We start from the raw sequence: 94936 nt of genomic DNA, 5'->3' as shown, positions 1-94936 counted from the left end.
CCCTTTTCTGGCCCTCCCGTTGGTGGCGTCGGGGGGGTTTTGGGGGGTTTTGGGTGTGGTTGGGGGGGGGGGGGGGGGGGGGGGGTGGGGGCCGCCCCCCCCCCCGCGGCGCCCTGACGCGGCTCGCCCTGGTGGGGCGGGCCGCCGATTCCCGCGCCTGCGGGACCGCGCTTCCCTGCGGACGGCGCCGGTGGGAACGGGGAGCACCTCGTCGAAGGCGCCTTCTGGATCCGGAGGACGATTCCCGCGCCTGCGGGACTGCGGTAGCACGTCGGGAGCCCCGTACGCGCCGAGCCAAGGCCGATCTCCGCGCCTGCGGTTTCGACTTCTCCACTGCCGTCACCGGCTCGCTGGACGGATTCCCGCGCCTGCGGGACGGATGATGCCACGGACGTCTGCGGCGAACTGCTGTGGGGCGGATCACCGCGCCTGCGGTATGGATAGCCGGTAGTCGGACTGGCGAGGCAGCACTGCCGACCGATCCCGCGACTGCGGGCCGGATCCGCAACGGGCGGCGATCGACGTCTTCAACCAGGACGGATCCCCGCGCCTGCGGGGCGGACGACTTGGTCCTGGACAGCCACCTCGCCGCCGGGGACAGATCCCGCGACTGCAGGACGGTCAGTGGCGGCACGCCCACATCGCGGAGGAGGGAGGCAGATTCCCGCGCCTGCGGGACGGATCCAGGGCGATGGCGTTGCGGTCCTCGGCCTGAGGCAGATTCCCGCGCCTGCGGGCCGGATGCCAGGTGGCCAGGGGTGATCTCTGGCCGGAAGGCCATTCTGCATCAGGCGGCGTGGGAAGGGATGGGCGTTGCGTCTTCCGGATCCCACTGGGTGGGCGTCAGGTAGTGACGCCCCTTCGCCACGCTGATAGGTTTTACTCAACACTAGATGACTGGAATGGGGAGGGCGGTGGCGGTGAGCAGCAACAGGACGAAGCGGTTGATGCTGACGGTGCTCGTCGAGCGGACGTACAGCGCGCGCACGGGGATCGTGGTGGAGGCGCCGGCCGAGCTGGAGACCGACGACAAGGAGGCCCTGCGGCTGTGGCTGGCCGAGTCGGGTCATACGCGTCGGCTCGTGTTCGAGGAGCCGAGCGGTGAGGTGGCGTCGTTCGCCGTGGTCGTGGAGGACGCGCAGGGGGCCGGGGTGCCGGCGCCCGGCACACGGCTGCCGCTGCGGCACCCGGCCTTCGACCTGCGCTCGAAGAGCCACTGGTGGGACGGCGACGCCTGGCGGGGCACCGGGGTGACGGAGCGGGAGGTGGCCGACTTCCTGACGTACTGCGGGGACGGCGCGCGGCTGCTGCTGCGGGCGCTGTCCTGCAACCAGATGCGGGTGATGGACCAGGAGATGGTCAACGGATTCCTCGGGGACGCCGGCGCCGTCGAGCTGCCCGAGGTCTTCGGGGACTTCGAGGCCGCGTGCGCGCTGGTGCGCCAGGCGATGCCGTTCTACGTCTGGCAGCGGCCGGACGGCGGCGTCGTGGTGGCGATGCGCCCGCTGGTGGCCGGCCTCTTCCGCAGGGCGATCGCCCTGCGCGACGCGCGGGAGGTGCAGCGGCGCCGCGAGGCGGCACGGTAGGGCCCGCGGCGGTCGCGGACGGCACGGTGTCGGCGCGGCTGCGCGGATGGGGGAAGGGCGGGGCGGTAGACCGCGGGGATCGCCGCGGGGCGTCCCGTCCTTCCCGGCAGCGAGGTGACCACGAGTGATGGAGGAGGAGCCCGTGATGGGTGAGCAGGTGGACGGCATCGAGGACGAGGTGCAGCTGTTCGTGGAGATCGAGATGGTCGAGACGGTGGTCTCCAAGACAAAGGCCTCGGTGACGGTCCCGAAGTCGGTGCTGGACCGTGGCCGGGAGGCGCTGCGGGTGTGGCTGGACGATGAAGGCCGTTCGGAATGGGTCGACCTGCGTGGCAACGCGGGTGAGTCGTCGGGCGACGACGGCGACGAGATCACGCTGGTGTCGGTGATGTCGGCCGGGCGCCCGGCGGCCGGGGTGACGCTGCCGTCCGGGCATCCGCAGTGGGAGAGCAACGACGCCCTGGATGAGCTCATCATCCACCGCGGAAGCTACTGGCACGTCGGGGGCCAGGTGGGGGCGTACGACGACGCGGTGGAGCTGTGGGAGGGGGCGTCGGCGGGGGCGCGGGCGTTCCTGGAGGTGCTGATGCGGCACAGCCGGGGCGTCGTGCTGGACATGTACGACCTCGAGGAGCACGCCCCGGCGTTCTTCCCGGGCGCCGAGTGCGGCGACACGGTGTCCGACAACGACCTGGAGCTGTCGGTGGCGTCGGTGGCGGCCGAGGTGCGCGCTCTCGCGCGGGCGCAGGGGCGCTCGGCACCGTTCGCGCAGTGGACCTGGCGGGAGGAGGACCCGGCTCCGGAGGTGGACCGGTACGCGATGCACGAGCACACGGTGACGGTCTTCGAGAACGCGCTCAAGCGGGCGCGGGAGCAGCAGCCGAAGGTGCAGGAAGGCCAGAGCGCCAGCTGATTCGGTGCCCGCGCGGGTGGCCCGGGCGCTGAGTGCGGGGCCCCCGCGCGGGTTGGTCTGGGGGGTCTGTGGGGCCCTCCGCCCGTGATCCTCAAGGAGAGGGATGCTAGATTTTACTCATCAGGAGATGTTGATCATGATGTGTTCGGAGGTCATACCCCGATGGCCGGCAGCGCGAAGCGCCACGAGAACGCGGGCGCCGCGGCGCGCCCCGCGCCCTCGACCTGGCGCACGACGGGCGAGATCGCCGAGGAGCACAGCCTCCCTCCGGAGCGCGTGCGCCGTCTGGCGAACCGCGAGGACAGCCCTTTCGGGGAGCCTCGCATGAGGCCGATGGAACCCGGCATGAAGCGCACCGTCCAGGCGTACGACCCGCGCAAGGTCCGCAAGGTGCTGACGGCCGAGAAGCTGCTGCCCGAGCAGCAGCCCGAGCTGGCGCCCAAGAACTGGATGTCGACGAAGGACATCTCCGACAGCTACGGCATCCCGTACCCGACCGTGCGCACCTGGACGAAGGGCGACTCCACCTTCTTCGGGAAGGGCCGGCCGCGGCCCATCAGCCCGGAGTCGAAGCGGATGGTGCTGGCGTTCAACCCGAAGACGGTCCGCGAGAAGCTGATCAACGAGGGCTACATCCGGCACGACGGCACCCTGACCGACGTCATCGGCCGCGGCGTGAGCGTCGGCCAGCGCGTCGGACAGATCGGCGTCTTCGTCCAGGCCGATGGCACCGAGGTGTGGGGGATCGCGAAGATCTCCCAGGTCTTCCACGTCGACGAGAAGACCGTCAGCACGTGGCAGCATATCGGGACGTTCCCGGAACTCCCGAAGCCGCTGCGGTACATCCGCAACATCCACGCGGTGTGGGTGCCGGACGTCATCATCGAGTGGGGCAAGAAGCCGAACCGGTTCGGGATGCCGCGGCTGGACAAGTACGGGCGCGCGCTGCGCCAGTGGGGCGACCCGTCGAACCTCCACGTGACGCCGTCCACGGCCGAGCCCACGGACGCCGAATTCCTGTCGGCGCAGGACATCGCGAAGCGGTACGGGATGGACGAGGAACAGGTGCAGGAGCTGGTCGATGTACGGAAGTTCGGCGAGCCCCGGATTACGCCGGCCTCGGGGATCCTGCGGTTCGACTCCAGGGTGGTGCACGAGTACTTCCAGGAGCGGGAGGATCTGCAGGCCGACGAGGATCTGCCAGGGGCCTGATCCCGCAGGTGTAGGTGGCCGTCCGTCCCGGTGTCGTCCGGGACGGACGGCCACTGTCGTCTGCGGGCGCGGTATCCTGCGGTCCGTCATCGGCCGCGCATGAGCGCGGATCGGCGGTGCCAGCGCTGAGGCTCGCCACGGATGTTGACCTCTGCCCGCAGGCGCGGGATCGCGTGGGGCGCGTTCAGCGGCGCGCGTTGTGGGCGACGGTTCCCGGTTCGCCGGTCTGGTGGTCCGGGAAGCCCACGGACATGGTGATCCGGTACTCGAAGACGTCCTCGCGGTGTCCCGGTACGCGGGCCCAGCTCGTGGCGTGGATATCGGCGTCGGGGGCCTGCCGGCACCACAGGGCCGCCTCTTCGAGCGCGCGCGCCGCTGTCGAGCCGGTGCACACGACCGCGGTGTAGGCGGCGAGGGTCACATCGGCCCCCCGGCGCGGCTCCATGCCGCGGATGGCGTCGGCGGCGTTCGTCAGGTCGCGTGTCAGGTCGTTGACGATCCGCGGCGGCGCGGGCAGCAGCGTCGTGAACTCCTGGGCAGCGGGAAGCCATTCGGCTCCATCGGTCTGCGGCAGCGGCTGATGGTCAGTCACGGATCCCAGTATGAAACCTTGGCGGTCGATCCGGCAGCCCTGTGTCGGAAAATCCGAACCTTGAGACAGCGCCCCCCAAGGGGGTGCGCCCGCCGCGCCGGGACCGGCGCCCCGGTCCCCGCACCGGCGGGGGCGCGCTGCCGGCGCCTCACAGGAGGACGTGACAGAGATCCGATGTCCGCGCCTGCGGACCGGGCTCCGGCCAGATGCTGGTAGAAGTCCTCAGCGATGGTCCGATCCCGCGCGTGCGGGGCTCGTTCGAAGGGCCGGCGGGGCGGCACAGACGCAAGCGGTGATCTCCGCGCGTGCGGGGCGGGTGGAGCTGGGGGCGCCAGGTGCTGTTGCTCTGGGGGCCGATTCCGCGCGTGCGGGGCTGACGTGCAACCCCGGCTCGTCGAGCAGCAGGATGGCGACCCGATTCCGCGCGTGCGGGGCTGGCGCTTCGTCATTCTGCACCATCGTGGCGCCTGAGCAGTGCGCACACGCGCACACCTTGATAGGTTTTACTCATCAACAAGTGAGGGAGTTAAGGGCATGAAGACCACGCACAAGGGCCGCACGATCGAGATCCGAAGCCCGCACAGCCCGCACAACCGCTACGGCGCCCCCGCGTACGGCATCAACGGCGTCTGGAAGACCGAGCCCACCGAATCGCCGCTGCTCGGCCGTCCGGGCCAGAGCACGGCCGAGCTGCTCGACGAGCTCAAGCGCTTCATCGACCAGCTCGACGCCGAGCCCAACGTGCGGCACACCACCTACGTGTGGTGGTACGCGCCCGGCAGGGCGGAGATCTGCCCGCGCTCGAAGAACCGGGTCAGCGCGGAGCACACGAAGGGCGTCGGCGCCCCGTGCACCGACCCGGGGTGCCGGCGCGAGGCGGCCCTGGAGGCACAGCGCCGGGCGCGCCGCACGGGGATCACCGCGGCGTCGCTCGCGTCGGTCCTCACCCGGGCCGGGTACGTGAACGCCGAGAAGCACTGGGACGGCGTGGCGAAGTCCGCCGGGTTCATGGCCTCGGGCGAGGACCGCAACCGGCGGGTGGCGGTGCTGTGGTCGAAGTCGCTCGGCCCGGGGCGGGTGTGCGCCGAGCTAGCCGAGATCGCCGACTTCCTGGCCGGCAAGGGCTACCGGGTCGAGGTAACGCCGGCGGCCGGCGCGCTGTGGGTGTTCCCGAAGGGCTCGGCCGGGGAGCGGCCGGTGTGGCCGGCCGGCCGCGACGGGTGGGCGGCCGAGGAGAAGTGATCTCCGCGCGGTGCGGAGCGGCCCGTGGTCGGCGAGGGCGCTGCCCTACTCGTAGGGGCGATCTCCGCGCGGTGCGGAGCAGCCGTGGCGGGTGCCCGGCCGCCGGTCTTGTGGCCCGGCGGATTCCGCGGCTGCGGAACGGGTGCGGCGTGCTGGTCGGGGCACAGCAGAATGAGCGGCCGATCCCGCACGTGCGGGCCGGTTCTTGAGGTGCGCCACGGTGAACGCGGCGGTGTTCTCGTGATCACGCGCATGCGTGCCGGGCCGTCCGAGAGAGGAGGTCGCCCGTGCACGATCGGGGTGATCCCGCGCCTGCGGGAGAGAGCGTCGCGATCATGTGCCGGTCGTAGATCGCGAAGTGATTCCCGCGCGTGCGGGTCGCAGGACCGCCGGGCGGTCCCGGAGTGGTAGCTGCTGTCGTTTATCTTGCCCCAACCGATAAGGGATTGGCGATGTGAGGCAGTGACATCCCCCACGGCCATTGATAGCGTTTACTCATCACAAGAGGAGTGAGATGGTGAAGTTGAAGCCGGAGGCCGAGCGCCGCCACCGCCAGGCGGAGCAGCTGGTGCGGTTGCGCCGCGACCTGAACTTGGAGGAGCGGTACTTCGTCGCCGAGCACTGGCTGGAGGTCGCGACGCTGGACAACAGCTCGAACGGGGCGTTCTTCACGCCGATGGACCTGGCGGCCGACATGGAGCTGATGGTGTCAGGGGACCGGGTGCTCGACCTGTGCGCGGGGACGGGGCGCCTGTCGCTCGGGTGCCGTGACGAGCACTTCCGGTCCTCGCTGGGCTGGCCGGCGCGCGAGTTCGTCTGCGTGGAGCGCAACGAGGAGTACGTGCGCGTCGGGCGCAAGGTGATGCCCGAGGCCGAGTGGGTCGTGGCGGACGTGTTCTCGCTGGCGAAGCTGGACCTCGGCCAGTTCGACACGGTGATCAGCAACCCCCCGTACGGGAAGACCGCGCGGGTGGGACGTCCGGGGGACCTCAACCTCGCCTACCGCGGGTACCGGTTCGAATACCACGTCCTGGACGTGGCCGCCGACTACGCCCCGCGCGGCGCCTTCCTGATCCCGCAGGCCTCGGCTCCGTTCCGCTGCTCCGGCGTATCGGGGGGCGAGTGGAACGGCGGGGACGAGGAGTACCGGCGGCTCGAAGCGGAAACCGGCATCGTGCTGCGGCGGTCGGTCCAGATCGACACCAGCGGCTACGCCAAGCAGTGGAGCACCAGGGTGCCGCAGGTGGAGGTGGTCGAGGCGCTGTTCCCGGACTGGCGCAGGGTACCGAAGCGTCCCGTCGCGGCGCCTCCGGTGAAGGCGGCTCCGGCCATCGAGGCGCAGCAGCTCGACCTGTTCGGGGGTGCGCGGTGAGTGTCCGGCCCCCGTGGGAGGAAGAAGAGCTGGTTCCCGGTGACCGGGTGCGGATCCTGGACTCGGGGGTGGGGCTTGGCCGGTACGTGGGGATGACGGCGCGCCTGGAGCGCGTGGAGGTCGACGGCTACCTGGTGCTGCTCGACCAGGAGTGCACGCAGGGGATCACGGTGCACCGGGTGCGCGGGCGCGAGTTCCCGGACGGGCGCCGGTACTTCGCTCGGCTGCGGGTCGACCGGGTCGAGACCATCGCGCCGGCCGCGCGTCGTGAGGAGGAGGAGCTGGAGCGCTGGCGGGCGCACTACGCGGCGGGTCCGCTGCCGGGTGGCACGGGGGCGCAGGTCCCGGCGGTCGTCGACTTCGACGCCGAGGACGAGGTCGACCGGTCGAACGTCCTCGACCAGGACGTGTGGTGGATCGACCGGGACGGCGCCCGGCACCGGGTCAGCGGGATGGAGCCGCGGTACTGCCGCAACGTGCTGCGGTTCCTGGAGCGTCAGGCCGACGAGATCGCGGACACCCACGCGTGGAACCTGACCACGATGACGATGCCGGCCGGCCACACCCAGGCGTGGGTGGACGTGGACCGGGCGATGTCGTCCGAGTTCGACCTGCTGGGGCGCGGCTCGTTGGTGTGGCTGCGGGAGCAGCCGTTGTACCGGGCGCTCAAGGAGCGTGCCGAGGAGGACGAGGCTCCGTGGTGGTGAGGCGCCGCCGTGGCGCCTCGGCGGCCGGCCCGCGGACAGGGGCCGGCCGCTTGTCGTATCAGCAGATCACGAGAAGGAGAACAAGGCGATGGGGTACACCGAGTACCGGCAGGCGGAGCTGAACGCGTTCCTGCGCGAGCGGGGGATGGGCCACTGCGGGGGTATCCGGACGGCGGCGGACTGGATCGAGGACGCGCCGAGGATGGCGCGGTGGTGGTGGCAGGAGATCGGCCTGGAGGAGGACGAGACGCACGCCGGGTTCGGGTCGGTGCTGCTCAAGCCGGGCATGATGACGAAGCTCGCTTCGCCGGCGCTGTACGGGGTGGAGGAGTTCGTGGCGTGGGTCGGCGCGGGGGTGACAGCGCTCGCGCAGGCGCTGGACGAGGATCGCCGATACCGGGAGCGGTACGGGCGCCCGGCCGCGCGGATCCCGGTGACGGTGGACTTCGGGACGTCGTACACGAAGGCGGACTACTGGTCGGGGCCGGCCGTGCCGCGGGCGGTGATCCACACGCCGTCGTGGACGCACCCCGAGCACTGGGGTTCGGTGAACGAGAACTTCCGGGTGACGACCGTGCAGTACCTGGACATGCAGGAGCAGGTGCAGTCGGCGTGGACCGAGCTGTGGCGGGCCACCGGCGGCGGGGCGCCGGCCCAGACCGGGACGGCGGCCACGGGGTGAGCCAGGTCCTGATACCGGGCCTGGCGCCGACGCGGCGCCGGGCCTGGTGGGAGCCGTACGGGTCGTTCCCGGCCGGCCTGGAAGCCAGGATCCAGGAGATCCGCGACCTGTACGTGGAGAACCAGGTCCCCTTCGTGATCGGCTTCTCGGGCGGCAAGGACAGCATGCTCGTGGTGCTGCTGACGTGGCTTGCCGTCGCCGGCCTTGCGCCGGAGCAGCGCCACAAGCCGGTGTTCATCTGCTCCACCGACACCGGGGTGGAGAACCCGGTGGTCGTGCGGTGGGTGGACGGCCACCTGGCGGCGATCCGGCAGGCGGCGGTGCGCCAGGAGATGCCCGTCGAGGTGCACCGGCTGCGGCCGGTCACCGAGGACACCTACTGGTTCAGCCTCATCGGCCGCGGCTATGCCGCTCCCCGGGCACTGTTCCGCTGGTGCACGGAGCGCTTGAAGATCCGGCCGAACACCCGGTTCATCCGCGAGGTGGTGTCGCAGCACGGGGAGACGATCCTGCTGCTCGGCACGCGCAAGGCGGAGTCGGCGGCGCGGGCGAAGGTGATGAAGCGCCACGAGAAGGGCCGCACCCGCGAGCGGCTGTCGCCGAACGGGGACCTGCCGAACTCGATGGTCTACACGCCGGTCGAGGACTTCGAGAACGACGACGTGTGGATGGCCTTGATGCAGCTGTCGGAGCTGCCGTGGGGACGGTCGGCGAAGGAGCTGCTGGCCCTGTACCAGGGGGCATCTCCGGATGCCGAGTGCCCGCTGGTGATGGACTCCACCACGCCGTCGTGCGGGTCGAGCCGCTTCGGCTGCTGGACGTGCACGGTGGTCGAGCAGGACCGTTCGATGACGTCGATGATCACCAACGAGCCCGACGAGTATGCCTGGATGCGCCCGCTGCTCGCGCTGCGCAACGACCTCGCCGACATGGGACTCGACCGCGGGCGCCGGGAGTTCACCCGCTGGGACGGACGGCTGACGGTGCACAAGGACCGGCTCGTCCACGGCCTCTACACCCAGGAGGCGCGCGCGGACTGGCTGCGCAAGGTGCTGGAGACGCAGGAGAAGATCCGGCGCCGGGCACCGGCCGAGTACGCCGGGCTGGAGCTGATCAGCACCGACGAGCTGGTGGCGATCCGGCGGCAGTGGGTGACGGGGCACCACGAGATCGAGGACCTGGCGCCGGGCATCTACGAGGAGGCGACGGGCCGGCCGTGGCCCGGCACCGAGACCTTCGACTCGATGCTGCACGTCCAGCGCGTCGACCTGGAGGTGCTGCGCGAGGTCGCGGGCAGCGATCGCGAGTACCGGATGCTGCGGGACCTCCTGGACGTCGAGCAGCGCTTCACCGTGGCCGGGCGCCGGACGCGGCGCGTCGACGAGGTCGAGAAGGTGCTGCACCGGTACGTCTTCGATTCGGAGGACGAGGCGCTGGAGTTCGCCCTCCAGCATGAGCCCGTTGGGCCCGAGGGGCGGCAGATGCCGCTGTTCACGGGCCTGGAGTGAGAACGACGACGGCGCCCGGCACCTCCTGGCTGAACACGGAGGGGCCGGGCGCCGTTGCCGATGACAGTGTTCGACCTTGACAGCGGGATCACGTTAGCGCACCGGAGGGGTCGGCGTGCAACCCGGCGTTCACCGATTCGGCGCAGGGACGCAGGAGTTGGGGCAGCAGCATGGCGTAGCTGGTGGACGCGTGTTCGTTCGTCCAGGCGCGAGTGACACCGGGGTCGAGTCCGGGGAAGCGGTGGACCCGTTCGGCGTGGAGGACATCGAGGGCGATCGTGGCGTCGCCGCCGGCGCAGAGCGCCCAGCGGTCAAGTTCGTGGGCGAGGGCGCCGCTTCGGGGGTAGCGGACGGTGAGGTTGGCGACGGCCATGTGGGCCATGCGGGCGGCGATGGCGGCGCCTTCGGCACGGGTGTAGGAACCCCAGGGAGCGGGCTGGTCGGTCATGGGGCGACGGTAACGGAGCCGTCGCGCTGTGGGGTTGTAGTCGTCACGTGCTGGGTGTCGCAGGGCCCGGGTTGTCGGCACGTGCGGGCATCCGCGCCGGCCGGCCACGCGAGATGCCCGCACGGTGCGGGGAGTTCAGGCATGGCGGAGGGTGTCGGTGTGCCAGCCGTAGGGGGGATTCCCGCGCGGTGCGGGAGCGGCAGCCGGCCGGGCGCGGTCCGGTTCAGGGTAGGACCCCGGCACGCGGGGAGCGGGCCGGCGCGGCGCGCGAGCTGGATGGCTCTGCGTCCGAGTCTGTAGGGGGGATTCCCGCGCGGTGCGGACCCGGTGTCGGGTGGCTGGCCGCGCGGTGCGGCGCCGTGGATGCGGGTTGGTACGCCGGGCGTTGCTCGACGGCAGATGGCCGCTGCTGCGGCCTTGTTGGTACCGGTGGCGGCTTTGGCGAAGAGCCAGGGAGGATGCCGCGCGGTGCGGCCGGCGTCGCGGGCCGCGGGGCCGCCTGCCTGTCGTGCCTGCGATCTCGCACGTACGGGACGGGTGCGGTTGGCCGGAGGAACACCAGGTCGTGCCAGGTCCGATTCCCGCATCTGCGGGACGAGCAGCTGCCAGGGCTCTCCGTGGACGGATACCCGCGCCTGCGGGTTCGAGCATCGGAATCTCCACACCCCTCTTCGGGGGGTAGGTAGATCCCCGCGCCGTGCGGGACAAGATCGATAGGGCGGGTGCCCAGGGAGTAGTAGGTGACCGGATTCCCGCGCGTGCGGGTTCGAGGGAACGGTGGTGTGGCTTGACCGGATCGACCGCGACGGATTCCCGCGCGTGCGGGTTCGAGCCACGAATCAGCTTGTCGAAGGCGGTGGACAGGGCCAGATCCCCGCCATGCGGGTTCGAGAGCTCTACTTCCAGGAGCCGCTGACTTTCAGCGAGCAGATCCCGCGCGTGCGGGTTCGAGGCGGCCGTCGGTTGTGCAGGCGGTGCACCAGAGGGCAGATGCCCGCGCGTGCGGGTTCGAGCCCGGCTACCAGTTGGCGACGTACCCGCAGGCTGACAGATCCCGCGCATGCGGGTTCGAACGCAGAGTCGCCTCGTTGAGGTCGTCGTAGCCGGACAGATCCTCGCACATGCGGGTTCGAATCGGGATGGATCGTCAGTGCGGCCATCGAATGGGACGGATCCCCGCGCGTGCGGGTCAGAGCAGATGCGTGGTCCTGAGGACCGCGTTGATCAGGGAAGATCCCGCACGTGCGGGTTCGGGGAGCAGGGCCAGGACGACGCCTACCTGGCCGTGGGTAGATTTCCGCGCGTGCGGGTTCGAGAGCCCGTCGTCGCTGTCACGAGGGAAGAGCTTGGGCAGATCCCGCGCGTGCGGGTTCGAGTGCGTCTCACCGCGCTTCGCCCGGTCACCACCAGGCTGATCCCCGCGCGTGCGGGTTCGAGCCGGAGGGTGCCGCCGCCATGCGCATGCGCTTGGGCAGATTCCCGCGCGTGCGGGTTCGAGCGGACGACCGAAGTCACGAAAGGCCGCGTCGAGGGCAGATCCCCGCGCGTGCGGGTTCGAGACGTAGGAGCACAAGTGCAGCCTGGCCACGCGCGGCCGATCCCCGCGCGTGCGGGTTCGAGTCGAGCAGCAGTTGGACGCGGGCGCGCTCCGAGGGCCGATCCCCGCGCGTGCGGGTTCGAGGCTTCGCTAGCTGCGGTGTTCGTGGCGCTGGTGGACATTCTGGATGAGTTTCCGGGCTACGTGAACGGGGTCTGTGATTCGCGTCCTGATGGGTCGCCAGGTAGTGACCTCCACCCCTCCAGGCGATAGCTTTTACTCATCACTGGGCGCGGGGGATGGCCGTCCCCCGCACCCGTTCGAACACCTCACACACCGGGCTCATTCGGTACGGAAGGCGGCTCCATGATGCCCCATACGGCAGTCACCCCACGACGCTCCCAGATGGGCGAGAAGCGCCGTCTGGCCTTGCTGACAGTCGCGACGGAGAGGCAGCGACCCGTGACGATCACCTACCAGTGCTACAAGGACCGCCCCGAGATCGAGGTCCGCACGGTGGAGATCCACTCCGTCTCGCTGACCAAGGACGGCAACACGGTCCTGTCGGCGTACTGCCACGTCAGGGAGGACATGAGGACGTTCCGCTTGGACCGCATCCTCGCGCACCGCGTCAGCCGGCGCCGTTGGCGCGGCCCGCAGCCGCCCGTCACCGCGTACTTCTCGATGCGCCGCGCGAGGAACACGACCAGGATGGTCGACGCTCCCGCGCGACGCTTCACCGCGGAGAGCCTGCTCGCCGGCATCCGCGAGAAGATCGCCGCCGCCGCCGGCCGCCGTGTCCTGGTCGGGGCCTGATGGGCGCCCAGACGCGCCGCCGCCCGCTGCGCCGCCGGGGCTACCGCCCGGCGGCGCGGCCGGCGCCCCGGCCCACGAACCCGCTGGCCGTCTCGCCGACGCAGTACTCGCTGACCGCGAAGCTGCTGTGGGCGGAGCGCATGGCGCAGTCGGACCGGCTGCCGCGCGAGTACCGCCGCAACCCGGCGAACTGCTTCTGGTTGATCGAGTACGCGGCCGAGATCGGCTTGGAGCCGCTGGAGACGGCGTACTCGATCTACTGGATGGGCGACAAGCCGACCGCGTCGGCCAACCTGATCGCCGTGATGGTGCGCCGCGCCGGGCACCGGCTGGACACGCAGCTCGCGGACGACGGGCGTTCGGCGACGTCGACGCTCACGCGGGCCGACACCGGCCAGGTGTTCACCGTGCGGTGGGACTACGACAAGGCGCGGCAGGCCGGTCTGATCCAGGCGCTCGACCAGCAGGGCCGGCCGGTGGCGCGGGCGGGGAAGAACGACACCCCGACGAGCTGGATGAAGTTCCCCGGGGTGATGCTCCAGCACCGCACGATCACGGAGGTGGCGCGTCTGCACGCGCAGGACGCCCTGATCGGCGGCGTGCGGTACTCCCCGGAGGAGCTCGGCGCCCTGGTCGACGAGGACGGCATCCCCGTCTACGACAACGGCGGCGAGATCCAGTACGCGCAGATCGAGGCGCAGAAGCAGGCGGCGGAGGAGCCGCAGGCGGTGGTGGCGCAGCAGATCGCGGTGCGGGCGTCCCGGGTGCGGGATGTGAAGTCGCTCGGGGCGTTGTGGAACCAGGCGAGCCACCGGGCCCGGCAGGAGGATCCGTCTGCGCTGGACGACGAGGTGACGGTGCCGGGCTCGCAGGAGAAGGTGGCGCTGCGGGTGTTCCTGGAGCGGCGCGCTGCGGTGTTGAAGGCGGAGGCGGACAAGAAGGCGGAGGCGGGGCGGTCGCTGCTGGAGAAGGCTCAGCGGTCGTTGGCGCGCGAGGGTGGCGCTGCTGCGCCGGGGGCGGTGGCGTCCGGTCCCGGGGCGGCGACGTCCGAGTCGGATGCCGGTTGGCCGGCGCCGTCGCCGCGGGGGTGGGGGAACTCCAGTGCCTCCGACGATCCGTGGGCGCAGCCGTCTGGGCCGTCGCCGGCCGCGATGGCGGCGTGGTCGGGGGCGGTGGCGCTGGCCGCTGGTGAGGCGGCCGATCCGGAGACGGAGGCGGTGGCGACGACGCTGGCGATGCTGTGGGACGCCGTGGAGGAGGTCGGGCTGACGACGGACCAGGCGAAGGAGCGGTTCCAGCAGCAGTTCGGTGTCGAGTTGGTGGACGCGAAGATCAGTCAGCTCGGGGAGTTCGTCGACTCGCTGTTCGCGCAGGCCGAGGGGAAGGAGTCCGGTGCTGTCGGGGAGGGCGGCGGCGTGGCGGCCGTCGCGGACGGCGCGGGCGGGGAGGATCCGGCGCCGGACAGCGCGGAGTTCGCGGAGGTGCTGCGGGAGCTGTTCGACGCGGGCGAGGCGGCCGGCCTCGCGTACGAGGAGGCGTTGAGGGAGTTCTTCGACACCTACCGGCGGGCGCCGAAGAACGCCCCGGTGGGGCTGTTGCGGGCGCAGACGCAGCTGTGGCGTGAGCAGGCCGGTGGCGACACCGGGGCGAATCCGAGCGAATGAGCCCGTGAGCGGGCCGGGGAGCAGCACAGTGGAGAGGCTGTTCCCCGGCCCGTGGCGGGGAACCGGGAGGTGTGACGATCATGGTTTCGTTGGAGATCGACGGGTCGGTGCGGCGCAAGATCCGCAAGTTGCGGGCGAAGGACCCGCAGGCGATGGGGCGGGTGCAGGTGATTCTCGACAAGCTGAACCGGCAGCCGATCCCGGCGGGGGCGGTGAGGTGCCGGTGGAGTCGGCTGGGGGATGCGTTCCGGCTGCGGCAGGGGGACGTGCGGGTGTTGTTCATCCCGGGCCAGCACGGCGAGCCGACCCGGGTGACGGAGGTTGGATACCGTCGTGAGGCCTATCGGGAGGGTTCCGGAGGGAGGAACTGATGGTCGCGCGGGTGATCAAGTTGGCCACGTCGAGTGAGCAGACTCTCGGGATTCTGCGGCGGACGAGCTACCTGAACCGGCAGCAGCCGCTGATGGAGATCCCGCGGATGAAGATCGCGGATCGGCTCGGGGTGGATGTGCGGACGGTGGAGCGTGCTCTGGAGGAGCTGCAGAGCGTCGCGTTGATCACGTGGACGCGGTGTTCGTGGTCGGGGGCGTGTCCGTATCCGAGCGCGGATCACAAGCCGGACCGGATCGAGCTGGATTGGAACCAGGTCGGCGAGTACGACCGGCAGCAGGCGGTGGTGCGGATGGAGCAGGATGCGCGGCGCCGGGAGCGTGATCGTGAGCGCGACGAGCAGCGGCGCTCGGAAGGGGTGTCGGCGGCGGCGTGAGGGATGGCGGACGGGACGGCCGGTGGCCGTCCCGTTGGCGTTTGCGGGCCCGTCGTGGGCGGCGGTGGCGGGGTGCCGTCAGGTGTGTTCAGGGAAGGGGTCGTTGTCGACTTCGACGGCGAGGGAGCGCAGGCGGCCGGTGATGGTGGAGCGGCACACGAGGACTTCGGTGCCGCGGGCGCCGTTGTCGCGGGCGGCCTTGGCGAGGCGTTCGACCTGGTCGAGGGTGAGGCCGGCGCTCTTGGGGGCGGCCTTCTGCTCGTATCGCACTCGGTGCCTTCCCGGGGGTGGTGGGTGGCCGGGTGGCCGGCCGCGCTGGTAGGTGTACCACGGCGGTGCGCCCGAGGGACTGACGTGGCTGTGCGCGGGGTGTTGCCGCCTGGGGTCAGCTGTCGTCGCTGTTGCGGGGCCGGAAGGTGGGGGGGCTGTCGGGCGGGTAGCGGTATCCGGCCGGCGGGGCGGGCGGCGGTGGCGAGGGCGCGGCCGGCGCCGGGAGGGGTGACAGCGGGTGCCGGTTGGCGGCCTCGGCGTCGCGCAGGGCTCGCACGGCCGGGGCGAGCGGGACGACGATCCCGCGCACGACGAGGAAGACGAGGGCGAAGGCGACGAACGCGACACCGAGCGCCAGAGTCGAGATCGCGATGGCGAGTGTGTCCATATGACGAATCCTCGCAAGGACGCGGGACAGGAGCGGGATTGGTCGCGGTCGTCGCGGATTCGGTGTGGCGTCCGCGTATCTGGCACACTGTCGGTGATGCGCGAGACTCAGTGATTTCATTCCCGCAGCACATATAGCCCTGTCTTGGGGCTGTGGGCCTGCGGTGATCCCGGTACCCGCATGCGCGGGAATCAAGGCCCTTCTCCTTCTCCGTCCGGAGAGGGAGCGGGGCCTTCGTCTTGGGTTCCCGCGCCGGGCGGCCGCGCGGTGTGGCGGCGACGGGTGGGCGTGGGCCACAATGGGTGCGCCGCTTGTGATCACGACCTATTCCACATACGGACTCACTCGCGCGACCTTGGCGGCACCGTCCCCGCATGCGCGGGAACCCGGGCCCTGCCCGCTCTCCGCGAGGAGTGCGGGCAGGGCCTTTCACATGGCGGCCACCGCGTGTGCGGGGCCTGGCGGTTGGCGGGGACGGCGGCTTCGGGGCACATGGCAGATCCCGCGCGTGCGGGGGCGTGAAGAAGTCGACGAGGCCGACTGCTCGCAGCCAGGACCGATGCCCGCGCGTGCGGGGAGGTGTCCTCTGGTGCGAACAACAGCACCCTGGTGAGGGGAAGATCCCGCGCGTGCGGGAACGGGAAGGTCCACTGAACGACGTACTCGACCTGATCGAGGGACGATCCCGCAGTTGCGGGAGCGGCGAGGGGCGAACAGCGGCAATCCTGAGACCTCCGGTCCTGGAACCCCTCGCTGTCACTGTATCCGGGCAGGGTGAAGGCCACCTGGGTGGGGGTGCCCGCACCCCCACCCAGGGTGATAGCTTTTACTCAACATTGAAAGGTTGTGTGCGGGATGGCCGCCACCCCGTGTACAACTGACGGACCCGAGAGGCGAGAAGACGATGACCGAGCACAACGAGCACTTCCCGGAGACGAGATGAGCGCCACCGAGGCCGGCACGCCGCTGGAGGGCGCCCTCGTGGCCGACGACTCCCTGAGCGGCGACGTCGTCGACAGTCCCACCTCATGGTTCACGATCATGACGATCAAGGCCTTCCCCCGTAACCAGGCCATCGCTCCGAACAAGGACGGCAGCCTGCGGATCATGGGCAACGGCGCGTTCGTCACCACGATCGCGCCGCTCGTCCACGATCCGGGGACGCCCTCGGGGATCTACGCCGCCGTCAAGGCGACGGCATGGAGCAACCTGGTGAACTTCTATCCGGTCGTCGCCGAGATGGAGCCGGTGGTGACCATGTGGGCGGCATTCCCGAACGCCCCGATCGCGCCGGGCGTGGACCAGCCGCGGATCTGGTGGTGGCTGATCACCATCAACGTGACCATCCCCGAGGTCGAGGACCGTTTCTACCCCGGGACCGGCGCACGGATGGTCACGACGTCCTGGATCTTCGACCTCACGCTCGAAGGCACCGTGGAGGACGCCAGGTCCGCGCAGGCGATCTTCCAGCACGCCTACGACACGGCGCAGGCCGAGGTACTGGACCGCTACCCGCACGCCGCCGGCCAGCTACTGGTCACGCTGGCGTTCACCTTCGCCGAGGACATCCCCGTCAACGGCGACGACATCGACGGCCCGGAGCCCGAGGGCCACGGCACCGCAGGCAGGGAGATCGTATGAGCGGCGAGCAGATGCCGGCGGTGAACGCGTTCGCGGAGACCGCGGCGCTCTACCACCTGCTGGAGGGACGGCGCGAGGAGGTGCGGCGCATCATCGACGGCATGACGCCGTTCGAGCGCGGAGTCTTCCACGGAAAGCTGGCCGTCCTCGGGATCATGCTGGAGGCCTCGGACAGCTTCCCGGCCCGCAGCTGACGGCCCATCTCGTTGTGCGGCCGAAGGCGCTCCTGCGCCGCGCGGCCGGCCCCCGACCGATCAACCCCTTGGAGAAGCAGATGAACAGGATGGGCGCGTTGGAGACGGTGCGCGACGCGATCACCGCGGCGCACTCCGCGGCACCGGCACCGGAGTTCGCCGTCGACCCGGCGGGAGCGCTGCGGTACTTCGCCGAGCAGCAGGCGCTGCGGCTGGCCGCGGACTGCGTGGAGGAGTGGGGGCCGCTCTACACCGACCGCGGCAGCGTGGAAGCGCAGTTCGCCGCGCGGGCGATCGCGGAGTTCGTTCACCATCAGATCGTCACGATGCTCCAGGAGGTCGGCTCGCCGACCCTGGGGCCCGCCTGGGCGTACTACGAGCAGGGGGCACAGGCGTGAGCGCGATGGAGCTCGGCGAGGTCGTGACGGCCGAGCTGGAGAAGAGCACGTCGGTGTTCTCCCCGGCCGTGCAGGCGCTGCTGGCGGTGGCGCGTGCGACGTGCGAGGAGAAGAAGGACCAGGCGCTCTCCCCCTACGGGGCGCCGCTGCTGGAGTGCGCGCAGGCCCTGTTCCAGATGGTGCACGACCGGGTGTTCCTCAAGATCGTCCAGGACGAGGCGTGCACGCCGGCCGACATCGCCGTCATCGTGAAGGAGGCCGACCGGCTCGCGTACGCGGCCGGCCTCGACCTCGAGGTGTCGGCGCGCCTCGCGCACACCTGGCAGGGCGACGACGGGGCGTCGGCGCCGCTGGTGCTGCCGCCCGGCCTCGCGCAGCGGCTCGTGCAGACGCGGGACCTGTTCTCGATGCCGGTGTCGTACCTCCTCACGGCCGCCGTGGCGGCCCTGGAGGACGCGCAGGAGAAGGAGGCTCCCGGCAGCGACAAGGCCGCCGGGTGCGACCTGGCGGCGGCGATGTACGAGCGCGCGCGGGTCCTCGTGGACGGCTACTACCAGAGCAGCGGCGCGAAGACCGCGCCGTGGCGTGACGTGCTGCGCCTGGCGTCGCTGCTGCGGGGCGCGGACCGGGCCGCGGCCGAGGCCGGGGTGCCGCTGGCGGTGATGGCGCGGGTGGCGCACCTGCTGCCGAAGGACGCCGGGTTCGTCGGGATGGCACCGCGGTGAGCGCCACGAACGTGAATGCGGCGTGGGCCTGCGCGCTGGGGATGCTGCGGGCGCAGGCCGAGAACGACCCGGACCGCGTCGAGACGCTGGCGCAGGCCTTCGAGGCCGATCACGGGGTCGACGGGCTGCGCACCCTGGTGAAGGTGCAGTCGGCGCTGGCCGAGGGCATCACGCGGCCCTGCGCCGAGACGATGGGCATCACGGCGCTGGAGATCGTGGACGCCCTGCAGTTCGCCCAGCTCGTCGACCACCTGAACGCTGGGGAGGTGTCGTGATCGGCGACGCCTGGGCTCCGTTCGCGTTCATCGACGGGCTGCCGGACACGGTCGACGTGCACGCGTACATCGCGACGTACGACGAGGTTCCCGCGATCGTCTACGTGTACCGGCAGAACGTGGCGGTGCTCGACCGGGACACCGGCGCGCCGATCGGACGGCCGTTCCTGGAGGAGGAGATGGAGCTGGCGGGGATGGTCCGCCGGGAGGAGGCCGTCAAGCTGACGCAGCTGCCCGGGAAGTGGACGGCGACGCTGAGCGCGCCGGACCGGCTTCTGGTCAAGCGCGGCCCCGGGGAGAAGGACATCTTCTTCACGGGCACGCTGAACCTTCACGCCGGCGCGGCGTGGCTGGAGGCCGCGCGGCGGGTCCCGGCGATCCTGCACATCGCGACGGACTGCGGGAGCATCGAGGCGTTCACCGCGATGACCTTCGAGGAGGAGAAGGCGCGCACGTGGGTGCAGATCTGCCCGCTGCTGGTCGACGAGGACGTGCGGGCTCCCCGCTGACACGGTGGCTGCGGTGCGCGGTGGGGCGCCACGGGACTTGGTCCCGCGGCGCCCCACCGGCGTCTTCGGGCCAGGTTCAGAGCCGGTAGCCGAAGTCGCTCTCGCGCAGGCCCGGCGGCAGAGGGGGAACGTCACGCCGGCGCAGCCGCGCCCACTCCTGCGAGGCCGTGGACGGCCGGTTCGCCGGCCCGCGGAAGACGGTGCCGGCGGCGACGAGGCCCTGGTAGACCTCGGCGTATCCGAGACCCGTCCGGGCCATGATCTTGCGCGTCGACATGCCTTGGTCGTAGAGGGCCCTGAGCGCTTGCGGGCTCGTGTCCTTCGTGGCCGTTGTCGGCTGCTGGTGGGCTGGCGTCGTCACCTGACAATCCTGTCAGTCCACGGACGGCTTCCACCAGAAGTCTCTGCGGATTGGCATGTGCCATCACACAGCGGCCGGTCCCGGGTACCAGGGTTGTCAGCCGACGACGATCCGCTTGTTGTCGGTGGCGAGCGCTGCGCCGCCGCCGGCGCCGACGAGCTGGGCGGTGACGAGGAAGCCCTCACCGGGGGAGGACGGCGCCCCGAGGTGGGTCAGCGTCACGGTGGCGTCGTGCGCGTCGCCGTCGCACACGAGGCCGGAGGCCGATCCGGTGCTGGTGTCGCCGCCGCTGGGGCCGTCGTGGATCGCTTCGAACGTGGCGGTGGTGCCGGTGGTGTCGCAGGCGTAGGTGTAGGTGAGGTCGATGTCGCCGGCCGGGGTGGCGGTGCCGGTGCCGATCGTGATGGCCGTCGCCGCCCAGGACTGGGCGGGCGTCGCGATGGTGAGGGCGAGGGCCGCAGCGGCGGCAGCGGCGGTGAGGATCGTGCGCACGGGAGGACTCCTGCGGAAGCCGAAGAGCGGGGGCGCCTGGCCCGCGCGGGAGGGCTTCCACCCGCGCCGGCGGGGCGCCCCGTTGGGGTAGACACCCGTACCCGGCGCCGTGGTGCGCCACGCCGAGACAAGCCCAGTGGTCGGCGTGGTGAGGGGGCCTCCGGGGTGATTCCCGCGCGGTGCGGGCCCGGCGAGGTGGTGGCGGTGTTGCCGGCGCCCGGTTCCGAGAACGGGTGATGGCCGCGCGGTGCGGCCCCGGGGTGCGGCAGCCTCGGTGGAGAGGTCAGGACCAGGAGGACGATTCCCGCGCTGCGGGAACGCCAGGACAGCGTCCTGGCCTGATCCGTAGGTTCCGGACCGATTCCCGCGCTGCGGGCCGCGACGCGCGTCCCAGGACGGCAAGCAGCGTCGGCTGAGGGCAATCACCGCGGGGCGGTGACGGGGGCTCGTCTAGGGCGCGATTCTGGCACGAGCGGCGAAGCCGTGTCCCGGATTCTCCGGGGGTGGGGGCCCACAGGGCCCCCCCCCCCGGGCCCCCTGAAAGCCCGCCCGTTACCCCCCGCCCGGGGGCGACGGACTCCTCGGGCGCCTGGCGTCATGAGCCCGCGCGGACGGCGATCGCGCGCCTGCGCGTCGGCGGGTCGTCGAGGTGACGGTGGTCGAAGAACTGAGGACGATCCCGCGCCTGCGGGGCGGTGCACAGATGGTCCGGCCGCAACCGGGCTTGTGGGGCAGATCCCCGCGTCTGCGGGACGACGAGATGACAAGCGGCGCGTGACGCCGATCTATAACGAGGGATCCCCGCGCGTGCGGGGGGCGTGAGCTGGACCAGCAGGGCGAGCGAGGTGCCGGGCCGATCGCGCGCTGCGCCGTCCTCGTGCTCAACCTACGCGGACAGCCGCAGGTCACGGTGGCGGCCGTAGTGGAGCTCGTTGCGCAGGCTGATCGTGGCCGGGGGCGCCGCACGGCCCGTGACGGTGACCTCGGTGATCCCGGCGCGCGGCCCCTTCACCGGCGTGTGGGCGTCGTCGCGGTGCAGCATGAGGACCAGGTCCGCCGCGTCGGCCAGGTGCCCGTCGTCGCGCAGGTCGTGAACGGTCGGCGGCAGCGGCACCGGACGCGACGGACGCCGGCACTGGGCGACGACCACGACCGCCATGCTCAGCTCGACCGCCATGTTCTTGATGAGCGGCCCGTACAGCGCCGCTTCCGCCGGCGACACGGCGAGCCCCCACGAGTCGATGACGGCGAGCTTGATGTCGAAGCGCCTCTTGAGGGCTTCGGTGCGCTCGATGACCGACTCCATCACCGCGGTGGTCGCGTCGATGAACAGCGGCGCCTGGGTGAGGCTGCCGGCCGCCGCGGTCAGGCGCTGCGACTCCTCCTCGGCGACGGTCGCGGTACGGATCCGGTGCAGCGGGATGTCCGCCTCGGCGGCGAGGATGCAGTCCACCAGCTCGCGTTCGGTCTGCTCGTAGCTGTAGATGACGGCCGGAAGCCCCTCACGCACGGCGCAGGACCGGGCGATGTCACGGGCGAGCGTCGACTTCCCCACCCCGGAGTAGGAGCCGATGACGACCAGCTGGCCGGCCTGGATGCCGTTGGTCAGCAGATCGAGGTCCTGGAACCCGAACGGGATGCCGGTCGTCGTGGCGTTCGTGAGCCGGCGTGCCGCCAGATCGGTCAGCACCTCGATCGCCTCGGTGCCGGCGGGGATGGCGTGCTGGTACAGGTGCAGTTCGTCCTCGCTGTGGACGTGACCGCACCCGCACGCCGGCGCGCCGGGCTGCTCCTGGTCGGGGGCGGCGGTGTCGTTGGCCGGCTCGTCGGTCTGGTCCGGGCCGGGGACGGTCTCGCTCAACGCGGGCTCCTGAGGGGAAGGTGGGGGCGGATGCCCGCACGGTGCGGGCCGGCCACGCCGCGCGGTCGCGCCTGGTGCGGGCCGGGTGATCCCGCGCGGTGCGGGGCGTTCCTCCGCTACGCAGGTGGCGCAGGTACAGGCAGAGAAGATCCCGCGCTGCGGGCCGCGCGCTGCCGGGCTCGTTGGTGGTCCAGGCCCCGGTGAGATCCCGCGCGTGCGGGGGTGTTCCGTGCCCGTCGACGGCAGTATCCGCTTCGCGGGCCGATTCCCGCGGCGGCGGGCTCTCCCATGCCCCTTGGAGGGGGTACAGGTTGGTGTCGGAGCGATCGCGCGCCTGCGCGTCGGGACGACTGGCGCGGGCTCGCTCCGACAGCCCCGGACTGATGCCCGCGCCTGCGGGCCCCGCGTCGACACCACTGTCTGCGCGGACGTTCGTGTTGGCTCGATCCGCGCACCCGCGCGGCCATTTGCCCTGTGCGCCCTGCTCAGGCGGCCACCAGGCAGAGGACCGGTCCTCGCGCCTGCGAGTTCAAGTTCAAGGCGGCGACCGAGCTGATCTGCCGCACCGTCCGATACCCGCGCCTGCGGGTTCGCGCATAGTGCGCGGCCAAGAGGGGCGGAACGGCACCCCGATTCCCGCGCCTGCGGGTGCGAGAAGGGCTCACGCGGAACTGCCTTCTCCTGAGACGGGCCAATCCCGCGCCTGCGGATCCAGGGGGTGCTCAATGACAGGGTGTGTCACCGCGTTCCCAAGCCCGATCACCGCTTCCGCGGTTCGCGGGTCGTCCCCATTGTGCAGGGCGACCGCCACTCGATCTGAGCCTCGCACGTGCGAGTCCTGCAAGCCACGCTGCACAAGCGGGCGTCACGCCCGGCTCCATCCCGCCCTGCGGGTCCGCGAGATGGGTCACCGAAGCCAGCGACCGCTTCTGAGCCCGATCCCGCGCGTGCGGGTCGAAGATCGTGGGCTTCCGTCAGGGCGGAGCGACAGGAGTCCGATCCCGCGCGTGCGGGTCCACGGAGCCGGATGTCGTGGGCTTCGGCGACTCGGCGGTCCGATCCCGCGCATGCAGGCCCGGGTGCCGCTGCACCAACGCCGTTGGCGCAGCAGGAGTCCGATCCCCGCGCGTGCAGGTCAAGGGACGCGATCGAACGATGAGGTCGTCAAGCGTTGACCGATTCCCGCGCCTGCGGGTCCATGAGCCGCCCAACCTGCCGTCAGACAGTCCTGTACGACCGACCCCGCGCGTGCGGGTCCAAGAGCACACCATCGACCAGGTCGCCATCGCCATGGACGGCCGATTCCCGCGCGTGCGGGTTCAAGCCGTGGCCCGGCTGCGAACTGTACGACGTCGAGGTCCGATCCCCGCGCTGCGGGTCCAAGGACCGGCTGGCAGACGGCCCCGTAAGGGCGTAGGCCCGATCCCGCGCATGCGGGTCCAAGTCCACCCTCAGCTCCACTGGGTCGCCCGGGAAGGTCCGATCCCCGCGCTGCGGGTCCAGGTCGAGCATCCACACGATTGCCGTGAGGTCGACGGTCCGATCCCGCGCGTGCAGGTCTAAGTCACACGGTGTAGCCGGGCAGAGGTTTCTGCAGGTCGGATCCCCGCGCGTGCGGGCCTCAGGTGACGAAGCGGCGGATCTGGAGTCGGCCTGGGCGCGCCGGATACCCGCGCGTGCGGGTCTGAGGCCGTGGAAGCGGCCAAGGTGAAGTAGAGCAGGGTCGGATCCCCGCGCGTGCGGGACTAAGGCTATTCGCCGCCCACGATGGCCTCGGTAGTGGCCGGATCCCGCGCGTGCGGGTCTAAGGACGCCGAGACCGAACGGCTTTTCTGGGTCAACGTCGGATCCCCGCGCGTGCGGGTCCAAGCTTGGCGCACCCGACCGACCGTAGTCGGCACACGTCGGATCCCGCGCGTGCGGGTCTAAGGCGGTCGAGCACCCAGTCGACGCCGTGCTCGACGTGGGATCCCCGCGCGTGCGGGTCTATGGCCGCGTCGAGGAGGTAGACCCGGATCGGGACGGTCGGATTCCCGCGCGTGCGGGACTAAGCCTTTAGGGGCGCCGCACCGGGAGTGGCGTCTGGTCGGATCCCCGCGCGTGCGGGACTAAGGCTTCCTGACCAGCAACAGGCTATTCCTGTCGCGTCATTCGGCGTCGGTCAGATTCGTCGCGCGACGAATACCGATGCGGTTCTCGGAGAACAGTTCCCAGTCGCACATGATCCGAAAGACCCGGTGCGAGGGAATGCCGGTGATGTCGATGCTAGTCGTGAACTCGCTGCCGGTGCGCAGCAGCGAGAGGACTGTCTGTCGGGCCCATTCCGTGGTGGAGGGCTCCAGGTGACGGGCCAGGCGCTCCAGGCTCGTCGTGATCTCCGACAAGCACTTGTTCTCCGGATCGAACAGGGCGATCACGCGATTCGTTGACTGCTCGTACTGGCCCACTTCCTGGAGGTGGACGATCTTGGCCTTCTCGTCGGCCGGGACCGTGAAGGTCTCGTAGACGGCCGGCAGGGGGTCTGCGAGCGTCAGCCTGGGGCTGCCTTCTTCGTGGTCCACCTCGTGGATGATGCCGGCCGAGATGAGCAGGTTCAGTAGTTCGGTCCAGGTGGTCACCGGAGCAAGCCTGTTGGCGTCCAGGAGCTCGGTGAACGCCTGGTTGCGGTCTTCCTCGTCGGCGCGCTGGTCTTCGGGGAGGTCGAGCGGATCGGTGAGGCACGACGACTCCCAGCCTCCCGACACCTCCACGATCACCAGTTCCTCGCGGCGCGGCGCGGCGATGCCGCAGCCCAGGATGTCGGAGAGGAGCAGCGCGGTGCTCGACGGGCCGAACCGGCCCCAGCCGCCCTCCCAGATCCGGGGGGCCTGGGCGCGCAGATTGTCGTCGGACCAGTCGGTCATCGGAGTGGTGGTCAGCGGCACTGCTGGCTCCCTTCACGGGCGTCCGCCGTTCCTGGCGGACGGGGAGTTCTGATTGTCGGGCACCACGTCGTTCAGAGTCGGCGAGTGCTGCTCCGTGTCCGGGGCGGACGGACGTCAGGACATGGAGAAGTTCAGCTGGCTGACGATCTGTCCCATGGGGACGTAGACGACGCGGGAGAAGCAGGTCGAGCTGTCCCAGGCGGTGGATCCGGCGGGGCACGTCATGGTGTCGGCCCCACCGATGATGACGCCTCGGGCTTCCATGGCGTTGTCGGGTCCCTGGGGGTTGGCGACTACGGGGCCGCCGCTGTCGCCCTTGGCGACGGCCACGCGGCGTTCGCCGCCGGCCGGTGCGGCGAAGTCGACGGGCTTGACGTGCTCGCCGTCCTCGTTGGTGGTCTCCTTGTCGACGTCGGTGATGCGCAGGTTGTCGTGCCATCCGCTCATCGCGCCGCTGGTGAAGACGATGTCCCCGGCGTTGTTTCGGCCGGGTCCGTAGAAGCGGCGCGAGGATCCCGATCCATCGGACCACGTGCTGTCGTAGAGGCGGGCGTCGCCCTGGCCGGCGCCGGTTCCGATCATGGCGATGTCGATGCCGGACCCCGTGTAGTCGAGGGTGCCGAGGTAGTCGCCGTTGCCGGTGTAGTACTTGCCGTTGCCGCAGTGGGCCGCGGTGAGGACGACGCGGGCGTGGTCGCGGAACCCGCTGAACGCGGTGGAGCAGAACGACGGCTTCGGGGAGCGCAGTTCGGCGCCCGCGTAGTACGGGGAGTGGTCCGCGGACCTGCGGCCGGAGGTGTTCACGATCGCGCCGCCGGGGGTCGCGGTGACGGGGATCCCGGCGATCTCCTCGGCCCAGCGCTCGTAGGAGCCGGGGGTGGGGGTGGCGCGGACGGCGCGGGCGGCCTCGGTCTGGTCGTAGGTGACGGAGATGCCGGTGCCGTCCTCCTTGGGGCCGACGGAGTTCCAGGTTCCCGCCGGTGCCTTTGCCGTGAACACGTCGATCGAGTGGCGGATTTCCGCGCGCGAGTACGGTGCCGGGAGCTGGCGCACCCTCAGTCCCGGCGTGGAGTTCGCGCTGATCAGCTCCTGGGCGTGGGCCGGCACCTCGCCCTTCCACCACATGTCGGCCCGCAGGTTCGGGGCGTCGATGTAGGTCCCCGCGTAGCCCTGTGCCTCGGGCGCGCCGGATTCCACCCAGTCCTGCACCGGGTCCGTCATGCGGTGGAGCTTCTGCTGCGCGGCCGGGTCGATCGGCAGGTCCATTCGCTGGCTGGCGACCGGCTTCTCGTCGGACACGGCCTCGGCGGCCAGGTCCCCGACGAGCAGGGCCGCCGTCGCGGTGATGGCGACGGACATCACCAGGGCGATACGTGAGCGCCGCACGGCGCCTCCCTCCACTGGGCTGTGATCACGATCAGGTCACAGCGTAGGGACCGGGCCCGGAACGGGTCGACGCCGCGCAGGCGCGAGCCCCGCACCAGGGGGCGCGCCGCCCGTCCCGCACGCTCTCACCCACCGTCCACATGGTCGGGCACGAACCCGGCAGCAGCGAACGCCTCCGCCACCGATTCGAGTTCCGCACGGCAGTCCCAGCACAGGCCGTCCGCCGGAGGCGCCCCGTAGCCGGGAATACCGCACTGGCCGTCGCGGCCCGCACACCGCCACCGCGACACACCACCCTCCACCCCGGCCGGCCGCGGCGCCGGGACACCGTCCGCACGCCGGTCACGCCTGCGCTCCGCGCACGCGCGGCACGCGACCTCGAGGTCGATGTTCGTGCCGTCCTCGCACCGGGGGTCACCGCAGCCGTCCCGGGTCGCGCGCACCAGGTTCACGGCGATCCCGACACCGGCACGCAGCTCCTCGCCGGCGAACCGCTTCTCGTCGTACCCGAAGGCCAACCAGCGGCGTCGCACGCGCTCGGCGAGCTGGGCGCTGCTGCGCTCCCGAAGCTCCGCCACGATCGCATCCCGCAGAACAGGCACCCGCTCAGGGGCCTTCGGCAGTGGGTGGTTGACCACGGACGCGTCGTACAGCGGCGCGGGCAGCGCGGCGACGACCTCGCGCAGGCCGGCCGCCACTGCGGCAGACAACCGCTTGCCAGGCTGCTTCGTCGTTGCGGGCGCGCCGCTCGCGGCGCCGCTCGCACGCCGCGGCGCCCTACTACCTGTAGGTGAGGCACTGCGTGCGCCACGGGCGCTCGCGCGCGAAGCGCGCTCTTCTTCTCGATCTTCTTGGTGTGGTTCCCCTTGGTTTAGTTCTGCGGTGGGCGATTCCCCACCCCGCGCGGTGGGTTCTGGCCCCCCGTGCGCGGTGGGATTTTCCCCCCGCCCCGTGGTGGGGAAAATCCCACCACCGGGCTGACCTGCGGAAATGTCTGCATTATGGACCGCTGTATCGGGGGTGTCAGGGTTGAGGGCAGCGCGAGTTCGGCCTTCGACGGGCTGCGCGCGGACCTCGGGGTTGCGCTCGTAGAAGTCGCTCAGCGAGCGGTATCCGCTGTGGCCGGCGGGGGGATTGAACGCGACCCGGTACCGGTAGGCACGGCGCATGCCGCCCGCGTACCGGTGCTCGGTGGTGGTGACGGCGCCGACGCGGTTCAGCTCCTCGTCGTAGCGCTTCACGTCGCGGTAGTCCTTGAGCTGGAGCCACTTCGCGATCGCCTTGCGTGAGGGGCAGGCGATCCGGCGCCCGGGGGCACGCTGCTGGATGTGCTCGGCGAGGAAGACGTACATGCGGACGGCCTGCGCGGTGAGCGCGGGGTGGCTGGAGATCCACACCGGCACCGGCGTGTAGTACGTCGGCCAGTCGTCGGCGGCTTCCAGCTCGTCGCCGTCCTCGTCCCAGGGGGTGCTCACCTGGCGCCCACCGATCGGGTGCGGGTGATGGACGACACACCGCAGGGCTGGCAGGGGACAACGAAGGCGCGTACGCTGATGCGCAACGTAGCCTCCCTTCTCGGTCTCGACGAGTAGGAAGCACAGAAGCCCTCGCATCCCGCGGGGGTTCTTCTGTTTCTGCGCCCGAGAGCCAGTCACGTCTGGGTCGGGCGTCGCACCAGCACCCGCATGTGGCCCGGGGGAATGAGCTGGTACTTCACGGCCCCGGCCGGTATCCGGCAACGCAAAACCGGTAGAGCGGTCGGTCCGTGGGTGAGCGCGTCGGCTCCTCCCGTCCTGTGACCCTGGGTTGGGCAGGGGTGGGGCTTGCCTTGGCGCTGGAATGGATCATAGGCCCTGAGAGGGCCGAAAGGCCCTTGAACGCCGCGTGGCGCTTTCGGAGCTTCCCGGATACCCGCACGTGCTGAAAAGCCGTCAGAAAGGCCGCCAGGGGCCTTCATGGGGCCGTTGGGGTCACGGGTCAGCGCGACGTGTTCCGGAGCGAACACGCCGCGCTTTCTCGCCGTCCTGGTCGGTCAGCGCGTGGCGGTGACGACGACGTAGCCCTTGGGGTCGTCCCAGGTGCGGTTCTTGTTGTCGGTGAACCAGCGCTGCGCGCGGACGAGGATCTCGTCGCGGATCTGTCCGGCGGCCGGGTGGTCGGGGCCGATGCCGACGAAGGACAGCAGGGCGCGGGCGTACGTGGCGAGGGGGCCGGGGCCGGGCAGGACGAGCGCGTTGTCGTAGCGGACGGTGCTGGCGTTGCCGAAGACGTCCTCGACCATGGCCGGCAGGTTGTCGCTGTTGACGGCGTTGGCCGGCGCCGCCGTGGGGGTGATGCCGGCCTCCTGGAGGATCGCGCGCAGGAGGTTCTGGGTGTGGGGGGCGACCGCGGCGTGGTTGACGGTGGCGGCGAACGTGCCGCCGGCGCGCAGGACGCGGTGGGCTTCGAAGAGACCGAGGCCGGGGTCGGGCAGGTGGTACAGCATGTGCCGGGCGCAGGCGATGGCGAAGGCGCCGTCGCCGAAGGGCAGTTGCTCGGCGGATGCCTGGATGGCCTCGACACGGCCGGTACGGGCGGCGCTGACGGCGGCGGTGCTGGTGTCGATGCCGACGAGGCGCCCGCGGTGGCGGGGCACCAGGGCGTGGAGGAAGCCGCCGGGGCCGCAGCCGATGTCGAGGAGGTCTCCGTCGCCGGGCAGCTGCAGGGCGTCGCGGACGGCGCCTTCGGGGTCGTCGGGGGTGCGGCTGTAGAGGCGGTGGGTCGCCAGGCGCGCCTGGTAGGCGTTGAGGTCGGTGTACTCGGCGGCGACGGCGTCGGTGAGGTCGGGGCCGGTGGTCATCGGGTGGTGGTCCGTTCCGGGCGGCCCAGGGCGGCGGTGAGGCGGCGCAGGGCTTCGGCGAAGAGGTTGGGGGTGGTGGCGAAGGTGAGGCGGGCGTGGGTGCGGGGGGCGCCGTAGGTGGTGCCGGGTTCGAGGAGGAGGCCGTGGTCGGCGAGGGCGGCGGCGGCCGGCCGGGCGCCGAAGGTGGTGCCGAAGTCGAGCCAGGCGAAGTACGTCGCCTCGCCTGGCCGGTAGGTGACCTGGCCACGGTGGGGTTCCAGGGCGGCCGCGAGGGCGGCCTGACGCTCGCGCAGCCGGGCGAGGACGCCGGTAAGCCACGGGCTGTCGGTGGCGTAGGCGGCGGCCAGGGCGGCCTGCTGGATGGCGCGGGCGGCGGGGAGGTTGGAGCCGAAGCGGTGGCGCAGGTCGTCGATGGCGCCGGTGTCGGGGGTCCACAGGACCGCGCCGCCGATGGCGGCGAGGTTGTGGCTCTTGGTGGCGGCGTCGAGGGTGAGGGTGCGCCGGGCGGTGTCGGGGCCGAGGGTGGCGATGGGGATGTGGCAGCGCGCGGGGTCGAGGATGACGCGGCTGTGGACTTCGTCGGACAGGATCCGCAGGTCGTGTGCGCGGGCGGTCTCGGCGATCGCGGTGAGCTCGGCGTGGGTGAGCATGCGGCCGGTCGGGTTGTGCGGGTTGGCGAGGAGGAAGGCGCGGGTGCGGGGGGTGACCAGGGTTTCGAGTCCGGCGCGGGTGAGCGCTGGCCGGGCGGCGGCGTTGAGGGGGACGGGGACCGGGGTGGCGCCGGTGCGGGCGATGGCGTCGGGCAGCGGCGGGTAGGACGGGGCGAGGTAGAGCGCTTCGTCTCCGGGCCGCAGCCAGTGGGTGAGGACGACGCCGATGGTGGCGAGGGTGCCGGAGGTGAGGAGGATGTTCTCGCGGGCGACGGCCGCACCGTAGCGGCTGCGGTAGTGGCCGGCGATCGTGTCGGCGATGCCGCTGGTGGTGTAGGGCGGCGGGTAGACGAGGGGATGGGCGAGGCGCTGCTGGAGGGCGTGGAGGACGGCGGGGTCGGTGGTCTCGTCCATGTCGGCGCTGGTGAGGGGGATGACGTCCGGGGGGAGGCCGGTCCAGCGGTCGGAGTAGGGGTTGGTGCTCGGCGCCCAGGTGGTGGTCACGTCTCTCCGGGAGGGTTGAGGGGCGGGCGGGGCCGGCCGCGGTGGCCGGCCCCACCCGCCGGGTGGTCAGCTGGCGGCGTTGGCGGTGGCGACGGCGGTCCACCCGGCGCGCCAGGTCATGGCGTCGCGGATGCCGTCCGCGATGGTGTGCTCGGCCTGCCAGCCCAGTTCGGTGCGGGCGCGCTCGCTGGCGGTGTAGCAGCCGATGACGTCGCCGGGCCGGGGCCCGGCTTCGCGGACCTCGATCGGGCCGACCGTGTCGCGGAACGCGGTGACGAGTTCGCGCACCGTGGTGCCGGCGCCGGTGCCGATGTTGATGACCCGGTAGCGGTCCTCGGCGCCGGGCGCGATCGCCTCGTCGAAGCGCGTCAGCGCGGCGACGTGGGCCTTCGCGAGGTCCCAGACATGGATGTAGTCGCGGATGCCGGAGCCGTCGCGGGTGTCCCAGTCGGTGCCCGTGATGGTGAACGGCTCGCCGCTCTCGTAGGCCTCGATCAGCTTGCCGAGTGCGTGGGTGGGCCGCAGGTCCTGGAGGCCGGTGCGCATCCGCGGGTCGGCGCCGATGGGATTGAAGTACCGCAGTGCGATGACGCGCTGCTTGTCCGCGCCGTCGCCGCGGGTCCAGTCCTGGAGGACCTGCTCCATCATCTGCTTCGTCCGGGCGTAGGGGCTGCTGGCGTCGACGGGGCTGGTCTCGTCGACGCGGGCGCCGGGCGCCGGCGCGTAGATGGAGGCGGAGGAGGAGAAGACCACCCGGGTACAGCCGTTGCGCTGGAGGGACTCCAGCAGCTCGATGGTCTTGCCGACGTTCTCCCGGTAGTAGTGCAGCGGTTCGGCGACGGACTCGGGGACGACGATCTTCGCGGCGCAGTGCACGGTGGCGTGGATGCCGGGGTGCTCGGCGAAGATGCGGTCGACCAGCGGGTGGTCGGCGATGTCGCCGTGGTAGAAGGTGCGGCCGTGCAGGAACTCGCGGCGCCCCTTCGACAGGTCGTCGAGGATGATCGGCTCGTGGCCTTCGTCTTCGAGGGCGGAGGCGACGGTGGAGCCGATGTATCCGGCGCCGCCGGTGATCAGGACCTTCATGGGCTTGCTCCTCATCTGATGGGGTGTCACCACGTAACGGGCAACGCGGTCATGGCGCGCACGATCAGTGCGTCCTGCCAGGAGTGGTCCACCGTAGCCACGCGCAGACCGGGCAGCCGGTCGAACAGGATGGGCAGCGCGACCTCGGCGAGGTCCTTGGTGACGAACGCGCCGGGGCAGCGGTGCGGGCCGTGGCCGAACGCGAGGTGCGGGTTCGAGGCGCGGGCGACGTCCAGCTCCTCGGGCTGCTCGAAGACCGCCGGGTCCATGTTCGCGGCGATCGTCGAGGGCAGGACGGTCTCGCCGGCCCGCAGGGTGTGGGATCCGATCGTGGCGTCCTCGACGGCCGTGCGCGGGAACCCGCCGGACAGGCCGATCGGGATGTAGCGCAGCAGTTCCTCGACGGCGGCCGGCCACAGGTTCGGCTGCTTGCGCAGCGTGCGCAGCTGCTCGGGGTTGTCGAGGAGGGTGGTGACGGCGGAGGACATGAGGATGGAGGGGGTGCGGGCCCCGCCGGCGAAGACGGTGAGCATGAGGTCGGTGACCTCGAGGGCGGTCAGTTCGTCGGGGCCGGTGCGGGCCTGGGCGAGTTCGTCGAGGAGGCCGTCCGGGCGCGCGACGCCGGGGGCGGACAGCTGATCGCACATCTCCTCGAAGCGGGCGCGCATCAGGGCGTAGGCGTCGGGCTCGCAGGGGGAGGTGAGCTTGTCGGCGAGGGAGTGGAACTCGTCGGCGGCGTCAACGGGGCAGCCCAGAACATCACCCACCATGGCGGTCGTGAGCGGGTCGGTGTAGGCGGCGATCAGGTCGCCTTCGCGGCCGGCGGCGGTCAGGTCGTCCAGGAGGCGGTGGGATCGCTGCTCGAACAGGGGGCGCAGGGCGCGGGCCTTGCGGGGGGTGAAGGTGGATCCGACCTGGCGGCGCATGCGGGCGTGCTGGGGGCCGTCCATGGACAGCAGGGCGAGGTCGGGCAGCAGGTCGCGCCCCAGGCGCGGGGTGTCGGGGGCGTTGGCGGCGGCGCGGGTGAGGGCGGGGCAGCCGAGGACCTGCTTGACGTGTTCGTGGGTGGTGGCGAGGTAGGCGGTGTCGGGGTTGCCGTGCGGGAGGGTGACGGGCAGCAGGGCGCCGCTGGCGCGGGCCTGGTCGTAGCCGTCCTCGCGGGCGAAGGTGTGGCGGCCGTCCGGGGTGGGGAACGGGTACGGGCACCGCGGGGAGGGCACCGCGGTGGTGCCGGTGGTGGTGTCGGTCATCGGGTGGCCTTCTTCCGGTCGGGGGTGGTGGCGTAGTTGACGACGCCGCGGGCCATCACGAGCAGCGGGCGGCGCAGCGCGGAGAGGTCGGTGGCGGGGTCGCCGACGACGGCGAGGACGTCGGCGGTGCGGCCGGGGGCGAGGACGCCGGTGGTGTTGGCGCCGATGGCGCGGGCGGCGCAGGAGGTGGCGAGTTCGATGACGTGCAGGTTGGGGGTCTTGGTGTCGCGGTACAGCTCGCGGTACAGGACCAGGGAGGCGGGCAGGTCGGTGTGGGGGGTGCCGGCGATGCCGGCGTCGGTGCCGACCGTGAGGGTGGTGTGGCGGCGCATGATGTCGAGCTGGCGCAGGCGCCGGCCCCACGGGAGGCGCCCGGCGGCGCGGGCGGCGCGGGAGTTCACGGTGGTACCGACGCTGATGCTGTGGTGGCTCATCGCGTCGAGGAGCAGCGCGTCGGGGTTCAGGTCATCGTCGGCCTCGGGGTCGGGCAGCATCCACGTGCAGTGCTCGATGGAGTCGACGCGGGCCTGGATGGCCGCGCGGATGCCGGCGGTGCCGTGGGCGTGGGCGGCGACGGGGAGTTTGAGGGTGTGGGAGAACTGCACGATCTGCCGCAGCAGGGTCTGGTCCCAGTGGCTGCGGTAGGGGGAGGCGGCGGCCGTGCTGGTGAAGCCGCCGGTGATGACGATCTTCGTCCAGCGGCATCCGGCGGCGCGGTTGGCGCGGATCACGTTGTGGGCCTCGCCGAGGGTCGACACGGCGCCGCCGAACGCGGCGAGGTGGCCGCCGTGGACGGTGAGCGGGACTCCGGCGGCCAGGATCCTCGGGCCGGGGGTGCGCCCGGCACGGATCTCGCGGGCGAGGGCCGCGTCCAGCAGCATCGGCGCCCCGAGGTCGCGCACGGTGGTGATCCCGGCGTTGACCATGGCGCGGGCGCGGCGGCGCATCTGCGCGAGGAGCTGGTGGCTGCTGAACGTGCCGACCGTCGCGAACGGGTCGTCGGCGCCGTCCAGGACGAGGTGGGTATGGGCGTCGACGAGGCCCGGCAGCAGCGTCGCCCCCGGCAGCGGGATGTGGTGGGCGTCGCGGGCGTCGCGGGCCGGGACGCTGCGGGCCGGGCCGGCCCACAGGATGATCTCGCCGCGGGTGAGGACGGCGGCGTCCCGGATCACCTGCTGGTCGCGGCCGGTGATCATCTGGTCGGCGGTCAGCAGGACCGGGCTCGCCTGGGCGGTGGTGTTCACGGCCGCTCCGCGCCGGCCGGGACGGCCTCGCCGAGGGCGACGGTGCGGCAGGCGGCGCGCACGGCGTCGACCAGCGGCTCGTGACGGCCCTTCTCCCAGTACACCTCGATGACGGTGGTGCCGCCGTCGACCCTGGCGCCGTGGCTCTGGCCGTCCGGGATCTCGAACGACTCGCCGGCGCGGACGGTACGGCGTTCGCCGCCGCGCTCCAGGTGGACGGCGCCGGTGACGACGATGCCCAGCTGCGGGCCGTGCCGGTGCGCGGGGACGCTTCCGCCCTCGGGGAACGACCACAGGACGGTCTGCCCCTGGCCGTCGCCGACGATCCGCGCGACGGCGCCGGGCATCCTGACCTTCGCCTGCGGCAGCCGTGACACCCACGCCGGCCAGCTCCTCAGGTCGCCGCCGCCGGGCGCGACGGCGACGGTGCGCGCCAGCGGCAGCATCGCGTACTCGCCGTCGTCGTCGACGTCGGCACCGAAGTTCCGCTCCGACAGCAGGTGGTAGTAGTCCAGGCGCAGCGCCTGCATCGCACGGTAGAGGACGGCGCTCTCCACCGGCTCGTGCCGGGCGACGGCGTCGGTGCGCAGCTCGGCGACGAGCGCCAGGTGCTCGCGGGCGTCGGCGACGTCGTCGGTGTCCAGCTGCGCCCACAGGTCCAGGAGCGCCGAGGCGTAGGGGCCCGGGTCGGGGGCGTGGAGGAGGCCGAGGTAGGCGACGGTGGCGAGCTGGAAGACGCCGAGGACGTCGCGGGTGTGGGAGCCCAGGCGGACGAGTTCGGCCGGGATGTCGTCGGCGATGAGGAAGCGGCCGAGCAGGGCGAGGAGCGCTTCGTGGGCGTGGGCGGTGTCGAGGGCCAACGGGTGGTTGAGCTCGCGGCCCTCGATGAGACCGGACACCGCGATGGCCTCCAGAACGCCAGACCAGGTCGACAGGGCATCGGCGGAGAGGATGTCGGCGTAGCGGGTGATGCCGTCCGCGCCGGGGGTGGCCATGGCACGCAGCGTCTCCAGCAGAGCCTTGCGCAGCCGGTGGCCGTCGCTGTCGCGGGCGCTGCCTTCGGCGCGGGAGGGGGTGAGGAGGTAGGTGGCGAGCTGGTGGACGATCAGCTCCAGGTCTTCGCGGGGGCCGGTGGCCGGCCGGGCGAAGCCCGCGCCGATCAGCGCGCCGGTCAACGGCTCGCCGCGGGCGGCCAGCCACAGGTCGGCGCCGAAGTGCCCGCGGGCGGTGGTGCCGGCCTTCACGGAGAAGCACGTCGCCAGCAGCCCGCGGTGCTCCTTCCCGAGGAAGTCGACGACCTGGTGCGCGAGGTCGTCGCCGTCCGCGTGGCAGGGCACGACGACGAGGTCCAGGTCGGACGCCAGGCGCCAGCGGTCCTGGCGGCGTTCGACGGCAGCTTCGCCGCGGGCGAGGGAGCCAGCCACCAGCAGCAGCGCCCCGCGGTCGGTGTCGCGCAGGAACTCCGTCGCGCTCTGGATGGCCTTGTCGACGGCGGCGCTCACCTCCTTCGCGGCGGCGGCGGGGACGAACAGGGTCCTGTCGAACAGCGGATTCACGAAGCGGTCCCATCGGGTAGCGACTGGAGAGAGGGGAGGGCGACGGCGGCCATGTCGACGCGGGCGGCGTGCGGCACGGCGGCCAGCAGCCGGTGCGCGGCCGTGCCGAGCGCGGTGGGGCGGCCGGTGCTCTCGGCGGCGGCGGTGGCGTAGGCGACGTCCTTGGCGAGGTTCGCGGCCGAGCAGCCGACGTCGGCCGGGTCGCGGCCGTGCGTGAACTGCCGGACGTAGGAGGCGGCGGGCGCGGCCCACCCGTACTCGCCGAGGACCGACAGCACCAGGTCCTCGTCGAGGCCGAGGGCACGGGCCAGGCCGAGCGCTTCGGCGACGCTGGCCAGCGCGATGCCGGCCGCCAGGTTGTGGACCAGCTTGTAGGAGGAGCCACTGCTGCTCGGGCCGAAGACGATGAGGCGCTCGGTGAAGCGGTCCAGGAGCGGCCGGGCCGCGGCGATGGCCTGCGCCTCGCCGCCGGCCAGGCCGATCAGCGTCCCGGCGCGGGCGCGTTCCCGGCCGCCGGTCAGCGGGCAGTCCACCGCCCGGATCCCGGCCGCCGAGCACGCCGCCGTCCACGCCCTGATGCGGGGCGCCGACAGCGTCGAGCACTCGACCGCCACCGCCCCGGGGGCGAGCCCGGCGATCGCCCCGGCCGGTCCGTCCCACACGGCGGCCGCCGCCTCGTCGTCGCCGACCAGGGCCAGCGCGGCGTCGGCGCCGGCCGCGGCCTGCCGCGCGTTCGCGCACACCGCCTCGCCCGGGGCGGCCGGCACGCGGCCCGGGGTGCGGTTGAACCAGCGCAGCCGGTACCGGCCGCGCAGGTGCGGCGCGATCGCCCGCGCCATCACCCCCGCGCCGAGCACCGCCACCACCGGCGCGCTCACCGCGCGCCCCGCCGCACACCGCGACGGGGCGCCGGGCGCGCCGAGGAACGCGACTGCGCGGGCACCGCCGCCAGCAGCACCTGCTGGGGATGGGGCTGCTGGGGCTGGGGCTCGCGTCCGGCGTACAGGCACCACACCATGGCCGGCCGCACCACCTGGACGATCGACAGCCCGGCGCGCTCGATCACGTCGACCGAGCCGATGCACGCGTCCGCGCGCCCGTCGACCACCATCTCCACGGCCAGCGGCTTCGCCGGCACGTACTGGCGCTCGACGCCCGGCAGCCATATCTCGGCGAACGACCGCGTCGCCGCGTGCAGCGCCACCGACGCCGGAGCCCCGCGCCGGTCCGGGCGCACCGCCAGCGCCATCGGCTTCGTCGGCTCCGTCCAGGAGTACCGGAGCCCCATGCGCCCGGCCCACCGGAAGTTCAGATCCACCCAGCAGTCGGCGACGTTCCCGTCCTCGACGCTGATGTCGATGTATCCGGCGCAGATCAGCGCCGCGCACCCGTCGCGCCAGGCGCGGTCCATCGCCGCCGGGAACGACTCGGCGTACACGACGTCGTGGAAGTACCGGGCGGCGTGCGACGCGTCCGTGCCGCGCGGCCCGAGGGTGACCACCCTCGGGAAGTCCCGGGGGACCAGCCCGGCCGGGACATCGGCGCCGGCCGGGCGCCGTTCCTTGCTGTCCGCCGTCCGTACGGAGGTCTGGCGCATCAAGGGGAGCCTCTTCCTGCTCAAAGGTCAGGGGGTGGAGAGGGGGGCTGTGCAGCGTGAACGGTGCCGGCCGCGCGCCGTAGGGGTTTCACGCGGCCGGCACCGGGACCTGGCCCGGCGGCCTCCACGGAAGGGAGGAGGAGGGAGACCGCCAGGAGGCCTGGTCCTGCCGGGCCGGACCGCTCGCACGGCCCGGCAGGACCAGAGGGGGAGGTGACGCCGGTTTCTCCACGGTCGTGGAACTGGCCGGCGCCGGATCCGTCCCGGGCGCCTACGGGGGGAGGCTGCCCGGGACGGAGAACAAGGAGGGGCCGCGTCAGGCGACGCCCTGGATCGGCAGCTGGAACAGCTGCCGCGGCCGGGCGACCGGAAGCCCCGGCACCGTACGGCGCGCGGCCGCGGCCGTGGCCTTGGCCCGCTCGGCGACGGTCAGCGAGCCGGGAAGCGGAAGCGTCGCGTGCACCGACTTGCCGCCGCCGCTGCGCCGGCGCCACTCCCAGGCGATCGACGACTTCGCCACCAGCGCCAGGCCGCGCCCGGACTCCTCGTCGGCGCCCGGCTTGCGCCACACCGGCGGCTGCGACGAGCCATCGCTGACCACCACGGCGAAGTTGCCGCGCGGCGTCAGCCAGAGCGAGACCGTAATCGGCCCGGCGTCCCCGGCGTGACGGACGGCGTTCGTCACCAACTCGCTGATGACGAGCATGATGCGGTCCTCGTACGGCTCGGTCAGCGGCAGCGGACACCACAGCCGCGCCGCCCGCAGGGCCCGGCGCCGCGCGATGCCGGCGCTCTGCGGCACCGGCTCGACGGTCCAGCTCTCCTGGGGCAGGTCCCACAACATCAACGGCTGCGTTGTCATCGTCCGACCCGCCAACCTGCTTGCTGGGAGAGGCCGTTGGGGCGCCGATGGCGCGCCTGTGCGACTCCCGTCAGTACTTTCGCCCGTCTGCCGGCCCTGAGCGGGTCGGGGACGTACGTGTCGAACCAGGCCGGTTTCCGGCACGGGCCGCCGATGGACGGCCGCAGAGTCAGGGGCATGTGGGACTCCGGGAAGCGTCGTGAACTGCGTAAATCCGGTTCACGCGTATCGCCGGGGAACGTCATGCCTGATCCGGGACACGCAAGACCGCCGAGCAAACCCCAACCGGCGCCCACCACAGGGAAGTGACGAGCCGTCACGGTGTGTTGGGAACAGAGTGCTCCCCTGTAGGTCCAACTGGCAAGCTTGTGACCGGGACTGGCATATTCGAAAACAAACGTTCTACGGATCCGCGCACCCACTGGGTGCCAAACTGCACCTACAGGTACGCTCGCGACACCTAGCGAGGAGGGGACAGCACCCGATGCCCAACAAGCGCGCCATCCCGACAGCTCGCCGCCGTCGTCTTGGCAAGGAACTCCGCAAGTACCGCAATGAGGCCAAGCTGAGCCTCGACCACATGGCCGGCCTCATGGGCGCGAAGTGGGACGGTCCGAAGGTCTCCCGCATCGAGAACGCCACCGCTCGGATCCACGGTCTCGACACGACCCGCTTCCTCGCGCACTGCGGGGTGACCGATCCCGAGATCGTCACCGAGATGGAGATCTTGGCCCGCAACGCCGGCAAGACCGGGTGGTGGAGCACCTACGACGGGATCGTTCCGAAGCCGCTTGAAGTCCTCATCGATGCCGAAGAAGAAGCGCTTGTGATGAGGCACTACTACGCCACGGTGCTCCCTGGGCTGCTACAGACCGGCGCCTACGCTCGCGAGATCACGACAGCAACCGCCACGCGCATCCCAAAGGAGCGGCATCCGGGCATCGTGGACGTCCGAATGGGACGCCAGGCAGTACTCACGCGACCGAACAACCCACCAGAGTGCATGTTCGTCATCCACGAGGCACTACTGATGCAGAAGTTCACCCCGCACCCCACCGTGATGCGCGAGCAGCTTCTACGGTTGATCGATGTCAGCGAGCTTCCACACGTGAACCTCCAAGTCATGCCGCTCGATGCCGGTCCGCACCCCGGCGCGGAGGGAAACCTCTCGATCCTCAAATACCCCAGGCCATGGCCAACGCTCGTCTCAATCGAAGCTGGTGGCGAGAGCCGCCAGCTGGAAGGCTCGGATGCTGAGTCCGAACGCTTCCTGAAGAACTTCGAGCTGATCATGGCCGCAGCGCTTCCCGCGGACCGATCGCGGGATCTCATCAGGCACCACATGAAAGGGCTCAAGTGACCACCGAGCACGCCGAGACGACGACCGCCCTGTATGCGATCGACGTGACCGGCCTGACCCGCTACAAGTCCCCCCTCAGCACTAACAACGACTCCTGCGTGGAGTTGAAGGACCTGCCGGGCGGCGGCCGGGTCGTCTACGACTCCAAGGACCTCAGCCGGCCCTCGCTGCGCTTCGGCGCGGCGGCCTGGGACGCGCTGGAGGACGCCATCCGCGACGGGCTCATCTGAGCGAAGTACCTGGAAGGAGACGCGTTTTGAGCACCGAGGTCGAGGCCAGAGCAGCCGAGAAGGCGGAGCTGTACGCCCTGGACCTGTCCCAGTTCCCGCGCTGGCGTTCCCCGCGCGGCACCGGCGACGACTACGTGGAGATCGTGCTGCTCCCCGAGGGAGCGCGCGCGATCGTCGACCCGAAGCGGCCGGACATCGAGCCGCTGCGGTACAACGCCGCCGAGTGGGCGGCTTTCACCGAAGGGGTCAGGCGCGGCCTGATCTGACCGGTATCCGCAACGCCAAGGGCCGGTTCCTCCCCGTCCATAGCAGGGAGGAACCGGCCCTTCGGCGTACGCGTGTTCACATTCCCTACACCGGTAACCAGCCAAACCCGCAGCGCGGACTCGGGTCGGGACCAACTGGTCCCGACCCTGCTGTCCCGCCGCCTCGCTACGCTGGCGATCATGGTCCAACCGTTCGGTGGCTGGGAGCTGATCACCGGCCCCGCCTTCCGCCCCCTGCTGGTGCGCCTCACCGTGCTCGGGCCCGACCTCGCGCCCCCGGCCGACCCCGATCCCGTGCTGATCGAGATCCCGCCGCCGACCGACACCCATAACCGGCGCCCGCTTCTCGACCCGTGGTGGGCGTCGATCGAGCACGCGATGCCTGTGCTGCCGGCGGCTGCGACCCCCGGGGACCTGATCACCGCGGCCGGTGTCCACCACGCCACGATCGGCCTGACGATCCCGTACCACGACCAGCTCCCGGCCGCCGACTTCGCGTGCGAGCTGTGGGCGCCGGCCCCCGACCCCGCCGAGACCGGTCTCTGGACCTACCTCGTCGCCCCGCGCCTGGCCGCGCCCGATGTCGAGCTCCACTACGGGCGCCTGCGGATCTACGCCGACACCCTGCTCCCCAACCGGTGGGGCCGCGGCCCTTACCCCGTCGAAAGCGGCCCCCGGGGCGAACCGAGCACGCTGAGGACTCCGATCGAGCCGGACAGCCACTACCGGCTCCAGGTCGTCGAGAACCCGCCGCCTCTCACCGTGAGCGGCCACTGCTTCTGATCCGCGCACCGTGCCGGTTAACGGAGAATGATCTTGTGGCGCGGATGCTGCCGCGGTGGTGCGGCGCCATTCTGGAGGCATGGCCTCCGAAGAGCACGAGGAGATCCCGCCCGCCGCGGTGGACGACCTGGTGGAGCTGGCCGACGGCGACGCCGCCGAGGTGGTGGAGATGCTGCACGCGTTCGGCCTGGACGACGAGGCCGACCTCCTCGAAGAGGAGAACGAGCTGCTTGAGGACGACGAGGACGACGACGAGGAGTTGTGAGTGCTCGCGGGCGGTCCGGCGGGGCGCCCCCTTCGATCCCGCGCTGCGGGTCCCGTCGATCCGCGCAATCGCGGCAAGACAATCTGGAGCCGATCCCGCACTGCGGGTCAACCAGCCGTGGACCGGCTACGGCGTCCTGCACGCGAACGCTCGATCCCCGCACCTGCGGGGCGCACACCCAAGAGCCCGAATTCCGACATCGACGGGGCCCGGACGATCCCCACGAGGGGACCAGCATGCCCGCGATCGCCAACGAACGCTTCGTGACAGGTGATTCCGCCGCTGCGGACCGGTACCGCGCTGCACGAGCCACGCGCGGGCCGGTACTTGCGGCGATCCCGCGCCTGCGGGCCTTGACCTCCTCGTGCGTCAAGAGGACACGAGTCTCGCACCTGCGAGAAGCAACTCCACCCGCAGGCGGCGCCTCTCGCCTACCAGGACCGATCCCCGCACCTGCGGGACCAAGATGACGGTCGTGACGGGCGCCATCGAGAACGACCAATCCCCGCCGCTGCGGGTGCGCAGCGATCGCGCACAGCTCATTGGGTGAGATGGGTGGAGTGATCTCCGCTGCTGCGGAAGCGGCGACAGCCAGGGCGTCCGGCTCGTTGCTGGTACGGCTGATTCCGCGTCTGCGGGTTCGACACCGCGCTCTCCATCTCTACCGCGACCGCGTCGGGGTAATCCCGCGCCTGCGGGTTCGACGGCTCCCGCTTGGCGGCGTCCCGAACATGCTGGGAGCGATCCCCGCGGCTGCGGGTTCGACTCGGGCTGGCTGTTCGCCCGTACTTCCTCCAGAGAGCGATCCCCGCGCCTGCGGGCTCGACGGGTCCACGGTGGGGCCCGTCATGGCCTGTTCGGGGTGATCCCCGCGCCTGCGGGTTCGATGGCGTAGCGTACGGCCTCGACACGAGCCGCGAGGACCAATCCCCGCGCCTGCGGGTTCGATAGACGGGCGACCAAGCTGCAGGCCTCCAGGAGGGACCAATCCCCGCGCCTGCGGGTTCGATCAGCCTCGACTGGACCCTGATCCCACGTTGCCGGACCAATCCCCGCGCCTGCGGGTTCGATCGGTTCCTGGTGGCGCCGCCGCGCTCCGTCTTCGACCAATCCCCGCGCCTGCGGGTTCGATCGCAACAGCGAGGTCCAGGACGTGGCCGTCCTGGACCAATCCCCGCGCCTGCGGGTTCGATGCTTCGTGACCAGCGGTGTTCTCTGGCACGGACAGCATTCTGCCTCACGAAGGCAACCGCGGCGGGGCTGGGGCGCCTCTGGTCTCTGGAACGGGCTGTCCGGGTGCGTCAGCCGGACAGCAGACGCGCTCGTCCCTACGCTGGAACCGTGAGCGTGTACTCCTTCCCCAGCGTTCCGCTCGACCGGTCCACCGGCCAGGGCGTCGCCGTGGTGGTCACCAACCAGCACGGTCAGGTACTCCTGCACCGCCCCTACCGTGCGGCCGGCCGCCGGGCCCGGTGGATGGTCCTCACCGCCCCGCTGCGCGGCAGGGAGCTGCCCACGCACACCGCGCTGCGCCTGATCCGCGAGACGATGCGCGGTGTCGTGGACGACACCGACGTGACGGAGCTGTTCCAGCTGGAAGGGCTCCCCGCGCCGCTGGCGCAGCTGGCCGTGTTCGCCGTGTCCTGGCACACGGACGCCGAAGGGCCCGTCACCCCCGCGTTCGGGTTCACCGAGAGCTGCTTCCTCGAGGTCGAGCAGGCCCGCACGGTGCCCTGCGACCCGCACACCGAACAGGTCCTCGACACCTACCTCGCGGACCTGCCGGAGTGGGAGCGGATGCGGGGGATCACCGACGCCTGGGAACCGGCCCGGCGCCCACAGCGCCCGGACCCGCGCCGCCACCTCGCCCGCCACCTCACCCCGGTGCCGGACGGCATGGGGCTGGCGGCGCCCCCCGGCCCCGGCGGCCGCGGCGCCGGGGCCCGGCCGGCGTTCCGCCTCGAAGCCCTCACCGTGCATCCGGACGACGACGCCCTGGACTCGCCCATGCCGGCGCCCACGGCGCTCACCGCCGCCGCGCAGCGTCCGGCCCCAGCCGCGGCCCGGCTGCGCAGGCTCCTCGCCCCCGACCCGTCCGCGCTCCCGGCCACCGGGTCGCCCGTGCACGTGGTCCCGGCCGTGGACCGGCCGGCCGCCACGATCCTCAACGCCCTCGCCCCGCGCCCGTGGGCCACGGCTCCCGAGGACGGCGACGAGCCGGCCCCCGCCGCCGCCGTCCCGGCCACGCCGCGCACGTCCGCGATGAACCTGCGCCACCTGCTGGCGCCGCTGCCGCCCCGCTGACCACGGAGACGACCTGACCATGGCGCTCACCCTCGACGACCTGATCTCCGCCACCACCGCGTGCACGGGCACCGGCCAGGACGTGACGGACTGCCGGGTCAAGGCCGTGCGCAAGCTGATCGGCGCCAACCCGGGCGATGACCTCGCGGAGTTGGACGATCAGGTCGTCGCTGCGTTCGACGAGATGCTGCCTCCCGAGGACGGCCGCGCGGTCGCCGGCCCGGCGCTGCGCCGTCTCGGGCTGCTCGTCGATGTGGCGTGCGCGGTGCGCCTGGCGCAGGTGGACCTGGCCGCCGAGGAGGCCTCGAAGGCCGCCGAGCGTGTGCAGCGCGCGGCCCTCACCCGGGATCTCACCGCGCGTCTGGCCGGCAAGAAGGTCGTCGAGGACAAGGAGCCGATCGTCAACGGCGGCCTGCCGACGATCGACGGGCAGCTCGCCGCCGTGCGCCGGCCGGGCCCGGTCGGTGCGGCGGTGAAGATCCTCAAAGGTCTCGGCGCGCACCCGGGTGCCCGATAGCATCAGCACCTGCTGCCGGATCGTCCCTGCTCGGGGAGCGGTGGCACGGGCCGCACCATGCGGGATTCTCCGAGGGTTGAGCCGCGCGACTTCACGGCTCTTGGCCCGGCTCCCCGCAGGCGCGGGGATCTTCTCAGCTCGAAATCGCCCCCCGGGGTGGACTGTAGGGGTCCCGCAGGCGCGGGGATCGGCCCGAGTCGGGCAACACCAGGTTCCTGGAGGCGGTATCCGCTTCGCACCGCGCGAAGATCGGGCCTCGTAGAGGCTCAGCAGCACCGTGGTCTCCGGCCGGCGCGCCGCCCGGGAGGAGTCCGTCTGCGGGGAGGCTGGTGTGCGCCGGCATCGGGGCCCGCAGCCGCGGGGATCGGGCCGAGCACCGCCGTGTCGAGTCCGTCCGGGCCCGGCAGCCGCCCGCAGACGCGGGAATCCTCCGTCGATGCGCCGCATCGCCGGGGAGAACGTCCTCGCGCTCCCGCAGCCGCGAGGATCGGACGCTGCTGCTGTCCCGCATGGTGGGCACCGGCGCCGGGGCCCGCAGCGCGGGCATCGGTCTGGGGGCGGGAAGTCGAGCCTTCTCGGGCTCGCCGCAGGCCCGCACCGCGCGGGCATCACGGCAGGGAGGTCAGTGCCGGCGCAGCGCCCACACGGCGGCCGCGGCGGCGACGGCGAGGACCAGGAGCAGGGCGACGACGCCCGCGATCGGCCACGTGCGGTCGTCGTCACGGTCTCCCGGGTGGCGGGGGAGTGCCTGGGCGGCGGTGTAGGAGACGAGCCAGGGACTGACGGCGGCCGGCTCGTGGACGACGACCATGGTGGGCGGTTGGCAGGCCGGCCGTACGGCGACGGGGATCTTCGGCATGGCGGGGGCCTTCGGCGCCGCCGGTGCCTTCGGAGCGGCCGGCGCTTTCTGCAGGTTCACCTTCGGGGCCGCGGGCGGCTTCGGGACGGCCGGGGGCTTGGGGGCGGGAACGCCGGTGTTCATGCGGTGATCCTGCCCGGCCGCGGGGCCGCTCAGAGGCGGCCGGCCGGGTGACGCGCGGGGCTCAGCGGTGGATGCTCGTCGGGTGCCCGCACGCTCGGCAGGTGCGGCGCAGCAGCTTGGTGGCACCGAGGGTGTAGACGGCGGCCAGGGCGCGGCCGGTCTTGCGCAGGGCCTCCGCGGTGAGGCTGTTGCGGCAGGAGGTGCAGTTCTGGCAGCCAGTCTGGACCTTGACCATGGGTGGTTCCCCCCGGGGATTCGGTGGTGCGTATCCGGTGGAGTCTAGAAGGGCGTCCGGGTGGGATGATCTGCGGGTGCTCCCCGCAGGGCGGTCGCGGGGATCGGGTGCTCGCCAGCGCGTAGCAGGTAGCTGGTGATCGTGGTCCCGCAGGTGCGGGAATCGGCTGTCCCTGTACGTGCTGAACGTCCTGTACGGGCGGTGTTGCCCGCAGGTGCGGGATCGGCTCACGCTCGGCCATGGGTGGCCAACGGCGGTTTCCCGCAGGCGCGGGATCACGGCGCGCGGCGACGGCGTCGGGTAGGAGGAAGGTCACCTTGGTGGCCAGGGTGCCTCGGCACACCCTGGCGATAGGTTTTACTCATCCACAAGCGATTGCAAAAGTGTGGGGAGAAACCTCGTCATGACAACTTCCGCGCGCCCCCCTTGGGCTGGACGCGACCCCTGTTGCATCGATTTGCAGCGGCCTTGCCACCTCGGCCGCCTCGGCCGCCCGGCCGCGCCGGTCGCGGTGAGCGGGGGCCGGGAACGCCGGGGATCCTGTCGCGACGCCTACCGGCTGTGACCGGGTCCGGCCTCGGGCGCGTCCGGCCGGACGTCCCAGGGGCGCACCGGGAGTTCGTAGATCCGTCCGCCGATTCCTCGCGGAAATCCGTAGAGATCGGCTACGCAGCGTTGCATCTGCGGCCCTTCTTCAGCCCCGAGGAGATGGGTGTAGACAATCCGTCTGAACTCTCCGTAGTCGTCCATGTCCCCAACGTTGGAATTCCCGATAGGCCTGTATCCCAGGCGCCGGTGCCAGTAGGTACGTTCCCGCTCGATGCGGTCGAGCAGCCGATCTTTTGGCATGGACGCCGCTTGTCGGTCCGTCAGCCTTCGAAACGCAGGCATCACGGATCCCCCTTCCCCGTAATTCGGTGAATCAGCATCGCATTACGTCTAGCCGAAAAGAACACGAAAGGATGGCAATCATGAGCCGGCCGTATAATCCGGCACCCGGTTCGCACACCCGCGCCACCCCGGACCACTGCCTCGCCATGGAACACCTTCTCGATGGAACCCACAGCGAAGTGACAGTCACTCACGGTGTTCTCCGGATGGATCACCGGCGCGCCCCGCACCGCATCTGCGTACGGCACGACGACCACGGCCGCCTCGCCCTCCTGACCGTCGGAGCCGCCGTCACCGCGCAGCACCTCGGCCCGATCGCCGCCGCCCTGATCGCCTGCGCGCCACCGCCGCGCGACCGCAACAACAGCACCCGGCCGCCGGGACACCTCAACGGGCCCTCCATCCACACCGTGTGCCGCATGCGCCCCGACAACCGCGAACCGGCCCTCCTCGACCACCGCGGTGCCCGCTGGAAGATCCCCGGCGCCACCGCCGAGATCGCGCCGAGCAGCATCGTCGTCCACGCCACCGACAACGGCGCCCTGTACGTCCGCGCGGCCCTCAGCGAACCCGACTGGGACACCTGGAACGCCGCCCGCCTGACCGACACGATGCTGTGGGCCCTCGCCGCCCCCGGCGGGCGGCACATGGTGCGCACCACCGCCCCGAAGGGATGGGTGCGCCCCGCCGACGCCGGCCTCGCGGGGGCCGGCCTGAACAAGCCCGGCCGCCGCGCCGGCCTCCTGCACGACGGCGCCTCCACCTGGCACTGCTCGTGCGGCATATCCGGCGCGGCCGACAATCGGTTCCTCGCCCGCGACGCCGGCCGGCGCCACGCCGAACAGGCCCTCTCGTTGGAGACGTCATGAACCGTGAGATCAGCGAGCCCATGGAACGCGTGTGGACCTTTTCCACCGCCCGGTCGCCCTTCACCGCCACGACCGCCGAACTCGTCATGCAGCCGGACGCCGACTGGTACCCGGAGGTCCGGCGCCGGGCCATCGACGGCGGCTTCACCGTCGCCCCGATGCCGATGCGCTGCGCCCCGTGCGTCGTCCTCGTGCGCGCCGGCCGCTTCGCCGAGCTCCAGTTCGCGGGCGAGTTCGCCGTCAACGCCTACACCTGCGAACCACCTTTCCCGGTGACCTCCGAGTGGATGGCCGCCGCGATGGCCCAGCACGCCGTCCACGTCGTCGTCATGCCCCCGGGCACCTGGAAGGCCCAACTCCCGGAGTCCGGCCACGTCTTCGACGACCCGGGGCCGGTCGACACCTACCGGCGCGACCTCGACCGGGCGCTGATCGGCGGCCGGTCACTGTGGGCGATCGCGAAACCGGTCTTCGAGTGACCGGTGGGGCGCGGGGTGGCGCGGGGTGGCGCACACCCTGACGCCACCACCCTCCCCGGTGATAGCATTTACTCAACATCAAATGACGGAGGTTCCGCCGGCATGACCACGATCGACCACACCGACCCCGCCATCAACGAACTCGCCAGGGTCGTCCTCGCCCTCGCCCACCGCTGCGCCGCCAACGCCGAAGCCGCCGCCGAACACATCGGCCACCGCCTCCTGTCCACCACACCCCTGCCCTCCGACGACATCGAGCACTACCAGAACACCGCCCGCGAACTCGCCATCTGGCGCCGCCTGGAAGCCTTCGACCCCCGCCTCGCCGACAACCCGGCGCCGCTGCTGCGCAAGCTCGTCCGCTTCCACAACGGCGAGATCTCGATGCCCGACATCCTCCTGGGCCCCGACGCCGAACCCGGCGACGCCGACAGGGCCCGCGACGCCTTCGCCGCCCTCACCGACTTCGTCACCGTCCTATGCGACAACTGACCGCACCCACCGTGACGGCAACCCGACCGCTCCACCTCACGGAAGGACCCCCATCCCCATGACCGCCCCCAAGCCCCTCAACATCGGCGGCGCCGCCCACTTCCTGCGCGAACGCGCCGAGTTCCTGCGCGTCACCGCCCCGCCGTACGCCGAGGAGCGCTTCACCTTCATCGCGGCCAACGCCTACGATCAGGCCGCCCGCGAAGTGGAGACCATCCCGCACTTCGACCAGGATGGGCTCGCTGTCGGCGAACAGGGCCACGTCCCCGTCTCGTTCCTGCGCATCCTGGCGGACGGCGAGTACCACGAACGGATGGCCCTCGGCGACCGCGCCACCCTGCGCCACGCCCTCGCCGTCCTCCTCAACGACACCCGGAAGGCACCCGACGAGTGACCGACACCCCGACCACCGAGAAGCCGTCCGTCGGCACAGCGCCCGCGGACGGCTTCTACGACCCGGACTGCACCTGCTCCTTCTGGGAGCCGATCGGCCGCATCTGGTGCGCGCACTGCCGTACGGACGGCCCGCTCCCCGGCAGCTTCGCCGACCCCGCCGCCTACCCTTCCGACCTCCACGCCTGATCCGGGAGACCCGCATGAGCGAGCCCGCCCCGCAGACCGCCGCCGACATCGCCCGCCGCATCCTGGCCGACATCGCCGATGGCCGCACCGTCGACACCGACGAACACCACCCGATCACCCCCGAGCAGGCCCGGGTAGCCCTCGGCCTCGACTTCGAGCCCACCACCCGCATCGACCGGCCCGGACAGCACCGCGCCCCGCGCGCCGACATCATCCTCGGCGCGTACGCCGACGCCCTGGGCGAGTCCACCGATCCCGACGCCTCCACCTGGCAGGCCGCTCTCCGGTGGGCCTGCGCCCGCTTCCACGACGGCGCCCCGACCGTGCAGGCGCGCGCCGACCAGGACTTCACCCGCAAGTTCGGCACCACCCCCTGGGCGAGCCTCGCCGCCCGGGACTGACCGACATCACGCCGACCGCCGCCGGGCTGTCCCCGCCGGCCGCGATCGTGGAGACCGGCCGCACCACCACGGTGCGGCCGGTCTTCGCCGTTCGGGAGGATGGCCGGTCGTGATGAAGCCGGAGAACGCCGTCAAGCACCTGCTCCACCTCGCGCGCCAGTTCACCGCCGAGGACCACGACGCCACCCAGCTCGCCCGCTGGCCGGCCGCCGACGACACATGGGCCGAGCAGGGTCCGGCCGCGGGCTGCCTGGCCATCTGCCACCGCTACGCCGACCACCTGTGGAAACGCCACGGCATCGAGGCCGTCCCCGTCCACCTCGCCGACGACCCGCTTTTCGCCGGATTCGCGACCTCGGTCGGCGAGCACGTCATCGTCGTCGCCCTCGTCGGCGACTTCATGATCGCCACCGACCTCTGCAGCCGCATCTTCTACAACGTCCAAACCCTCGACGGCCACGACCTCTTCGACCCCGACACCGTCACCGACCCGCTGGTCTGGCTCCTCGAACCCGGCTGGCACGGGCACCACCCCCTCCTGGGCGATGCCCTCCAGACCGTTCTGCCCTGGGGATGAGCAGCGACAGCCACCCTGCGCCAATCGACCCCCGTGATGCAGAATGTCCCTCCAGAAGCAGACTCCTGCTGGTCAGGAAGTCTCCGACCCGCACGCGCGGGAATCTGCCCAAGAAGTCACTGCTGCCCGGACAGATCGTCGACTCCGACCCGCACGCGCGGGAATCTGCCCTCGTGGCCGGACTCCTCTTGATGCACCCATGACTCCGACCCGCACGCGCGGGAATCTGGCTTCTTCTCCTCACTGGTCCACGGCTATTCAGGACTCCAACCCGCACGCGCGGGAATCTGCCCTTGCGTAGGAGCGCGCCCTCGCGCCGGAAGCGCTCCGATCCGCACGCGCGGGAATCTGCCCTGCTCGATGCAGCCCGCCTCGGACGGGCCGGTCTCCGACCCGCACGCGCGGGAATCTGCCTGACATCGGCCTGCACCCCCTGGCCGACCTCCTGTCCGACCCGCACGCGCGTGCGGGAATCTGCCCGTGCGTTCCCTCATTGCGGAACAGCTTCCTTCCTCCGACCCGCACGCGCGGGAATCTGTCCATGGCAAGGCCCCGGTCCTGGGTGCGGGACCGTTCCGACCCGCACGCGCGGGAATCTGTCGTCGTTCAAGCGGCCGGTGAAGACGGGGCGCCCCTCCGACCCGCAGGCGCGGGATCGATCCGCAGCGTCAGCCGCCACAAGGCGGAGCTGCTGCTTTGGTCCCGCAGCGCGGGGATCTTCCCTCGGTCACCAGTTACCAACGGGGAGCGGTCAGTTCGGCTCCGCAGGCGCGGAATCCGCCCAGCGCCTCCCCACTGCTGCGCACATGGCCATAGTGGTCCCGCAGATGCGGGAATCGGATCAACACCACCAGCACCGTCCCGTCCTGTGTGCTGGCGGTCCCGCAGCGGCGGGGATCCTGCCAGGGAGTCCGGGGTGAGGGCGGCGCCCTTCCGAATGAACCCGCAGGCGCGGGAATCTGCTCTCGCAGCGGCCGTTCCCGACGTCGGCGCCCCGACTGGTCCCGCACATGCGGGATCTGGCCAAGCTGTTCACGGTGCGGATCACGCTGCCGCCCCGGGCCCGCACGCGCGGACATCCCCCGCGGTGGGATCCTCTCACCGGACACTCCTCCCGCACCGTGCGGGAATCGGACGCGCTCCAGGTGGTCGACGAACCGCAGCTTTCGGCGCCCCGCACCGTGCGGGATCGGTCCCAGGCGACCACGTCAGCGAGGCCGGGTTCCTCGCCTTCGGCCCGCACGCGCGGGAATTCCCCGGTCGGTCCCGGCGAGAACGACGTCCGGCGTCCTCTTCGCGCCCGCGCGCGATCCCTCCTCTATCGCCGAGACCGGAGAACCCGGAGAGACGGCGCCCCGCAGCACGGGGATCGCTCCTCCATCGGAGAGACGCGCCGTCAGGCGTCCCGCAGCGCGGGATCGGTCCCAGGCGACTACTGCGGCGAGGCCTGGTTCCTCGTCTCCGGTCCGCACGCGCGGGCATCTTCCGGGAGGTTTTCACCAGGGTGCGGATCACCTTGCGCACCAGTGACCTCCCCACCCCCCATCGATAGCGTTTGCTCATCGCCAAACGGGCGACATCGTGAAGGGGAACACCACCATGACCACCACCGAGGACACCCGCAAGCGCATAACGATCACCCACACCTGGGAGGACGGCACCCTGCTGACCGGCTCCTCCAAGGGCGACGGCATCTTCGAGCTGCTGCGCAACAACTACTCCGAGTTCCGCTACATGCGCAGCATCCGCCTGTTCGGGATCTACCGCTCCCACGACGACGAGGCCAACGAGTACGCGATCAACCGGTGCAAGGCCCTCCTCGAGGGCACCGGCCGCTTCGTTGTCGACGTGCAGATCGACAACACCCAGACCCGCTCCTTCGCCGACGCCGAGCAGGAGCGCTACGACAACGCCGCCGGCCGCGCCGAGCGGTACAGCGAGCTGGCCGACAACGCCTCCGGCCGCTCCACCGCCGCGCACCGCGCCGCGCACCGCGCCCTGGACGGCATCGAACCCGGCCAGCCGATCCTGCGCGGCCACCACTCCGAGCGCGGCCACCGCCGGGCCATCGGCCGCTCCGACGCCGCGATGCGCCGCTCGATCGACGAGCAGGACAAGGCGGCCTACCACGCCGGCCGCGCCGCCGCCGCCGAGCACTTCGAGGAGTTCCGCCGCAACCCGGGGCGCACCCTGCGCCGTATCAAGGGCCTGGAGGCCGATCTGCGCGGCTTCGACCGCAACCACCCGAGCGGCCAGGACTCCCCGCGCCGGGCCCGGATCGTGGAGCAGATCGAGTACTGGCAGGGCGTCATCAAGGAGGCCGAGGCCAAGGGCTTCAAGGTCTGGGGGCCGGACGACTTCGAGAAGGGCGACTACTTCCTCTCCCGCGGGCAGTGGTGGAAAGTGCTGCGCGTCAACAAGGTCTCGCTGACGGGGCCGCACCTGTTCAACCAGCGCCACATCGTGGAGAAGGACACCTCCCGGATGGGCACCTTCAAGTACACCTTCGACGAGATCAAGGGACGCAAGAGCCCCGAGGAGATGACTGCCTACCGCGAGGAACTGGCGGCCAAGGCCGCCGAGAAGGCCGCCCAGGGGTCGGACGCGGCGGCCTGACGGGCCGACGGTCTGCGGGGGCGCAGCAGGGCGGCGCGAGAGGGAATGTGCCGCGTTTCGGAGCGCCCCCGCAGATCAATGCTATAGGTTTTACTCAACATTGAGCGGCTCGAATAGCCATCGAGGAAACCCATGATCAACCTGCGCCACGTCACCACCCACTACACCGACAACGAGACCGAACGCCACCGCACCACCATCCACGCCAACTGCTCCCACCCCGCCACCACCAGCGGCACCCCGGCCGGCACCTACCCGGACGAGACCTCCGCCCTCATCGCCGCCGCGCGCCGCGGCCACCGCCTGCACTGGTGCACCCTCTCCAGTCTGGAGCCCGTCCACCCCCGCACCACCACCCTCAAGGGCGCGGGCCTGTGGACCGTCATCGTCGACAACGGCACCGACGCCCACGCCACCGACCACGGCGGCCTCTACCACACCACCGACATCCGCCAGTTCGTGGTCTGCGCCCACAGCGCCGACACCGTCCAGCGCGTCATCGAGCAGATCGGCATCGACGAAGGCGCCGGCCCCGCTGCCGGCAACGACATGGGCCCCTGGCAGATCCTCGCGATCAACCCCTCGCCGCCGGCACGCCGCCACGGCCAGTGGGACACCGTCCTCGCCTGGTCCGCCGACGACTGGGAGAGCGCGGACTTCATGGACAAGTTCGACATCCTCCCGCTGACCCCCGCGTGAACATCCGCCTCGACCTCGCGTGGCGCGTCGACCTCGACCGGTGGATCGAGGAGACCGGCCTGGCCGCCGACGACCCGCTGCGCGAGGTCAGCCACTACCTGTCCGACCAGCCATCGTGCATCACGATCCTCAGCACGGACGGCTGCCCCGGCTACCTGACCAGCGAGAACGGCGACGGCTGGCGCCTGAGCGAGGACTGGTCGCTCGCCGGACGCATCGGGAAGCTGCGCACCGTGTGGCACTTCGACTGCCCGGCCGAGGAGTGGATCGCCTGGCGTGAGGAGTACTCCTGCTCGATCACCGAGGATCCGGTGCCGCGCGGGCGGGCACGGGAGGACGCGACGGCGGTGCTGATCTGGGAGCTGTTCAACGCGACGCTGCTCTCGGCCTGCGAGGCCGCCGTGCGGGTCCGGCACCCGTTCGACCTGGAGCTGCCGCACCGGTGGCGCCTGGACCCCTCGCTGGCGAGGAAGGCGTGGCCGCGGCGGATTCGCTGGTAGCAGTGACACCCCAACACCCCGCGCGATAGCATTTACTCATCATGAGAGGAATGGCTGTGCTGGACCCGAACATCACCTACGTCCTGGCCCCCGAGGCCGTGACCGTGCGCCAGCTCACCGAGCTGTTCACCGACGTCCCCAACCTCCTCGACAGCAACAGCACCGGCTACCGCTGCCTCGTCTGCGACGCCATGAGCCCCGTCACCATCCCCGACGAACCCGACGACCAGGTCCACCTGTGGCACCGCGCCCACACCGCGGACACCGGCCACGCAAGCTTCCACCGCTTCGACCTCGTGCGCCGCCACATCACCACCCCGGTGCCCCAGCACAGCTGACCGCCACCACGGCGCCGGCCACCCGGCCGGCGCCCCGACCGCCCCGAGACAAGGACCACGATGCACGCCGCGTACCCCGACACCGCCGCCCGCTTCGCCAACGCCGCGGCCGAAGCCCTCACCGGGCACCGCAACAACTACGGCGCCGAAACCGCGTTCTGCCAGACCATCCACGGACGCCTGCTCATCGCCTCCTGGAACGACTCCGAGGAGACCTGGAGCCTGCACCTCACCGAGACGCAGACCATCTCCATCTTCGAGAACGTCAACGGCGTCACCACCCCCGAACTCAGCACCACCCTGCGCACCCTCTACTTCGGCCTGTTCGCCCGCATCGCGGCCCACGAGGGCTTCTTCACCCCCAGCGACCTGGCCCTCGTCCGCGCCGTCTCCACCGCCCACGAGGAGTACATCGCCGACCTCGGATCGGCCGCCCGGCCGGCACATCACACCCTCGACACCCCCAGCACCCCGACCTCCGACGGCTACTCCATCACCACCGCCGCGGACAACAAGGGCATCGCCCTGCGCCTGTTCGCCGCCAGCTTCACGCGCCCCATGCTCGCCGAGTACCGCGAGGTCCCCGCCCACGCACTCCCCGGCGCGATCCGCCTCCTCGTCCAGCAGCTCAACCACCACCGCCGCATCACCGCCGAACGCGAGTCCTTCACCCTCGACACCACCATCGTCAAGGTCTTCACCGACTACCTCGCCACCCGCAGCCGCGACGCCGGCGACCTCACCGCCCTCGCCGCCCGCTTCATCGGCGCCATCGCCGCCATGACCCCCGATCCGGCCGCCACCTTCGACGACGCCCGCGCCCACACCCCCCACCTCGGCAGCGACCCCGAACCCCACGACATCGCCGCACGCCGCGACTGGCTCACCGCCCTCGGCCAGCAGCTCACCGCCCGCGCCGACACCGTCAACGCCCAGCTCGCACGCCGCGAGCAGGACCTCACCGAAGCCCGCGGCCTGCGCGACGACGCCTTCACCAAGGACCTCCAGCAGGCCCTGAACCACACCGCCGCCCGCCACGACACCCTCACCCAGCTTGCCGAGCAGGCCACCAAGAACGCCATCGCCTTCGACAGCGAACACCCCGAGGACGAGTAGCCCGCGTGATCGCCCTGCGGACCGCACCACCAGGCCGATACGGTCCGGTGGTGCGATCCGCTCGGCGGCCACACAGCCCGTCCGACCCCGACCACCACCGAGGACACCCCCGTGCCGAAGAACCAGCGCCACGCCGCCGACTACGCCCAGGACGCCGCCGAAGCGATCCGTGAGTACAACCACCTCACCCTCAACAGCCCCGCCACCGCGCTGCCCTACCCCTCCTCGATCGGCGACAGCCTCCTCGCCCTGGAGTCCCTCGCCGCCCGGCTCCCGCAGGCCCTGCACCAGACCTCCCACCGCGTCGGCGTCATCGCCAAGGACCCCGCCGCCTTCACCACCAGCGACGTCGGGGCCGCCCAGGCCGCCACCGAGATCGGACACGCCCTCAAGGCCGCGACCGCCGCCGCCACCGAACTCGCACGCCTCCTGCGCCTGTCCGCCTCCCTCGCCAACACCATCGCCCTGCGCGTCGACGACGAGCTCGACACCGAGCAGCACCAGGACGAGGACGAGCAGCCGTGACCGCCAACACCGCCCTCGACTACCCGGCCGGCACCCGCGTCTACCGGCGCGACCAACTCCCGTGGGCCCTCGACGTCCCCGGCGCCACCGGCATCATCACGGCCTCCGAAACCGGCCCCTGCGGCATCGTCTTCCACGTCCTTACCACCACGGCCCTCACCATCCCGCCGAGCGGCACCAACCCCTTCGGCACCGTGCTGCGCATGGACCACGCCGACCTGGCGGCGGCCTACCCGCTGGTCCCCGACCCGCGGCTCCTGGACGACCTCGACCGGCACAACCCCCACCGCGACCTCACCGAAGCCCAGCGCGACCAGGCCGCTTCCTACCTCACCGCTCACCGCGACGAATGCGTCACCGCTCGGTGGAGCGCGCGCCAGGCCACCGCCTGGCACGACGTGCTGCTCGCGCGCACCGACACCGAGCTGTGGATCGCCTACCTCCAGGCCCGCACCCAGCACGCTTACGCGCAGCGGCACGGCGCCCACCGCGCCGGCCGCAGGGCGTCATGAGCACCCAGACATCGGGACCAACTGGTCCCGACCTGACGCCGGAGCTGCTGGAGGCCAACCGCGCCCGACACCGCGCCGACATGGCCGCTACCGCCGCCGCTCACGCCGAGTGGGCGCGCACCCACCGCCTCGTCGCGAACTGCCGCGACTGCGACCGCGTCACCGCCGTCCACGTGCCGCGCGGCGGCGACGGCACCGTGGTCATCACCGCCTGGCACAAACGTCCCACCGAAGACGGCCACCGCGAGTGGTGCCGCACCGAAATCGACTCCGACGACACCCGATGGGAACTCCGCGATGCCTGACGCCCCCGACACCCCGACCCTGCCGGTCGACCCGAAGACCACCACGGCCCGCGAGGCCTTCCAGCAGATGGCCGTCGCCTCCGCCTACCTCACTGACGAAGGTTGGCTCGCCGACGCCACCGAGACGGACACCTCTGAGCAGTACGCCGAACTGATCGAAGCCGTCCAGACGTTCATCGGTCTCACCTACGAAGCGGCGGCCGAAGCCGACTTGCAGCCGCAGCGGTTCGTGCGCCCCAACGGCGAGGTCTTCGACGAGGGGCACCACACCACCGCCGTCTTCGAAAGCCGCGAACGCGCCTTCCGCTTCCTCATGGGCCTCGTGAAGTAACCCCGTATCCCTGGCCGGCCGGGGCGCCTCTCCGAACACCGCCCCGGCCGGCCCGAGGCACAAGGACAACGACATGGACGACCACAGGTTCTCGACCAACCCGTACGACGACGACGTCGACGACGACGACGTTCCTTGGGAGACGACACCGGTCTGCGACCCCCGTACCGGCGCCGTGCGCGTGATCGGCCCCGACAAGTGCACCACCTGCATCTACCGCAAAGACAGCGCCTTGAAGCTGGCCCCCGGGCGCCTCAAGTCCTTTGCGGAAGACGCCGCCCGAAACTCCACTCATATCGTTTGTCACGAAACCTACTCGCCCGGGTTCCAGACAACCGGTGAGGGCGCGATCTGCCGCGGCTTCGCCTCCTCCAAGTACGCTCGGCGCTCCCGTGCCCTCCTTGCCGCGGCCATCGTCGGACGCATCGTCGAAGTCGCACCGCCGCGCCCGGTCCCCGGCGTCGCGCCGATGCCGGCACCGCGCGTCACCCCGATCCTGCCGATCCAGAGCCCCGACATCACCATCGAGACCCTGGCCGCGCTGTTCGGCGACGCCGTCCAGATGGAGACCGTCCTCGCCACGACACCCTGAACGCCAGCAGCACAACGACGCGGGCCCGGCGCCCCACGAACTCCTCGTGGCGCACCGGGCCCGCTGCCGTACCCGCGGAACAAGTCGACGATCCCCGCGCCTGCGGGGGTGTCCTGCGGCAATCCTGGTCCGTGGCCTGTTCACGAGCCGATCCCGCACCCGCGGGAACAACGGCCGCGAGTCCGCGCACTCGTACCCATCCCGAGAAGAATCTCCGCACCTGCGGAGCACACAGTTCCTGAACCGCGTCCCAGCAGCTTCGGCTGGCGAGATCCCGCGCCTGCGGGAACGGTGCCTCGCATCCCGAGGTCATAAGTGACCTTGGCGGGCCGATTCCCGCGCCTGCGGGAGCAGCGGAAGGTTACCTCCCACCCTCAAGAACGTTGAGGTAGATCCCGACCCTGCGGGAACGATACGCCGTTGGCGGTGTCGAACTCCTTGGTGAGAGACAGATCCCCGCGCTGCGGGAGCGGCCCGTCGATCGCGGCGAACGTGTCCGGACTGAGTGGCAGATCCCGCGCGTGCGGGACCTCCGGGGAGCAGTACGCGCTCGTACCCGTACAGCGATAGATGCCCGCGCGTGCGGGGGCGGTGATGCGAGCCAGGCCAGCACCAAATCACTGCCGGGGGGATCCCGCGCGTGCGGGAACGGTCCGATGCGCTTTCGCTGCGTCCGAATCATGGCGGATGGATCCCGCGCGTGCGGGAGCAGTTCGGCGAGCTGATCCGTGCGGCGAAGGCCAATGGAGGGATTCCCGCGCGTGCGGGAGAGAGCGGTACGACCTCATCACGCTCAGGGTCGTACTCCTCGGAGGGATTCCCGCACGTGCGGGAGCGGTCGCCCCGGGCTCGCCGTTGTCCTACTCGCGTGAGGAGGGATTCCCGCGCGTGCGGGAGCGGTACTTCGTGACCTGCAATGTCGTTCGCGGGAGAGCCCGTTGTGTATCACATCGGATGGCCAGCGTAGTGCCTGGCGAGCAGGTCCGTCACCGTTCTAGCGGCGCTGAGGGCAGCTTGCGAGCATGCCCGTGAGGGCGTTCTTCTCCTCCGGCGTGGTGCTCAGGCCGTAGTCGAACTTCACGTCGATCCAGTAGATGGCGTAGCGGCAGCGGAAGGCTTCCACGGGTTGCCACTTCTCTGGTCCGGAGTCGCGCTTGGCGCGGTTCGAGGACGCGCTGACCGCGATCAGCTGGTGGTGCCGGAGGTCGTTGGCGAACTCGCGCCGGGTTGCTTCCGGCCACAGATCGGCACCGGCTCGCCAGGCGGATCCCAGGCTCACGAGGTGGTCGATGTCGATCTGCTCGGAGGAGGCCGTGAGCTTGCTGTCGTACGGGCTTTCCCAGACTCCGGCCACCACGCGGCACTGGTCGTCGGTCACCACGTCGCGGCCGTCGCGGATCAGGACGATCTCGCGGGCGTCGCAGCGCCCGCTGACGGTCGCCCAGTGCGGGAACAGGTCGCGGCTGAATCCGGTCATCGGGTGCGGGGCGGCGACCGTGAGCGCGGCCAGGCGTGTGCGGGCGCCGGTGGGGCCGGACTCTTCGGAAGGGGCGGCGGACGGTGTCGCGGCGGCGGCCGGGGTGGCGGCGGCCGGGGTGGCGACGGCCGGCGTGGGAGGGGGCGTCCTGGTGACCGTGGCGCAGGCCGGCGCGGCGGTGAAGGCCGCGAGGACGGTCAGGACGGCGGCGACGAGTCGCGTACGGGTGTGGGTCATGCACTCACCAGTAGCCGAGCGCTTCGGCGACCGCTGGGATCGGGTCACCCGTTCGGGCCCGGCGGTCACTACCCCGGAGCAGTATCCGGCGTTGGTGTTGGTACCACAGCAGAGTTCTGGACGATTCGGATCCCACCGATCTAGGAGATCACCCATGCGTAAGTCCTTCATCGGCGCTCTGGCTGCTGTTGGTGTCGTGGTCGCGGCTGCGCCGGCGTTCGCGCACGCCGGCGCGGAGGCCCAGAACGTGCACAACCCGGGGGTCGTGTCGGGCAACCTGGTCCAGGTGCCCGTCGAGGTCCCGATCAACATCTGCGGCAATTCGGTCACCGGTATCGGCGTCCTGAACCCGGCGTTCGGCAACACCTGCGTCAACGCCGCCTGACGCCGGCCGCAACCGGACGGCAGCACAGCTCGTTGACGTGAGCGCCGTCCGGAGAGCACGTTCAGCCCCTCCCAGCGGGGCCCGGACGGCAGCGGGCACGTGGTAGACCACGCTCAGAAAACAGCGTCGGGGCGAGGCCTTCCGCGTGGCCGTTCGGGCGAGGACGGGCCAGTCTGACGTCCTGGCGGCCGGAGTGGCTGGACCGGGGGAAGCGGTGAGGGGTTGGGACCAGCTGGTCCCGACCCCTCACCGCTTTCGTCGTTGCGCCCGCTCAGTGCCGGTGTCCGCGGCGCTGCCGCACCATCACGATGCCGGCCAGCACCAGCGCGGCCGACAGCAGGGCCAGGACCACGATCTCGCGGGTGCCGGTGGCGGCGAGTTCGTCCTGCTGCTCCTCGGCCGGGGACGGCTGGACGGTGTGCGCGTGGTGGTGGCCTCCGGCGCCCGGGGCGGTCGACGGGCCGGAGCCGGGACCGGCCGGGGTGGTGCCGCCGGGCGCGGTCGGCCTCGGGGTCTCGACCGTGCCCGGCGGGGTGGGGGACGGCGCGCCTTCACCGCCAGGGGTGGAGGGCGCCGGCGAGGGAGTGCCGCTCGGAGGGAGGGTTCCCGGCATCGAGGACGACGGCGAGGGCACGGGAGACGGAGGGAGCGTCTGCGTGCAGTCGTCACTCGGGCTGGGCGTCGTCTCCGAGGACACGGTCCCCGCGACAGCGTGGCCGGCCGTGGGGACGGCCACGGCGACACCGCCGAGACAGGATGCGCCGATGACGACCATGGAGCCGATGGTCGTGGCCGTTGTCCTCTTCACGTGAGCCAGAGCTGTTCCCATGACGACCAGCCAAGCAGCGGCGCGGGACAGACCCGGCGCCGTGCCGCAGCGCGTCGCGGCGGCAGGGTCCGGAAATGGGTGCGGGGGCCGACGGCGAGGTTGAAACGGCCCTGGCCCCCGCGGCGCTGGCGGGGATCGTCGGGCCTCGCGGCCGGCCCCCGACTTGGGGGGCACCGAAACGCGGGATGAGGGCCCTGGGGGGGTAGGGCTGTCCGCAGCGGTTCGGCTGGCCCGAGTGAAGCACCATCAGATCCGTGATCGCCAATCCCTTCACCCATCAGGGTGATCATCGGCCGAGCACGTATTTCCGGCTGGAACGTCGGGCCCGTCATGCGCTTCACTGGCGATGCGTTTCAGCAGGGAACCCCGGTGGCCGAAAGGCACCCTCCGAGGACTTGGAGGATGCCATCGCTGTGGAGCTGGCCCACCGGAGCGTGACAGCGATGAGGCCGTGCCCGACCCACTCGGACACGGCCTCATCGCTTCGAGCACCAGGTGCTTTCAGTCCTTCGACGGCCGGTACAGCACCAGGCACACCCCGACCAGACCGAACAGGCCAGCCGCCATCAGCGTTCCCCGTGTCGTCGGAACCGCGAACTGCAGAACCGCCGCCACCACCACCAGCACGGTCCCCCAGCGGCGCAGCGGCCACGAGGGGCGTGTCCGGGGCGTGGAGGACTCGAGGGTGTCGATCTCGACGGAGAGCTTGTTGACCTTCTTGAGCATGAGGTCGTGGCTGGTGGATCCGGCGGGCGCCAGCACCAGCGAGCGCAGGAGCCGTTCGCGTTCGCTGTTCAGCGCGGCCAGCCGCGGGTTCGTGGCGTGATTCATCCGGCCCCCCAACTCCCTGTCCTCGCGCACCAGTACAGCACCGTGCACGCCCGGTCACAACGGGCACATGGTACGGGGGTTGCCATCAGATCCGAAACCAGATAGGGGAGTTGGTGGACCACCTCACGCGGGAGGTGCCATGATCTGTGGGGCCCGCAGAGCGGGAATCGGATCGACCGGGCGCGTCTCAGCCAGTGCGACGAGCTACCGGCTCCGCAGGCGCGGGGATCCACTCCTTCCCGAGTGCGGCTTCCTCCTCGATGAGAACCGCCGCCCGCAGCGCGGGAATCGCCCGTCCGGGGACGGCCTCGCCCTCAGATTCGCACCCGATGCCCGCACCGCGCGGGATCTCACCCTATCGGTCTGGCTCCCTTTCCCTCCGGCAACCCCACCCGCAAGGCCCGTACGGGACGCGGGAATCGGGCTCACCAGCCGCCACCCGAGCCGCAGATCCTGGTCGGGACGCCCCGCAGGCGCGGGGATCTTCCCCTGGAGATCCTCTGCACCCCGAAACGGCGCGAGCGCTCCCGCACGCGCGGGATCTGTCCGAGGCACAACGGCTCGTGGAAGCCGCCGCACTCCAAGGAGCCCGCAGCGCGGGCATCGCCCCTAGGCTGTCGCCGACAGCCCCAGCACGGGACGCATCGGCCCCGCACGCGCGGGCATCGCCTCTACACCGTAGACAGCACGACGCCCGTCCACGGCCCGTACCCGCAGCCGCGGGAATCGCCCCGCGTCAACCTCCTCGATCACCACCGAGGGGCAGCGCCGGCCCGCACCGACGCGGGATCGTCTGCGCGCAGGCGCGCCTGCTGCGCCGCAACGCGTGTGGCCCGCATCCCCGTTCCGGGTGCGGGCCACATGGCTTTCGGCGTGCCGGGTCAGGCCACCGCGCCGGAGGCCTTGGCCACGACGTCGGCCGCGTCCTTGCGGGCCTTGGCCGTCACCTGCCAGCGGCCGGTGCCGCGCTTGTCGACCGACCCGTGCTCCACGAGCCGCGTCAGCGCCGAGCTGACGGTCTTCGCCTGGATCCCGGTGCGGTCGATCACCTCCGCGTTCGTCCACACCCGCATCGGGTCCGACAGCATCAGCGACAGGATCTCCGCCCGCGCCGTTCCGCGGGTCTGCGCGCCCGGCTGCAACGCCGCCGCGTCCTTGCGGGCCTGCTCCCACAGCGCCTCGATGTCGAAGTCCCCGCTGCCGGTCACGTCCTGGGTTTCGGGGGCGGCCGGGGCCTGCGGCAGCGGCGCGCGGCCCTGCACGGGGATCTGTACGCGGCCCTTGTCCTCCGCGATGCCGCGCTCGCGCCGCGTGTGGTAGCGCTCCGACAGCTCGGTGGTGTCCGTGGCCTGCAGTTCCTGCAACTGGCCGGTCGTCGCCCAGTGGTAGGGGTCCGGGTCGAAGAAGGTCCGCAGCATCGCCGTGCGGCGTCCGGTGGGAAGGTCGGCGTAGGCGAGGCCGGCGGTGGTCGAGCCGTCCGGCCACAGCTTCGGCAGCAGGTGCGGCTTGACGCTCAGCATCCCTTCGAACGCGAGCTGCCCGGTCACCGCACGGCCGGTGCGGAAGACGATGTTGTTGCCGGAGTTCAGCATCTCCTTGAGGAGCCCGGACCCCCCGTAGCTGTCGATCATGGGGGACTGGTCGGCCAGGCGCAGCCGTCCGCCGGCCTTGCGGGCCATCGACGCGAACTCCTCGGCGAGGACTCCGGCTTCGGTGCCGTTCTTGAGGACCTTGCCGGCCTCGTCGACGGTCATGGACAGGATCGGCATGCCCAGGCGCGCCGGATCGAAGTTGGAGACGCCCTTGCGCAGGCGCCCCTTCGCGTCGCGCCACTCCAGCACCGCCAGGCGCCGGTTGCGCGAGAGCATGAACCGCTTGGCGTCGCGCAGCTGCCACACCACCTCGCGCGGGTTGCGCCCGTACCAGTCGACCTCGTCCTGCCACTCCGGGAGGGACTGGCCTTCCTGTGGGTCGCCGACCCAGGACACGAAGTAGGGCGAGTGGCGTTCGTAGGCGAGCAGCAGCGACAGGAACGCGGACTTGCCGGAGTCGGTGGTGCCGGCGATCGAGTCGTGGACGGGGCCGCTGCCGGGCTTCCAGAACATGTACTGGCCGAGCTGGCCGTCCGGGTAGGGGCCGATCGGTGCGCAGCCGGTGGCCGGGTTGAGCAGGTGGGGGCCTTCCCAGTAGGAGATCTGCTGGAGGGGGTTGGTGTGGTAGACCGCGATGCGCCCGAGGCGTTCGGATCCGCTCTCGGTGGGGTCGACGGTGATGGCGGAGCCGGGAACGTCGTAGGCGGAGGCGATCAGCGGCACGCTCGCCCGAAGGTGGTCGAGGGTGTGGACGCCGGCCTCCAGGGCGACGACGCCGCGCCAGAAGCCGTCTCCGATGTGGAGGTCGTGGAGCTGGGAGCCGGGCAGGATCCGCTGGCTGACCTTGCTCTCCCAGATCCAGTGCTGATCGCCCATGCCTTCGGGGCGCTCGGTCACGCTCGCGCCGCCGGCCTTCACCAGCTCGACGCCGGGCTGCTCGGCGTCCTGGTCCTCGGTGTCGTTCTTCACGGGCCGTTCGGTCCTGGCGTGGACGGTCACCCACGGCACGCCGAGGACTATGGCGCCGATGCCGAACGCCCAGGGCATCGCCGCGCTGGAGGGACCCACCGTCGCGGCGCCGGCCAGCCATGCCCCGCTCGCGGCCCACACCGTCACCGCGTACACGCGCCCGCGCACCGTGGCCCGGGTGCGGCGCCCGGCCCGGTAGGCGAGGCGCTTGAACGGGTGCGCGTCTTCGGGTGGCTCGCGCAGGGGCCGCAGCCGCAGCCCGATCTCGACGGTGCCGGCCGCCATCGCCGCGACCGCGGCGACGGGGTAGTCCTGGGCGGCGCAGCCGCACGCGATGAGGCCGGCCGTGACGTAGCCGGGCATGCACACGCGCCACTGCTCGATGCCGTAGCGGGCGCCGTACCAGAGGGCGGCGCCGGGGTAGGTGACGAGCTTGAGAGGTCCGGGGGCCTTCTGCCACCAGCGCCGGGTGTCCTCGGCGCGGGCGCTTGCGCGCTGTTCGGCGGTGGGGACGTTCCCGGCGAGGATCGCCTGGATGGGGTCGTGGCGCTGGGGGCGCTGGGGGATGAGGGAGTTGTTCACCGGGTTCCGCCTGTCTCGGGTCACGCGGGGGGAGAGGGATGCGGGCCGTGCGGCGGCCGGGCCCCGGGGGCCCGGCCGGGGCCGGTCACTGGCCGAAGAAGGAGGGGTCGGGCATCTGGTTGGCCCGGGACTGCTGGTACCAGGTCTCGTAGCGGTTCTGGAGGTTCGTCAGGGCGATCTGGGCGATGGCCATGGCCTGCTGGTCGGCGGTGGCGACGGTCATGCGGGCCTGGGCGCAGCGGGTCAGCGCCGCGGCCATCACCAGGAGGTCGTTGACGGTCTCCTGGTGGACTTTCTGCGAGGCGACCGACGCCGCGTTGGTCTGGTGGTAGCCCGCGACGACGTTGAAGCGCTCCACGTCGTTGACGGCGTCGATGACGTTCGCCATGCAGGCCGACACGGTGGCGGCCAGCGATCCGATCAGCTGCTCGTAGGTGGCGCGCATGCCGGGGGCGCCGTCCGGCATCAGGTTGTTCGCGGGGGTGCTCACGGATCCACTTCCTTCGATCAAGACGAGGTGCGTGCCGCCCCGGGTGGTGGTGGGGCGCGGCGGGGTGGTGGGGAGGAGGCTGTCGGGGGGAGGCGTGGACGACGGCTTCTTGCGGTCGGCGCGCGGGTCGTAGGGCTCGGGGCCCGGGTCGAGGCCGCCGAGGCGGTCGCGGGCCTCGTCGGCCGCCCGTTCGGCGGCGGTGAGGACGACCGGGGCGCGGGTGCGGGCGTCGGTGGGAGGGGCGCCTTCGGGGACGAGCGTGGCCGGGGGCGTCACCGGAGTACCGAGACGGCCTTCGGGCGGCGGCTCGCCGGCGTCGGCGTCGGCCTCCGTGCTGCGTTCCCACACCTCCAGCCACTCCAGGCCGATGATGATGCGCTCGCCGGTGCGCCTCCACCAGCCGAGCTGGTTGACGTCCTCGGCGACGTCCGGCTCCTGCGGGTCCGGGTCCGGCTGCGGGCCGCGCCCGATCTTGGCGGCGAGATCTTCCTTCTTCGCCTTCACCGTGTACGCGATGTAGTCCACCGCGTGCTTTCCTTCGGCTTTTCCCCACAGCCAGGCCAGGCCGACCGCTACTTCAAGCATTCCGGTTCCCTTTCCTCACGCCGGGTGGATCAGTTGGTGAAACCGGACTGGACCCACTGGCCGAAACTCGCACCGAAAGTGTCGGCGAGATTCACCAGGAACATTCCGACCGGCCCGGGGATGAGCGTCACGAGAAACGGGGCGAAACCGGCCTCGTAAAGAGTCTGTTTCGTGAGGTTCCCGTTCAGCATGCTCATCAGGAAATGGCCGACAGAATACGTCGCGTAGATGATGACGACGCTCAGGCCGATCCATCCTGTCGTGGTCTGCGAGGCCCAGCTGGAAAGGCTGCGCAGCCATCCGGCGATCGGCGTTCCCAGCATTCCCATGCCGCCGACCACGACGAATGCGATTCCGACGCGGACGACCAGCGAGGTGACGAACTTCGGCAGCGACACCTTTTGCAGGCTCGCCAGCCATGGCGCGAAATACTTGATCGTCAGCACCGATAGGACGAACGAAATTCCGCCGACCAGTGGCGTGATGATCGATGAATTCCCCATGACGCTACTTCCCCTCCTTGTCGCAGACTCCGGTGAAAACCCATACGTCACCGGATTCGAATCCGTCGCCGTCCGCAATGAAAGCGGACCGTAAACCGCCCAGGAAATGGGTGGTGTTCGCGCGGGAGAAACCACGGATCAACGTGCCGATCTCATCGACCGTCATCCCCGCCGGCCGCGCGGCCAGCTCCCGCACGATCCTCGGGACGAGGCCGATGCGCGCCCCGGCCACCGAGAACCCGTCGACGTGGTGCCCGGAGGCCGCCGGGACGCCGAGCACCCGGGCGCACGTCCCGGCCACGTCCAGGCCCGTGAAGTCGAACCAGGCCCCGTAGGCCCGCAGCACGCCGAGGCCGGCGGCCAGGCGCCCGGCGTCGTCGAGGTCGCCGTCGAAGAGCGCCGCCAGGCGCAGCGGCACCGGCGACTCGTCCTGCAAGCGGTCCAGGGCCGCGGCCGGGTAGGCAGTCCAGCCGACCGTGGCCAGCGCGGTGCCCGGCGAGCCGATGGCGTACACGTGTCCGGGTGCATACCCGATACTCTCCGACATTGCGCGAATCTCCCCTCGAAAGATCGTCTTCTCTGATAAAATCGCGCGCGCGCGAGCGCGCGCGCCTGTGCACACGCGCGGATGGGCCCCCATCCGGGAAAGATCGGCACCCCCCGCGCAGACTGCGGACTCCGCAGACTGCAAGCCGCTGACCTGCGACGATGTGTCAGAACGGGCGAGTCTGCACCCGCAGCCGCAGACTGTCGATCTGCACGACGAGCTGCCGCAGATCCTGGTCCACCTGCCCGGCCGGCACGTCCTTGAGGACCGCCCGCAGCTGGTTCCAGGCCACCGTCACCTCGTCCTCCACGGTGACGGCCTCCCGGCGCCTGGCCGACCACAGCTCGTCCCTGCGCTGCCGGGACATCACCCGGCGCGGCCACTTCGCGGCCACCGATCCCCTCCTCACACGCCGGCCTGCGCCGGTCCTCGGCCGCCCCCAGGCACCCGCAAGGCGGGCGGCTGGCGACGACCGGGGACCTACGCCGACACGGGCTCGTGGACGGGGTTCTCGCACGGCCGCCGGTGGACGTGGACGACGCCGGCCGGGGCGCCGGTCTCCACCGCGCAGAGCAGGTCCTCGCACTCGAAGACCAGCACCGCGGTCCCCAGGCAGTTCGGGCAGGAGCGGTCCTCCTCGTACCCGAAGTCGTCCATCTGGTCCGCGCTCAGCAGCTTCCCCACCGCCAGGACGCTCAGCGCCAGGACGGTGTTCAGATCGCCCGCCTCGCGCGCGGCCTCGGCCTCGTCCAGGCGCTCCACGGCCTCCAGGCGCGTGCGGCGCGCGCGGACCGTCCACGGGATCGTCTCGGGCTCGTTCATGGCCTTCCCCTCCGTCAGGTTGTGGTGCCGTGCGGCGCGAGGATCGCTCATCGCGCAACCTTCACTTCGTCACTCTGAGTAGCGCCTTCGAGGTAGTCGTCCTCGACCGCGCGGCGGTACGTCGGGTCGAGCATGTTCTTCTTCGCGTCGCGCAGGCAGTCCCCGCCCCAGGTCTCGCTGGCCCCGTGCAGGGCGCCGAACTCGGCCGCGGTCGGCAGCTTCTCCAGGGTGCCGAGATCCACCGCGACGATGAGCTTCGCGGCCTCGTACGTCGCCGGGCCCTTCTTCGCCGCGAGGGCCTCGCGCGAGGACTTCGCACCCTCGCGAGCCTCCTCGCCGTCACCGCCCTCCTTCCTCGCGGGGTTCGCCGCGAGGCTCGCCGGGGCGCCGTCGCCGGCCTCGCGCGAGGCCGGCAGCCGGGGCTGCGAGCCTCGCGAGACCTCACGTCGGCGAGGCTTCGGCGCGAGGGCGGCGCGAGCCTCGCGGGCCTTCGCCTGCTCGGCCTCGCGAGCCTGGCGCTCCTCGGCCTCGCGAGCCTCGCGAGCCTTGCGCTCCTCAGCCTCGCGAGCCGCCGCCTCGCGCTCCAGCAGGGCCTTGGCCTGCGCTTCTGCCCCGATCTTGAGCGCTTCGGCTTCGGCCTTGGCCTTCACGACCTTCGCCTCGTCATCAGCCTGGCGAGCCTTGCGGTCCGCTTCCTCGCGAGCCTCGCGAGCCTGGCGGTCGGACTCCTCGCGAGCCTTCCTCTCCTCCGCGTCCCGGGCCTCGCGAGCCTGGCGCTCCTCGGCCTCGCGAGCCTCGCGAGCCATCCGGGCCTCGTGGTCCCGGGCCTCGCGAGCCTGGCGCTCCTCGGCCTCGCGAGCCTCGCGATCCGCCTCCGCCTTGATCGCCGCGAGACGTTCCTGAGCCTCGCGGTCCTCGCGAGCCTTCTTCTCCGCAGCCTCGCGAGCCGCAGCCTCGCGGCGCTCCTGAGCCTCGCGGTTCTCCCTCGCGATGCGCTCGCGAGTCCCCCGTTCCGCTTCCTCGCTCTGCACCCGAAGCCGCGAGGCCTCCATCGACCGGTCGTGCTCGGCGGCCCGCCGCTCCTCCTCGCGAGCCTCCTCCTCCGCCGCCGCGCGAGCCTCGCGCAGTGACGCTTCGTAACCACGGATGACGCGGTTGTTCGCCTCGATCCGCTGCGCGCTGACCTTGCGCTGGTGGCTGATCGCCTCGGCGATGAGGATCAGCAGGCCCGGGATCGACAGGTGCAGGACGATGCCGCCGGGGTCCATGTGCCCGAACTCGATCTTGTTGCTCGGGAAGAAGCTCGTCCAGGAGTTGAGGATCGCGGTGGCGAGGCCGGCGTACCAGCGCAGCGCGAGGGACCAGCGGGTGGCCTTGTAGCCGCCCGCGCGGCTCATGTTGCCGTCCGCGATGAGCATGGTGGTCAGCGCGCCGTTGAGCAGCAGGTCGGGCAGCCAGGCGACCCAGGGGTCCATGCCGATGCCGACCGCGAAGTGGAAGACGGAGGCCATGGTGACGGCGAGGGAGCCCAGGCCGATGGTGACGAGCGAGGAGAACATGAACTTCTCGTTCTTCTCGATCAACCGGTTGGCGGCCTTCGCCCGCTCGGCGTCCTCCTTGGTGGGGACGTACACCGGCTCGGTGTCGGGGATCTCCTGCTGGGAGCGCCAGGCGAACTTCATCGGGCCCCCTCCGTCATGCTCTTGATGGCGAGTCCGCCGGCGAATCCGAGAACGCCCGCGACGACGCCCGCTTCGGCGATGCCGATGAGCGACAGGGGGAACGAGCCGGTGGCATCGAGGTAGGCGGCCTGGAATCCCGCCGCCGTCAGGACGAAGAGTCCGGTGCGGTAGCCGATGTGACGGCTGGGAAGCTTTTCCCCCACGGCGCGATAACCGCGGTGGTTGAACGCGAACAGCCCGGCCGCTCCGACGATCAGCGGCAGCAGGATGAACGCCTCGGTGCCGTAGCCGAAACGGTCCTCCAGAAAGTGCGCGAGGTGGGGCGAAAGACGCATCGTCTCGGCGAGAACGGCGATGTAGCACAGCGGCGCGGCGAGACGGGTGACGTTTCGTCGGATCAGCTTCACGGGTGCTGTCCTTGCGGGAGATGGGCCAGGAGTAGAAGAACGCTACCGCCGATGATCAGGAGGGAGAAAAGCGCACCCCTGATGCTGCTCTTCTTCGTGTCGGGCGCGAATTTCATCGGCGGCCGGCCCCGGCTCACAGGTGCCCCTTCGGTGCGCCCTGGTAGCGCTCGATGGCCTTCACGGATTCGGGGGCGACGTGAAGGACCTGTTCGACGGCGTCCATGAATTCGTTGGGGTAGCCGAAGTTGTCGGCGTGGTCGAGCGCGTGCAGAGCGCGGTTGAGGGCGCCGACGCGCTTCTCGGCCTGGGCAACGTCGCCCGAGGTGATCGGGGGGACGGGGCTGCGGCGGCGGGGCTGCTCGCTGGTCATCGGGCACCCCCGTCGCGGGCAGCAGCGGTGCCGGCACCGCGCGCGGGGATGCCGACCAGGGCACCCAGCAGGCGGGCGGCGCCCGAGGCGGCCTGGGTCAGCCTTTCGACGTCGGCGGGCGCGAGGGGCTTGTGTGGGATGCTGCTCACTGCTCCGGTCCTCCTTGTCAGGACTGGTGCAAGGCGGTCGGTCTCCAGGTTCGAGCTGGGGGCCGGCCGTCGCTGCTTTGTCAGGTGGGTGCGGGTGAGGCTCGGAACCCTGGACCCGCACAGGCGCAGCTGGGGCAGGCCGGAGGGACAGAGGTGTTCGCCGCCCTCCGTTGCCGCTGGCGCCGTGTGATCACGGTGCACCATCAGCTGACTACCTGTCAAGACACCCGCTACGTACGTGTCACATGTCCAACCAGCTAGCCGCCTGACAAGTTATTGAGCTACCGTTGCGTGACCTGACAAGCAGAGGAAGGACACCTCATGCCCGAAGTAGAGCGGTCGACGCCGCCCTACCAGCAGCTGGTCGCGCACCTGCGCGGCCAGATCGACAGCGGCGAACTCGCCCCCGGCGAGACCCTGCCGTCCGCCACCGATCTCGCCACCGAGTGGCAGGTCAGCAGGCAGACCGCCCAGCGTTCCATCACCGCGCTGGCCGCCGAGGGGCTGATCGACACCAGCCCTGGACAACCGGCCCGTGTCCGAGGCAACCTCAAGCCCCTGCACCGCTCCGGGATGGACCGCGCGCACGCGGTCCGCAAGACGGGCAAGATCTACGGGAGCACGGGCGAGTACGCGAGGATCGTCTCCGCCGTCCTGGTGCCGGCCCCGCTCGACGTCGCCGAGGTGCTCGGCGTCGCCGAAGGAGCGCAGTGCATCCGCCGACTGCGCGTGACCTACTCCAAGGACCACAAGGCGCTCAGTTCCAGCATCAGCTGGTACGACGGTGCCTTGGCCGAGATCGCTCCGCTGCTGCTGGTCGCCGAGAGGATCGTTGAGGGCTCCTGGCGCTACCTGGAGATGTGCACCGGCCAGACCGCCACGATGGGCCGGGACGCGGTAGACGTGAGGCTCGCCACCGAAGCGGACGCCCTGGCACTCGACCTCACGTTGCCAGCTGCCGTCAAGGAGAGCGCGACGATCCTGCGCACCAGCGACCAGGTGGCGATCGAGTACGGCATCAGCATCTCCGCTCCGGGGCGCGTCAGCGTCTACGACTACGAACTCTGACCAACCGCGCCCCGCTCAGCAGCAGAGGGGGTTCGCAACCGCTGTGATCGGCTGCGAACCCCCTCTGTCCCACCACACCACATGGCACGGCCCCTGACCAGCCGCCGGACAGCAACATCAGCGCCTGACGCATCGCGGGCGCCGGCACACGGCGCCCCCCGCGCGCGAGGATCTGCACTCAACCCTCGATCCAGAACACCTCGCTCCACGGCGACCGGGCCCCGCCAGCCGCCAGCGCCGCCACCCGGTAGGCGTGCGTCACGCCCTCGGGCGGCTCCTCCTCCGCGAACCAGCAGCAGCCCGGCGGGAAGTCGTCGGCGATCAGCGCCCACGGCCCGTCACCTGCCTGGCGCTCCAGCCGGTACCCGGCCGCGTCCGGTACCGCCTCCCACTCCAGGTAGAGGCCTTCCCCGTCCGGCTCGCCGTCCAGCAGCGGCGCCACCAGCATCTCCATCCGCACGAGCACCCCGGTCACCTGGCCGGCATCGTGATCGTGAAGACGTTCGACACCACCGTGACGCCCGTGGTGAGCGTCGCCGAGATCCGGAAGTCGTACGTCGCCCCCGGCGTCAGCCCGATCCGGTCCGCCGTACGCACCGTGGGCCCGTGCGAGCCGATCGGCACGAACGGATCGCTGCCCTGGCGCTCCTCAGCCACGAAGTACTGGATGGGGTAGCGGCCTTCGGGGTCGTCCCACGTCCAGGCGAGCCGCGCCGTCGACCCGTTCACCGCGGTGACCGTGAGCACCGGCGTCGGCCGGCCCTTGGCGGTGGTCGCCGTCGCGATGTTCGACCAGTCGCTCGTGTCCGGGCCCACCGTCGCCCGCATCCGGTACTGGTAGGTCGTGGCCGGCGTCAGGTTGTTGTCGAAGTACGGGGAACTCTTGGGCTTCACCATCGCGCCCCCGATGGTGACCCAGGTCTTGCCGCCATCGGCGCTGCGCTGCAGTTCCAGGGACGTCGCCCCGGTGGGCTCGCCCGTCCAGGAGACCTTGATGGAGGTCGACGCCTGGGGCACCGCGGTGAGCACCGGCGCGACGATGCTGGAGCGGGTGGTGATCGTCAGCTCCTGCGAGGCCGGCGACCGGACACCGCCGGCCAGCACCGCGGTGACCCGGTAGGTGTACGTCACCCCGGCGTCCAGTCCGGTCTGCTCGAACGGCGGGTTGTCGGGGTTGCCCACCACGCCCCAGGCGCCGGTGCCGGTGCGCCGTTCCACGATCCAGGAAAGCACCGGGTAGCGGCTGTCCGGGTCGGGCCAGGTCCACGTGATCTTCGCGGAGTTCCCGGTGGGCTGCGTGATGGACGCGTCCGGCGCCGGGACCCCGTACCAGAGGGTGACGTCGGCGACGTTCGACCAGGGCGAGTTCTCGGTGCCGCGGTGCTCCCGGACCCGGTACCAGCGGCGGTTGCCCGGCGCGTTGCCCTGGTCGTCGGTGTACCGCGTGGTGGCCCCGGGGACGGTGGCCAGCGGCGCCCACGAGCTGCCCTGGTCGGTCGACTTCTCGATCATGAAGGAGTCCGGGGCCGCGTCGCCCGTCCACTCCAGGAACACCTCGGTCGCCGACCGGGCGGTGGCGGTGAGCGCCGGGGCTTTCAGCGCGCTGGTGGTGATCGCGGCGACCTCTTCGCTCCAGTCCGAGAAGTAGGCGCCGGCCACGACGCGCATCCGGTACCGGTACTCCGTCATCTCCGTGAGCCCGGAGTCGGTGTAGCTGGTGTCGGTGCCGGGGATCTGAGGGCCGACGTCCTTCCAGGCGGCATCGTTGGGCAGGCGCCGCTGGAGCTCGTAGCCTTCCGCGTCGGGAACCGCGTGCCAGCCGATCACGGCCGTCGAGGACGTCGTGCTCTGCACGACGATGGCCGGCGTGTAGAGGGTGCCCGTGGTGAGCGCCACCTCGACGGGGTTGGACTCCGAGCCGTCCGCCGCGACCGACGTCACCCGGTAGTGGTAGAGCGTCGACGGCACGAGCAGCACGTCGTTGTACAGGCGCTTGTCGCCCTGGAGGCTCGCTTCCAAGGTGTACCCGGCGATCGGGTCGGTGGCCCGGTAGATGTTGAACTTGGCGGCTGCCACGTCCCCTGCGGTGTACTCCCACACCAGGCGCGCCGAGGTGTAGGTCACGTTCGTGGCGGTCAGGTTGGTGACCTGGGCCGGAACGGTTGCCTTCGTCGTCGCCTCGACCGGAACGGTGGCCTCGCGGATGACCTCGCCTCCGCGGGTACGCACCTGGAGCCGGTAGCGGTACGTCGTCGCCGGTTGCAGTCCGGTGACGGTGAACGCCTGGAACTGCTCGGGAAAGTAGGAGCCCTGGACGTCGTCCCAGTACTTCTCGCCGTTGTCGCCGGTCTTCTCCACCTGGATCATCACGCGGCCGATGCGCGCGTCCGACACGTACGTCCACGCCAGGGAGACGGTGGTCGACGTCGTCGCGGTGGCGCGCAGCCCGGTGGGCAGAGGCAGCTGCCGCTGCGGGGTGACGACCGTGACCTCGTTCGACCAGTCCGACTCGGCGCCGCCGGCCACCGCCTTGATGCGGTACTTGAGCACCGCCTCGCGGATCTCGGGAAGATCCGTCTCGGTGTAGGTGCGCGTCGCCGAGGCGAGGCCGGAGGCGGCGGTGACGGTCGTGTTCGTGACGGAGGAGTAGCGGGAGATCGTGAACGTCGCGTCCGGACCGTCGTAGGTCCAGTCCAGCGTCACGCTGTTCCAGTCGGTGGCGGTCCCGGACAGGACGGGAACCGGGATGGGGTCGGCCATCGTCGTGCGCTCCTTTAGTTCACGGGACGTTCGGCGACCTGCTGGTAGCGGGTCAGCGGAGGATTCGCCCGGTGCCCCCTGGTGCTCGTCGGCACCGCGGGCGCCACCTGCCGGACCACCACCGGCCGGTCGCTCTTCGGGGGGACGCCCACGGGCAGGCCATCGGCGGAGGTCGTCGGCATCGGCGGGTAGAGGGCGAGGGAGTGGGCGCGCACGCTCGTCGCCGTGGCCACGTTCTCCAGCACGATGGCGACGTAGGGGCCGCGCTTCGTCGCATCGGCGAGAACGAGCGGCGCAGAGGCCGCGCCACCGGCGTAGAACTGCTGGATCCTGACCGTCTTCGGGTCGACGGTGACCTGGATGATGACCTGCTCACCGATCGCGGGGGCCCGCAGACCGGGACCGTCGATCGAGGTTCCGCCGTCGCCGAGGGAGCGCAGGAACAGGCGGCCGTTGGACGGCGCGTACGTCGCGATGTACCCGGTCTCGCGGTCGAAGCCGTCGTCGTCGCACCCGAACCACAGGCCGATGCGGTCGTCGTCGTCCTCCAGCGGGTGGTCATGGCTGAACGTCGCCGAGATCAGGTAGTTCGTTGGGTTCGGCAGCGGGCACATCCAGCCGGCCAGCAGGGACACCCGCGCCGGCTCCGCGTCCACGAAACCCTGCGTCAGCAGGCGGCCGGGGCTCCAGTCGTAGCAGCCGCGCACGTCCCACGGGTACGCGCCGGGCTCCTTGGAGTGGACGTGCAGCCCGTGGTCGGTCCACGCCGTCAGCTCGCCCGGCAGCGGCCTCTTCGTGTCCCAGGTGTCCTGGAGCCTGCGGTACAGGCTCTCCTGCCGCGAGAAGTAGATCGGGTCGTGGCTGACGTGGTGCTTGATGCCCAGCGACTGGAGCCGGTCGAAGTGCACCTGCCGCGAACCGCCGTAGGACATGACCGTCAGACCCGCCGCCTTGAACGCGAGGAACGCGTCGTTGGACACCTGGTAGTCCAGCAGCGCCCAGCTCGCGCCGGCCTGGATCGCCGCGGTCGGCGTCTTGATGTCCTCCTCGCCGACGTGGACGATCATCGCCAGTTCGATGTCCCGGTCCTTCGCCGCGGCCCGCTCCACCAGGTCCCGCGTCTCGCACGCCACGATCGTCATCGCCCGGTACGGCAGCGGGCCCGTGGCCAGCAGGTTCATCACCGCGTCCACCGCCCGCGCATCACCCACCTCGGCCACGAGCACGTTGCTCGCCCCGCTGCGCAGCCGCTCGTAGACGTCGCCCAGCAGCAGGCCGTTGTAGGACTTCTCCCGGTACCCGTACCAGCCGCCGTCCGGCTTGAACGCGCTCTCGCCGGGGCGCGGCTGCGCCAGGTCGCCGGCGCGGCTCGTCCACGCCTTCCAGTTCGCCGTGGACACCTTGTCCTGGGGGGTCGGGGTGGTCGAGCCGGTGGAGTGCCACGGCTCGACGTAGGAGATGCGCCACGGCACCCACGCCGGGTCGTTGTCGGTCGTGCCGATCACGGAGCCGATGACCACGTTGATGCCGTTGGTCAGCGCGTAGTCCAGGGCCTGCGGCGAGGCGGGGGCGGCGCGCAACAGTGCGCCGCCCTCGGTGCCGCCGGTGCCGCCGGTGGTCCGGAACAGGGAGACGGGGCCGGTGGTCTCGGCGCGCTTGATCTTGAGCTTGTGGGTGACGGGGTCGAACTCGAGGCGCGGCAGCCCGGTGTCGGTGGTGTCGATGCCGTTGTTGCCGAAGCAGTCGACGACGTCCGTGCAGGCGACCGCGAGGCCGCCGGTGCCCTTCTTGAGGAGGTTGCCTGCGGCGGCGTCGATCTTGACCTGGAGCTTGGCGTTCTTGCCGCCCTCCAGGCCGCCGTCCGTCTCCAGGTTGTTCAGCACGCACCACATGACGTCGGGGCACGTCACCGACGCTCCGTTGGGGCCCACCTTGAGGATCTGCGCGACGGTGGTGTCCAGCTGGATTCCGACTCCGGCGTCCGGCTTGCAGGTGAGGCCGCCGTTGGGGTCGGTGCGCAGCGAGATGGTCTTGGTCTGGGCGTCGATGGCGAAGCCGCAGCCGAAGAGGCCGGCGGTGCCGGTGACGCAGGCCACGACGTCGGTGCAGCCGACCTTGAGCTTGCCGTCGCCGCCGGTGGTGATCAGGTTCGGTGTGTCGGTGGAGATCAGGTCGGTCGGCTTGACGAGGAGTCCGTTGGGCCCGACCGTGAGGGCGTTGCCGGTGGCCGGGTCGCGTTTGACCACGATCTTGCCGCCGGTGATGTCCAGGCCCTGGCCGAGGTTCTGGCCGACGCAGGTGACGATGCTGGCGCAGGTGACGGCCGCGCCCTTGGTGGTGGTGGTGAGCAGGTTGCCGGCCGCCGGGTCGAGGAACAGCTTGAGGCCGGTCTTCGGGTCGCAGGTGATCCCGCCGTCCGGTGCCAGTCGCACGCCGAGGGTCCTGGCCTGGGCGTCGGCGACCAGGCCGCAGGTGAACATGTCGGCCGCGCCGGTCACGCACGCGACCACCGCGGCGCAGTCCACGGCGCCGGGCTTGACGAACAGCTTCCCGTCGCCGCCGATCACCAGGGCGTTCGGGCTGTCCTTGGAGATCAGCTCCGAGGGCTTGCCCTTGATCGTGTAGCCGCCCGGCTTGCCGGTAGGGGTGACCTCGACCCCGTCCGATCCGGTGATCGAGCAGGTGCAGTCCCCGCCTCCGCCACCTCCGCGGCCCCAGCATCCACACATCGTTTCGTCTCCTTGTCGGGGAAGGCCGGGTCAGACCTCGATGGACGCTGAGGCGCTGCGCTCGGATACCTCGGGGTCGTCGGGGGCCGGGGAGAGGCGGAAGGCTTCCACGAGCAGGCGCGCGATGGGGTGGGACACGTCGTAGTTGATCATGTCGGTGCCTCGTTCGTCGGGCGGGTAGTTGTGCACCGTCCCGGCCGAGCCATCCTTGAGGATCTCCCGGACGTGGAAGCCGTACAGGCGCTCGTTGTTGGCCGCGTCGTAGTCCCACTGGATGCCGATCGCGCCGAAGGTCGGCTTGTGGTACCAGAACTGGAGGTTCGTCGGAGGGTCGAGGACCTTGAGCGTGGTCAGCGTGAACTCGGCCGGCGGGCTCGTGGCGCCGTTGTTGCGGCCGGCAATCAGCGTTGCCTTGTACTGGGTGGTCGGCAGCAGCGGGCGCGGGTACACGTCGGCCTCGGAGGGCCCCAATTTCTCGTGGAACACGACGGCGCCGCCCGGGTCGGTCACGGTGATCTCGTAGTAGTCGACGTCGCGCATCGGCTGCCATTCAATGTTGAAGGCGTTCGCCCCGGTGACGGTGGCTTTGGCGTCCGGCTTCGCCAGGGGTGCGAGTGCGCGGGCGGTGACGAGGTTGGAGACCTCGCGCTGGCCTTCGCAGGGGCCGGTGCCGATCGCGACGACCCGGTAGGTGTAGAGCGTGTCCGGGGTGAGCGGCCCGACGTCCTTGAACGTGGCGTCGGTGCTCACCGGCGCCGAGCCGATCTTCACGAAGACGCCGGGGCTGGACTCGCGCCGGTAGATGTCGTAGCCGGAGACGCCGCTGATGTCGTTCAGGTGCCAGGCAAGATCGATCGCGGACCCGTTCACGGTGGCTGTCAGCGCACTGATCTCCGGGATGCAGTCCGAGGGGCAGCAGTTCTTGAGCAGGCGGTCCCAGCACGGGTCGCTGGCGGAGGGCAGTGACTTCACGTTGTCGCAGCGCGCCAGGTAGAGGCCCGTCGTCGAGGTGACGACGTCGCCGATGTTGTAGGTCGCCGTGTCGTCCCAGGACCCCTTGTAGGCGTCGGCCAGGTTTCCCGGCTTGCCCTGCGGGCCGGTGTCGCCGCGCGGTCCCGGCAGTCCCATCGGGCCGGCAGGGCCCCGGGGGCCGGGCGGTCCCAGGGGGAGCTGGTCCGGGTCGACGTAGAGGCCTTCGGGGCCGATCTTGAGCGCGTTGGGGGTGCACAGGATCATGTCCGGCAGGTTCACGGGGTTGGCCTGGCACTGGTCGTCGACGGCGAGCTGCCCGCGTACGTCGGTGTTCGGGTAGTCGACGATGCGGGCCCGGATTCTCACAGTCCGCTGGCACGGGGTGGGCCATGAGGCGAGTTCGGCCGTCCCTGCCTGCTCCGGGACGTTCATCCACGGGCCGTTGTCGACCTGGACCTCGATGGTGAAGCCCCTCGGGTTCGGGAACTGGTCCCAGTTGCTGAGGCCGGCGCGCACCGCGGTGCCGTTGTCCTTGCGGTTCGCTTCGAAGAACACCGTGACGTGCTTGGCGACCGGGGCGCAGGGGGCCGCGTTGGCCACGGCCTTGCCGTCGCGGAAGGCCAGGCCGTCGCCGACGTTGGCCGCCGTGAACGTGCCGTCCTTGCCCGCGGGGCCGGGCGGCCCCGGCACTGTCGAGTCCTTGCCGTCCTTGCCGGGCGGTCCGGCGGCTCCGTCCTTGCCGGGCGGTCCGGGCGGTCCCGGCGTCGGGGTGACCTTGAGGCCCCGGGGGCCGATCTCCAACGCGTTGTCACCGATCGGGTCCTTCTTGACCCCGACCGTCCACGTCGCACCGCCGCCGGTGACCTCAACGCCGGGACCGGCGGAGATCGAGCACTGGCAGTCGCCGCCCGAACCGCCGCTACGGCCCCAGCATCCGCAGGTCACCGTGAGCCTCCCAGGGCATGCGCAAGCACATGCCCGGCCCACCAGCCAGCAGCGCTCTCAGCATAAGTCGCCGCCTGCGCCAACCCCTGAAAGCAAGGCCTTGTTCGACCACGGCGGCACGGCGCAGCGCCCCCGGCATGGACCGCCACACGGGTGACCACAGCGCCGTCCCTGCCGCGCTGCGCACACACCATGGGAGAGAAGCACGTCACCGCGCCGCCGACTCGGGAGGACCCCCATGGCCACTGCCACACCCTGCGAGGACGGGCAGCCCTGCGCCGACGACTCCACGGGCCCGCGCACCTTCACCGTGCAGGCCGCCAGCGCCGGCGCCGCCGCGGCCACCGCCGCCACCGCGCCGTGCCGTGTCGGATGGAACCGGCAGCCGCCGCACAAGCTGTGCATCTACTACGGGATCCCGCAGGCCGTGAACGGCTACTTCGACAACGACCTCGCCGCGCAGGTCTTCGCCACGTTCGACTACGTGGTCTTCGGCCAGGGCCTCGCCGACCCGTCGCACCAGTACTACGCGTCCACCGTCGCGATCATCGGGATCATGCGGCGCATCAACCCGCAGCTGCGCGTCATCGGCTACGTGGACATCGGCGTGAACCCGCCGCCGGACCCGGCGCCGACTATGGCCCAGATCCAGCTGCACATCGACCAGTGGAAGACCGCCGGCGCCCACGACGTCTTCTTCGACCGCGCCGGATACGACTACGGCTGCACCCGCCAGCGCCAGAACGACTCGCTCGCCTACGCCCGCTCCAAGGCCATGGGCGGCGTCATGAACACCTGGAACATCGACGACGCGTTCTCCTCCGCCGCCGGCACCGGCAACCCCACCGGCCTCGCCCCGCTGCTCGGCCCCCAGGACTACTACCTGCTGGAGAGCTGGGTGGTGAACACCGACTCCTGGACCGGCGGCACCTCGGGCGGCAAGGACGGCTACGCCGGCATGGCCGCCACCAAGGACAAGGGCGACAAGTCCGTCACCTACCGCAAGCAGTACGGGACGAAGATGATCGCGGTCGGCATGGTGAAGTACGCCGACTTCACCGAGGCCCAGACCCAGAAGTACGAGCGCATGCAGGAGATGCTCGGCATGGTATGGGGCCTCGACGCATGGGGGATCTCCGACACCAACTACGGCGCGGGCACCGCCAAGCAGCGCCCGGCCGTGTACTCCCGGGACTTCCCGGCCTGCCTGACGTCGGAGAAGTACCTGCTGAACGGCACCTGGACCAACATCAAGCGCCTCGACCTCGGGATCGACGTCGACTACGACATCGCCACCTCGACGTACAACTACCACTACCGGCCGGCGTGGCCGGAGCCCGCGCCGTGACCGCTCCTGGCGCACCGATCAGGGGTCGGGACCAGTTGGTCCCGACCCCTGCGCATGCCGGTAGGATCGTCGTCCGGAAGCGGCACTGCGCCGCGATCGCCGCTCGATGCACTCCCGCGTGGGCTGTCGGCGCGAACCAGCCCCGCAGGCGCGGGGATCACTCGTACCAGGGGTTCCCGTCGCCCTGGTTGATGCGGATCTGCTTGAACGACACGATCGGCGAGGCCGACAGGCCTGGCAGGCCGTTCTGGTTCAGGGCAATGTAAGGGCCGCGGGCCTGGCCGCCGTCGTTCCAGGTGAGCTGGTTCAGGTAGATCGGTGTCGGGCCCGGGATGCTCGTGTCGTACTGGTACAGGATGGCGGTGGTCGGCGTGACGACGAGCTTGAACTTGTACCACCGGCGCAGGACGGGACGCTGCCGGGAGGGCGTCGAGTTCTCCGGGATGAGCTGGCCGTTGGCGTAGCCGTTGAACCACAGGTCGCCGCGCTGGTTGAAGATCGCATACAGGACGTTCTGCGGCAGCGGGTTCGTCAGGTCGTCGCGGATCCGCGCGTCGTCCATCAGCCCGAACATGACGCCGCCGTGGGAGTAGTCGTTGGCGTCCGAGAACTGGTCGTAGCGCTGCCACCACGTCATCATCCAGTTGCGGGGGTCCGGGATCGGGCAGGCCCATCCGAGGACGATGTTCGACGAGGACCACCCTCCGGCCGAGTTGCGGCCGGTGAACGGGAGCTGCCAACCGCCGTCGAAGAGCCCGTTGTCGGCCCGGGTGCCAACGCCGCGCACCGTGAGCGGCCGGTAGCGGTAGCCGGTGACGCCGTCGTGGAGCTGCCCGGACATGTAGGAGACACTGCCGCCCGCGCCGCCGATGCTAATCGGCCAGGTGTCCTTCTGGCGCGGGGGGATGCGCTGCGCGTAGTACATCGGGTCGGTGCAGCAGACCCCGCGCACCTTGTAGGTGTCCTCGGTGGGCTTGTTCACGCGCCGGTCGAGGTTCAGGTAGACGACCTGGAGGCCGGCCGCCACGTACTCGGCGGCGGCCTGCCCGTACGCGCCCGCCGTGGTGCCGCCCACCTGCGCGTAGACGTTCAGGAACACCCACTTGATGCCGGCGCTCACAAGGTCCGCGGGCCGGTTGTAGACCAGGTCTTCGTCGTACTCCAGCCACACGCCGAGCTCGAACCCGGCGGCCTTGAAGTCGGTGCTCCCGGCGGCCTCGCCGGCCAGGGTCGCGGTGGTGACGTCCTGGTACTGCCCGTTGGCGATGATGACGGAGGACTGGGTGACGCAGTGCCGCAGAAGCGTGGCCCGCAGTCCCACTGCGGCCTTCGCGAAGGTCTGGTTCAGCTGCGTGAGCGGCATCGTGGCGACCGCGTTCGCGGCCGTCGACTTCGCCCACCAGTTCCTCGGGAGGCGGTAGAAGATGTTGATGCGCCCGGCGACCTCGTTCAGCACCTCCGTCACCGTGTCAGCGCCGGCCTGGAGGAACTCGGCGCCCCCGAACCAGGACGGCCAGTCGTCACGCTCGCCCTGGATGCCGTCCTTGGTGACGATCAGCTGCTTCCACTGCGGCACCCCCAGCTGCTCGTAGGTGAAGCTGGAGATGTCGACCGCCATGGGCGATGTCCAGGCGGTGCTGTCACCCGGGATCGCGACCTTGCCGCCGTTCCACGCCGGCCGCGTGATCGTCGTCGAGTCCGCCTTGGTCCCGAAGTACGGGTAGGGCGCGAGGACGCTGGTGTAGTCCGCCAGCCCCGACACGTCCAGGTGCACGGCGTCCAGGCGCGAGGCGACCGCGGCGCGCACGGACTTGCCCATGTTCCACGGCATCACGTTCTCTCCGTAGCCGCTGCGTCCGATGACGAGGTGGTTCTGCGGCATGCGGGCGATGTTGGTGGTGCACTCGGGGGCCGGCACGGGGCTGGTGCCGGAGGGCTTGAACAGGCCGCCGTCGCCCCCGATCTGGAGGGTGTTCGTGGGGTCGGTGGACGGCAGCGCCTTGCCTTTGACGGGGGTGGTGCTGGTGCGGGTCGTCAGGCCGGTGCCGGGGCCGATGTAGGCGAGCCAGCAGTTCCCGGAGTCGTCGCAGGCCGAACCCCAGTTGGTGAGGCCTGTGTTGATGACGTACGGGTCGTCGACCGTTCCGGATCCGGTGATGGTGATCCCGTCGTTGCCGGGTACGAGGAAGCACCCGCACTTGTCTGCGCAGCCGCAGCGTCCCATGGCGGTGGTTCCCTTCTCAGATCGACAGGTACTCGTAGTTGGCCCAGGAGCCGCCGAAGCGGTCGCCCGCGCCGTCCTGGTGCTTGTGGATGGCGACGTAGGCGCCGCGGGGCCCGGGTTCGCCAGCGGTGACGGTGACGGACTGCTGGAGGACCGGCGGCTGGGGGGCGCGGAAGTTGCGCGACGTCGCGGGCTTGTTGAAGCGCTCCAGGAGGACCTGTGTCGGGGAGACGGTGACGCGGAAGTGGTACCAGGTGTTGGCTGCCGCGTTGCCGGTGGTGCCGCCGGAGAACGTCGTGTCGGTGTTGTTCGCCCGGCGCGTGACGACCAGCTCGCCGGCGCCGGTCTGGTGCAGCCAGTAGTAGTTCGCGGGTACGGCGCCGTCGCGTACGTCGCTGTCGTCGGCCAGGGCGATGAGCATCCCGAGGCCGTTCTGCTGCGGGTCCAGCGTCCTGGGCATCTGGTTGAAGCGGTGCGACCACGCGATGGAGTAGGACGTCGGCTGGGGCAGCGGGCAGCCCCAGCCGAGGACGGTGGTGATGAGGTTGGCGCCGGTGGTCAGCGACGGCTCGAACTGGGTGTCCGGTGTCCAGCCGACGAACTGGGCGGTGGTGAGGGGCTTGACGCACGGGTCGTAGCCGAAGTCGATGAACGCGGAGCCACGGGCGACGGCGTTGAACGGGTTGTCCTCCGCGACGGTGTGGAGCTGGCCGCTGGTGTAGTTGCCGAACGCCCACAGGTCGTAGGCGTGGGGGGAGGCGACGCGCCCGAGGTAGTACGAGGAATCGACGCACACGACGCCGCGGTACTGGTTGCCGCGGGCCTGGAACGCGCGCCGAGCGATACCTCCGGTGAGGACGATGTTGAAGCCGGCCTGCTTGTACGGTGCCAGCGCCGTGTCGGACGTGGTCTTGTCGGCGAAGATCCAGCTGATGCCGAAGTCCTTGAGCTGCTGCGGGGTGTGGGCAAGCAGCGGATCGGTTCCGGCAACCTGGATGCCGGTCTGGATGCCGTTCTGTGAGGCGACGACGGTGTCCTGGGGGTCGTAGGCGATGACGATGCTGGCCTGCTGCGCGCAGTTCTGGATGATCGTCGACACAAGGGCGTTTCCGACCTCGGGGCGCCCCGTGGTGCGGGTGGAGAGGAGGAACGCGAAGACGAGCTGGTGTCCCACCTCGTTGAGGACCTGGGAGACGGTGTCGAAGCCGATCTGGTCGATACCGACGGCGTTGCCGCCCATCGGGCCCGTGTTGGGAAGGCCAGCCTCGCCCGCGCCGTACCAGCCCCAGTTGTGGAAGCTGCGGTACCAGATGTAGGCGTTGATGTACATGTTCGACGTGGGGGAGATGTCCATGTCGGAGAAGTCCATCTTCGCCGCGCTGTACACGGTGTAGTAGCCGCCGCCGGTGCAGGTGTCCTGGATGCGTCCGCAGGGGAAGAGGACGGGGGTGCCGTCGACGAGGCCGTCCACGACGAGGTAGACGGCCTGCATGGCGAGGTCGACGCTCGCGCGGATGCCGCGCATGAGCTGCTGCGGGAAGGTGTTGATGCCGACGCCACGGTCCCCGAAGACGATGTGGTTGAGGCCGCCGTAGGGACTGGTGTCGGGCTGGAGGGAGGCGACGGTACGCCGGCATGCGGAGCCGCCGCCGGTGGACAGCAGGCCCGTGTTGTCGATGCTGAGGGTGTTCCCGGCATCCCGGCTGATCTTGACCTTGATCTTCGAAGCGATGGGGTCCCAGTACAGGCTCGGTCCGAGGTTGGCGGTCAGGCAGCTGATCCACTGGTTGCAGGCACTCACCGCCGGGTTGGGGTCGTAGAGGTCCAGGCCGACCTTGAAGGGCAGCGTCTGGGTGCCGACGCCGCTCACAGCGGTGCCGACACCAGAGCTCATCCCGCACTGGCAGGTCTGTGCGCAGCCGCACGGCATGGCGGGGGTGACCACGGGGAGCCTCCTGCGGCTAGATCACGTCGATGACGAGGTTGCGGTAGCAGCCGTAGAAGTCGGCGGCGGAGTTGTTGGGCTTGTTCTTGCGCAGCGCGAGGTAGCGGCTGTTCCAGTTGGAGCGCATCTGCGCGGGCGGCGGGGTGGTGATGGTGAGGGTCGCCCGGGAGATGTCGGAGCCGTTCGCGGCGACCGAGCGGAAGATGATGGCGTTCTGGTCGATGAGGATCTGGAAGAGCTGCCAGGTGCCCTGGAGGGGCTTGGTGGCGCCGGGGTTGGTGCCGACTGCGGAGGCCGGGGCGGTGGGAGCGTTGTTGTAGCGGCCGGTGATGGTGAGGTTCCCGTTGGTGTCTTGCATGCAGGAGAAGTACGTCGGGGGGTCGTACGGGGGGCCTGGGTCGGGGACGACCGGCGGGTACTTGAGCGCGGGGAAGCTCTGGTCCGTGGCGGGCTGGTCGGTATCCATCAGCACGCACATGCCGAAGGAGGACCCGGCGGGGGGACCAGGCAGGTTCGCCGCGGGGCTGCACGCGGCGGGGATGCTCTGGGTGGGCTGCATCATCTGCTCCCACTGGATGCGCAGGCTCTGGCCGGCGGCGAAGTTCACCGCGGGGAACGGCGTCGCCCAGCCGAGGGTGAGCTGCCGGACGGTGACGCCGGCGCCGGCGGGGGGCATCACCCAGGCGCCCTGGTCGTCCCAGCGGAATCCCCGTACGCGGGGGGCGTAGTTCGGGGCATCGATCTCGGCGTGGATCTGCCCTTCGGGCATGCCGCGGAACTTCCACAGGTCCCGGCGCAGAGCGCGGCCGCGACCGGTGGTGTACGGGCCGTCGTCGGTGCAGATCCCGAACGCGTTGTACGGCGCCCCGGTCACGGTGGGCTTCTGGGCGTCGCGGCCGGCGGCGATCATCATCGTCTTGATGCCGGCGGGCTGGTACTTCGTGAACTCGGGGTGGTTGCGGTAGCGCCAGTTCAGGAACGCCCACTGCACGCCGGCGCCCTGGACGGCGGCGGCCGGGTTGTTGTCGAGGTCGGCGAAGGAGCCGACGTTGATGCCGGTCTGGATGCCGGCCGCGGTGAACGGCGCGAGGTCGCGGTAGTTCACGCCGAGGACGACGACGGACTTCTCGGTGCAGGTCCGCTGGATGTCCCGCAGGACGTTCTGGCGCAGCCTCACCTTGTTCGCGGCGTTGCGGAAGTTCGCGTCGCTCAGGGACAGGGCGATGCAGATCTTGCCGCCCATCTCGTCCAGGACTTCCATCAGGCTGTTGGCGCCCCATTGGTTGGCGACGCCGGTGTCGAACCAGTCCTGGGTGGTGATGAGGAGGTTCTTCCATTGCTCCACGTTGATGTCGTCGTACTTGAACGACAGGTACGGCAGGTAGCCGTACGTGGTGCTGCACGGGGCGTCCTCGGGTTGGAGGATGCAGGCGTAGTAGACCCAGCCGCTCGCGAACGTGGTGTCCGGGATGCACACCACGGTGCCGTCCGCGAGGATGTGCAGGTCAATCAGGATCCCGTCCAGGCCGGCCGCCTGCGCCATGCGCATCGACTTGAGCAGGTTCCACGGGCCTTCGACGGGTCCGATGCCCGTGCGGCCCCACACGGTGCCCTGCGTCAGCTTGGTGACGTCGCGGGTGCAGGACAGGCCGGCCGGTGTGCCCGTGGGCACGAACAGGCCGCCGTCCGTGCCGATCTTCACCAGGTTCCCGGGGTCGCCGGAGATCTTGAGGTCGAGTTTGCCGGGCTTCGTCGGGTCGTCGGGAACCGGTGGCACCCACCGCAGGCCTTCGCCGACAGTCCGCGGGATGCAGTCCCGCATGATCCGCAGGCATGCCGTCGACCCGGCCTTGTTGAAGTTCAGGTTCGGCACGTAGCGGCTCGTCGTGGAGCCGTTGCCGGTCACGTCGACCGAGTCACCGCCCACGATGAGGCACGCGCAGGCCCCGCTGCATCCACAACGGCTCATCGCTCTTGGAGCTCCTTCACGTCAGGCGGCATCGGAACGGGCCGCGAGCTGGACACGGACCTGCGCGCCGGTCCCGAGATCGGAGGAGGAGATGATCTCCACGCACCATCCGGAGCCGCACGCGAAGACGGGCCATTCGAACGCCGCCCCGAGCGGCCCGACGAGGTTGACGCGCCCGAGGCCGCCGGAGCAGTCGACGCTGGCGCGCTGGGTACGTCCGTCGATGACCGCGTTCGAGTTCGGTGGCAGGTACGCGATGTTGATGTCCGCGCAGGCCGTGCACGGGTCGGGTGTCGACGCCGAGCAGTCCGTGGCGATCGGGTTGGCGTAGAACCGCACCGTCAGGCGCCGAAGGGGCTTGTCGGTGCCGGTGAACAGCTGGACGACCGGCACCGACTCCAGCCACTCCGGGACCTCCTGCGCCCGGATGGTGAGCATGGTGCGCCTGGCCGTCATCGGGCCGCGCGGGTAGCAGTCGTCCACCGGCAGCGGCGGCAGCGGCGGCAGCGGCGGCAGGATGCAGTTCGGGTCGAGCGTGCAGTCCACGGGTTTCGGGCACTGCGACAGCACGGCGTCCGGGTCGAAGTTCGTCAGGAGCTGCCCGTTGGCGAGCGGCACCCAGCCGGAGGCAGGCGAGCTGACGGGCTGGTGGAACAGCCACGGCTTGCCGGCCGCGACCGTGAACTCGACGTTCGAGAAGACCGGGTTCTCCTGGTTGCAGCCGGGCCCGGAACAGCCGCGGTCGCCCGCGCCGGGGCCGTACATGTACGAGCGGTCGGTCTCGTGCGGGCCGTCGATCAGCCCGACGTCGTACAGAGTGCGCAGCTGCCGGGTGCCGGGGGCCTCCGTGGACGCGCTCGTGCAGTCCGGGCAGCACGACCACACGCACATCGTGTCGCCGGTGCAGGTGGTGTCGCCGCACACGGTGCCGTGGAGGGCCGCGGCGAGGTACTCGAGGGCGTAGGAGGCGGCGCAGTCGTCCAGGCTGACGACGAGGACCTTGAAGCGCATCTCGCGGTGCTTGAAGCGCAGCGGCCCGAGCAGGGAGCCATCGGTGATGAGCGAGGTGGTGGAACGGCTGGACGGCGCGGACCCGATGCCCTCGATCGACAGGCCGTAGAAGCCGAGGACGCGGGCCGATTCGGGGCGCGACCGGTCAAACCAGGGGGCGTCATCCACGTCCGGCGCGATGTAGACCGGGTTTCCGAGCGCCGCCTGCATTCCCGGGCACGGGTCGCACTGGAGGGGGATTCCGTGCTTACGCGAATAGGTCACCGCTCGGAGATCGTTGATCAGCTCCGAGCCGGCGAACGCACTCCAGCCGGTGAATACCATCGCGCTGACCTCCGGGCACGACCGAGTGCGTCGTGTCTCCGGCCCACCAGCCAGCGATGACCATGCGCGCCCGGCCTACCTGCCAGCAGCGCGTGCTTTCAGCCTACGGGGTGCCGGCGTCCGTGCCCGGCACCGTGCCGCCGGGCGCCGGATGCCAGGTGTCGGTAGCGCCGCTGTAGGTCGCGGCCGGGGCGCCTCCCGAGTCGATGTCCACGAGATGAGCGCCGTTCGGAGGCACGACGACGGGACGGCCGTTGAGGGCACGCAGGCGGGCGACGAGCTGGAGATCGGGAGGAAGAGCGCTCAGCGCCCCAGGAACCGCGGACATGGGCATCGCAGAGACTCCTTCACGGGGTCGGGACCAGTTGGTCCCGACCCCAGTGTCCGTGTCCGCGGGACAGCGGGCGCAGACGCGCCCATGTCGAGATTCCCGCGCCTGCGGGAACGGACTGGCGCATCCTCACTTCCGTGGAGCAGCGCAAGGACAGATCCCCGCACCTGCGGGACGGGTGGCGCGTCGAGGTCTCGGTTCGATCGCCACTGCGGCAGATCCCGCGCCTGCGGGACGGGGGGAGGCCCCCATAGGCAATGCCCTCGGCTTCCAGGACAGATTCCCGCGCCTGCGGGACGACTCCACGGCCGGGTCGGATCTGGAGGGAGCCATCGGATAGATCCCCGCGCGTGCGGGATGGACGGGGTGTTGACTCGGCCCCAAGCACCGAGCCAGGACAGATTCCGCGCCTGCGGAACAGGTGCGAAGCCGCTGCCCCTGGGGATGCGGGAGACAGGCAGATCCCGCACCTGCGGGACACCCAGGCCCCCCGGTATCAGAGGTCGACTCTACGGGCAGATTCCCGCGCCTGCGGGACCGATCCCAAGGCGTCCACCCACACCTTCCGAAGCGAGGCCAGATCCCGCGCGTGCGGGTCGGGTGATCCTCGCAGTATCCCCGAACATCAATCTGCGGACAGATCCCGCGCCTGCGGGACGGCTCTTCGGCCCGGCTCACCCCAGCTTCTCGCTCTTGGCAGATCCCGCACGTGCGGGACGGGTGCGATGGAGGTGTTCCATGACGCGGGTGAAGAGGCCAGATACCCGCGCGTGCAGGACAGGTGCCGCGTGTGCTACCGGGCCAGCAGGTAATGAGGGCAGATCCCGCGAGTGCGGGACGAGTAGGCCACTGTTCGGCAAATCCTGGAGCACCAGAGCAGATACCCGCGCGTGCGGGACGGGTCACTGGTGGAGCTGGAGGGCCTCAACGATCTCCAGCAGATACCCGCGCGTGCGGGACGGGTATCTGGAAGGCGCGCCAGAACATGTCGAGGTCGAGCAGATACCCGCGCGTGCGGGACGGGTGCGAGGGCCTCGGTGATCGTGAGGCTGCGGCCGAGCAGATACCCGCGCGTGCGGGACGGGTTCGGATATTTCGAGCAGACCGGGGTTCGCCAGCGAGCAGATACCCGCGCGTGCGGGACGGGTACTTCCTGACCAGCAATGATTCGTGGTCAGCAAGTCGTTTCGAATCAGTGGAGCGGTACGAGGGTAACGCCGACCGTCTCACTGTTGCCATCCCAGGCGGCGCTGACCATGACGATCTTCATGGACTGGTTGATGGGCTGGCAGTAGTCGTTGAACAGTACGTCGACTCGGTTCCCGGGTACGAGGCGTTCCATGGTGATGGGGGCCTGGGGGCGTAGCCGGGCGTTGGTGCCCACGGTGAAGGAGACGCGGGGCGGGACGAGGCCGTTGTAGGTGTTGACGGCGAGGTCGCGGAGGATGGCGACTTCTCTGGGGGTGTCCTGGTCGGAGGGGTTGACGTTCTCGGTGACGAGGGTGTCGAGCCGGCCGTAGGCCGGGAAGTCGCTGCCGTAGGTGACGGCGATGCCCTTGTACTGGTTGGTCTGGTCGCTGGCGAAGACACGGGTGGCGATGCTGTCCCAGTTCCGGCTGACCGTGACGTCGCCGCCGAGGTCGTCGGCCTGGAGGGTGGCCTGTCGCTGCTTCCAGTACTGGCCGGGCAGCACGGTGGTGTTGGAGACGGGCCGGATCATCATCGCGCGTTTGAGGACGGTCCACTCGAAGCCCTTGGAGGCCAGGTTGTTGATGATGTCCAGGACGTAGACGTACCAGGAGTCGCGCCGGCCGGAGTTCCACGCGATCCCGGTGTCGTACGTCAGCAGGTAGGACAGCATGTTGGGGTAGTCGTGGGGGTTGGAGTACGGGTCGAAGTTGAGGTTCCCGCGGATGCAGGACTCGGCGACGCGCGCGATGTCCCAGAACGCGCCGTCCGGGATTCCGAACGGCAGCGACACCGTGTTGACCAGGCGGGCCAACCACGCGGACACGTCACGGGCCTCGATCGTGAACGTGTCGGCGGTCTGGGTGGCGATGGTGACGGGGCCGCACCACACCGGCGTCCGGTCCCGGTAGACGATCAGCTCGTGGACGCCTGGCTCGACGCGGCCCAGCAGGGCGCAGCAGTCGCGCCGGGCGCGGATCCGGCTGACCTTCACAACGGCGTGGCTGCTCTCGTTCAGGCGCCGGTCGAAACTGATCGACTCGGCGGCGTCCACGATGTCGGCGGCGGGGATGAACGTCTTCGTGCCGCCACGCCACATCACCGCGGCGGAGTACCGCTGCGGGCAGCCGAGCTGGTTGCCGGTCTCCTGGTTGTCGAGCTGCTGGGCGACCACGTGCTGCTCCTCCTACGCCGACGCCGAGAGGGCGGAGATCAGGTCCTCGCTGAACTTCCGGGCGAGGAGGGTTTCGTCGGACGCGTTCGACTGGAGGACGACGGTCATCTGGCCGACCGTGGGGCCCTGGCCCTGCTGCTGCGCCGGCACGCCGACGCCCTGGCGGGCGAGGATCTGGAGGAGGCCGGACTCCTGGGCGAGCTGGGCGGCGCGGCCGGGCTTGGTGAGCGGGATGATCACCTCGGGGCCGGCCTCGCCGACAAGGCCGACGATGGGCCGGGTGATGATGCCGCCTTCGGCGAAGCCGAGGAGGCTGCCGAGCTTGTCGAGTCCGATGGCGCTGGAGATCTTGTCGCCGATGCCGGAGATCTTGCTGCTGATCTTTCCCCAGAGGCCGCCGAACCAGTTCACGATCGCGTTGATGCCGTTGGAGACGGCGGTGGTCGCCGCGTTCATGGCGTTGGTGAAGGCGTTGCCGAGCATCGTGTCGAAGTTCGCGATGCCGCCGATGAGCTTCGCACCGAGGCCGGTGAACCAGCCGATGATGTCGGAGACCTTCTCGATCACCCACTGGATGGCGCCGGCGACGGCGTTGAGGACCGGCACGACGGCGTTCACGACGGTGAACGCCAGGAACTTCGCCACGAGGGTGACCAGCAGCGAGGCGAGGGAGATGATCGGGCCGGCGATGGACAGGACGATCGTCATCAGGCTGCCGATGATCGAGATCACCGGGGTGGTGGCGGTGACGATCGATGCGAAGGCGGAGATGAGCGGCGGGAAGACCGGCATCAGGGCGCCGATGATCTGGCCGATCAGCGGGGCGATCGCGGCGATGAGGTTGGCGACGGTCTCGATCACCGGGGTCAGGACTCCCAGGAGCTGCATGATGACGGCGATCAGCGGCGGGAAGATCGGCATCAGCGCGGCCAGGATCTGCTCGATCAGCGGCGCGAACGCGGCGACGAGTTGGGCGATCAGGGTGACGATCGACGTCAGGGCCGGCATGAGGGCGACCAGCAGCTGCTCGATGACCGGGGCCAGGGCGACGACGAGCTGACCGATCACACCGACGATCGTGATGATCGTCGGCATCAGAGCAGCCAGGAGCGTGGTGATCAGCGGGGCGATCGCGAGGACGAGCTGACCGACGATCTGGATGATCGTCGTGAAGATCGGCACGAGCGCCGTGGCAAGCTGCCCCACCACGGGCACGATCGCGGCGGCGAGCTGACCGAAGATCGGGATGATCGGCAGGAACACGGCGACGAGCTGCGCGGCCAGGGGGGCGAGCTGGTTGACGACGCCGACGATCAACGTGGCGACCTGCGCGATCACCGGGGTCAGCGCGGCCATGACGGGGGTCAGCGCTGCCGAGAACGCCGTCGCGAGCTGGTTGATCGGCTCCAGGAGCGTGCCGAATGCCTGGACCAGCACGGTGATGATCTGGCCGAGCGGGGCGATGAAGGGAGTGAGGACCTGGAGCGCGGCGACGAGGATCGTCCCCAGGAGCTGGCCGAGCTGGGTGATCACCGGGTTCAGGGCGTTGATGACGGGGATCAGCGCGGTCGACAGCAGCGAGACGAAGTTCGTCAGCGGTCCCACGATCTGCGCCAGGGCGGCGCCGATCGCCGTCGCCAGGGTGGCGGCGACCTGGGCGAGCGGCCCGACCAGCGGCGTGACCGCGTTGGCCAGCGCCACGAACCCCTGGATGACCGGCTGGATGAGCGGCGCGAGCGACCCGATGGCCTGCCCGATACCGGTCCCGAGCTGCTGGAACAGCGGCATCAGGGAGCTGACCGCCGGCCCCAGCGCTCCGACGAGCTGCTGCGCGACGGTGCCGATCGCGGTGACGATCGGCGTGAACGCCTGCGCGAGGGTCGTGATCACCTGCACCAGCGGCGCGACCAGCGGCGCCGCGGCGGTCGCCAGGCCGCCGAGCGCGCCGAGGACCGCCTGCCCGAGCTGGACGAACGCCCCGGCCAGCGACGGGATCAGCGGGGCGATCTGCTCCAGGGCATTGCCGACACCGGTGAGCACCGCGCTTCCGAACTGCCCGAACGCGGTGACCAGCGGCGCGAGCACGGGCCCCAGACGGGACAGTTCGCCGATCACCGATCCGGCGCCGGTCCACAGCGTCGTGAACGCGTTCGCCAGCGCACCGATCGCCTGACCGATCGGGTCCATCAGCGGCGCCAGAGCGTTCAGCGCGCCCACCAGGACCCCGGTGAACAGCAGCGCCACCTGCAACGCCACCTGGACCAGCGCCTTGAACGCCGGCAGCAGCGCCGAGCCGAGCGAGTTCGCGAAGTTCGAGAACGCCGCGGTCAGCGGCGGGATCACGGCCGTCGCGAGCTGCGCCGCCACGGCGGCGACCTGTGCGAAGAACGCGATCAGCGGCGGCAACAGGCCGCCGACCGCCGTGAACACCTGCCCGGCGGCCTGCCCGAACTGCACCACCGATCCGGTGACGGACTTGAACGCGTCCGACATCGGCGCGACCGCGGCGACGGTGTCCTTGCCGATCGTCTGCGCGGGCGAGCCGGCCATCGCCTTGTTCCACTCGGTGGAGAAGTTCCGGATGAGCGGCGTCACGGCGTTCATCGCCGACTGCAGGCCGCCGCCGATGAGCTGCACGAGCTTCGTGATCGGCGGGATGATCGCGTTGACGACCGGCAGCACGGCCCCGAGCACGGCGACGAACAGCTGGAGCAGCGGCACCGCGAGCTGGAGAGCGGCCACCACGAGCTGCGTCAGTTCCCGGCCGAGCGTGCCGAGCTGCGCGCCGACGCCGCCCGAGGAGCTGAGGATGGCCGCCATGCCGTTCGCGACGGGGCCGGTGGCGCGGGCGACCTGTTCCAGCGCGGTGGCCAGGCCGCCGCCGATGGCGACGGCGATGCGGGTCAGCGCCGGCACCAGCGGCGTGACGGCGACCACCAGGTCGGAGAAGCCCTTGACGATCTGGACGAGGACCGGGGCCAGGCGGATCGCGGCGGCCGACAGCGCGGTGAAGACGCTGCCGGCGAGCTGGCCGAAGATCGGGAGGATCTGCGCGACGGCGGTGCCGAGCGCGGCGAGGGCCTGCCCGAGGGGCACGAACGCGGGCTCCAGGGCGGCGAGGCCCTGCGCGAAGCCGAGCATGACGGCGCTGAACGTCGGGCCGAGGCCGACGAGCATGTTCCCCAGCGAGCGGAGGAACGGCGTGAGGGTGCTAGCGCCGACTGCGGCGGCCTGCGCCAGGACCAGCGCGAGGCGGGAGACCTGGATGACCAGCTCCTGGAACACCGGGCTGGTGGCGCGGCCGAGGTCGGCGACGGCCTTGGCCAGGTTCTGGATCGCGCGCTGGCCCTCCACCGAGCGCAGGAACTGGTTCCAGCCGTTGATGGTGCGCTCGATGTTGTTGAGCATCCCGCCGAACGCCTGGTCCGCCGCCGAGCCGACCGCGTGGAAGGCGCGGACCAGGCCGAGCGTGATCCGGCCGAGCTGGTCCATCACGGCGATCGCCCGGTCGAAGGACGCCGCGGCCCGGCCGGACTGGCCCATCGCGGTCATCCAGTTCCCGAAGTGGGTCAGGTTCTTCGCGATCGAGGCAGCGAGACGGTCGAACGACGGGATCAGACCGATCGTCATTGCCCGCAGGCCGTTCAGGACCGGCTGCACGGCCGTCCCGAGGGACGCGACCTCGCGGGCCAGGGCCTGGAAGAACGTCTGGAGCGCCCGGCCGTTCTCGGCGGTGGTGAAGAACTGCACCGCCGCCGCGGCGACCTTGCCCAGCTCGGTGGCCAGGGCGACCATGCCGGCGCGCAGCGGGCCGATCGTGGAGGAAAGGTTCGTGAACGCGCCGACGAGGGGCTGGAAGAAGGCGTCCTGGACGGCCCTCTGGAGGTCCCGCAGCGGTCCGCCGACGCCGACCAGGTCCCGGGCGACCTGCTGGGCGGCCGGTGACAGTTTCTGCAGGGCTGTCTCGAAGCCCTTCATGTCGCCCGACAGGCCCTTGCCGATGGCCGCGCCGAAGCCGCGCACGGCCAGGAGCAGCGTGCCGAACACCGCGGCCGCGGCTGTGACGGCGAACGGCAGGCCGGCCAGCAGGCCGCCGAGTGGGGCGAGGGAGTCGGCCAGGGCGATGACGTGGCCGGTCAGCTCGATCAGCTGCGCGGACAGCAGGGCGACCGCGGCGCCGATCGCCACGAACTTCGTCATCACCAGCAGCGAGCGGGTGATGGCCGCGCTGATCGACCCGAACGCCGACCCGAGGAGCCCGACGCCGCCGACGATGCCCCGCGCGAACGCGGCGATCCACGAGCGGCCCGAGCCGGCGCCCCGTGACTCGATGATCCGCTCGCTGTCGCGGCCGAACGACGGGAAGACCCGGAACGCCAGCGGGCTGCGGTCGATCTGCCGCTGGAGGCCGGCCCGGTCGCGTTCGCTGACCTGCGGTTTGACGCGCACGTCGTAGCGGCGCGCGTCCAGTTCCGCCTGGATCTTGGCGCGCTGCTCGGCGATCGAGGAGTTGTCGACGATAACGCGGATGCGGATCGGCCCGAGCGCTCTGACCTTGCGTTCGAGGTCGGAGCGGAAGAACGCCGGGTTCGAGGCGACGACCTGGACGCGGGCCTTCGTCGCGGCCAGCTCCGTGTTGAGCTTCGCGCGGAACCCGGCGACGTTCGGCTCGACCTTGACGCTCACCGGCCGCAGTCCGGCGGTCTGCGCCTGGAGCTTGCGCCGGAACCCGGTGGTGTCCGGGTCGACGTTGATGCGCACCGGGCGCATCACGTCCAGCCGCGCCTGGAGCTCGGAGTGGAAGCCGGTGGTGCGCGGCGAGACGTCGACCTGGATTGCGGCCTCGGCCAGCATGTTCCGCTGGAGCTCGTTGCGTAGGTTCCGTGCCGACGCGCTGACGCCGACGCGCACGGCCGGCAGCCCCGAGATGTCCCGCTGGAGTTCGTTGCGCAGCCGGGCGCCGCTCGCGCTGACCTGGACGTTGACGCGCACTCCGGCGCCGGCCGCTTCGATCTCGGAGCGGAACTTCGACACGTCCGGCGAGACGGCGACCTGAATCGCCGGCAGGGCCCGGATCTCGCGCTGCAACGCGGCGCGGAAGGTGGGGATGTTGGTGGGCTCGACGCGGACCTGGACGGGCGGCAGTGCCTTGACGTCGGCCTGGAGCTGGGTACGGAAGCCGGTGAGGTCGGGGGTGACGCGAAGTGAGACCGGGGCGAGGCCCTTGAGCTTCGCCTGCAGTTCGGTGCGGAAGCGGGCGGTGTCGGGGACGACGGTGACCGACACGTCGCGCATCTCGCGGACGCCGGCCTGGAAGCCGCGGTCGAAGGCCCGCGCGGCGCGCAGGCCTGCGGCCGTCATCTTCGCGTCGAGGCCCTTGGAGAACGGGGTGGTATCGGCGAAGATCTCGACGCTAGCCGTCCCGATTGCCACTGTATGTCCCTTTTGGGTGCGTCACGCACCAGGGCCCACACGGAGGCTCACGGGCGCGCGGAAGTCGCACCCGGCCCACCAGCCAGCGGCACAGCCAGCATAAGCAGCCAGGACCCGGCATCCGGGGATGCCGGAAGTCGATCACCCTTCGGCCGCGAGAACCGAGCGCTCGGTTGGCCTACAAGCCATCCGAGGCGGTCATCGGCGGGGGGTCGGGACCAGTTGGTCCCGACC

General features: G+C 70.9%; 90 protein-coding genes and 3 CRISPR repeat arrays. Of the genes, 45 read left to right on the top strand and 45 right to left on the bottom strand.

The annotated features are described in order from the left end of the window. Window positions 1-920: 920 nt before the first annotated feature. From ACFC1T_RS09110 to ACFC1T_RS09100, 3 genes are all read left to right on the top strand, one after another. Window positions 921-1586 (top strand): hypothetical protein, encoded by a 666-nt coding sequence (locus tag ACFC1T_RS09110; RefSeq protein WP_375885527.1) that lies wholly within the window; start codon window positions 921-923, stop codon window positions 1584-1586. 145 nt (window positions 1587-1731) lie between these two features. Further along, window positions 1732-2499: a hypothetical protein gene (locus tag ACFC1T_RS09105; protein WP_375885525.1), complete on the top strand. Its 768-nt coding sequence runs from the start codon at window positions 1732-1734 to the stop codon at window positions 2497-2499. Between the two features lie 84 nt (window positions 2500-2583). Next, complete coding sequence (locus ACFC1T_RS09100; RefSeq protein WP_375885522.1) at window positions 2584-3711, top strand: hypothetical protein; 1128 nt, start codon at window positions 2584-2586, stop codon at window positions 3709-3711. A gap of 184 nt (window positions 3712-3895) precedes the next feature. Here ACFC1T_RS09100 and ACFC1T_RS09095 read toward each other — a convergent pair whose 3' ends face one another. After that, complete coding sequence (locus tag ACFC1T_RS09095) at window positions 3896-4303, bottom strand: hypothetical protein (protein ID WP_375885520.1); 408 nt, start codon at window positions 4301-4303, stop codon at window positions 3896-3898. A 534-nt stretch (window positions 4304-4837) separates the two neighbouring features. Between ACFC1T_RS09095 and ACFC1T_RS09090 the strand changes: the two genes are divergently transcribed. From ACFC1T_RS09090 to dndC, 5 genes are all read left to right on the top strand, one after another. Continuing rightward, on the top strand, window positions 4838-5545 hold the full coding sequence (locus ACFC1T_RS09090; RefSeq protein WP_375885517.1) for a hypothetical protein: 708 nt from the start codon (window positions 4838-4840) through the stop codon (window positions 5543-5545). Between the two features lie 514 nt (window positions 5546-6059). After that, the gene (locus tag ACFC1T_RS09085; RefSeq protein WP_375885516.1) at window positions 6060-6917 is read left to right on the top strand and encodes a methyltransferase; all 858 of its coding nucleotides are present in this window, start codon (window positions 6060-6062) and stop codon (window positions 6915-6917) included. A 92-nt stretch (window positions 6918-7009) separates the two neighbouring features. Further along, on the top strand, window positions 7010-7624 hold the full coding sequence (locus ACFC1T_RS09080) for a hypothetical protein (protein WP_375885514.1): 615 nt from the start codon (window positions 7010-7012) through the stop codon (window positions 7622-7624). 88 nt (window positions 7625-7712) lie between these two features. Continuing rightward, entirely contained in the window at window positions 7713-8306 is a 594-nt protein-coding gene (locus ACFC1T_RS09075; protein WP_375885512.1) for a hypothetical protein, read from the top strand. Further along, a complete protein-coding gene (gene dndC, locus ACFC1T_RS09070) occupies window positions 8303-9814 on the top strand; it encodes a DNA phosphorothioation system sulfurtransferase DndC (protein ID WP_375885509.1) in 1512 nt (503 codons plus the stop codon). Before ACFC1T_RS09075 ends, dndC begins: the two co-directional genes overlap by 4 nt. A gap of 88 nt (window positions 9815-9902) precedes the next feature. Here dndC and ACFC1T_RS09065 read toward each other — a convergent pair whose 3' ends face one another. Continuing rightward, window positions 9903-10262 (bottom strand): hypothetical protein, encoded by a 360-nt coding sequence (locus tag ACFC1T_RS09065; protein WP_375885507.1) that lies wholly within the window; start codon window positions 10260-10262, stop codon window positions 9903-9905. A gap of 1903 nt (window positions 10263-12165) precedes the next feature. Between ACFC1T_RS09065 and ACFC1T_RS09060 the strand changes: the two genes are divergently transcribed. The 4 genes from ACFC1T_RS09060 (at window position 12166) to ACFC1T_RS09045 (ending at window position 15045) form a co-directional block, all read left to right on the top strand. Continuing rightward, window positions 12166-12615 (top strand): WYL domain-containing protein, encoded by a 450-nt coding sequence (locus ACFC1T_RS09060; RefSeq protein WP_375885504.1) that lies wholly within the window; start codon window positions 12166-12168, stop codon window positions 12613-12615. Continuing rightward, entirely contained in the window at window positions 12615-14279 is a 1665-nt protein-coding gene (locus ACFC1T_RS09055) for a hypothetical protein (RefSeq protein ID WP_375885502.1), read from the top strand. Before ACFC1T_RS09060 ends, ACFC1T_RS09055 begins: the two co-directional genes overlap by 1 nt. Window positions 14280-14350: 71 nt before the next feature. Next, window positions 14351-14650 carry a type II toxin-antitoxin system RelE/ParE family toxin gene (locus ACFC1T_RS09050; RefSeq protein ID WP_375885499.1) on the top strand — a complete coding sequence of 100 codons (300 nt, stop codon included), beginning with the start codon at window positions 14351-14353 and terminating at the stop codon, window positions 14648-14650. Continuing rightward, window positions 14650-15045: a hypothetical protein gene (locus ACFC1T_RS09045; protein WP_375885496.1), complete on the top strand. Its 396-nt coding sequence runs from the start codon at window positions 14650-14652 to the stop codon at window positions 15043-15045. The genes ACFC1T_RS09050 and ACFC1T_RS09045 overlap by 1 nt, the downstream gene beginning before the upstream one ends. 78 nt (window positions 15046-15123) lie before the next feature. Here ACFC1T_RS09045 and ACFC1T_RS09040 read toward each other — a convergent pair whose 3' ends face one another. Beyond that, window positions 15124-15315, bottom strand: coding sequence for a hypothetical protein (locus tag ACFC1T_RS09040; protein WP_375885493.1), 192 nt, complete (start codon window positions 15313-15315; stop codon window positions 15124-15126). Between the two features lie 115 nt (window positions 15316-15430). Further along, the gene (locus ACFC1T_RS09035; protein ID WP_375885491.1) at window positions 15431-15703 is read right to left on the bottom strand and encodes a hypothetical protein; all 273 of its coding nucleotides are present in this window, start codon (window positions 15701-15703) and stop codon (window positions 15431-15433) included. Window positions 15704-16642: 939 nt separating this feature from the next. Here ACFC1T_RS09035 and ACFC1T_RS09030 point away from each other — a divergent pair. The 6 genes from ACFC1T_RS09030 (at window position 16643) to ACFC1T_RS09005 (ending at window position 19445) form a co-directional block, all read left to right on the top strand. Further along, window positions 16643-17344 carry a hypothetical protein gene (locus ACFC1T_RS09030; protein ID WP_375885489.1) on the top strand — a complete coding sequence of 234 codons (702 nt, stop codon included), beginning with the start codon at window positions 16643-16645 and terminating at the stop codon, window positions 17342-17344. After that, the gene (locus ACFC1T_RS09025) at window positions 17341-17538 is read left to right on the top strand and encodes a hypothetical protein (RefSeq protein ID WP_375885487.1); all 198 of its coding nucleotides are present in this window, start codon (window positions 17341-17343) and stop codon (window positions 17536-17538) included. Before ACFC1T_RS09030 ends, ACFC1T_RS09025 begins: the two co-directional genes overlap by 4 nt. Window positions 17539-17618: 80 nt before the next feature. After that, window positions 17619-17936, top strand: a complete 318-nt coding sequence (locus ACFC1T_RS09020) for a hypothetical protein (protein ID WP_375885484.1) — start codon at window positions 17619-17621, stop codon at window positions 17934-17936. Continuing rightward, window positions 17933-18661, top strand: a complete 729-nt coding sequence (locus ACFC1T_RS09015; RefSeq protein ID WP_375885482.1) for a hypothetical protein — start codon at window positions 17933-17935, stop codon at window positions 18659-18661. The genes ACFC1T_RS09020 and ACFC1T_RS09015 overlap by 4 nt, the downstream gene beginning before the upstream one ends. Then, entirely contained in the window at window positions 18658-18936 is a 279-nt protein-coding gene (locus tag ACFC1T_RS09010; protein ID WP_375885480.1) for a hypothetical protein, read from the top strand. Before ACFC1T_RS09015 ends, ACFC1T_RS09010 begins: the two co-directional genes overlap by 4 nt. Next, complete coding sequence (locus ACFC1T_RS09005) at window positions 18933-19445, top strand: hypothetical protein (RefSeq protein ID WP_375885478.1); 513 nt, start codon at window positions 18933-18935, stop codon at window positions 19443-19445. The genes ACFC1T_RS09010 and ACFC1T_RS09005 overlap by 4 nt, the downstream gene beginning before the upstream one ends. A 76-nt stretch (window positions 19446-19521) precedes the next feature. Here the strand turns inward: ACFC1T_RS09005 and ACFC1T_RS09000 are convergent, their stop codons facing one another. From ACFC1T_RS09000 to ACFC1T_RS08930, 15 genes are all read right to left on the bottom strand, one after another. Further along, window positions 19522-19722 carry a hypothetical protein gene (locus ACFC1T_RS09000; RefSeq protein ID WP_375885475.1) on the bottom strand — a complete coding sequence of 67 codons (201 nt, stop codon included), beginning with the start codon at window positions 19720-19722 and terminating at the stop codon, window positions 19522-19524. A 180-nt stretch (window positions 19723-19902) separates the two neighbouring features. After that, on the bottom strand, window positions 19903-20298 hold the full coding sequence (locus ACFC1T_RS08995; protein ID WP_375885473.1) for a hypothetical protein: 396 nt from the start codon (window positions 20296-20298) through the stop codon (window positions 19903-19905). Window positions 20299-21184: 886 nt separating this feature from the next. Then, window positions 21185-22159 (bottom strand): DnaB-like helicase C-terminal domain-containing protein, encoded by a 975-nt coding sequence (locus ACFC1T_RS08990; RefSeq protein ID WP_375885471.1) that lies wholly within the window; start codon window positions 22157-22159, stop codon window positions 21185-21187. 2147 nt (window positions 22160-24306) lie between these two features. Beyond that, the gene (locus ACFC1T_RS08985; protein WP_375885469.1) at window positions 24307-25083 is read right to left on the bottom strand and encodes a DUF6042 family protein; all 777 of its coding nucleotides are present in this window, start codon (window positions 25081-25083) and stop codon (window positions 24307-24309) included. A 114-nt stretch (window positions 25084-25197) separates the two neighbouring features. After that, window positions 25198-26469 carry a trypsin-like serine protease gene (locus tag ACFC1T_RS08980; RefSeq protein WP_375885466.1) on the bottom strand — a complete coding sequence of 424 codons (1272 nt, stop codon included), beginning with the start codon at window positions 26467-26469 and terminating at the stop codon, window positions 25198-25200. 125 nt (window positions 26470-26594) lie between these two features. After that, window positions 26595-27944, bottom strand: coding sequence for a hypothetical protein (locus ACFC1T_RS08975; RefSeq protein ID WP_375885463.1), 1350 nt, complete (start codon window positions 27942-27944; stop codon window positions 26595-26597). Between the two features lie 557 nt (window positions 27945-28501). Further along, window positions 28502-29308 (bottom strand): class I SAM-dependent methyltransferase, encoded by an 807-nt coding sequence (locus ACFC1T_RS08970; protein WP_375885460.1) that lies wholly within the window; start codon window positions 29306-29308, stop codon window positions 28502-28504. Further along, a complete protein-coding gene (locus tag ACFC1T_RS08965; RefSeq protein ID WP_375885458.1) occupies window positions 29305-30462 on the bottom strand; it encodes an aminotransferase class I/II-fold pyridoxal phosphate-dependent enzyme in 1158 nt (385 codons plus the stop codon). Before ACFC1T_RS08965 ends, ACFC1T_RS08970 begins: the two co-directional genes overlap by 4 nt. Before the next feature lie 66 nt (window positions 30463-30528). Then, on the bottom strand, window positions 30529-31548 hold the full coding sequence (galE, locus tag ACFC1T_RS08960) for a UDP-glucose 4-epimerase GalE (RefSeq protein WP_375885456.1): 1020 nt from the start codon (window positions 31546-31548) through the stop codon (window positions 30529-30531). Between the two features lie 26 nt (window positions 31549-31574). Beyond that, a complete protein-coding gene (locus ACFC1T_RS08955) occupies window positions 31575-32798 on the bottom strand; it encodes a cytochrome P450 (protein ID WP_375885453.1) in 1224 nt (407 codons plus the stop codon). Beyond that, window positions 32795-34042, bottom strand: coding sequence for an amidohydrolase family protein (locus ACFC1T_RS08950; RefSeq protein WP_375885452.1), 1248 nt, complete (start codon window positions 34040-34042; stop codon window positions 32795-32797). Before ACFC1T_RS08950 ends, ACFC1T_RS08955 begins: the two co-directional genes overlap by 4 nt. After that, window positions 34039-35598, bottom strand: coding sequence for a cupin domain-containing protein (locus ACFC1T_RS08945; protein ID WP_375885450.1), 1560 nt, complete (start codon window positions 35596-35598; stop codon window positions 34039-34041). The genes ACFC1T_RS08950 and ACFC1T_RS08945 overlap by 4 nt, the downstream gene beginning before the upstream one ends. Then, window positions 35595-36476: an NAD(P)-dependent oxidoreductase gene (locus tag ACFC1T_RS08940; RefSeq protein WP_375885448.1), complete on the bottom strand. Its 882-nt coding sequence runs from the start codon at window positions 36474-36476 to the stop codon at window positions 35595-35597. The genes ACFC1T_RS08945 and ACFC1T_RS08940 overlap by 4 nt, the downstream gene beginning before the upstream one ends. Continuing rightward, window positions 36473-37195: a hypothetical protein gene (locus ACFC1T_RS08935; protein ID WP_375885446.1), complete on the bottom strand. Its 723-nt coding sequence runs from the start codon at window positions 37193-37195 to the stop codon at window positions 36473-36475. Before ACFC1T_RS08935 ends, ACFC1T_RS08940 begins: the two co-directional genes overlap by 4 nt. A gap of 316 nt (window positions 37196-37511) precedes the next feature. Next, on the bottom strand, window positions 37512-38039 hold the full coding sequence (locus ACFC1T_RS08930) for an ATP-binding protein (RefSeq protein ID WP_375885820.1): 528 nt from the start codon (window positions 38037-38039) through the stop codon (window positions 37512-37514). Window positions 38040-38541: 502 nt separating this feature from the next. Between ACFC1T_RS08930 and ACFC1T_RS08925 the strand changes: the two genes are divergently transcribed. The 7 genes from ACFC1T_RS08925 to ACFC1T_RS08895 all read left to right on the top strand — a co-directional run bounded on the left by ACFC1T_RS08925 (window position 38542) and on the right by ACFC1T_RS08895 (window position 43782). Beyond that, a complete protein-coding gene (locus tag ACFC1T_RS08925; RefSeq protein WP_375885443.1) occupies window positions 38542-39417 on the top strand; it encodes a helix-turn-helix domain-containing protein in 876 nt (291 codons plus the stop codon). Then, entirely contained in the window at window positions 39414-39647 is a 234-nt protein-coding gene (locus tag ACFC1T_RS08920) for a DUF397 domain-containing protein (protein ID WP_375885441.1), read from the top strand. Before ACFC1T_RS08925 ends, ACFC1T_RS08920 begins: the two co-directional genes overlap by 4 nt. Window positions 39648-39673: 26 nt before the next feature. Next, window positions 39674-39913: a DUF397 domain-containing protein gene (locus ACFC1T_RS08915; protein ID WP_375885439.1), complete on the top strand. Its 240-nt coding sequence runs from the start codon at window positions 39674-39676 to the stop codon at window positions 39911-39913. 180 nt (window positions 39914-40093) lie between these two features. Beyond that, complete coding sequence (locus ACFC1T_RS08910) at window positions 40094-40696, top strand: hypothetical protein (RefSeq protein WP_375885436.1); 603 nt, start codon at window positions 40094-40096, stop codon at window positions 40694-40696. A 79-nt stretch (window positions 40697-40775) separates the two neighbouring features. Next, the gene (locus ACFC1T_RS08905; protein ID WP_375885435.1) at window positions 40776-40961 is read left to right on the top strand and encodes a hypothetical protein; all 186 of its coding nucleotides are present in this window, start codon (window positions 40776-40778) and stop codon (window positions 40959-40961) included. 617 nt (window positions 40962-41578) lie between these two features. Further along, a CRISPR array of direct repeats spans window positions 41579-42153; the repeat unit is 22 nt; unit sequence ATCCCCGCGCCTGCGGGTTCGA. 149 nt (window positions 42154-42302) lie between these two features. After that, entirely contained in the window at window positions 42303-43265 is a 963-nt protein-coding gene (locus ACFC1T_RS08900; protein WP_375885432.1) for a hypothetical protein, read from the top strand. Window positions 43266-43284: 19 nt separating this feature from the next. After that, window positions 43285-43782, top strand: a complete 498-nt coding sequence (locus tag ACFC1T_RS08895; protein WP_375885429.1) for a hypothetical protein — start codon at window positions 43285-43287, stop codon at window positions 43780-43782. 622 nt (window positions 43783-44404) lie between these two features. Here the strand turns inward: ACFC1T_RS08895 and ACFC1T_RS08890 are convergent. Next, window positions 44405-44764: a hypothetical protein gene (locus ACFC1T_RS08890; RefSeq protein ID WP_375885426.1), complete on the bottom strand. Its 360-nt coding sequence runs from the start codon at window positions 44762-44764 to the stop codon at window positions 44405-44407. 61 nt (window positions 44765-44825) lie between these two features. Next, on the bottom strand, window positions 44826-44999 hold the full coding sequence (locus ACFC1T_RS08885; protein ID WP_375885425.1) for a hypothetical protein: 174 nt from the start codon (window positions 44997-44999) through the stop codon (window positions 44826-44828). A gap of 1097 nt (window positions 45000-46096) precedes the next feature. On the opposite strand from ACFC1T_RS08885, the gene ACFC1T_RS08880 reads away from it, so the two are divergent. The 17 genes from ACFC1T_RS08880 (at window position 46097) to ACFC1T_RS08800 (ending at window position 56824) form a co-directional block, all read left to right on the top strand. After that, window positions 46097-46759, top strand: coding sequence for a hypothetical protein (locus ACFC1T_RS08880; RefSeq protein ID WP_375885422.1), 663 nt, complete (start codon window positions 46097-46099; stop codon window positions 46757-46759). Continuing rightward, window positions 46756-47238, top strand: a complete 483-nt coding sequence (locus ACFC1T_RS08875) for a hypothetical protein (protein WP_375885419.1) — start codon at window positions 46756-46758, stop codon at window positions 47236-47238. Before ACFC1T_RS08880 ends, ACFC1T_RS08875 begins: the two co-directional genes overlap by 4 nt. Before the next feature lie 102 nt (window positions 47239-47340). Then, window positions 47341-47730 carry a hypothetical protein gene (locus ACFC1T_RS08870; protein ID WP_375885417.1) on the top strand — a complete coding sequence of 130 codons (390 nt, stop codon included), beginning with the start codon at window positions 47341-47343 and terminating at the stop codon, window positions 47728-47730. A gap of 58 nt (window positions 47731-47788) precedes the next feature. After that, window positions 47789-48124: a hypothetical protein gene (locus ACFC1T_RS08865; protein WP_375885415.1), complete on the top strand. Its 336-nt coding sequence runs from the start codon at window positions 47789-47791 to the stop codon at window positions 48122-48124. Further along, the gene (locus ACFC1T_RS08860) at window positions 48121-48312 is read left to right on the top strand and encodes a hypothetical protein (protein ID WP_375885414.1); all 192 of its coding nucleotides are present in this window, start codon (window positions 48121-48123) and stop codon (window positions 48310-48312) included. Before ACFC1T_RS08865 ends, ACFC1T_RS08860 begins: the two co-directional genes overlap by 4 nt. A 14-nt stretch (window positions 48313-48326) precedes the next feature. Next, window positions 48327-48713: a hypothetical protein gene (locus ACFC1T_RS08855; RefSeq protein WP_375885413.1), complete on the top strand. Its 387-nt coding sequence runs from the start codon at window positions 48327-48329 to the stop codon at window positions 48711-48713. A 109-nt stretch (window positions 48714-48822) separates the two neighbouring features. Continuing rightward, window positions 48823-49290 (top strand): hypothetical protein, encoded by a 468-nt coding sequence (locus tag ACFC1T_RS08850; protein ID WP_375885411.1) that lies wholly within the window; start codon window positions 48823-48825, stop codon window positions 49288-49290. A gap of 82 nt (window positions 49291-49372) precedes the next feature. Further along, window positions 49373-50066: direct repeats of the CRISPR family, unit length 25 nt; unit sequence TCCGACCCGCACGCGCGGGAATCTG. A gap of 823 nt (window positions 50067-50889) precedes the next feature. Beyond that, complete coding sequence (locus ACFC1T_RS08845; RefSeq protein ID WP_375885409.1) at window positions 50890-51906, top strand: DUF3560 domain-containing protein; 1017 nt, start codon at window positions 50890-50892, stop codon at window positions 51904-51906. 132 nt (window positions 51907-52038) lie between these two features. Continuing rightward, window positions 52039-52605 carry a hypothetical protein gene (locus ACFC1T_RS08840; RefSeq protein WP_375885407.1) on the top strand — a complete coding sequence of 189 codons (567 nt, stop codon included), beginning with the start codon at window positions 52039-52041 and terminating at the stop codon, window positions 52603-52605. Then, complete coding sequence (locus tag ACFC1T_RS08835) at window positions 52602-53105, top strand: hypothetical protein (protein WP_375885404.1); 504 nt, start codon at window positions 52602-52604, stop codon at window positions 53103-53105. The genes ACFC1T_RS08840 and ACFC1T_RS08835 overlap by 4 nt, the downstream gene beginning before the upstream one ends. 50 nt (window positions 53106-53155) lie before the next feature. Further along, window positions 53156-53443 (top strand): hypothetical protein, encoded by a 288-nt coding sequence (locus ACFC1T_RS08830; RefSeq protein ID WP_375885403.1) that lies wholly within the window; start codon window positions 53156-53158, stop codon window positions 53441-53443. Between the two features lie 60 nt (window positions 53444-53503). Then, on the top strand, window positions 53504-54559 hold the full coding sequence (locus tag ACFC1T_RS08825) for a hypothetical protein (RefSeq protein WP_375885401.1): 1056 nt from the start codon (window positions 53504-53506) through the stop codon (window positions 54557-54559). Between the two features lie 111 nt (window positions 54560-54670). Next, a complete protein-coding gene (locus ACFC1T_RS08820; protein WP_375885399.1) occupies window positions 54671-55084 on the top strand; it encodes a hypothetical protein in 414 nt (137 codons plus the stop codon). Then, window positions 55081-55596 carry a hypothetical protein gene (locus ACFC1T_RS08815; protein ID WP_375885396.1) on the top strand — a complete coding sequence of 172 codons (516 nt, stop codon included), beginning with the start codon at window positions 55081-55083 and terminating at the stop codon, window positions 55594-55596. Before ACFC1T_RS08820 ends, ACFC1T_RS08815 begins: the two co-directional genes overlap by 4 nt. Next, window positions 55593-55901: a hypothetical protein gene (locus tag ACFC1T_RS08810; protein WP_375885394.1), complete on the top strand. Its 309-nt coding sequence runs from the start codon at window positions 55593-55595 to the stop codon at window positions 55899-55901. The genes ACFC1T_RS08815 and ACFC1T_RS08810 overlap by 4 nt, the downstream gene beginning before the upstream one ends. Continuing rightward, window positions 55894-56232, top strand: a complete 339-nt coding sequence (locus tag ACFC1T_RS08805) for a hypothetical protein (RefSeq protein ID WP_375885393.1) — start codon at window positions 55894-55896, stop codon at window positions 56230-56232. Before ACFC1T_RS08810 ends, ACFC1T_RS08805 begins: the two co-directional genes overlap by 8 nt. 73 nt (window positions 56233-56305) lie before the next feature. After that, window positions 56306-56824: a hypothetical protein gene (locus ACFC1T_RS08800; RefSeq protein WP_375885390.1), complete on the top strand. Its 519-nt coding sequence runs from the start codon at window positions 56306-56308 to the stop codon at window positions 56822-56824. A gap of 994 nt (window positions 56825-57818) precedes the next feature. Here ACFC1T_RS08800 and ACFC1T_RS08795 read toward each other — a convergent pair. Continuing rightward, complete coding sequence (locus tag ACFC1T_RS08795; protein WP_375885389.1) at window positions 57819-58538, bottom strand: DUF1524 domain-containing protein; 720 nt, start codon at window positions 58536-58538, stop codon at window positions 57819-57821. 154 nt (window positions 58539-58692) lie between these two features. Here ACFC1T_RS08795 and ACFC1T_RS08790 point away from each other — a divergent pair, with 154 nt between their 5' ends. Next, window positions 58693-58923 (top strand): chaplin, encoded by a 231-nt coding sequence (locus ACFC1T_RS08790; RefSeq protein ID WP_375885386.1) that lies wholly within the window; start codon window positions 58693-58695, stop codon window positions 58921-58923. 271 nt (window positions 58924-59194) lie between these two features. On the opposite strand, the gene ACFC1T_RS08785 is transcribed toward ACFC1T_RS08790, so the two are convergent. The 12 genes from ACFC1T_RS08785 to ACFC1T_RS08730 all read right to left on the bottom strand — a co-directional run bounded on the left by ACFC1T_RS08785 (window position 59195) and on the right by ACFC1T_RS08730 (window position 69281). Then, the gene (locus tag ACFC1T_RS08785; protein WP_375885384.1) at window positions 59195-59536 is read right to left on the bottom strand and encodes a hypothetical protein; all 342 of its coding nucleotides are present in this window, start codon (window positions 59534-59536) and stop codon (window positions 59195-59197) included. Window positions 59537-60253: 717 nt separating this feature from the next. Continuing rightward, window positions 60254-60583 carry a hypothetical protein gene (locus ACFC1T_RS08780; protein ID WP_375885382.1) on the bottom strand — a complete coding sequence of 110 codons (330 nt, stop codon included), beginning with the start codon at window positions 60581-60583 and terminating at the stop codon, window positions 60254-60256. Between the two features lie 881 nt (window positions 60584-61464). Next, window positions 61465-63726, bottom strand: coding sequence for a winged helix-turn-helix domain-containing protein (locus tag ACFC1T_RS08775; protein WP_375885379.1), 2262 nt, complete (start codon window positions 63724-63726; stop codon window positions 61465-61467). 85 nt (window positions 63727-63811) lie between these two features. Then, the gene (locus ACFC1T_RS08770; RefSeq protein WP_375885376.1) at window positions 63812-64801 is read right to left on the bottom strand and encodes a hypothetical protein; all 990 of its coding nucleotides are present in this window, start codon (window positions 64799-64801) and stop codon (window positions 63812-63814) included. Window positions 64802-64830: 29 nt separating this feature from the next. Continuing rightward, window positions 64831-65304 (bottom strand): hypothetical protein, encoded by a 474-nt coding sequence (locus ACFC1T_RS08765; RefSeq protein ID WP_375885373.1) that lies wholly within the window; start codon window positions 65302-65304, stop codon window positions 64831-64833. Window positions 65305-65308: 4 nt separating this feature from the next. Further along, complete coding sequence (locus ACFC1T_RS08760; RefSeq protein WP_375885370.1) at window positions 65309-65818, bottom strand: hypothetical protein; 510 nt, start codon at window positions 65816-65818, stop codon at window positions 65309-65311. 199 nt (window positions 65819-66017) lie between these two features. Beyond that, entirely contained in the window at window positions 66018-66245 is a 228-nt protein-coding gene (locus tag ACFC1T_RS08755) for a hypothetical protein (RefSeq protein ID WP_375885368.1), read from the bottom strand. An 86-nt stretch (window positions 66246-66331) separates the two neighbouring features. Beyond that, on the bottom strand, window positions 66332-66724 hold the full coding sequence (locus ACFC1T_RS08750) for a hypothetical protein (protein WP_375885366.1): 393 nt from the start codon (window positions 66722-66724) through the stop codon (window positions 66332-66334). Beyond that, a complete protein-coding gene (locus ACFC1T_RS08745) occupies window positions 66721-68355 on the bottom strand; it encodes a hypothetical protein (protein ID WP_375885363.1) in 1635 nt (544 codons plus the stop codon). The genes ACFC1T_RS08750 and ACFC1T_RS08745 overlap by 4 nt, the downstream gene beginning before the upstream one ends. Continuing rightward, a complete protein-coding gene (locus ACFC1T_RS08740) occupies window positions 68352-68762 on the bottom strand; it encodes a hypothetical protein (protein ID WP_375885360.1) in 411 nt (136 codons plus the stop codon). Before ACFC1T_RS08740 ends, ACFC1T_RS08745 begins: the two co-directional genes overlap by 4 nt. A 133-nt stretch (window positions 68763-68895) precedes the next feature. Next, window positions 68896-69132, bottom strand: a complete 237-nt coding sequence (locus ACFC1T_RS08735; protein ID WP_375885359.1) for a hypothetical protein — start codon at window positions 69130-69132, stop codon at window positions 68896-68898. Continuing rightward, entirely contained in the window at window positions 69129-69281 is a 153-nt protein-coding gene (locus ACFC1T_RS08730; protein WP_375885357.1) for a hypothetical protein, read from the bottom strand. Before ACFC1T_RS08730 ends, ACFC1T_RS08735 begins: the two co-directional genes overlap by 4 nt. A 321-nt stretch (window positions 69282-69602) precedes the next feature. Between ACFC1T_RS08730 and ACFC1T_RS08725 the strand changes: the two genes are divergently transcribed. Then, complete coding sequence (locus ACFC1T_RS08725) at window positions 69603-70349, top strand: GntR family transcriptional regulator (RefSeq protein WP_375885354.1); 747 nt, start codon at window positions 69603-69605, stop codon at window positions 70347-70349. Between the two features lie 178 nt (window positions 70350-70527). Here the strand turns inward: ACFC1T_RS08725 and ACFC1T_RS08720 are convergent, their stop codons facing one another. From ACFC1T_RS08720 to ACFC1T_RS08705, 4 genes are read right to left on the bottom strand one after another with little or no spacing between them, the layout of a single operon-like run. Next, entirely contained in the window at window positions 70528-70824 is a 297-nt protein-coding gene (locus tag ACFC1T_RS08720) for a hypothetical protein (RefSeq protein WP_375885352.1), read from the bottom strand. Continuing rightward, window positions 70821-73109 (bottom strand): fibronectin type III domain-containing protein, encoded by a 2289-nt coding sequence (locus ACFC1T_RS08715; protein WP_375885351.1) that lies wholly within the window; start codon window positions 73107-73109, stop codon window positions 70821-70823. The genes ACFC1T_RS08720 and ACFC1T_RS08715 overlap by 4 nt, the downstream gene beginning before the upstream one ends. 14 nt (window positions 73110-73123) lie before the next feature. Further along, window positions 73124-75838, bottom strand: coding sequence for a hypothetical protein (locus ACFC1T_RS08710; RefSeq protein ID WP_375885349.1), 2715 nt, complete (start codon window positions 75836-75838; stop codon window positions 73124-73126). Between the two features lie 30 nt (window positions 75839-75868). Then, a complete protein-coding gene (locus ACFC1T_RS08705; protein WP_375885346.1) occupies window positions 75869-77755 on the bottom strand; it encodes a hypothetical protein in 1887 nt (628 codons plus the stop codon). 238 nt (window positions 77756-77993) lie between these two features. Between ACFC1T_RS08705 and ACFC1T_RS08700 the strand changes: the two genes are divergently transcribed. Beyond that, window positions 77994-79103, top strand: coding sequence for a hypothetical protein (locus ACFC1T_RS08700; protein ID WP_375885344.1), 1110 nt, complete (start codon window positions 77994-77996; stop codon window positions 79101-79103). A gap of 157 nt (window positions 79104-79260) precedes the next feature. Here ACFC1T_RS08700 and ACFC1T_RS08695 read toward each other — a convergent pair whose 3' ends face one another. The 7 genes from ACFC1T_RS08695 to ACFC1T_RS08665 form a co-directional block, all read right to left on the bottom strand. Next, complete coding sequence (locus ACFC1T_RS08695) at window positions 79261-81327, bottom strand: hypothetical protein (RefSeq protein WP_375885342.1); 2067 nt, start codon at window positions 81325-81327, stop codon at window positions 79261-79263. 16 nt (window positions 81328-81343) lie between these two features. Further along, window positions 81344-83272 (bottom strand): hypothetical protein, encoded by a 1929-nt coding sequence (locus ACFC1T_RS08690; RefSeq protein ID WP_375885339.1) that lies wholly within the window; start codon window positions 83270-83272, stop codon window positions 81344-81346. A gap of 16 nt (window positions 83273-83288) precedes the next feature. Further along, on the bottom strand, window positions 83289-85241 hold the full coding sequence (locus ACFC1T_RS08685; protein WP_375885336.1) for a hypothetical protein: 1953 nt from the start codon (window positions 85239-85241) through the stop codon (window positions 83289-83291). A 21-nt stretch (window positions 85242-85262) separates the two neighbouring features. Next, entirely contained in the window at window positions 85263-86420 is a 1158-nt protein-coding gene (locus tag ACFC1T_RS08680; RefSeq protein WP_375885334.1) for a hypothetical protein, read from the bottom strand. 259 nt (window positions 86421-86679) lie between these two features. Next, window positions 86680-86910 carry a hypothetical protein gene (locus ACFC1T_RS08675; protein WP_375885332.1) on the bottom strand — a complete coding sequence of 77 codons (231 nt, stop codon included), beginning with the start codon at window positions 86908-86910 and terminating at the stop codon, window positions 86680-86682. A 393-nt stretch (window positions 86911-87303) separates the two neighbouring features. Continuing rightward, window positions 87304-88055: direct repeats of the CRISPR family, unit length 29 nt; unit sequence GAGCAGATACCCGCGCGTGCGGGACGGGT. A 44-nt stretch (window positions 88056-88099) separates the two neighbouring features. Continuing rightward, complete coding sequence (locus ACFC1T_RS08670) at window positions 88100-89269, bottom strand: hypothetical protein (protein WP_375885329.1); 1170 nt, start codon at window positions 89267-89269, stop codon at window positions 88100-88102. A gap of 12 nt (window positions 89270-89281) precedes the next feature. Next, entirely contained in the window at window positions 89282-94702 is a 5421-nt protein-coding gene (locus ACFC1T_RS08665; protein ID WP_375885326.1) for a hypothetical protein, read from the bottom strand. Window positions 94703-94936: the final 234 nt, after the last annotated feature.

Source organism: Kitasatospora sp. NPDC056076, from assembly GCF_042266305.1.
Classification (GTDB): domain Bacteria; phylum Actinomycetota; class Actinomycetes; order Streptomycetales; family Streptomycetaceae; genus Kitasatospora.
Note: the sequence above shows the minus strand (reverse complement) of the source record. Positions and strands in the feature narration are given on the sequence as shown.

Bases quoted from the DNA above. Each gene is read 5' to 3' on its own strand.
- ACFC1T_RS09105 (WP_375885525.1), top strand. From the start codon at position 1,732: ATGGGTGAGCAGGTGGACGGCATCGAGGACGAGGTGCAGCTGTTCGTG.
- ACFC1T_RS09090 (WP_375885517.1), top strand. From the start codon at position 4,838: ATGAAGACCACGCACAAGGGCCGCACGATCGAGATCCGAAGCCCGCAC.
- ACFC1T_RS09085 (WP_375885516.1), top strand. From the start codon at position 6,060: ATGGTGAAGTTGAAGCCGGAGGCCGAGCGCCGCCACCGCCAGGCGGAG.
- ACFC1T_RS09080 (WP_375885514.1), top strand. From the start codon at position 7,010: ATGACGGCGCGCCTGGAGCGCGTGGAGGTCGACGGCTACCTGGTGCTG.
- ACFC1T_RS09075 (WP_375885512.1), top strand. From the start codon at position 7,713: ATGGGGTACACCGAGTACCGGCAGGCGGAGCTGAACGCGTTCCTGCGC.
- ACFC1T_RS09065 (WP_375885507.1), bottom strand. From the start codon at position 10,262: ATGACCGACCAGCCCGCTCCCTGGGGTTCCTACACCCGTGCCGAAGGC.
- ACFC1T_RS09060 (WP_375885504.1), top strand. From the start codon at position 12,166: ATGATGCCCCATACGGCAGTCACCCCACGACGCTCCCAGATGGGCGAG.
- ACFC1T_RS09055 (WP_375885502.1), top strand. From the start codon at position 12,615: ATGGGCGCCCAGACGCGCCGCCGCCCGCTGCGCCGCCGGGGCTACCGC.
- ACFC1T_RS09045 (WP_375885496.1), top strand. From the start codon at position 14,650: ATGGTCGCGCGGGTGATCAAGTTGGCCACGTCGAGTGAGCAGACTCTC.
- ACFC1T_RS09035 (WP_375885491.1), bottom strand. From the start codon at position 15,703: ATGGACACACTCGCCATCGCGATCTCGACTCTGGCGCTCGGTGTCGCG.
- ACFC1T_RS09030 (WP_375885489.1), top strand. From the start codon at position 16,643: ATGAGCGCCACCGAGGCCGGCACGCCGCTGGAGGGCGCCCTCGTGGCC.
- ACFC1T_RS09025 (WP_375885487.1), top strand. From the start codon at position 17,341: ATGAGCGGCGAGCAGATGCCGGCGGTGAACGCGTTCGCGGAGACCGCG.
- ACFC1T_RS09020 (WP_375885484.1), top strand. From the start codon at position 17,619: ATGAACAGGATGGGCGCGTTGGAGACGGTGCGCGACGCGATCACCGCG.
- ACFC1T_RS09000 (WP_375885475.1), bottom strand. From the start codon at position 19,722: ATGTCGACGCGCAAGATCATGGCCCGGACGGGTCTCGGATACGCCGAG.
- ACFC1T_RS08970 (WP_375885460.1), bottom strand. From the start codon at position 29,308: ATGACCACCGGCCCCGACCTCACCGACGCCGTCGCCGCCGAGTACACC.
- galE (WP_375885456.1), bottom strand. From the start codon at position 31,548: ATGAAGGTCCTGATCACCGGCGGCGCCGGATACATCGGCTCCACCGTC.
- ACFC1T_RS08955 (WP_375885453.1), bottom strand. From the start codon at position 32,798: ATGACCGACACCACCACCGGCACCACCGCGGTGCCCTCCCCGCGGTGC.
- ACFC1T_RS08935 (WP_375885446.1), bottom strand. From the start codon at position 37,195: ATGCGCCAGACCTCCGTACGGACGGCGGACAGCAAGGAACGGCGCCCG.
- ACFC1T_RS08930 (WP_375885820.1), bottom strand. From the start codon at position 38,039: ATGTTGTGGGACCTGCCCCAGGAGAGCTGGACCGTCGAGCCGGTGCCG.
- ACFC1T_RS08925 (WP_375885443.1), top strand. From the start codon at position 38,542: ATGCCCAACAAGCGCGCCATCCCGACAGCTCGCCGCCGTCGTCTTGGC.
- ACFC1T_RS08910 (WP_375885436.1), top strand. From the start codon at position 40,094: ATGGTCCAACCGTTCGGTGGCTGGGAGCTGATCACCGGCCCCGCCTTC.
- ACFC1T_RS08905 (WP_375885435.1), top strand. From the start codon at position 40,776: ATGGCCTCCGAAGAGCACGAGGAGATCCCGCCCGCCGCGGTGGACGAC.
- ACFC1T_RS08895 (WP_375885429.1), top strand. From the start codon at position 43,285: ATGGCGCTCACCCTCGACGACCTGATCTCCGCCACCACCGCGTGCACG.
- ACFC1T_RS08890 (WP_375885426.1), bottom strand. From the start codon at position 44,764: ATGAACACCGGCGTTCCCGCCCCCAAGCCCCCGGCCGTCCCGAAGCCG.
- ACFC1T_RS08885 (WP_375885425.1), bottom strand. From the start codon at position 44,999: ATGGTCAAGGTCCAGACTGGCTGCCAGAACTGCACCTCCTGCCGCAAC.
- ACFC1T_RS08880 (WP_375885422.1), top strand. From the start codon at position 46,097: ATGGATCACCGGCGCGCCCCGCACCGCATCTGCGTACGGCACGACGAC.
- ACFC1T_RS08875 (WP_375885419.1), top strand. From the start codon at position 46,756: ATGAACCGTGAGATCAGCGAGCCCATGGAACGCGTGTGGACCTTTTCC.
- ACFC1T_RS08870 (WP_375885417.1), top strand. From the start codon at position 47,341: ATGACCACGATCGACCACACCGACCCCGCCATCAACGAACTCGCCAGG.
- ACFC1T_RS08865 (WP_375885415.1), top strand. From the start codon at position 47,789: ATGACCGCCCCCAAGCCCCTCAACATCGGCGGCGCCGCCCACTTCCTG.
- ACFC1T_RS08855 (WP_375885413.1), top strand. From the start codon at position 48,327: ATGAGCGAGCCCGCCCCGCAGACCGCCGCCGACATCGCCCGCCGCATC.
- ACFC1T_RS08845 (WP_375885409.1), top strand. From the start codon at position 50,890: ATGACCACCACCGAGGACACCCGCAAGCGCATAACGATCACCCACACC.
- ACFC1T_RS08840 (WP_375885407.1), top strand. From the start codon at position 52,039: ATGATCAACCTGCGCCACGTCACCACCCACTACACCGACAACGAGACC.
- ACFC1T_RS08830 (WP_375885403.1), top strand. From the start codon at position 53,156: ATGGCTGTGCTGGACCCGAACATCACCTACGTCCTGGCCCCCGAGGCC.
- ACFC1T_RS08825 (WP_375885401.1), top strand. From the start codon at position 53,504: ATGCACGCCGCGTACCCCGACACCGCCGCCCGCTTCGCCAACGCCGCG.
- ACFC1T_RS08810 (WP_375885394.1), top strand. From the start codon at position 55,593: ATGAGCACCCAGACATCGGGACCAACTGGTCCCGACCTGACGCCGGAG.
- ACFC1T_RS08805 (WP_375885393.1), top strand. From the start codon at position 55,894: ATGCCTGACGCCCCCGACACCCCGACCCTGCCGGTCGACCCGAAGACC.
- ACFC1T_RS08800 (WP_375885390.1), top strand. From the start codon at position 56,306: ATGGACGACCACAGGTTCTCGACCAACCCGTACGACGACGACGTCGAC.
- ACFC1T_RS08795 (WP_375885389.1), bottom strand. From the start codon at position 58,538: ATGACCCACACCCGTACGCGACTCGTCGCCGCCGTCCTGACCGTCCTC.
- ACFC1T_RS08790 (WP_375885386.1), top strand. From the start codon at position 58,693: ATGCGTAAGTCCTTCATCGGCGCTCTGGCTGCTGTTGGTGTCGTGGTC.
- ACFC1T_RS08785 (WP_375885384.1), bottom strand. From the start codon at position 59,536: ATGCCGGGAACCCTCCCTCCGAGCGGCACTCCCTCGCCGGCGCCCTCC.
- ACFC1T_RS08780 (WP_375885382.1), bottom strand. From the start codon at position 60,583: ATGAATCACGCCACGAACCCGCGGCTGGCCGCGCTGAACAGCGAACGC.
- ACFC1T_RS08770 (WP_375885376.1), bottom strand. From the start codon at position 64,801: ATGCTTGAAGTAGCGGTCGGCCTGGCCTGGCTGTGGGGAAAAGCCGAA.
- ACFC1T_RS08765 (WP_375885373.1), bottom strand. From the start codon at position 65,304: ATGGGGAATTCATCGATCATCACGCCACTGGTCGGCGGAATTTCGTTC.
- ACFC1T_RS08750 (WP_375885366.1), bottom strand. From the start codon at position 66,724: ATGAGCGATCCTCGCGCCGCACGGCACCACAACCTGACGGAGGGGAAG.
- ACFC1T_RS08745 (WP_375885363.1), bottom strand. From the start codon at position 68,355: ATGAAGTTCGCCTGGCGCTCCCAGCAGGAGATCCCCGACACCGAGCCG.
- ACFC1T_RS08735 (WP_375885359.1), bottom strand. From the start codon at position 69,132: ATGACCAGCGAGCAGCCCCGCCGCCGCAGCCCCGTCCCCCCGATCACC.
- ACFC1T_RS08725 (WP_375885354.1), top strand. From the start codon at position 69,603: ATGCCCGAAGTAGAGCGGTCGACGCCGCCCTACCAGCAGCTGGTCGCG.
- ACFC1T_RS08715 (WP_375885351.1), bottom strand. From the start codon at position 73,109: ATGGCCGACCCCATCCCGGTTCCCGTCCTGTCCGGGACCGCCACCGAC.
- ACFC1T_RS08710 (WP_375885349.1), bottom strand. From the start codon at position 75,838: ATGTGTGGATGCTGGGGCCGCGGAGGTGGCGGAGGCGGGGACTGCACC.
- ACFC1T_RS08700 (WP_375885344.1), top strand. From the start codon at position 77,994: ATGGCCACTGCCACACCCTGCGAGGACGGGCAGCCCTGCGCCGACGAC.
- ACFC1T_RS08695 (WP_375885342.1), bottom strand. From the start codon at position 81,327: ATGGGACGCTGCGGCTGCGCAGACAAGTGCGGGTGCTTCCTCGTACCC.
- ACFC1T_RS08685 (WP_375885336.1), bottom strand. From the start codon at position 85,241: ATGAGCCGTTGTGGATGCAGCGGGGCCTGCGCGTGCCTCATCGTGGGC.
- ACFC1T_RS08675 (WP_375885332.1), bottom strand. From the start codon at position 86,910: ATGCCCATGTCCGCGGTTCCTGGGGCGCTGAGCGCTCTTCCTCCCGAT.